Here is a 115,343-nt window from a genome sequence, read left to right on the forward strand (position 1 = left end):
TAAAAAAGGTGAGTCACCTTCTGAAACGTTGGAGCATGAACTGCATTCATGGGTTGCTTATTTAATTCTGCCACTGTTTGCTTTTGCCAATGCCGGTATTTCATTACAGGGCGTCACAGTAGATGGCTTAACCAGTATATTGCCTATAGGCATTGCCCTTGGCCTGTTTATTGGCAAGCCATTGGGTATTTTCCTGTTTAGCTGGATTGCGGTAACACTGGGAATGGCTAAATTGCCGGAAAAAATTGGCATGAGGCAAATTTTCGCTGTTTCCGTACTGTGTGGGATCGGTTTTACCATGTCTATTTTTATCTCAGGTCTGGCATTTGAAGGTCTCAATGACACCTTCAGTACTTATTCCCGCTTAGGGATATTGATAGGTTCTACAACCGCAGCCATTGTCGGTTATGGACTGCTAACCCTACTATTACCGAAGAAAAAAAACGTAGTCAAAAACAGATGAATAGACTAATTTAAGCACAGATATAGAAAGAATTTCCGAGGTAACTCATTCTCTTAATATTCGCGGCAAAACGTTTATAACTGCGATGCTGCGAATATTTTCATAGTCATAGAAAATAGTCATAGAAAATAGCAATAGAAAAATAGGAAAACGCCATAATCTGGCGACCTGAAATGTATGGTCACGGCTGTTATACAGGTGTGAGCCGATACACAAGGATAAATATATGCGGGTTTCACATTTAAATTTTAACCACCTCTATTATTTTTGGCACGTTTGCAAGGAAGGTTCTGTTGTGGGGGCAGCAGAAGCGCTCTACCTGACACCACAAACCATTACAGGGCAGATAAAAGCGTTGGAAGAGCGGCTGGGTGGAAAGTTATTCAAGCGTCAAGGAAGAGGTTTAGTCCCCTCAGAACTGGGGCAACTCATTTTCCGCTATGCAGATAAGATGTTTACACTCAGCCAGGAAATGATGGATATCGTGACTTACAGCCGAGAATCAAATCTGTTGTTTGATGTCGGGGTCGCTGATGCGCTGTCTAAACGTTTAGTGAGTAAAGTGCTGGAAACAACCGTTGTGGAGCACGAAAAAATCCACTTGCGTTGTTTTGAATCAACACATGAAATGCTGCTTGAACAACTTAGCCAGCATAAACTGGATATGATCCTATCCGATTGTCCAGTGGATTCCTCGCAACAGGAAGGCTTGTTTTCAGTGAAATTGGGGGAATGCAATATCAGTTTTTATTGCCGCCAGCCGATCCCAGAAAAGCCCTTTCCCGCCTGTTTGGAAGAGCGCCGTTTATTAATCCCAGGGCGCCGCTCTATGTTAGGCAGAAAGCTCCTGACGTGGATACGCAATAAAAATCTTGAAGTTGAGGTGCTGGGCGAATTTGATGATGCTGCTTTGATGAAAGCGTTTGGTCTGTATCACAACGCCATTTTCATTGCGCCTTCTTTCTACGCCAATGATATTTTTGCTGATAGTGATATTGTTGAGATAGGTCGGTTGGATACGGTGCAGGAAGAATATTACGTCATCTTTGCCGAGCGTATGATCCAGCATCCGGCAGTCCAGCGCGTGTGTAACAAAGACTTTTCTGCTTTGTTTAGCTCACCACCAAAAAGTCGTCCTGAAAAATTATATTAAATTATGCGATAAAACTAGCAGATACAAAAAAACCGGCTTAAAGCCGGTTTTTTTAGCATCATCAAAACCAATGATTACATGGCTTTGATTTGTGTTGCCAGAGCAGATTTATGACGTGCTGCTTTGTTTTTGTGGATCAGACCTTTGCAGGCGTGACGATCAACAATTGGTTGCATGTCATTGAATGCTTTCTGTGCAGCTTCTTTGTCGCCAGCAGCGATAGCCGCGTAGACTTTCTTGATAAAAGTGCGCACCATAGAACGACGGCTCGCATTGTGCTGACGGCGTTTCTCAGACTGTATGGCGCGTTTCTTAGCTGATTTGATATTAGCCAAGGTCCTACTCCCAAATATATTCTATCGAGGACAATTCAAAGGCCGAGGAATATGCCTGTTCAGCCTTCTTTTGTCAATGGATTTGTGCAAATAAGCGTCGTTGTACAGCGACGCTGGTTACGTTGTGATGGGGCGGGATTTTATCAGCTTACTCAGAGGGAATACAGTCTTTCGCAATAAAAAACTGAATGAATCACAGAGAAATGCGATAAATTAAATATTTTTCGGGCATCTGGCCTATTTTTATTGTATGAATCAGGTTATTAATTAAAACCCTTTGTGATCGTGGGTTAACCTTGCGCTTTGTACAAGGTATAATCCGGCAATTTCCACGGTATTGAGCCAGCTATGGAGCTAATTCGCGGTATACACAATATCCGGGCGCGTCACCATGGTTGCGTGCTGACGATTGGTAATTTTGATGGTGTCCATCGCGGGCATCAGGCTTTATTAAAACACTTGAAGCAAGAAGGGCAGCGTCTCGGATTACCGACAATGGTCATGATTTTCGAACCGCAGCCTCTGGAAGTTTTTGCGCCAGATAAAGCGCCAGCCCGCCTGACAAGGCTGAGAGATAAAATAAAGTATCTAGCCCAAAATGGCGTTGATTATCTGTTATGTGTGAAATTTGACAAACATTTTGCAGCCAACTCACCTGAAGCCTTTGTTTCACAGTTGCTCGTTGAAAAACTGGGGGTTAAATTTTTGGCAATAGGCGATGATTTCCGTTTTGGCAAAAATCGCCGCGGGGATTTCCACTATTTGCAGCAAGCAGGTAAACAATACCGTTTTGATGTCGCCAGCACAGACAGTTTTTGTGACAGCGGTCTTAGGATCAGCAGTACAGCCATTCGTCAGGCACTGCAAAGTGATGACCTGGCCTTGGCCGAAATATTACTGGGGCATCCTTACAGTATAAGTGGCAGAGTTGTTCACGGTAAGCAATTGGGACGCACCATCGGTTTTCCTACTGCTAACTTACCGTTGAAACGTCTGGTTGCGCCTGTTCTGGGTGTTTATGCTGTTGACGTCCATGGATTGGGCAATAACCCCCTACCGGGTGTTGCAAACATCGGCAATCGCCCTACCGTTGCGGGTCAAGGCCTGCAACTTGAAGTGCATTTGATTGATACCCAAATGGATCTGTATGGGCATCATATTGATGTGGTATTGCGCAAAAAATTGCGTAATGAGCAGCGATTTGCTTCGCTTGATGCGCTTAAACAGCAAATCGCAAATGATGTGGTTGCTGCAAGGAACTATCTCTTGCAGCAATCCAAGTCATGTATCTAGCGGAAAATTGGAACTGAGAATCGATAATGAGTGACTACAAAAACACCCTGAATTTACCGGAAACAGGGTTCCCTATGCGCGGGGATTTAGCGAAGCGCGAACCTGATATGTTGAAACGTTGGTACAAAGAAGGTTTGTATCAGGCAATTAGAAAAGCAAAATCTGGCAAGAAAACGTTTATTTTGCATGATGGCCCTCCCTATGCAAACGGCGATATTCATATTGGTCACTCAGTTAATAAAATTCTCAAAGATATTGTTATTAAGTCCAAAGGGCTGTCAGGCTTCGACTCGCCTTATATTCCAGGTTGGGACTGCCACGGTTTGCCGATTGAGCTTAAAGTTGAGCAGATTATCGGCAAGCCAGGGGAAAAATTTTCCGCCGCTGAGTTCCGTGCTGAGTGCCGCAAGTATGCTATGACTCAGGTTGAAGCACAGAAAGCAGGCTTCAAACGTCTGGGTGTCCTGGGCGATTGGGATAAACCTTACCTGACCATGGACTTCAAAACAGAAGCCGACATCATTCGTACTCTCGGCCGCGTTATCAAAAATGGGCACTTGCTGAAAGGCGTAAAACCCGTTCACTGGTGTACTGATTGTGGTTCCTCCCTCGCCGAAGCGGAAGTGGAATACTACGATAAAACGTCCCCTTCCACCGACGTGCGCTTCGTGGCCGTTGATGCCGATGCCGTGTACGCCAAATTTGATGTACAACCACAAGGTCTGCCTGTTTCCTTAATTATCTGGACCACCACCCCGTGGACATTACCAGCAAACCGTGCGATTGCCCTGGGTGCCGAAATCACCTACCAATTGGTCAAAATCAATGACGAATGTATCATTCTGGCGGCTGAACTTGTCGAAAGCGTGATGCTGCGCGCGGGTATCACTGCATGGGAAGTTTTAGGCGATTGCCCGGGAGCCTATCTTGAACTGATGCGCTTTAGCCATCCATTCATGAGCTACGATGTTCCTGCTATCCTCGGTAATCACGTCACCCTTGAAGCCGGTACAGGGGCAGTTCATACCGCAGGTGGTCATGGCCCAGACGATTACGCTATCAGCTTAAAATATGGCCTTGAAATTGCTAACCCCGTTGGCCCGAATGGTTGCTATCTCTCCGGCACTTACCCTTCTCTGGATGGACAATTTGTCTTCAAAGCTAATGACATCATTGTTGAATTGCTGAAAGAGAAAGGCGCATTGCTGCATACGGCAAAAATTCAACACAGCTACCCGTGCTGCTGGCGCCACAAAAAACCGATTATCTTCCGTGCAACACCACAATGGTTCATCAGCATGGACAAAAAGGGTTTGCGCGAACAATCGCTGAAAGAGATCAAAGATGTTCAGTGGATACCTGGCTGGGGACAGGCACGTATCGAATCAATGGTAGAAAGCCGTCCAGACTGGTGTATCTCTCGCCAGCGAACATGGTGCGTGCCAATGTCTCTGTTCATTCATAAAGAGACCCAAGAGCTACATCCTCGCACCGTTGAATTGATTGAAGAAGTCGCCAAACGCGTTGAAGTCGATGGCATTCAAGCATGGTGGGATCTGGATGCAACAGAACTACTGGGTGATGAGTCCGTAAATTACACCAAAGCACCAGATACGCTGGATGTTTGGTTTGATTCAGGCAGTACCCATTCTTCGGTTGTAGATGCACGTCCAGAATTCAACGGCAATTCAGCCGATCTGTATCTGGAAGGTTCTGACCAGCACCGTGGCTGGTTCATGTCTTCACTGATGCTGTCCACTGCGATTAAAGGCAAAGCCCCTTACCGTCAGGTGCTGACTCATGGTTTCACCGTTGATGAACAAGGGCGCAAAATGTCCAAATCCATCGGTAATACCGTCAGCCCACAAGATGTGATGAACAAACTGGGCGCTGATATCCTGCGTTTATGGGTGGCAGCCACTGATTATACTGGCGAAATCGCTGTTTCTGACGAGATCTTGAAACGTTCGGCTGATGCTTACCGTCGTATCCGCAATACTGCCCGGTTCTTGCTGGCAAACCTGAACGGTTTCAACCCGGAAGAGCACATGGTAAAAGCAGAAGATATGGTGGTTCTGGATCGCTGGGCAGTCGGCCGTGCTCAGGCAGCACAGGCAGATATCCTCAAACACTATGAAGAGTATGATTTCCACTCAGTAGTTCAACGCTTGATGCATTTCTGTTCTGTGGAGATGGGTTCGTTCTATCTGGATATCATCAAAGATCGCCAGTACACCGCGAAAAGTGACGGCCTTGCTCGTCGTAGCTGCCAGACTGCCCTGTACCATATCGCAGAAGCCCTGGTTCGCTGGATGATGCCGATCCTGTCGTTCACTGCCGATGAAATCTGGCATGAATTGCCCGGTAAACGTGCTCAATATGTCTTTACCGAAGAGTGGTATGACGGTCTGTTTGGTCTGGCAGATGGCGAAGATATGAACGATACTTTCTGGGCTGATCTGCTGGCAGTACGCGGCGAAGTGAACAAAGTTCTGGAACAGGCACGTGCCGATAAACATATCCGCAGTTCACTGGAAGCGGCTGTCACACTCTATGCCGATGAAGCTCTGGCGGAAAAACTCAACCAACTGTCCGATGAACTGCGTTTTGTCCTGCTGACCTCTCAGGTTGACGTTGCCGCTTATGCAGCCGCCGGTGAGGATGCGCAGCAAAGTGAAATTGCTGGCTTGAAAATCGCCTTGCGTAAAGCAGACGGAGAAAAATGTCCACGTTGCTGGCATTATGCTAAAAACGTGGGCTTGGTGGCGGAACATGCTGAACTTTGCGGCCGCTGTGTGACTAACGTTGCCGGTAACGGTGAAGAGCGTAAATTTGCCTGATGAGTACACCCATTTGTTCCACCGGACTTCGCTGGCTCTGGCTGGTTGTCGTGGTATTAATACTGGATTTGGGCAGCAAGCATTTCGTGTTGCAGCATTTCACGCTGTATGAATCCATGCCATTGATACCTTATTTCAATCTGACTTACGCCCAGAATTTAGGGGCAGCCTTTAGTTTTCTGGCTGATAAAGGCGGCTGGCAGCGTTGGTTCTTTGCATTGGTGGCTGTTGCCATCACAGTTATACTGCTGGTCATGATGTATCGTTCCCATGCCAGGCAAAAACTGAACAATATTGCCTACGCTCTGGTGATTGGTGGGGCATTGGGAAATTTGTTCGACAGGCTGGTTCATGGCTTTGTTGTCGATTTCATCGACTTTTATGTCGGAGAATGGCACTGGCCTACCTTTAATATTGCAGATTCTGCAATTTGCATCGGGGCAGCTCTCATTATCATAGAGAGCTTTATCAGCCCTGGTGACAAGGACAAGCAAGCGATCTCGAAAACTTAGTCATTGAAAGAATGATAATAAAACCAGCTCCGGCGAAGTTAACCGGGGCTGGTAACTTCGCCTATACCCAATAGGGGTATATTTGCAATCATTTTTTAAGTAAAAGGCTTGAGCAATATGTCAATGCAGGTGCAAACGCACAGTGCAGTTTTATTACATTTCACATTAAAGCTGGATGATGGCTCTATAGCAGACTCGACTTACAACCAAGGTAAACCCGCATTATTCCGCCTCGGTGATGGTAGTCTTTCTGCCCCACTGGAAGAGCAACTTCTTGGTTTGAAAGTCGGTGATAAACATCAATTTACTCTGGCTGGAGAAACTATTTTTGGCAAACACCACCCTGATTTAGTGCAATATTTCACTCCTCGTGATTTTTCCGATGCCGGTATCCCAGAAGTGGGAACCATCATGTTATTTACAGCCATGAACGGCAGTGAAATGCCAGGGTTTATCAAAGACGTGGCTGAAGGTTCCATTACTGTTGATTTTAACCATCCGCTGGCTGAACAAAACATCACTTTTGAGATTGAAGTGCTGGAAATTGACCCTCAGTTGGAGGAAAACCATGCAAATATTGCTGGCTAACCCTCGTGGTTTCTGTGCCGGTGTTGATCGTGCTATCAGCATCGTGGAACGCGCACTGGAATTGTACGGTGCCCCTATCTATGTCCGCCATGAAGTGGTGCATAACCGTTATGTGGTTGACAATCTCAGGAAGCGTGGCGCTATCTTCATTGAAGAAATTTCAGAAGTGCCTGATGGCGCTATTCTGATCTTCTCAGCCCACGGTGTTTCCCAAGCCATTCGTGCAGAAGCCCGCTCCCGTAACTTAACCATGCTGTTTGATGCAACCTGTCCATTAGTCACCAAAGTCCATATGGAAGTGGCAAGGGCGAGTCGCAAAGGCAAAGAGGCGATTTTAATCGGTCATGCCGGTCATCCCGAAGTAGAAGGCACCATGGGGCAATACAATAACCCCAACGGGGGGGATGTATCTGGTGGAATCACCGAAAGATGTGTGGAAACTGCAAGTTAAAGATGAGAATAACCTCTGCTTTATGACCCAGACGACACTTTCTGTTGATGACACCTCAGAAGTGATTGATGCACTTAACGCAAGGTTCCCCAATATTGTCGGCCCACGCAAAGATGATATCTGCTATGCCACCACTAACCGTCAGGAAGCGGTACGTGATTTGGCATCAGGGGCTGATGTCGTGTTAGTTGTTGGTTCTAAAAACTCATCAAATTCAAATCGCCTGGCCGAACTCGCACAACGCGTAGGCAAGCCTGCTTATTTGATTGATTCAGCTAAGGATATCCAGGCAGAGTGGATCACTGGTGTGAACGCAGTGGGCGTCACTGCGGGGGCATCGGCCCCGGATATTTTGGTACAGCAGGTGATTGAACGCCTGAAAACGTTTGGCGCAGAAACAGTTAACGAACTGCATGGCAGAGAAGAAAATATCGTTTTTGAAGTACCAAAAGAGTTACGGGTTGAAGTGAAAGAGGTTAATTAAAGTAATTTTATTTAATTATCTCGCCATTCAAATATCAAACAGGTCTACCATAATAATTTGATAATATAATGGTAGACCTTGTAGTCCACTTATTAAATAATAACCTTGCCCCTTCAATTACAGAAAAGGTTTAATAACTTAGGCCGTTTTTAATTAAGTCTATATTTTAAATCTCTAACTTTGACTGGCTCACCATAACTGATCATTGTTAACACATAATCTAAGCTATTATGAAATCCCCAAAATTCAGTGTAATCATATTTACCTTCTTTGGCTAACTTTATTGCGTTAACTTCTCTTAAGGCTGCATAATTATACCATTCTTTCACACTACTTACCCGATGGTGCCAATCGTGACACACAAGAGAGCCTTGTAATATCAGCATCCTTACAGGTAAATGATAAAATAGATGTGCGACAGCCCACATTATCCACTGAGGCCAATACCTTAAGGTAAAGCTATTTGGGCAAGATGAACCACAAAAACGCCCGATAGAATTATTGACATGACTATCACGAATGGTCTCTTTTTCTCTACGCAATAACCAAACATGTTCAGTTATTAAATGTAGTAATGATACAATTTGATAAACTATTACATAAGGAATGATGATAAACAGGATAAAAGAGACTATCCCTATATTCCAAATCATATAGCTTAATATTAATAACTGGATAATTGTCATAACCAATCGGTATTTTGGAACGCCTATTAAATTTGATTTAATCCTACCGGATAAGTAGGACATATGGAAATATGGACTTAACAATGTCAAAAATAAATTTATATAAAGTTGTTTTTTAGACTTTCCAGGTATAAACCCTAATTTATAAATTGCAGCAAGATCTTTATCCTCTACTGTTGAGAAATCCTTTCCATGATGCTCATAGATATGAAATTGGCGATATGAGTCATAAGGCTGAGTAATCAATATTGTAGATAAAACTTCACAGAGAATTTTATTACTGGTTTGATTTGAAAGTAAATTACCATGAACTCCTTGATGAATAATGGTGGCAACAACATACCTGGCACCTGAAACAGAAAATAACACACCTATTAAATAGACAATAATAGAGGGTAACAGTGCCATTTGGCCATTCAGTGCCCAATATATAAGTAATATTCCAATTATAACCCAGCTAATCGACCAAAAGATCATTTCAATTGAATTTGATCTCCATAATGGTTTCCTATCGGGTATATCCTTTCCCGTTAGCCAAGTCCATATTCCTTGAAAAGGTAAAATTCTGTATGTATCTCGAATAACGGTAGACTCCTTATAAACATCCGTTCCTGTTTTCATAATTCCCTCCTACCTATAAGATAGCAGATAAAATATAAAATACGATTAGACTGATAATAACGCAAACAACAATATTACGGATAAAAAAAGCAAAAATAGTCGTTGTTAATGCTCCCCATAAATATGGGTTGTTAGGTAATGATCTTAATTCTCCTTGTTCCATTAATATAATCGGCCCACATATTGCAATAAGTAAACAAGGTGCGGAATATTTTAGTGACTCATTTAATATCTTTGGTAACTTTACCGGCATTTTCGGTTCCAGAAAAACATATCGGTTAAAAAATACAATACCGGCTAAGAGAAAAATCAATGTCCAACTCATGTTGACTCCTTGGCTAATCTGGCGATAAAAACAGAAAAAAACATCCCACTGACACCCGCAATAATAACTGCCCCTTCAACATGAAAATAAGAGAGCAGCATAGACAAAGCCAGGGAAAAGCCAACACCACAAAGGACACTAATTTTTTTGATCATTGGTACAACAATGGTGATGAAAGTAGCAACAATAGAAAAATCCAGATGATATTTGGCAAGATCAGGAATCGAAGATGCCATGAAGATCCCCAACAAGCTAAATAAGTTCCAGCATAAATAAAAGCATAACCCCGCACCAATCAAATAACCGGGGCTTAAGGCCTGTTTATTTTTCTGTGCACAACTAAGTGCAAATAACTCATCTGTTAGTAAAAATCCAATTGGTAAGCGATAGCGAGTCTTTAACACTGCTACATATTCACGTAACGTTAATCCATATAGAAAATGCTGAGCCGTGATAAAAAAAACCGAAATAATAATAGTAAATATACTGGCACCTGATGCCAGCAATCCTAAAGTCACTAATTGTGCAGCCCCTGCAAACAGGATAGCAGACATACCTATACTTTGACCCAGAGTTAGACCCGATTGTACAGCGACAGAGCCGGCTAATATCCCCCAAGGGATAACAGATAAACAAAGTGGCAGCATATTATACATGCCAGACCAAAATCCTTGCCAGGGAGCAGCCATCGGTTGAATATCAGTATTCGAACCAGAGAATGATTTTTCCATAACTCAATCTACATCAATAAGGTGAAAGATAACCATTAGAGAATTAGATTACGAATAGGTTATGTAAGAGTATTGAATAAAATTGCGGTGAAATAGTTTGTTAATTTACTGATCAAGATATTTGTAAGTAGACGTTTTAAAGGAACTTAATAAGATTTTTGCAAGGAGCGAACAAACATACCGGGAGTAATACCCAAAGCATTTTTAAAATGGCGGTTAAAATGGCTTTGATCAGAAAAACCGCAACGGATGGCAACATTTAATATTGGATTCCCTTCAAGTAATAACCTCCGTGCCATACGTAAACGCGCTAAAATCAAATAAACATGTGGGGTAACGCCTATCGTTTTCTTGAATTGCCGTAAAAAGTGCCATGGACTCAACTGTACCAGTTCAGCTAACTGATTAAGGGAAATATTATTTTCTGCATAAGCGTCAATGTATTCTTTAGCCAAAAAGATCTGCTTTTCAGCCGCAGGCAACTCTTGTGCAGTAACATGTGTTTGCCCATATTTCATTATCAACCATGCTAATGAAGAAAGCAGCATAGTCTCTTTGAGTAAAATATTGCCACTCTGAGCCAAAAGATGAAATGTCATGCGCAGTTGTTCAGACAAACCAAGATCATGCACAACGGCTGCCGGAAACCAAGGAACCGAGCCACCTCCATATTGGAAATCCCGTGATAATGAACACAATAAATCAGGAGACGGATATATAACCTGATACGACCAACCCGTCTTTACTGCTGAAGAACCGGTATGAATTTCATCGGCATTGACCAGAATAATAGCTCCTTTAGGCGCAATATGTTCTCTCCCCGTGCGGTAGAAACGTTGCGCTCCTTCTTCTATGACACCGATACAAAAAGTTTCATGTACATGACGAGAAAATACTTGTTTATGATATCTCGCCTTAAGCATCTCCAATCCATTGAATTCCTTCAGATGAAAAAAGTGGGTACTCTCTTTTACATTTTCCGTCTTAGCCATAAATAACCACCTAGTTACAAAGAGAAATCAATTTTATTTATTATTTAATGGGCTTGATGGAACAGTTTACTACTTTTGTATAAAATTGCTACTCCAGTTTAAGCAGGCGTATTCTATTATTTGTTTTTTAACTCTATAATTTATAGATACATATAATATTTCTCATTAAACCCTAATCAATTTACCTTACGCCCTTCATCTTTCAAGTTACTGTTTTGTTAACTACGTAACGATGAATAAAATTTTTTTATAATTTCCAACATGATCCCTGTTTTTCTTATGACCACGCTATAAATCTGGCGCTGCCAGTTCTTGCCAGTTAAGCTGTAGAACAGTTTCCTTTGTCACCTCAATTAAAAATGATTTACAGAGAGGGCCTTATGGCTGATACAGATATTCGCGTTGCTATCGTCGGTGCTGGTGGGCGCATGGGACGCAATCTTATTCAGGCCGTCCAGCTGTTGGATGGTGTTACACTGGGTGCAGCATTAGAGCGCTCCGGCTCTTCATTGGTGGGAACCGATGCGGGAGAGCTGGCGGGGATCGGTAAAAACGGTGTGATGATTAATGATGATCTGCACCAGGTTATTGAACACTTTGATGTCCTGGTCGATTTTACGCGTCCTGAAGGCACATTAGCCTACCTCTCCATTTGTCGGCAATATCACAAATCCATGATCATCGGAACAACAGGTTTTGATGATGCCGGTAAACACGCGATTGCAGAAGCCTCCCGTGAAATCCCTATTGTTTTTGCGGCAAATTTTAGTGTTGGTGTCAATTTGGTACTAAAACTGCTGGAAAAAGCGGCCACAGTGATGGGGGAATATACCGACATCGAGATTATTGAAGCCCACCACCGCCATAAAGTGGATGCGCCGTCGGGAACCGCACTGGCAATGGGAGAGTCTATCGCTAATGCATTAGGCCGGGATCTCAAAACCTGCGCCGTTTATACCCGTGAAGGCCATACGGGAGAACGCGATCCTAAAAGCATTGGATTTGCCACCATCCGGGCAGGTGATATCGTTGGAGAGCATACCGCGATCTTTGCCGATCTCGGTGAACGTGTAGAGATAAGCCACAAAGCTTCAAGCCGCATGACCTTTGCTAATGGCGCTATTAAAGCAGCAATGTGGTTAACAGGGAAAAGTAGTGGGCTTTATAATATGAAAGATGTACTGAACCTTGATAAAATTTAATTTTATAAAATTATAACCACATGTAATTACGCAATTATTTTATAAATAGTTGCGTAATAATGATATATGATAAATATATCTATCAAAGAGCCAAATTAATCACCATTTTCATAATAATAGTTAGCCTTTTTGTTGCTTTTTTCCCATAAACACAAAAAAAGCGCGATATTTTTGCTGTTCTTAAGTTTTTTCTCACTATAATCGTTTATCTACTTCCACTTTCCTTATATTTTTCAGCTATATTTACTCAATATGAGACTGAGCGTTGTAAAAAAGCCAATAAAAATGCCATTTTTTGTAGACAACCCCCACTCTCATCATTAGAATGCGCACAATTTGCCAAAATTTTGTCAAAAATCAGGATTGGCATTGATTTTAAGGACTAATTTTGAATTAATATGCATTGGATGCAACTAATTATTCATTTTGGAGGGCGTTTTGATTAAGTCAGCTATATTGGTTCTGGAAGATGGAACCCAATTTCACGGTCGCGCTATTGGTATAGAAGGTGTGGCTGTTGGAGAAGTGGTCTTCAATACCTCAATGACCGGATATCAAGAAATACTTACCGACCCTTCCTATTCCCGCCAAATTGTTACTCTTACTTATCCCCATATTGGTAATGTCGGCATCAATGCCGCAGATGAAGAATCCCCCGCCATTCAAGCCCAAGGCTTAGTTATTCGTGATTTACCCTTAGTGACCAGCAATTTCCGCAGTGAAGAAAACCTGTCTGATTACCTGAAACGTCACAATATTGTCGCTATCGCAGATATCGATACACGCAAGCTAACCCGTCTGTTAAGAGAAAAAGGGGCACAGAACGGCTGTATCATTGCAGGTAATGAGGCGGATGCCGAAGTTGCGCGGGAAAAAGCACAAGCGTTCCCAGGCCTGAAAGGCATGGATTTGGCAAAAGAAGTCACGACGGCACAATCTTATCAATGGGTACAAGGAAGCTGGACGCTAGCGGATGGGCTACCCGAAGCGCGTAAAGAGCAAGAATTGCCTTACCACATTGTGGCCTATGATTTTGGGGTGAAGCGCAACATCCTGCGTATGCTGGTCGATCGTGGCTGCCGCGTTACCGTAGTACCGGCAAAAACGCCCGCCGATGAAGTCCTGAAAATGGCACCGGATGGCATTTTCCTGTCTAATGGACCGGGTGATCCAGAGCCATGCGACTATGCTATCGAAGCGATTAAAACCTTCCTGGATACCGAAATCCCTGTATTTGGCATCTGCTTAGGGCACCAGTTGCTGGCGCTGGCCAGTGGTGCAAAAACCGTGAAAATGAAGTTTGGTCATCACGGTGGCAACCATCCCGTCAAAGATCTGGATCGCAATGTTGTCATGATCACTGCACAGAACCACGGTTTTGCTGTTGATGAAAGCTCACTGCCCGCCAATCTGCGTGTAACGCATAAATCACTCTTTGATGGCACCTTGCAAGGCATTCATCGTACTGACAAACCCGCATTCAGTTTTCAGGGACACCCTGAAGCCAGCCCGGGTCCACATGAAGCCGCTTCACTATTCGATCATTTTATCGAGTTAATTGAGCAATATCGTCAGGCAAACGTTCAGAACACCAAATAATCAGGAGAAGAAGAAAAATGGCAAAACGTACTGATATTAAAAGTATCCTGATCTTAGGTGCTGGCCCTATTGTTATCGGCCAGGCTTGTGAATTTGACTACTCTGGCGCACAGGCTTGTAAGGCACTACGGGAAGAAGGTTATCGTGTCATTCTGGTCAACTCGAACCCGGCCACGATAATGACCGACCCTGAAATGGCTGATGCGACTTATATCGAGCCGATCCATTGGGAAGTGGTACGCAAAATTATTGAAAAAGAGCGCCCGGATGCCATTTTGCCAACCATGGGCGGGCAAACGGCACTCAACTGTGCATTGGAACTGGAGCGTCAAGGCGTACTGCAAGAATTTGACGTCACCATGATTGGTGCTACCGCTGATGCCATTGATAAGGCAGAAGATCGCCAGCGTTTTGACAAGGCGATGAAAAAAATCGGCCTGGACACCGCACGTTCTGGTATTGCCCACACGATGGAAGAAGCGCTGGCGGTCGCCGAAGAAGTCGGGTTCCCTTGTATTATCCGCCCCTCTTTTACCATGGGTGGAAGTGGTGGTGGCATCGCCTACAACCGGGAAGAGTTCGAAGAAATCTGCGAACGCGGCTTAGACCTCTCTCCAACCAACGAATTGCTGATCGATGAATCCCTGATTGGTTGGAAAGAGTATGAAATGGAAGTGGTGCGGGACAAAAACGATAACTGCATTATCATCTGCGCCATTGAAAACTTCGATCCCATGGGTATCCATACCGGTGACTCCATCACCGTAGCGCCAGCACAGACACTGACCGATAAAGAATACCAAATCATGCGTAACGCTTCGATGGAAGTATTACGTGAAATTGGTGTAGAAACCGGTGGTTCAAACGTTCAGTTCGCAGTGAACCCGAAAAATGGCCGCCTGATCGTCATTGAAATGAACCCACGAGTCTCCCGTTCATCCGCACTGGCTTCCAAGGCAACAGGTTTCCCAATCGCAAAAATCGCCGCAAAACTGGCGGTCGGTTATACCCTTGATGAATTGATGAACGACATCACGGGCGGACGTACTCCAGCCTCTTTCGAACCTTCCATCGATTATGTTGTGACGAAAATTCCTCGCTTCAACTTTGAGAAATTTGCTGGCAGCAATGACCGCCTGACCACCCAGATGAAATCTGTTGGTGAAGTGATGGCGATTGGCCGTACTTTCCCGGAATCCATGCAGAAAGCCCTGCGCGGTCTGGAAGTCGGCGCAACCGGATTTGATCCTCAAGTCAATCTGGATGATCCACAATCCCTGACCAAAATCCGCAGTGAATTGAAAAATGCTGGGGCTGAACGCATTTGGTATATCGCCGATGCTTTCCGCGCGGGCCTGTCTGTTGATGGACTCTTCAACCTGACCAATATCGACCGCTGGTTCCTGGTGCAAATTGAAGAGTTGATTCGTCTGGAAGAACAAGTTGCAGAACAAGGTATTAACGGACTGACCTCTGATTTCTTGCGTCATCTGAAACGCAAAGGTTTTGCTGATGCGCGGCTGGCGAAACTGGTGGGTGTCTCCGGTAAAGAGATCCGTAAGTTACGCTATGACTACAACTTATATCCAGTCTACAAGCGGGTTGATACCTGTGCGGCAGAGTTCTCTACTGATACTGCTTACATGTACTCCACATACGAAGACGAATGTGAATCCAACCCGAACAATGACAAACCAAAAATCATGGTATTGGGCGGAGGCCCGAACCGCATCGGACAAGGTATTGAGTTCGATTACTGCTGTGTACATGCTTCGCTGGCACTGCGTGAAGACGGTTTTGAGACCATCATGGTGAACTGTAACCCTGAAACGGTTTCTACCGATTATGACACGTCCGATCGTCTTTACTTTGAACCTGTGACACTGGAAGACGTGCTGGAAATTGTGCGGGTTGAACAACCCAAAGGGGTTATCGTGCAATATGGCGGCCAGACACCACTGAAACTGGCTCGTGAACTGGAAGCGGAGGGTGTCCCTATTATCGGCACCAGCCCTGATGCCATTGATCGTGCAGAAGACCGCGAGCGTTTCCAGCAAGCGGTTAATCGTCTTGGCCTGAAACAACCCGCCAATGCCACGGTATCCACTATCGAGCTGGCGGTTGAAAAAGGGAATGAGATTGGTTATCCGCTGGTCGTTCGTCCATCGTATGTGCTGGGCGGGCGTGCAATGGAAATCGTATACGACGAGTCAGACTTGCGCCGTTACTTCCAGACTGCGGTTAGCGTATCCAACGATGCGCCCGTCCTGCTGGATCGCTTCCTTGATGATGCTGTTGAAGTTGATGTGGATGCTATCTGTGATGGTGAACGTGTCCTGATTGGCGGCATTATGGAACATATCGAGCAAGCGGGTGTTCACTCCGGTGACTCAGCCTGTTCTTTGCCGGCTTATACCCTGAGCAAAGAAATTCAGGATGTGATGCGCCAGCAAGTTGAAAAACTGGCCTTTGAACTGCGTGTCCGTGGCCTGATGAACGTCCAGTTTGCGGTGAAAGACAACGAAGTTTATCTGATTGAAGTGAACCCACGCGCAGCACGTACCGTCCCCTTTGTTTCCAAAGCAACGGGGATGCCACTGGCAAAAATAGCGGCACGTGTGATGGCAGGCCAGTCTCTGCTTGAGCAAGGGACAATTGAAGAGATTATTCCACCTTACTACTCCGTCAAAGAGGTGGTACTGCCATTCAATAAATTCCCAGGCGTTGACCCCATTCTGGGACCCGAAATGCGTTCTACCGGTGAAGTCATGGGGGTTGGCCGGACGTTTGCCGAAGCTTTTTCAAAAGCAATGTTAGGCAGTAATTCGACCCTGCGCAAAAAAGGCCGGGCACTACTGTCTGTACGCGAAGGGGATAAAGAGCGGGTTGTCGATTTGGCGGCTAAGTTACTTAAACACGGCTTTGAATTGGATGCGACTCACGGTACAGCAATTGTGCTGGGTGAAGCAGGGATCAACCCGCGTTTGGTGAATAAGGTTCATGAAGGACGTCCACATATTCAGGACAGAATCAAAAACGGTGAATATGACTATATCGTTAATACCACCGCAGGCCGCCAGGCGATTGAGGATTCAAAACTGCTGCGTCGCAGCGCACTGCAATATAAAGTGCACTATGACACAACCTTGAATGGCGGTTTTGCAACGACCATGGCACTTAGCGCAGATCCGACTGAGCAGGTTATTTCGGTACAGGAAATGCACGCCAAGATTGCCAAATAGAGATTACCCTACCCAATAAAATACCGCCATTTTTGGCGGTATTTTTTAAAAAAAGCAAAGCCATTCCTGAATTGGAATGGCTGCTATCACTATAAGATAAGTGTTACAAACCCAATATTGTTTCTGCTACACAGGTATATTGATTATTCATATGAACCTTAGGGGGCATAAAACAATCCTCTAAAAACCAGTTTGCGGGCGTTTCCAGGGCAATAGAAATAGCGACCAAATGCTCCAGACTGATTTTATTGGTTCCGCGTTCATAACGTGACAATTGCTGATGACTCACCCCTATTTTGTCTGCCAGCTCTGCTGCTGTCACTCCAATTTCTTTTCTTTTCATTTGGATTCTTTTTCCTACCAGCATACTGACTTGCATAATCTCTTTACTCTCAATTTATAAATAAGTTAAATAAACTATTGCTGTACCTTCATATTTTCCGGCTTTCGGTGGTGTTAATGTGTGCAATACTGACGTCAGTGTGAAATCTTTGACCGCATTCTTTCCGTCAGCAACAACATTCACGCCATTTGCTGCATTTTGGTTATTAATTTGCAATGTCGAATATATTTGCTTATCGGAATCGAGATAAATTCTGTCTTCATCATTGGTTGATCTGGCATACAACATAATCTTGTTGCTACCAACAGCACATTCAAATGTACCGTTAATTGTGCGGGTAGCATTATTCACATCTGCCGCAGTTAATTCCCCATAAGCAATTTCAGAAGGTAATTCAATTCGACAACTTTGATTAGGGGGTGGCATTTTATTGCAAGTGGAATTGGGGAATTGTTGAGCATGACCGTATCCCGGAACTATCTTCGTTGTATAAAACAAACCGATACAATCCGCCTCTGTACTTATGATGGTAAATGTTACCCGTTTAGGAATGCCAAATTTGCGTTTATAAGCTCGCATAACGTCAGCGGTTGTCCGATAATTACCTGCATTCAAACATACCCTTGCATCATTGCAAGAGCCGTGCATTCCCGGCTGATACCCATTCTTATACATCACATCTGGGCCAACATAGCATGTGGTATTTCCATAGCAAGGATTCGGTATCCCTTCTTCCTCAGTCCATGCAATAATTTCCATGGTTGTGACAGCCTGGTTACCTGATGGAACCATATTAACCGGCATAACATAAGCCCCACCATAAACATGCGTGGTACTGGCTAAAAATAACAGGGCTGCTAGCTTCAACAACGATTTTTTAATATGGCGCATAACTTATTTTCCAATAACATCAAACTCTGACTAAAGATCGTGGATGAAAAACCAGTCAGCATGACTAGTCGTAATTAACTTCAAACGTTGCGACAGCAGTAAATGGACCAAAACCCATATTTTTCTCTTGAATAGCACGGGGGGTGGCTTGTATATATGCCTGGAATGGAATCACATTATTTTGACTATCGGCTAATAACGGGAATTCACTGGTTTTATTAAACGGCATCGGCGTACCATCAATTTTTTCCATACCGATGGCAACACCACGAATACGCCCGTCAGATCGAATTGCCAACAGCCCCGGCAGCTCGTCGCTTTGCTCTCCTAAAAACTTGATTTTAAGTCGCTTTGTTATACGTGGGTCACAATCGTCTAAATACAGCTTAAATTGCTTGCCTTTTGTCCGATGTTGCAGATAAAGATCACGGTTAAGAATATTGCCAAAATCCACTTCTATATTTTGATTTTCTGTCTTAATCGAACAAGCAGGAGCAAGTACAGTTAACGTAATCCTGACATCCTGACGTAAATTATCCCGTGCATACGCACTTTGCTGGCTACCCACACCAAAAAGAAACAGCATCGGCAATACATATCTGGATAATCTGATGCTTAACGGATTCATTATTATTTACCCTACGGTTATCCAACCAATTACCGAAAACTCACTATATTCCGGCTAATTCTGTCTTGATGCTCCACCAACACCTTGATTGATGGAACATCATCTGTACAACTTAAATCAGCTTCCATCGGTGACAGCTTTTGTCACTGCGCAGGTATTGCCACTACAGTTAAATATTAATTGTGGTCGCCCACCATAATCATTGACATAAGTCAGTATCGGCGTATTGCCTAAGGCGTTAGCGGTTCCTCCCAGTTTTTCACTACTTCTGGGTGCCAACATCAGCGGCTCAAACCCCCCGACACTTTTACCGTTCACTTTGTTTGATGCTTCTGAAATCGTGACGTAATAAGGTGTTGGGTTATTCACCACATATTGACTGCCTTCGCGGGTTAAGGTGAGTTTTTCCTGCCACGGGTTATCAAGATCAATACGGCGTGCAATCACCGCTTCCGGGCGATAGAACAGTTTGACTCGCGTCTGTAAAGCGATTTGCAGCACATTGGATTTTTCACTGCGAGGGGGGATCTCACGAATATTGAAATAGAACAGACTTTCCCGATCTTGTGGCAATTGAGCTATCGTTGGTAGTGTCTGAATTTTGATTTGGCTCTTTGCGCCAGCTTCAACACGCTGTACTGGTGGAACAATCACAAGCGGGCCGTTGATCTTATCTCCCTTCTCATCTTCAAGCCACGCCTGTGCCAAATAAGGCAAATCAAGATGCTGATTTTCAATATTCAGACTGACGGATTTGGTATTTCCATTAAAAATCACCCGAGTACGATCCAACGCTATCGCTGCCATTGCCTGATGAATGGATGTCAAACAGATTACCGTCATGGTGGCTATCATTAGAATATTTTTCAGTTTCATAATGTCATTTGCTCATGCTCAAAAGAGACTCATATATTGATATTTCTGCACTGGCTAATCGCCATACTTTTCAGTCCAGACAGATATAATACGCTATTAAATAACGATTTTTTGGATAGTTTAATGACAATTTACTTACCATCACCTGTTAAAAACCGGCAAGGCAGTAAAAGTGAAGTTAACGATTCTGATGTTATTTCATCTGGCACCGTCATTTCACACTGAGCACCACCATCCCAATGGACTTGCAGTTTTTCACCCTGATTTATTCCACTCAGATAAACATATCCGTCATCACTGACAATCCCGATTTCACGTTGGGCACTATTCATGACTGATGCACCAAACGGCGGGGATGAACCGTCAGATAACCTGATAATTACCATCGCTTTACTACCTGATATCACCTGGAATTTACGATAACCAATCGCGCCTTCTGTTAATGTTGCCTGCTGAACAGAACGCAGTGCCTCTACATCATCTGGCAAGTTATCTAAGTCAATATTTGCTCTGTTGCGATAGTAGTTGTTCACATCGGCCAGCACCGCTTTACCAAAGTAGTTGGTATGCACCGCTGAACCAAATCCCCGGACAGGCACATTGCTAACCCCTTCTGTATCTACCATCAAGCGCGTTGCGCCAGACATATTAGTACGGTGCAGTGCAGCCCCTTTTGCCGTTACAGTCACCCCACCTTGCAGGCCAAGGGCTGCCGTCGTATTGCCACCATCCCGATAACTGGCACTGGCCGTAAGCAACGTCTGGTCACCATAATGGTTGTAATAACCGTCAACCGATGCCCTGCCATCGATACTCGTGCCCACTGCAACACGATAGTTATTGCGATCATCAATACGGTCAAAATAACCCACTGTATGCGCATTGCCCTGACGATTAACCAACCCGTTGTAGCTGACAGTGCCACTTTCTCCCCACGGAATGGAAAGATTCAGATACATGCCATCATCTTTTTTATTGTCAAAATTGTTACGATAGGCTGACAGATTGACGCTGATATTTTTATAACGCCCAATATCAAAATACTTGGATAAGGAAATGTTATAGCGATCGTTTGTTGGCCGATTCCAATAAGTTTGATGGCTATAATTGAGATAGGCACTTAAGCCAATATCGGTAAATTGTTTGTTGAAAGTAATGGTATACATCTCTTTACCGCTATTGGAAGAAACGCTGCGATAGCGGCGATCGATATACTGCCCCATATTCATGAAATCGCGCTCAGAAAAACGATATCCGGCAAACGTCACCTGACTGTGATATTGATCAAAACGTTTCGAATAACTGAGACGATAAGATCCACCGGTCAGATTTTTGTTTTCTCCCGGTAATCTTGCCCTTGATTCCGTGACATCAAACGACAGTGCACCAAACATCATCAAGTCGCGGCCGATCCCCAGTGACAAAGCGTTATAATCTCCTGCGGCTAAGAGACCGCCATACAGCGACCAACCGCTGTTAATTCCCCACGAGAATTCACCCATGCCGAATGCAGGCCCTTCACGACGGTGCTTATCATTCGTGGACTGACCACCAACAAATTTATACTGTACGCGTCCGGGGCGGGTCAGATAAGGGATCGTCGCAGTATTAACCTGAAACTCTTGCACACCACCGTCTTGCTCTTCAACTCTGACATCCAGCGTTCCTACCACCGCATCGCTCAGATCCTGAATACGGAATGGGCCAGAAGCGACCTGAGTTTCATACAGCACTCTCCCCTGTTGTCTGACCGTTACCTTGGCATTAGTCCGTGCTACCCCTGTGACTTCAGGCGCATATCCACGTAAATTCGGGGGCAACATATTTTCATCAGTCACTAAACTGACCCCCGTATAGCGGAAGCTATCGAAAATGTTGGAATTGAGGTAATCCTCACCCAATGTCAATTTCGCTTCCAGGCGGGGGATCGCACGATACATGTAGTAACGGCTCCAATCCCAATCACGCTCTCTTCCACCAGAAGAGCCTGATTTATCGCCACTTTGGTTTTTGAAACGGTTATATTTGGCCTGCCAATCAGCCCGCAAACGCCACTCCCCCGCATTCATACCCGCTGTTCCGATGGCGCTGATTTGTTGGCTGCTACTCCCGTGAACGGGTCTGGAGGTTTGTGCGTTAATGTTATAATCAAACAGTAATCCGGGTATCCCATTATCCCAACGAGCAGGAGGGTCCCAATCCGGTAAGTCATATTCCAGATAAATTTTAGGTATGATTAAATAAAGCGTATAAGTAGCGAGATCACCTCTGGCTGACATACCTGGTAACGTATTGAGATCAAGACATTTGCCTTCATTCTGCCAACCTAATTTTTCTACCCACTGTTGTTTCAGTGCGATTTGTTTCACCAATTCAGGGGAGATGCAGGCTTCACTGTCTGTTGGTTCATCAGGCGGTGCAATGAAATCGATAGAATAGGTATCCGAAAGCTCATGCTGATTCATCCGAACACTCATCATATAGTTACCCGGCATGATGTAACCTGCACGTGCAAATTTATCCAAATCAATATTGGCACGTTCATTGACATCCAGTGCACCAATATTGAATTCAATTGATGATCGGGAATGAGCTGTCTGAATACCAGACAATGCAAACAGTATAAGAGCAAAAAGAGGATTAATTCCGAATAGTAAGTGCTCTGTTTTTATTTTATTAGCTGTTCTTTTTTGATTAATCACATTATTTCTATTAACGATATTTTTTCTATTACTGCTTGTCTTTTTATTACTGATTATTTCTCTATAATCAGATAAAAAATTATGATTCATAGCATCTGAAAACAAAACCATAGCATCCTCTGAACAATGAATCGTTAATCATCCAGTTTGAATTTAGCCGCTACCTGACGCGACCAAGTCTGTAAGCGCACAGGCGTTCTTACCTCATACATGGCGTCATTAAAGTTCATCGATCTAAATTGAGGACCCTGACCGATACTGAGGTTGCAGAGATAGCCACATGTCCTGCCTAACCGTAATATATTAAGTGCTCTGTTTATGCTTCACTTATTAAATAAAAAAAGGGTATTTCAATTTACCACTACAGGGATCACTTTGTTAATGACACAATCTGCTTACTCAATCATGAATAATATTGACCTGCATCAATAAAACAGATCTTGTTACAGAATATTGTAGCCATACCTTACTTACACGCACTATCCCAGAAATACCCTAAATATATTATCAGGAAAATCGAGGTGAACAATTAAAGTGAGTTTCCTGATATTCAAGCATTAAAAATGATCAGATAGCTTGCAATATTATTGGTAGCTTAAAGTAAAGTTTGCGATCGCTGTGAAATCACCTGCTACGACTTTCACAGGCGTTGCACCTTCTTCTCCAGCCTGACTTGTCAGACCTTTCAGGTGTGCGGCGAAATTCAGATCGTTGTTGCCATCATGGATAGACATGCTGTCTGACGCTGTACCCAAAGGAATGACTTTGTTGCCATGGTTAGTGATTGCGATTGCTGCACCTTGTGCTGTGCCTTCAATAGCCAGCAAACCTTTCTCAGAAGCTTCCGCACCAGTAAAGGTGGTTATCACACCTGATTTAGTCCCAAGAGTACAACCTTCTAATTCAATTTTGAAAGATTTAGAGGCTGAACGGCCACCATCTTTCAGAGCATTACTGGAAACGGCACCCATATCAACTTCAACATTGGTGTTTTTGATTGAGCAAGGCGCATCAATGATAGACCCTCTGAATTTAACTGTACCGTTACCTTCAGTGGGTGCTGCACTTGCAGCGCCAGCAGTCAAAGCTACACCAAAACCTAAAACCATCGCCAATTTGTTAAGTTTCATAATTTAACTTATTCCTTTAATAAAAAAGTAGATATTTATAGCCAAAGGGAAGCCGAAGCACAGAAATTAATTTCTGATACTTAGACTAATGATTATTTAGTTTTTTGACTAAAATCATAACCTGTCAAAATAAACCAAACCGGCAATATCATTCTACATAATAAACCCTAAGTCAAATTTCAGATGATAAAACCGCCTATGCTCCTTAACATCATATGAAATATGAATTTTTGCAAAAACTTGCGGATTATGAGTAGTATATTTTACTAATAATTTTTTAATTTTGGGGTATTCCCCTGAGTTATATCGAGCAATGTTTAGTAATTTAGCATCTTAATTGGTGTTGTTTTATTGCTCTGTTTTATCCTCCTGAAAGACAGGCGCATTTTATTATCCCGTTATAACCATAACAATTGGTTTTTATTGTCATGATTATCTTCAATGTCAATATAAAATAAGGATATTTATCTAAACAACATAATTACCAAGCTAATTGTTAATTGAAAATATCACTTAAAAAAATCGTTCAAATATTATTAAGTTTATTATTTTTCATTCATTTTCCAGTCAAATTGAGAGAAAAGAAAATACCGATTAAATAAATAACTAAAAACTGTTCTTAATAATAGATATCAATTGGCCTGTAATTTATAAAAAAAACCCTTTCCAATAATGGAAAGGGTCTGTAATTTTTTAATGAAAGACTAAAACTATTTACGCTTTTTTAATTATCACCCATCAGGATGGATTCAAGCGCAATCTCGATCATGTCATTAAATGTATTTTGGCGCTCTTCAGCCGTGGTTTGCTCACCAGTACGGATATGGTCAGACACAGTACAAATCGCTAGCGCTTTTGCGCCAAATTCAGCAGCGACACCGTAGATCCCCGCTGCTTCCATTTCAACACCCAGAATGCCGTATTTTTCCATTACGTCGAACATTTGAGGATCTGGCGTATAAAACAGATCGGCAGAGAAGATATTACCGACACGCACGTTGACATCCTTTGCCTTTGCCGCATCAACTGCATGACGAACCAGATCAAAGTCAGCAATAGCAGCGAAGTCGTGATCTTTAAAACGCAGGCGGTTTACTTTGGAATCGGTACATGCCCCCATGCCAATCACTACATCACGGATTTTAACGTCTTTGCTAACCGCACCGCAGGAACCGATACGGATGATTTTTTTAACACCAAATTCAGTGATCAGCTCTTTGGCATAGATAGAACAGGATGGGATACCCATTCCATGCCCCATAACAGAGATGCGGCGGCCTTTGTAAGTACCAGTGAAACCCAGCATACCGCGAACATTGTTAACCTGACGAGCATCTTCCAGAAAAGTTTCCGCAATGTATTTTGCACGCAGTGGGTCACCAGGCATCAAAACAACATCAGCAAAATCGCCCATCTCAGCATTAATATGTGGGGTGGCCATAAATTTATTTCCTTGTTTTTATTACGTATCAAAATAGATGAAAATGGGGAGATCCAGAGATCTCCGTCCAAAATTAAAACATCGCTTTACCATAATCCATGGGGGTCAGATCGAAGTATTTTGCGACTGTCTGCCCCATGTCGGCGAACGTTTCACGATGGCCTAATGAACCTGGTTTGACTTGAGGTCCGTAAACCAAAACCGGAACATGTTCACGGGTGTGATCTGTTCCCGCCCAAGTTGGGTCACAGCCATGGTCAGCCGTCAGGATCAGAATGTCATCTTCTTTAACCAATTTCAGCATTTCTGGTAAACGACGGTCAAACAATTCCAGGGCTGCCGCGTAACCAGCGACATCACGGCGGTGACCGTAGGAAGAATCAAAATCAACAAAGTTGGTAAATACGATGGTGTTATCGCCCGCCTGCTCCATTTCAATCAGCGAAGCATCAAACAGGGCATCAATGCCTGTCGCTTTGACCTTTTTGGTGATCCCGACATTCGCGTAAATATCTGCAATTTTGCCAATGGAAACCACTTCACCCTGCTTTTCATCCAGTAGTTTTTTCAGGACAGTGGGGGCGGGCGGCTCAACGGCCAAGTCATGACGGTTGCCGGTACGCTGGAAATTCCCGGCTTTATCACCCACAAATGGACGGGCAATCACGCGACCAATGTTATAGTCACCAATATTCAACTCTTCACGCGCAATTTCACACAGCTCATACAAGCGATCCAAACCAAATGTCTCTTCATGGCAAGCAATCTGGAAAACAGAATCCGCAGAGGTATAGAAAATCGGTTGACCGGTTTTCATATGCTCTTCGCCTAATTTGTCCAGAATAACCGTACCGGAAGAGTGACAGTTCCCCAGATAACCCGGCAGATCCGCGCGTTCGACCAGTTTATCCAGCAATGCCTGTGGGAAGCTGTTTTCTTCGTCACGGAAATACCCCCAGTCAAACAGAACCGGAACGCCTGCAATTTCCCAGTGTCCTGACGGCGTGTCTTTACCAGAAGAAAGCTCACTCGCGTAACCATAAGCGCCAATAATTTCGGCCTCTTTATCCAGGCCAATCGGGAACGTTCCGCAAGACTCTTCTGCTGCCTTGCCCAATCCCAGACGACTCAGGTTTGGCAAATGTAGTGGTCCCTTACGGCCAATATCAGCCTCACCACGGGCACAGTGTTCTGCTATATGACCCAAAGTGTTAGATCCCTTATCACCAAACTTTTCAGCATCAGCAGTTGCACCGATACCAAAGGAATCCAATACCATGATGAATGTACGTTTCATAATTTTCTCCTGCGTCAATTCACGCTATCAATGCGGAAACTGCCAGCTATTAAAATCAATTTCAATGCTTGTATGATTTATCCACGGATATAACGATAAACCATCGGTGTGGTGGCTTGTGTCCCGCTTTCCTTAAAAACTGTTTCCTTATCCTTCAAAACAAGCGCCTTACGTACTGCTTCTGCGGCGTCATGCCAGGTATGCTCACTATTGGCATGAATCATTGCCAAAGGAGTATCCGCATTCACGTTTGTGCCTAGCGCAACGATATCACTTAGCCCCACACTGTAATTAATGGGATCTGTCGCTTTACGACGTCCTCCGCCCAATGCAACCACTGACATTCCTAAGACACGGGTATCCATTTCTGCAACAATGCAATTTTTTCCCGCTAACATCTGTTCAGCTAACACCTCGCCAGCCAATACTGGCTTGACAAATTCCGCTGTCGGGAGGTAGCGGGAGTAATTTTCAACAAAATCAGTCGGCCCTTTCTGCGCTGCCACCATGCGACCAAATGTTTCCGCCGCCCTGCCACTGTCCAGTGCAGCTTGTAATTTATGGTATGCATCGTCACGATCAATAGCCAAATTACCTGACACCAGCATTTCAGCAGATAATGCCATGGTAACGTCAAACAACCGAGGGTTACGGTATTCTCCGGTCAGGAATTGGACAGCTTCACGCACTTCCAACGCATTACCCGCGCTGGATGCCAAAACTTGATTCATATCCGTCAAGAGTGCCGTAGTCTTACATCCCGCCCCATTGGCGACTTCAACGATAGCTTCGGCCAGCCGTTCCGATTGTTCGTAGGTCGGCATAAATGCCCCAGAACCCACTTTCACATCCATGACTAAAGCATCCAGCCCTTCGGCTAATTTCTTACCCAAGATAGAGGCGGTAATCAAAGGGATAGAATCAACGGTCGCCGTAATATCACGCGTCGCATAAAAGCGTTTATCCGCCGGTGCCAGCGAATTTGTCTGTCCGATAATGGCAATACCGACATTGCGAATAATCTCGCGGAAACGGTACTCATCAGGGAAAATATCAAAACCGGGAATGGATTCTAATTTATCCAGCGTTCCTCCGGTATGCCCCAAGCCACGTCCCGATATCATCGGTACATATCCCCCGCAAGCCGCTACCATTGGACCCAGCATCAGGGAAGTGACATCGCCCACACCGCCCGTCGAGTGTTTATCGACAATCGGGCCGGGTAAATTCAATTTCTTCCAGTCTAAAACCGTACCAGAATCACGCACCGCTAAAGTCAGTGCGACACGTTCTTCCATCGTCATGTCATGGAAATAGATAGTCATTGCCAGTGCAGCAATCTGCCCTTCGGAAACCGTATTATCACGGACACCGTTAATAAAGAAGCGGATCTCTTCTTCATTCAGTGGATGACCATCACGTTTTTTGCGGATAATTTCCTGTGCCAGAAACAAAGCTACCTCCCAATCATTATCACCTGAAAAGAATGGCAGTTATGCACACTATCTTAGCGTGTGTGCAGTGAGTGATTATTGATCTCAATAACCCCTACTTTGCTTTTGACTCTGGTGTCCAAGCGTTGTCAACAAACTGCCCAACAAACTGGACGCACCAAAACGGAAATGACGGGAATCAACCCATTGATTTCCCATAATACGTTCTGCCAACGCCAAATATTGTGCCGCTTCTTCGCTGGTACGCACACCGCCCGCCGGTTTAAAACCAACGCGATCACCTACGCGCATATCACGGATCACACTCAGCATAATTTCGGCACTTTCCAGCGTCGCATTAACGGGAACCTTACCCGTTGAAGTTTTAATGAAATCCGCTCCCGCCTTAATGGAAATTTCAGATGCCTTGCGAATCAAAGCCGCTTCTTTTAACTCCCCCGTTTCAATGATGACTTTTAGCCAGACGCCGGATTCAGTACAGGCCGTTTTACAGGCTGTTACCAAATCAAAACCAATCTGCTCATTACCGGCCATCAGTGCACGATAAGGAAAAACAACATCCACTTCATCAGCACCATAAGCTATGGCAGCACGCGTTTCAGCCAGTGCAATGTCGATATCATCATTGCCATGTGGGAAATTAGTCACCGTGGCAATGCGGATATCAGGGGTTCCCTGTTCGCGTAATACGTTACGCGCCACGGGAATAAAACGTGGATAGATGCAGATAGCTGCCGTCTTTCCGGCAGGGCTGTTTGCCTGACGACAAAGTGCGGCCACTTTCTCATCTGTATCATCATCATTAAGTGTAGTTAAATCCATCAAACTCAGCGCCAGTTGAGCGGCGGCAGTTAAATCGGTCATAAAACTCTCCAACGGTATGATTATCGTCACTGAATCAGACAACAGACTTAAAACAAATACAGGTGAGAAATCTCACCTGCATTCAATTTGATATATACCAATCTAACTTCAAGATGCGTGTTATATTTCCCCGCTGCGCGGGGAAATATAAGGCCTCGCGTCGTCTTGCGGATTGCTACTTGAAGTTTATCGAGTATAGACTTCCTGTGTCTTACAACGAAAAGAAGAATCCGGCAATGGTTGCACTCATCAAGTTAGAAAGTGAACCCGCCAAGACGGCTTTAAAACCGAAACGGGCAATATCACCGCGACGATTTGGAGCCATACCACCTAAGCCGCCCAGAAGGATCGCAACAGAAGACAGGTTGGCGAAACCACACAGCGCAAAAGAGATAATGGCTTTAGTATGGCCAGAAAGTACTTGCAGCCCCGCAGCCTGGACAGCATCATCGGCTTGCAGGTATTCACTAAAGTTCATGAATGCCACGAATTCGTTAACAACTAATTTCTGCCCGATGAAAGAACCCGCAATTGTTGCCTCATTCCACGGAATACCGATCAGGTAGGCAATGGGTGCAAAAACCCAACCCAAAACCAATTCCATCGATAATTGAGGATAATCAAACCAGCCGCCGATACCGCCTAAGATACCGTTCAGCAAAGCAATCAATGCGGTGAATGCCAACAGCATGGCACCAACATTCAGGGCTAACTGCATACCAGATGCTGCACCCGATGCCGCAGCATCAATAATATTCGCAGGACGATCTTCCGCTGCAACCAACGACATCGCATCAGCCATATCGTGCGTTTTTTCTGTTTCCGGCACCAGCAATTTTGCAAACAGTAAACCACCTGGCGCAGCCATAAATGAAGCCGCAATCAGGTATTCCAATGGAACACCCATAGATGCATAGCCCGCCAATACAGAGCCGGCAACAGAAGCCAGGCCACCACACATCACTGCGAACAACTCAGACTGGGTCATGGTCGCAATGTACGGACGGACAACCAAAGGCGCTTCGGTTTGACCGACGAAAATATTCGCCGTTGCAGACAAAGACTCAGTCCGTGAGGTTCCCAATATTTTCTGCAATCCACCACCCAATATTTTGATGACGAACTGCATAATGCCCATGTAATACAACACCGCAATGAGTGATGAGAAGAAAACAATCACTGGCAGGACACGCAGGGCAAAGACAAAACCGCCGCCGCCGAATAATTCAAACATTTTGTCGGACACCAGACCGCCAAAAATAAAATCTGTTCCTTTTTGTCCGTATCCAATTACATTGGAAACGCCTTTTGACATTCCCCCCAGAATGTCTTTGCCGGCGGGTACATAAAGTACAAATGCCCCAATGGCAACCTGCATCAGAAAGGCGCCCAAGACGGTGCGGATTTTAATGGCTCGATAATTACTGGAGAAGAGTACTGCGATAAAAACCAGCACTGCCATCCCGATCAGGCTCATAAGGAGTTGCATTGGAAGGATCCCTGTTCACTGAATAAATAATAAGAAAATATGTCAGTTATCCTATAAATTCCTACTGACATTGTGTGTGAGCCGATTATACCTAGGACTAAAAAGGAACAAGCAACTAACATCACAAATTAATACCGTAAAAAGTAATATAAAAATACAAAATGAGACATACATCACATAAAACCACCTAGTTTCGGTGGGGTTAGATGATTTAATGGAGAAAAAGGTAAAAGGCAGGATAAATAGGCAAAGAATATAAGTTAAACATTATTAATATGTTATAAGTCAACTCAATGCAAATAGGATAGTGCTATTTTGGTAAAGCTGATTGGCAATTTCATCTGACGGCTCCTGACGCAATTCACACAATACAGAAAAAACCTGTGCAACCCTTTCTGGTCGGTTTGGCAGCCCCTGAAACCCCGATAACGGCATATCAGGCGCATCCGTTTCCAGAACCAAAGATGACAAAGGCAATTGTGAAATAGTGTTCCGGGTCTTTTTGCGCTCTATCGTAGGTAATTGTTCCCCCGACACCAATGTAAAACCCCAGACGAATAAAGGCCTGGGCTTGAGATAAACTCCCCGCAAAACCATGAATAACCCCTGTTCGCGGTAATTTGTGCTTCCTCAAGATTGCTGCCAATTGGTCATGGCTTTTTCTGGAATGGAGTATCACCGGCAGATCGTGTTGTTTCGCTAGTTTTAGCTGTACTTCTAACATGCTTTTCTGCTTTTCAAACTGCGGATCCGGCATATAAAGGTCAAGACCGATTTCACCTACCGCTACGCATTTGGCCTCTTTTTCCTGTAGTTTTTGCGCCAACTCATCCAAATGAACCGCTTGGTGTTCAGCAATATAGAGTGGATGTAAACCAAATGCGGCATAAATCGGAGAATAAGCCTCAGCCAGCGCAGAAACTCTCTGGAAGTTTGTTTGACCTATTGTCGGAACGATAATTTTTTCCACGCCCATTTGTCTGGCTTGTTGCAGGCTCACTATTTCATCACCAGCAAAAGGAGGGAAATCAAAATGGCAATGTGTATCAATCAGCATCTAATCCAACTTATCCATCATGAGAGTTCCTACCGTTTGCACATGCTCCACCATCCCAGACGCCGGGGATTCCACTGACGGGCAATGATTGTCGCCGTTCAGGAAATGGTTTCGCCGAAAACAGTTGTGATCAGAACTTAATCCTGTACGGCATACCCCATAACTTTTACGTTCTGTATGCCCAAATTTGCCTTCAACAAAAGTATGTCCAATCGTTGCCAGAAAATATCGTCCACAACGCCGCCCCACATGATAATCCTGATTTAACGCACTGAGCCGACTGCCTAGAGCCATTGTTGCCAAGGGTGCTGGTGGATAAATTTCGAAGATTTGCACATTATCCGGTGGATTTTCGATAAATTTCTGGGTTCGACGGTAACTTTGTGCATGGAGGTTGAGCATCTTGACCATTTTTTGCAAACTACTCACTTCTAACCAACGCTCCATACGTTTGAACCACTGAGGCGTATAGTAAAGCTGTGAAGGCACTGTGCGAATCACTACAATAGTATCCGCGCCTCGGCGATAAGCCTCCTGCACTGGGATCGCATCACAAATCCCCCCATCTTGGTAAACCACATCATCAAGCGTAACGCCGTTACGATAAAATCCCGGAATGGCGCTGGAGGCCTTGACAATATCCATCCAATTTTTGTCATCTGGATGCAGGTAACTCGGCTCAAAATTATCCGAGCGGCAAGCACACATGTAAAATTCACGTCCAACATCAAACTGACGCATTGCGACAGGAATATCCAACGGCAACTGCTCAGATATGGTATCAATATACCAATCTAAATCGATCAAATGCCCACCACGCACAAAGCGTAATGGATTAAAAAAAGCGGGGTTAGTTGTATAACGGTTGATTATCTTGCGTGCATACCCCCTCTGACCACAAATATAGGCAGAAAGGTTTTGCGCTCCCGCCGATGTCCCAAGGAACAGTTCGAACGGATTAAAACCAAGACGGAGAAATTCATCCAAGACACCGGCGGTAAAAATACCTCGCTGACCACCCCCTTCACAAACGAGAGCAATTTTCCCGGGTTTAATCTGGGACTGATAAGCTAAAGGTTCGATATTACCTAATGTTATTGAAATATGTTTCCCCACTCTTCTCTCCCTCTGAAAGCCGCCGAATACCTATCAGTATATCGTTGCTCAAAAAACTTGCTTGTAACATTTTTATAAAAAGTGAAGAAATAAAGCACCAATAGTTAAATTGATATGAGAATAGCCAGTGACCAGAATGCCGCCAGCGAATGAGTAATTTCGTCACTTAACAAGATATTATTTGAGGAAAAGAAACAGAAAGAGTGGCTATTATCAGCCACTCTATTCTCAATATCTGTTATTTTTTCAGATTAAGATTGTTTTTTAATCTCTATCGTGCTTTTTACTGATTTGACACCTTTTATTCCATGAACAATCTTAACTATCTTCGCCGCTTGATGTTTGTTTTTGACAAAACCGGAAAGATGGACAACGCCTTTTTCCGTTTTCACCGAAATGTCATGACTATTTATCCCCTTATGTTCCAGCAATTTTTCCTTCACTTTTGCTGTAATGGCACTGTCATCTAAATAAGTATTTGCTTTTTGCAGGGAGTTATCAATTTGGTTCCCTGCACTGTCTAGCGATTTATCGATTTTTTGCCCTGTACTCTCCAATGTTTTTCCCACAGAAAGATCCGCTGCCAGAGCACTACCACTGGCCAATACCGAGCACAGAACAACAGCCAGTAGTGAATGGGTAAACTTAATATGTTTCATCCTACCCCCTTTTTGAATTTCAGCCTGAACCGCCACCAAAACAGTATGCAGTATGTCAATTAGGCAATAGTGATAAAATCAGATTTACAAAAAATAACGTATATTTTCATTAACGGAGAGAGTTATTCTTTTATTGGCACAAAAAACAGAATATACAGATGGCATAAATAATATGGGCCAACAGAATAGCTGGCCCGGAAAGGGGATTAATGTTCCCGTGTCTTGCGGAAGGAAACATCAGGATAGCGTTCACTGGTCAAGTTTAAATTGACCATGGTTGGGGCAATGTAAGTTAAATTATCACCACCATCAAGAGCCAGATTCTGCTCACTTTTACGCTTGAATTCTTCCAATTTCTTCACATCGCTGCATTCTACCCAGCGAGCAGTGGAAACGTTAACCGGTTCATACAGTGCTTCAACGTTATATTCGCTCTTCAAGCGGGCAACAACCACGTCAAACTGAAGCACACCTACCGCTCCAACAATGAGATCGTTATTGGACAACGGACGGAATACCTGTACAGCACCTTCTTCTGATAATTGCACCAGACCTTTCAGCAACTGTTTCTGCTTCAACGGATCACGCAGACGAATACGGCGGAACAATTCAGGGGCAAAGTTAGGGATGCCGGTAAACTTCAACTCTTCACCTTGAGTGAAGGTATCGCCAATCTGAATAGTGCCATGATTGTGCAGACCGATAATGTCCCCCGGATAAGCGTGCTCAACATGAGAACGATCCCCTGCCATAAAGGTCAGCGCATCAGAAATAACAACGTCTTTCTTAATGCGAACCTGGCGTAGTTTCATGCCTTTTTCATATTTACCAGAAACAACGCGCAAAAAGGCCACACGGTCACGGTGTTTCGGGTCCATATTCGCCTGAATTTTGAAAACAAAACCGGTGAATTTCTCTTCACCCGCTGCCACTTCACGCGCATCAGCCTGACGCGGCATTGGGTTTGGCGCCCATTTAACCAGGCCATCCAGCATATGATCAACACCAAAGTTACCCAATGCAGTACCGAAGAAAACCGGTGTTAATTCTCCCTGTAAAAAGGCTTCCTGATCAAATTCATGGGATGCACCTTTGACGAGTTCCAGCTCTTCACGTAATTGATTCGCCAGTTCTTCACCCACAGCTGAATCCAGTTCAGGGTTGTTCAATCCCTTGATAGCACGAACTTCCTGAATGGTATGCCCCTGACCGGATTGGTACAGATAAGTTTCATCAAGGTAGAGGTGATAGACGCCTTTAAAGGATTTACCACAGCCGATTGGCCATGTAATCGGGCTACAGGCAATCTTCAGCTCATTTTCCACTTCATCCATAAGCTCCATTGGATCACGAATATCACGGTCGAGCTTGTTCATGAATGTCAGGATCGGCGTATCGCGCAGACGGGTCACTTCCATCAATTTACGGGTACGATCCTCAACCCCTTTCGCGGAGTCAATGACCATCAAACAGCAGTCAACGGCAGTCAAAGTGCGGTAAGTATCTTCCGAGAAGTCTTCATGTCCTGGGGTATCCAGTAAGTTAACCAAACAGTCAGCATAGGGAAACTGCATTACGGAAGTAGTAATAGAGATACCACGCTGTTTTTCCATCTCCATCCAGTCTGATTTAGCGTGTTGGTTGGAGCCTCGGCCTTTTACCGTCCCCGCTTTCTGGATCGCCTGTCCGAACAGTAATACTTTTTCGGTAATAGTTGTTTTACCCGCATCCGGGTGAGAAATTATTGCAAAGGTTCTTCGCTTGGCGACTTCACTGGCGAAAATTGGGTTTTGCATAGAAATTTTTCCAATTATGTACAATGTTATGTACAGAAAATAAATTTGCAAAAATTTTACACTGCTAGAGCACCTTTGCAAATTACAACTTATCATGCCCCCCAAAATCTGTAGCGGTCAATAAACTCCAGACACTTTTCTAGCCATTAGTTTGCGTTGAAATGAAGACGGGCCAATAAACGTAAGTGACCAGCACCTCTGCGTTTGAATTTTGCACAATTCTATAAACAACAATTTTATACAATATTTAACATCCAGGCAGGAATATCGTTAATGTAAATTACTGATGAGTTCGAGCAAGGATTTTGGGAAAGCAAAGCGGGTTATTGCAAAGAGGGAAAAATCAAGGCTAAACGGTACCGCATTGTTGATTTGCAAGAGCATCGCTTTATTAATGGCTCTGGAGAAGTCACTGATTTTTAGGAGATGAAAGCTTATGACTCAATTATTTGCAATGGCAATTTTTGCCCTTGTAACTTCTATATCGCCAGGACCTGTAAACATAATAGCAACAGTTACCGGAGCCAATTGCGGATATATTCGAACTATCCCACATATAACCGGTGCTACAGTTGGTTTTGTATCGATTCTATTTTTACTCGGCTTTGGATTAGTTCAAGTTATCAATAAGGTGCCATATCTAACCGAAATACTTACCTATATAGGAGGCAGTTTCTTGTTATACTTGGCGTATAAAGTTGCTATGCAAGACCCAATGATCGGTGATGATAGTGAGTTAGAGACCCGTGCTCCATCCCTTATACAAGGAATGATGTGCCAATGGCTCAACCCGAAAGCATGGATTGTGTCTTTAGCTGGCATATCCGTTTTTAGTGGTTACGATGCAGAGATTAACGCCCTACTACTTTTTTGTGTGATTTTCTTTATTATCTGTTATGCATCAATTTCAGCATGGGCTGTTTGGGGAATAACGATTAGAACCGTTTTGGACACACCTAAATTAACCGAACGGTTCTGCCGACAACTGGAGCCGGAAGATGTGACGATGTACAAAGATTGTTCACTGCTGGCACTGCCAGCATCGCCTGAAAAATAATCGATTTTTTCCTCTTTTTCCATAACTGATTATCCATTGGGTCTTTGTGCATGTCAGATCCAGAATTTTCATAAAAACTTTTCACCTTCCAACTTCTTACTCACCAAACAACGGCAACGCCATAATAATGGCATCTTCCTTACCTGCCGCAGTCGGGTAATAATTCTTGCGGATGGAAACTTCATTAAAGCCCATATCTTCGTATAAACGAATGGCGGCTTGGTTAGAGCGGCGGACTTCAAGCCACAAGGTATTGATCTGTTTTTCAGGCAATATGTTGATAAGATACGCCAGCAATGCCCTGCCATAGCCCCGTGATTGATATTCAGGATGAATAGCGATATTAAATAGTGTTGCTTCATCCATGACATACTGTGTTATCGCAAAACCGATAATCTGGTCATTCTGCGTTATCTTATAGTTGAGATAACGTTCTCCCTGATTTGAGTAAAAGGTTTTTTCACTCCACGGAAACGCATGGCTGACCTGTTCTATTTGAAATGCTGCGAGAAGATCAACGGGAGTTAATAGAGAAATATTCTTCATAATGGTAAATTTGTTGCCAAAGAGCACGTTTTGCATTCCCATCAAGAGATAAGTCATTTAATGCTGGGCTTCTCAAAGAAATCCCTTGTACTGGTAAGGTAATATCAACCCCCAACAGCCAGCTTGGGCAGTGGATTGATTCCGAAAGTAGCTCAACATCTTTGGTCATGATGCAATATACCGATGAGGCATCGATCCCCATGGCTGTGAAAATATCAGCAAACAATGAATGACTTAAGTCAATGTGATCATGACTGATGATCAATAGACGGGTTGAATCAGGGATGAGGACAGATAATTCACCTTGCAAAGCCATTGGGCTACGCAAAACCCATTGGGTGATCCCCAACCGGGAGAGTAATCTGTCACGCTTTGTCATCGTGTTTTATTCCATCTGCCATAAAAATAACAGGTAATATATTATCAGAGGGTTTAACTCTGCGCCAATCGGCCTGTCAGTACCGCCCACTGATATTCAGATAAAGTTTATAAGGAGCTATACATAGATGTCAGTATTAACCCCGGCCAGCGAAGTTATCCTGCGCCATCATGAGCAATTTCGCTCCCATCATCTGCTTTTTGCCGGTGATCTTCAGGATAACCTGGCAACGGAAATCGAAGCGGCAAGTGTGCGTGTGCATACTAACCAATATCACCACTGGCAATCCCTGATCCGCCAGCTTGGTGATAATGCCTGGTTTGGCCTTGTAGCAGACAGCGAATTTATCAGAGAATGTGATACGTTGATTTATTACTGGCCAAAAAGCAAACAGGAAGCGCGTTTTCAACTCCGCAATCTGTTTTCCATCCTGTCCCCCGATACTGATATCTTTATTGTAGGGGAGAACCGTAGTGGTGTGCGCAGTGTTGATAAGCTAATGGAAAGCATCACTACTTTCCAAAAAATCGATACAGCACGCCGTTGCAGCCTGTTTTACGGCCAATTGAAAAACCAGGTGCAATTCGACCAAAATAATTGGTGGAACAGCTATCAAGTGGAAGATGTCGCCGTCAATACGCTGCCCGGCGTATTTAGCCAGGATGATTTGGATATCGGCAGTCGTCTGCTGCTTTCTACTTTCGATGCCCCTATTTCTGGCAGTCTGTTGGATATGGCTTGTGGTGCTGGGGTATTGGCAGCCGTGTTGGGTAAAAAGAACCCGGATTTGTCCCTGACACTGAGCGATGTCAATGCCGCTGCCATCATATCCAGTAAGGCGACACTGCAAGCTAATAAACTGAAAGGCAGTGTGATCACAAGTAATGTGTATTCTGCCATTGAAGAAAAATTCGACTGGATTATTTCTAATCCCCCCTTCCATGATGGCCTGAAAACCAACCTGACGGCAGCTGAAGATATGATCCGTATGGCACCCAATTATCTGAAATCCGGCGGTAAATTGCGGATCGTTGCAAACGCTTTCTTGCCTTATCCTAATCTGCTGGATAATGTCTTTGGCAGCCATGAAGTTATTGCGCAAACAGGTAAATTCAAAGTATATCAAGCAACTAAGAAATAATTTGGGTAGCAAACGCAATCCTGTATTGCCTGCCTCAATTTAACGGGCAGGCAATTTCTATTGTCCGGCATCTCATTTCTGCCCTTGCCAACCATATCAACATGCTGATTTTTACACCAATCACACGTTTTCTCCCTAAATAATGATTGACGCCAGCTATAAAATCTCTAGAATGCGCCTCCATGCTATTCGCTTAAGTGATAGTCGTTTAAGTGATAGTGTCTGAATATGCGAGGGTGGCGGAATTGGTAGACGCGCTAGCTTCAGGTGTTAGTGTTCTTACGGACGTGGGGGTTCAAGTCCCCCCCTTCGCACCAAATCAGATAACTATCGATTAAACAAACCAGATAAATGGCAGTACCTGCGAGGGTGGCGGAATTGGTAGACGCGCTAGCTTCAGGTGTTAGTGTCCTTACGGACGTGGGGGTTCAAGTCCCCCCCCTTCGCACCACTGTTACATTTTTCTTCTCTTCTCATTGATTCCTTAATTCTTCCTGGTTTTTTAATTCAGGACATATAAATTTTCAATCAATTCTGTACGGTCAATATTCCAGACATCAGAGATTTCCTGACGAGATAACTGACGGATCTTCCTCATTTGTCACCATGTTATTTTAGGTTCATTGCATCACGTATGGTAAAGAACAGATCAGTCTGATCAGTCAAACCTACCACATTGGCAGCATGTGGGCCATAAGCCGCGACCCGTAGCTGTGTACCGGTGTGTTCCTGCTTATCCCCTTCCGAATTACCATAATTTACCGTTATGACGGCGCCATCTTTCGTAATCAGCGATCGCGTCAAGCCAGGTGATTTAACATCAGGCTCAATGATCTGGCTCGCATGCGCATGATCAGCCGTCACAATCACCAGCGTATCACCCTGTTCTTTGGCAAACTTAAGGCCAACTTGTATGGCTTTATCCAAAGCGACTGTTTCACCAATTTGGGCACAAGGGTTCGCGTTATGATCCTGTTTATCAATCGAAGCACTTTCAACTTGCAGGAAAAAACCATTTTTATTCTTTTTCAGTAAATCAATCGCTTTTTCCGTCAGTTGCTCTAATGTAGGTGCGTTAGGATCTAATTTCGCATTCACTGCGCATTTCACCGGCTTTTCATTGATATTACCGTGATAAACTGCTTTTGGCCCTTCCCAGGCGACATCCAAATTTCCATCATTGAATAAGCCTAACAAAGGTTTTTGTTGATTAGCACTTTTGACAGCCGCCAATGACTTCGCATCCGTGACCCATTGGTATCCCTGCTCCAATGCTTGTTGTTGCAATGTCTTTCCTTTATTAACGCCGGATAGCGATTGTTGAGTAAACGATTTTGCGCCACCGCCCAAGGTTACATCAGCACGTGCTGCCAGTAATTGTTCGCTAATAGAGCCTTTACCCCCATTTTCTAAAGCCTCTGTGCCACAATACTTCGAGGTTTCTTCTGGGGCGTAGCACTTACGATTCGTAATATGGGCGTATAACGCCGCGGGTGTTGCATCCTGAATTTCGGCTGTGGTGATATTTCCCGTTGCTTTGCCGTTCTTTTTGGCCAACGCTAAAAGAGATTGATGAGGATTGCCAAAAACATCGATCCCCAGCGCCCCATTATAGGTTTTTACGCCGGTTGCCCAAGCCGTGGCAGAGGCCGCTGAATCTGTCACATAGTTGGGTTTCTGCGTCTTTTTATCCAACGAATAGTGTGTATATTGCCCAGTGAACGGCAAGGCATCTATTCCTTTAAAGAATCCACCAGCACCTTCTGCATAATCACGGGCAAGGGTAATTTCAGAGTCCCCCATGCCATCACCAATAAACAGGATCACATTTTTGGCTCTGTTGTTGCTCAATGCCGCCTTAAGCGCCTCAGTTTGATCTTGGGTGAGACGGCGGGCACCACCAAACTGGGTAATATTGCCTTGTACCGCACGCTGTTGCGCCAAAATGTGATTTGCCTCGCCGACAGCCCATACAGGCACTGTCATTCCTGATATCAACACAGCAATCATCACAACAAACAGGCTTTTCTCATCATTACGCGACATAGGATTTTCCTTGCAATTAAATGAATAGGATAAAAAACATCATGTTGATTCGCTCGGATAATAGATATGTCATATGACAGTTAACTGAAGATATTGCAGCATTTTTGTGATAATTTAATTACATTTTGATGACGGCGTTTTTTTCAGCAAGGCAAAAAAGAAAATATGAGCACTTCGATAACCAATGGCCTGTCAGCGCTCACGAGAATCATTCACTATTCCATTATTAATACTGGCACACTCATCAATAACGCATCATGACTGATTTCAGCTCCGTATAATGCTCAATGAACGCACTGCCAAACTCACGACCCACCCCTGAAGATTTAATCCCACCAAATGGAACCGCAGGATCCAGAAACGTATGCATATTAATCCATAGCATGCCCGCTTTAATGCAGGGGAGCATACGCATCGCCTTGCTCATATCATTCGTCCAGAGGCTGGCAGACAACCCGAATGGCGTCGCATTCATCATGGTAATCAGTTCTTCTTCATTCTCATAACTGAGGAAAGTGCCGATCGGCCCGAACGTCTCTTCGTTCATTAATGTGTCTTCAACACTCTTGGCTTTAATCACTGTTGGTGCGACAAAAAATCCCGCCCCCTCCAAAGCATAGCCGCCGTAGACGATTTCATTGCCCTCCTGACGTGCTGTTTCAAACATAGACAGAATTTTTTTCGTAATGTTCCTTGTTTGCCAAAGGTCCCATTTCCGTTGATTCATCAAGGGGAGAGCCAATTTTCATCGCCGATAAGCGTTCAGACAGTAATACCAAAACAGCATCTATATGAACGGATGGAATATAAAAACGTTCCGCAGCCGCACAAATCTGCCCTTGATACACATAGCCCGCTTCCAATATGCCATCAACGATCTTTTCAACTGTCATATCAGACAGAAAAGCCGCCGCATTTTTGCCGCCAAGCTCCAGTGTTGTGCGTTTCAGTCCCTGCTCCAGGGCCAATTTTCCCACGCTTATTCCTGTTGGAACAGAGCCTGTAAAAGTGACTTTGGCACATTGAGGATGATTAATGAGAGAAATACCCACGCGAGCACCTGAACCATTGACGATATTGATCACACCATCTGGAATTCCCGCTTCTTTTGCCAGTTCAACCACTCGTAGCATGGTTAAAGGAGTATATTCACTGGGTTTAAGGACAATCGTACAACCACACGCCAGTGCCGCCCCCAATTTCCAGATCGCAATCATGATGGAGAAATTCCACGGAATAATGCCAACTACGACGCCAACAGGCTCACGGCGCGTGAACGCGGAATATTTTTCTCCTTTAAGCGATGGCAATGAAACATTCAGTGTTTCCCCCGTGATTTTGGTCGACCATCCGGCAAAATAGCGTAAATAATCGGCTGATGCTCCCACATCCAACATACGGGATAATTGAATCGGTTTGCCGGAGCATAAACTTTCCAGTTGTGCTAACTCCTCACTATTTTTTTTGTAATAGATCAGCCAGCCGATTCAGGCAATTCCCCCGTTCCATAGGGGAAGTCTGTGCCCATACACCGTGAAACGCCTCTGATGCCGCCTGCATTGCCTGATTAACTTCGTGCTCGCCTCCTTGATTGACCGTCGCTATCACTTCACCATCAGCCGGGTTAACAACAGAGAAAGCGTCATTTTCCTGACCAAGAACAGAGGCTCCATTAATATAGTGACCATGAGAGCGCTGCAAAAAGGTTGTAACGGACTCCAGCAACTTAACTTCACTCATCACTTTTTCCCCGTTTAGTCAGGCAATTGCCCGTTTATACAAGCCATATAATGTTTGACGAAACGTTCGCTGGTGATTTCCCACAATACTTCACTCCCTTTTACCGCAAACCACGAATCGCCTTTATGATATTCAACCATCCCCCCTGTTTTGACATCAGTCAGCTTCACTGAACCTTCATGCACTGTTGCCATTTCATCAAAGGGATAGATCATTTTAAATTTACCCTTGGTACAGGCAAAAATACCACAAGTCAGATTATCTGATGGTTCCCCGTGGATCATGGCTACACTTGCCTGCGGATCACCTTCCACCACAACAGAACCAAGATTGGTGACACTGCCAATGGGCATTAATTCAGGCAGCGCTTTATCTAATAATAATGGCTTTATCATAACTTTTACCTTTAACTGTGACCGTTCCAAAAATGGAAAAAGAAAAACTAACGGCGCCCTTTCCAGTAACCTGAAGCCTGGTGCCAGGTTTTACCGACAGAGAGCAATACATTTCTCAGTTTATCTTTCCCGATAATATCGGGGTGGGGAATCGAACTCAGTAGCGAATAACGCTCCGAGCCTTCGCTCATTCCCTCAGCCAGAATTTTGCAGATAATGTGGCTTGGCGTTACCCCAAATCCCGAATAGCCTTGAACATAGAACACATTTTTATGATTAGGCAGAGAACCCATTTGCGGAAACAGATTAGCGCTGCAACATAATGGCCCGCCCCATGCCAGCTCTATCTCCACATCTTTCAAATAAGGGAAGGTCTTGAGCATGAAATTGCGATTCCATGCTTTTAAATCGGAAGGGATATATTCAAGAAAGTGTGTCGCGCTGCCATATAACAGGCGATTTTCTTTGGTAACACGGTAGTAATCAATGACCGGACTAATATCACTGTATGCCCCACGAATTGGGCTGATCCTTTCAATCAAATCGTCCGACAATTCTTCTGTCATCAATTGAAAAGCATAAGTATTGATTGTTTTTCTATAAATAGTCGGTTCGAGTCCATCCAAAAAGGCATTACATGCCCACAGCATCTTATTGGCACGAACCGATCCTGTTACTGTACGTACTGTGACCCTGGGACCATACTCTACGCTCACAACCTGACTGTTTTCGAAAATTTTGACACCATGCTCGGTGACAGCTTTGGCTTCTCCCAGCAACAAATTGAGTGAGTGCACATGCCCACCCCCCATATGTTTTAGTGCACTGGTATAACGGTCTGAGCCAATGACTTTTTTAACATCTGCCCCCGTATAAAGCTCAATTTCTTTCTCAGGGGAAGCCGAACGAAATTCCTGTAACCAACTATGCAGGGTTTTATCATGTCGAGAATTCCAGCCAAGATAGGCATAACCTTGACAGAAATCAGCCTGAATATCATATTTGGCAATTCGATCACGAATAATTTCAGCCCCCAAGCTACTGATTTTAAATATAGTTTCCAGGCCTTTTTTACCCACATGGCGTTTGATCTTATCCATATCATGACCAATACCCGTCATCACTTGTCCACCATTACGGCCTGTACCGCCATATCCCAACGTCCGGCCTTCCAAAATAGCAATATTGGTGATGCCTTTTTCTGCCAGCTCTAATGCGGTATTGATACCGGAAAAACCGCCGCCAATGATAACGACATCAACATCCAGATCTTCTGTCAGCATTGGAAAACGAAGATCATATTTTTTCGTCACCGTATAATATGTTAATGAATCAAGTTTATTATTCATGTTATACCCCATGAGCATCTGTTTATCCCCTGATGGTGTAACCTTGCTACTCCTTTTATCAGGGGTGCTTATTACATTTTTTGAACATTAGTTGTTCAGGTGTATTAACAAAACAATAAATAACAAAATATTAATAAATTAATAAAAATAAACATCCATGTATTTCATGTCTGGTATATATATGAATCATATGTACCTGAAATGCTCAAACCCTTTGTTGTTTTCATGTTAATTAAATCACAATTATTAAAGCTATTGTTAACATATTGCATCTTTTTCGTTTTCATTTTGTGATGAAGTTGGAAGGAATTTTTTCTGTTAGTAAATTATTCTGAACGTAAATATTTACATATGTACTTAATAGGTTTCGAGTTGCAGCCGACAAAACAGCAACTTGAGAAATGAAGGTCATAACCACTGTAAAGGAATAAATATGCTACCCAAGAAAATGATCCTTGACTGCGATCCCGGGCATGATGATGCCATTGCTCTCCTGCTTGCCCACGGCAACCCCAATATTGAATTGTTGGCTGTCACGACAGTTGTTGGTAATCAAACCCTGAATAAAGTCACCCGCAATGCGCTTTGCGTTGCACGCATCGCTAATATTCATAACATTCCTTTCGCAGCAGGTTGCCACCGTCCACTGGTTCGGGAGATCAATACCGCGCCAGACATTCATGGTGAAACGGGTCTGGATGGCCCTATTCTTCCTGAACCTAATATGAAACTGGATGCGCGCCACGCAGTTGATCTCATTATTGATGTGATTATGGAAAACCCACCCAAGAGTGTCACTTTGGTGCCCACTGCGGGTTTGACGAATATCGCTATGGCTGTACGCAAAGCACCACAAATTGTTGAGCGTGTAAAAGAAGTGGTATTAATGGGAGGGGGCTATCATAAAGGAAACAGAAGCGCAGTTGCAGAATTCAATATCGTGATCGATCCAGAAGCCGCACACATTGTTTTTAATGAAAAATGGCCGCTGACGATGGTCGGTTTAGATCTCACTCATCAAGCGCAAGCAACACCTGAAATTATCGAGGCAATCGCCCGGATTAAGACACGTTCCGCTCAATTCGTTTTGGATGCACTGAAATTTTATGGTGACAGATACCGTGAGCATCAGGGATTTGGCTATCCTCCTGTGCATGATCCCTGTGCTGTAGCCTATGTGATCGATCCTGATGTTATGACGACCCAAAAAGTCCCCGTTAATATCGAACTGATGGGAAACTTAACCACAGGAATGACAGTTGCCGATTTCCGTTTTCCACCACCTGAAGATTGCCATACACAAGTTGCTGTCAAATTAGATCACGCCAAATTCTGGCAATTAGTGATTGATGCCCTGAAAAATATTGGTGAAACAACTTACTGATATTATTAATTTATTCTTTGACTATTGAGATTATCTCTCTGCCTCAATAGTCACAAGAATTTCTATCAAACTAACCGGATACCCATCAACACAGCACTACATAAGATCAGGAATAGTGTGGCATATTGTAGTGCTCTGTCAGACAAATGCTTTATCAAATAACTGGCAAAAGGGATAGCCAGCAAAGAGCCAACAAACAATGCCAACGCCAGTTTCCAATCCGTATGCCCTCCATAGGCATAAGCAAAAGCAGATGAACCCGATAACATCATTGTGATAAAAAGAGAAACACCAACCGCTTGTTTAATCGGCATTTGCCCATAGCGTAACAACAGTGGCAATACCACTATGCCACCACCCACTCCTGTCGCCCCAAGCACCAATCCAGCTCCCGTACCAGGCAGCAAGAAAGGCTTAATCACCCCAGATTGTAATTGTGGTTGCGTTTGGTTCCTGTGTAACTGTGGCTGACGTATTCGGCGGTAAAAAAGATAAAGGGAAAACAAGATAGCCAACAAAACCAGTAAATTAATTTCCCATTCAAGTTGTACCCGATTATGGCTTAAATGACTCAGCATTGTGACGCCATAACTGGCCAATACCGTACCGGGTATCATGATCAGCAGAATAATCAAAGATTGGCGTAAGGGAATATTTCCCATGCGAAAGTGCATATAAGAAGATGATATTTTCATCAACATGGAAAAAAAATTAGCCGTAGCGACAGACGCTAATGCATCTAATCCAAAAAAATAGGTCAGGATCGGCAAAACTATCACCCCACCACCAACACCGGTAGTACTGATAATCAAACCTACAATCGCCCCAATCGCAAGTTCAGGGATCACTAACATCATTTTGTTCCCAGCGGATATCTAATCAAAGAGCATTTTCTTACCAAATTTCAGCAAGCCTTACTTCCTAATATGACAAAAATAAATACCATATTCAAAAATAGAGTATATCTCTCAGTTTGGTACTCAGGCCAAACGACAAGGAAACATGATTTTTTCAAGTCGCAGCTTTATTGGCTGCAACTTTGCCATTTAAAGTAAAGAAGATGGAAATAGAGGAGATGAGTTGGTGAAATTTATATTTCTAACGATCTGTATTTTATCTTGATCATTGGTTTTAACGGGGAGGGTGTATTGTTCCGAAATCGAACAATTCACTGAGTTCAATCTGTAATCCATTTGCTATCACATAAATAATTTCCAAGGTAGGATTTCTGACACCACGCTCAATGCCACTGACATAAGTGCGATCCAGTCCACACTTATCGGCAAAAGCCTCTTGTGACATTCCAGCTTCTCTCCTGAGATACCTAATTCTTTGACCAAAAAGGGATCTGATGTTGTTCGATTTTTTCATCCGATAAGTATCGATTCATGTTACTTATCCGACCACGGACTATGAGTCACGTTTCAGCTGAAGTTATGCTATGATGCGTGACTTATAGTCTACTGAATACTCACTTACTTTTTAATCAAAAAGATTATTGATAACTGGAGAGTTTAAGGATGGAAAAAAAAGACTGGCATTCTGCTGATATCATCGCCGAATTGAAAAAACGCGGGACAACACTGTCAGAAGTATCCCGAACAGCAGGGCTGGCGTCATCAACTCTTGCCAATGCATTGCAACGACACTGGCCAAAAGGTGAGCGTCTTATTGCCGCAGCGCTGGGACGCACGCCAGAAGAAATATGGCCTTCGCGTTATGAAAAGAAATAATCATGAGCCCAGCACTACGCTGGGTTTATTTATAAGTAATCAGCTCGCCAACTTTAAGCCAATAATGCCAATCACAATCAGGCCAAGGCTTAATATCCGCGTGAAATTTGCAGACTCTCCCAGCACCATGATGCCGAAAATCGCCGTACCTACCGCACCAATACCTGTCCACACGGCATAGGCAGTTCCTGCCGGTAGATTTTTCATGGCATAGGCGAGTAACCCCATGCTGACCACCATCGCGCTGATCGTCATTAAACTCGGCACCCAGCGTGAAAAACCGTGGGTATATTTTAGGCCTACCGCCCACACGACTTCCAACAAACCCGCAATAAGAAGGATCAACCAAGACATATCTTTCCCTTTATATGATGACAAGGGGCCGTCCCCGATGAGATGACGTTTATCCAGGTCGTCCAGGATAACGCTAAGAAATGAAACTGGATTATAGCTACCCGATCTGATAGCTGCAATGATAATAACCAAGGAGTTATAACAAAAAAAAACCGCAACCTCTGGACGAAGAGGCTGCGGTTTTTTTAGAATAGCAAACGCGATTATTTCACGCGAGAAACGTATTCGCCAGAACGGGTGTCAACTTTGATCACTTCGCCAATCTGTACAAACAGAGGGACTTTAACGACAGCGCCGGTGCTCAAGGTTGCAGGTTTACCGCCAGTACCCGCAGTATCACCTTTCAGACCTGGATCCGTATCAACGATTTCCAGTTCAACAAAGTTTGGTGGATTTACAGCGATAGGACGGCCATCCCACAGAGTCAGAATACATTCTGCCTGATCGATCAGCCATTTTGCATTGTCACCAACGGCTTTCTCATCCGCCGCCAGCTGCTCGAAAGTTTCGTTGTTCATGAAATGCCAAAATTCACCGTCGTTGTATAAATAAGTCAGGTTGACATCCATGACATCCGCACTTTCAGCAGAATCTGTTGATTTAAAAGTTTTTTCCAGCAGTTTACCTGAAATCAGTTTACGAATACGAACGCGGGCAAATGCCTGCCCTTTACCTGGTTTAACAAATTCACTGTCAAGAATAGCGCACGGCTCGCCATCTAACATGATTTTAAGACCTGAACGGAATTCATTGGTACTATAAGTAGCCATGGAGATCCTCTAATTTTTAACAAAATGGCTTAGCCAAAAAATGGCACACATTATAACCCATATTCACCCCGTCAGAGAAGTCTGGCTACAACAACTCGCGGATGTTATTACTGATCCCAATGAGTTGTTGCAACTATTATCCTTAAACACACATACGAAGCTGCAAGAAGGCAATGAAGCAAAACGCTTATTTCCTCTGCGTGTGCCAAGAGCATTTGTAACACGAATGAAAAAGGGCGATCCCCGTGATCCTCTTCTATTACAAGTCCTGACCTCACGGGAAGAATTTGCGATATCCCCTGGTTTCACTGCTGATCCGTTAGATGAACAACGCAGTGTTGTTCCAGGTTTATTGCATAAATATCACAATCGAGCCCTGCTACTGGTCAAAGGGGGCTGCGCAGTTAATTGTCGCTATTGTTTTCGTCGCCATTTCCCTTATGGGGATAATAAAGGCAATAAAAACAATTGGCTGCTTGCTCTGGATTATATTGAACAACACCCTGAACTCGACGAAATTATCTTCTCTGGTGGTGATCCATTAATGGCTAAGGATCATGAACTTGACTGGTTAATCAGCCGTCTTGAATCTGTTCCACACATTAAGCGGTTACGTATCCATACGCGTTTGCCAGTTGTGATCCCTGATCGAATCACGCTTTCACTGTGTAACCGTTTAGCACAAACTCGCTTGCAGGTGATCATGGTGACCCATATCAATCATGCAAATGAAATTGATGATGCGTTCCGCACAAGTATGATGCGGCTAAAACAAGCTGGAGTGACACTACTGAATCAAAGTGTGATGTTACGTGATGTCAATAATAATGCAGATACTTTGGCTGACTTAAGTCATGCACTCTTTGACGCAGGCATATTACCTTACTACATTCACGTTCTGGATAAAGTTCAGGGTGCCGCACATTTTCTCGTGGACGATGAAGAGGCAAAAGCTATTATGCGAGAATTATTGACTAAAGTATCCGGTTATCTGGTTCCGGGCCTGACCAGGGAAATTGGTGGCGAGCCAAGCAAAACCCCGCTGGATTTAGGGCTAGCACAAAACGAGAGATAGTTCCTATGCCAATCGATCACTGATCCGGTTAATTCCTTCATTATTAAGCTCTTCTAAATGGGCAGCGCACAGAAACTGAAATTCTTTCTGGGCATTGCCCAAACCACTTTCCCACTAACCCCATCTATTAATACCTAAGGGCACTTATAGACCTGACCAACCATTTTGCTATCAAGGGGGACAAAACTAGCCAGCAATCCCTCTGATGGACTATTTATCCCATAAATAACATTGCCGCCCATTTCAGCCACTTTATTACGTAAGTCATTGGCTGCGCTACGCATAGAACTGCTCTCATTGCTAACGCCATTGAGCCAGTTGCTTTGCGTGCCAGTAACTTCACCTAACCGCTGGCATTCACTACCTGGTTGAGTGTCCGCAAAACGCACATTAGCGCCAGCGGAGGTTAATTGATGAGTTGTTGTGCACCCAGCCAACAGTAATACTGACGCACCAAACAAAATTTTAATTCGCATAACTTCCCTCATTAGTTATAGGAACAATAAAAAGGCGAGCAAGTTTTCCCTGCTCGCCTTTAAGGGTTTTACCCTTATGGGATGGTCAATGCCAGCACTACATCATGCCGCCCATTCCACCCATACCGCCCATGCCGCCAGCAGCACCTAAGTCAGCTTTGTCATCTTTAGGTTGTTCAGTCACCATTGCTTCGGTAGTGATCATCAGGCCAGCGATAGACGCGGCGAATTGCAGTGCAGAACGGGTTACTTTAGTTGGATCCAGGATACCCATTTCGATCATATCGCCGTACTGTTCAGTTGCAGCGTTATAACCGTAGTTGTCTTTACCCGCTTTCACGTTGTTGACAACAACAGAAGGTTCTTCACCTGAGTTATCTACGATCTGACGCATTGGCGCTTCCATTGCACGCAGTGCAACACGGATACCGACGTTTTGATCTTCATTATCACCAGTCAGATCAGAGATCGAGCTGGCAACACGAACCAGAGCAACACCACCACCAGCAACAACACCTTCTTCTACAGCCGCACGAGTTGCGTGCAGTGCATCGTCAACGCGAGCGCGTTTTTCTTTCATTTCAACTTCAGTTGCTGCACCTACTTTGATGACAGCCACACCGCCTGCCAGTTTAGCGACACGCTCTTGCAGTTTTTCACGGTCATAATCAGAAGTAGATTCTTCGATTTGCTGACGGATCTGAGTAACACGTGCAGCAATTGTGCTTTCTTCACCTACACCATCAATGATAGTTGTGGTGTCTTTGTTGATAACAACACGTTTTGCCTGACCCAGATCTTCCAGAGTCGCTTTTTCCAAATCCAGACCAATCTCTTCTGAGATAACAGTACCGTTAGTCAGAGTAGCGATATCTTGCAGCATTGCTTTACGGCGATCACCGAAGCCAGGTGCTTTAACCGCAGCAACTTTCACGATACCACGCATGTTGTTAACAACCAGCGTTGCCAGTGCTTCGCCTTCAACATCTTCAGCAATAATCATCAAAGGCTTGCTTGCCTTAGCGACGCCTTCCAGAACGGGCAGCAGTTCACGGATGTTGGAGATTTTCTTGTCAACCAGCAGAATGTATGGGTTTTCCAGTTCAACAGCACCGGCTTCTGGTTTGTTGATGAAATAAGGAGACAGGTAACCACGGTCGAACTGCATACCTTCAACAACATCCAGCTCGTCTTCCAGACCAGTACCTTCTTCAACGGTGATTACACCTTCTTTACCGACTTTATCCATCGCTTCTGCGATCAGTTTACCTACGGTTTCGTCGGAGTTTGCAGAGATAGTACCAACCTGTGCAATAGCAGTGGAATCAGAGCAAGGTACGGACAGTTTTTTCAGTTCCTCAACGGCAGAAACAACCGCTTTATCGATGCCGCGTTTCAGGTCCATTGGGTTCATGCCAGCAGCAACAGCTTTCAGACCTTCGGTGACAATGGCTTGAGCCAGTACTGTTGCAGTAGTAGTACCATCACCTGCCGCATCATTGGCTTTAGAGGCGACTTCTTTAACCATCTGCGCACCCATGTTCTCGAATTTGTCTTCCAATTCGATTTCACGTGCTACAGACACACCATCTTTAGTGATAACAGGTGCACCGAAAGATTTATCCAAAATTACGTTACGGCCTTTAGGTCCCAGAGTGACTTTAACTGCGTCAGCCAGTACATTCACACCGCGTAACATTTTGCTGCGAGCATCATTACCAAATTTTACGTCTTTAGCTGCCATTGTGTCTTTCCTTTAAATTCGTTCAATTAAGAAGATCTAAGCGTAATAAAATTCTCAATTACGCTTCAACAATTGCCAGAATGTCGCTTTCAGACATGATCAATACTTCTTCATTATCGATCTTTTCTGTTTTAACGCCGTAACCTTCATTAAAAATAACGGTATCACCCACTTTTACATCCAGCGCCTTCACTTCCCCATTTTCGAGGATGCGACCATTGCCGACTGCCAAAACGTTTCCACGGGTAGATTTGCCCGCAGCAGAGCCCGTCAAAACAATACCGCCAGCAGATTTTGATTCAACTTCTGTACGCTTGATGATAACGCGGTCATGTAATGGACGAATGTTCATCGATAGATCTCCTATAAATAAAGTCCATATCAGGTAAGAGGATTGATACCAGAACCCAACAGAACCAGTATCATGAAGCTACAAATTGGGGCTTGAGATCATGACTTCAAGGGTGAGTAACAAAAATATTTTACTTTTTTCTTACTTACTGAAATTTCAGCCAACACAGTGGCAATCATTTTTTATTGCGCTCACTGCCAGACTCACCATAATGCTTTTGCTCTGCGGATTTTTGGTCATTCGATATACGGGAGTCGCCATCTTGCCTACGCTCATATTCTCCCTCAAAAGTCTGCCCGTTCTGCCCAGAACCGCCATTATGATGACTATAATTACCGGAACCATAAAAAGTATTTGGACGGTAAAACTTAATATGAGGCAATAACTTCGCGGTCAGAAATTTCTGTACGGGAGACAATAACAGCAGTAATCCGAGAAAATCGGTGAAGAAACCGGGCAATATCAGCAAAAATCCAGCCATGACCAGAGAAACACTTTTAACAGCTTCTTCTGCAGGACTCTCACCAGCGGCGAGTTTTTGCTTCATAGAGATAAAATTCTTGATGCCTTGATTACGCACGAGGGATACACCAAGACAAGATGTAAGAATAACCAATAACAGAGTCAACAAGACCCCAACTTCAGAGGCAATCCGAACAAACAAGACAGACTCGATGTAAACCAGAAGGCATATAAGGATAAGCGGGAGCCAACGCACGTGGTTCTCCTTTCATTATTATTGAAGGTTCACACTATTCGATCATTCACACTCTGTGTGACACCTAATATCGGGTTAGATCACATAATATGGTGTTAGATAACACATGTGGGGATAATCGTGACCGTTTTCAATACTTCAAACTCTTAACTTTTTCCCTCCGTAATCGTGACCTTAGTCACACATATGCTATTTCATCAATAAAATAACACTATAAAGTGATCCAGGTTCAAGGCATTTTTCACAAATCCACATATGATCGCGCCAGCAATTTCATGATAAGTGTTTAATATCAGGGAAATTGTTGGCGGCAACATTATTTTCCAACAAACACGTAATAGAACAGTCAAAAAACGTATCCAATTTTAAGAAGGTTCTCATGTCAAACAACATTCGTATCGAAGAAGACCTGTTAGGTAAACGAGAAGTTCCTGCTGAAGCCTACTACGGTATTCACACTCTACGTGCGATTGAAAATTTTTATATTAGTGACCGTACCATCAACAGTGTGCCTGAATTCATCCGCGGCATGGTGATGGTGAAGAAAGCGGCGGCACTGGCAAACAAAGAACTCCATACTATTTCTGGAAAAGTGGCAGATATCATTGTCAAAGCCTGTGATGAAGTTCTCATTAAAAGCAAATGTATGGATCAATTCCCTGTTGATGTCTTTCAGGGTGGTGCCGGTACTTCACTCAACATGAACACGAATGAGGTGCTGGCAAATATCGGTCTGGAGTTGATGGGACATCAAAAAGGGGAATATGAGTACCTGAACCCAAATGATCACCTGAACAGAAGCCAGTCAACCAATGATGCTTATCCTACAGGCTTCCGTATTGCTGTTTATAACTCCCTGATGCATTTAATTGATTCCATTGAATTGCTGAAAGAGGGCTTCGACAAAAAAGGTGTTGAATTCGATGACATCCTGAAAATGGGCCGTACCCAGCTGCAAGACGCTGTCCCCATGACACTGGGCCAAGAATTCCGTGCTTTTTCTGTGCTGTTGAAAGAAGAGATCAAAAACATTATCCGCACGGCAGAACTGCTGCTGGAAGTGAACCTTGGCGCTACCGCTATCGGTACTGGCTTAAATACTGCACCAGGTTACCAAAAACTGGTCGTTGAAAAATTGGCCGAAGTCACAGGTTTGCCTTGCCAACCAGCAGAAGATTTGATAGAAGCCACCTCTGACTGTGGCGCTTACGTCATGGTTCACAGCGCGTTGAAGCGTCTGGCCGTTAAGCTGTCCAAGATTTGTAACGACTTGCGTCTGCTCTCTTCCGGCCCTCGTGCTGGCCTGAATGAAATTAATCTGCCAGAATTGCAGGCAGGTTCTTCCATCATGCCAGCAAAAGTTAACCCTGTGGTGCCAGAAGTGGTTAACCAGGTGTGCTTCAAAGTTATCGGTAACGATATCTGTGTCACTATGGCAGCGGAAGCAGGCCAATTACAGCTTAACGTAATGGAACCTGCGATTGGTCAGGCTATGTTTGAATCTATGTCTATCCTGAACAACGCCTGCCGTAATTTAGTTGAAAAATGCGTCAGCGGCATTACTGCCAATAAAGCAGTTTGTGAAAACTTCGTATTCAACTCTATCGGGATCGTGACTTATCTGAACCCATTTATTGGTCACCACAATGGCGATATCGTGGGTAAGATCTGTGCTGAAACAGGCAAGAGCGTTCGTGAAGTCGTGCTTGAGCGCGGTTTACTGACCGAAGCTGAATTAGATGATATTTTCTCTGTTGAGAACCTAAAACATCCAACTTATAAAGCAAAACGTTTTGATGACTAATTAAATGATTATAATAACGAGTTCGTCTTAATTATTAAGGCACGCTATTCCAACCGGAAGCGTGCCTTTTTAATTTTCCGCAAACACAAATTATTAACCATAGATTTTCATAATACTAAATAAATGAAGGAGTATTTAACATGTTAGCCGTAGAATTGGTTATTGTTCTGCTGGCCATTTTTTTAGGGGCACGGCTAGGGGGAATAGGTATTGGCTTTGCTGGTGGGATGGGTGTTCTCGTCCTCGCCGCCATCGGTGTTAAACCAGGCAGTATTCCATTTGACGTTATTTCAATTATTATGGCCGTCATTGCTGCAATTTCAGCGATGCAAGTGGCGGGGGGACTCGATTATCTCGTTCAACAAACTGAAAAATTACTGCGCAAGAATCCCAAATACATCACAGTTCTTGCACCTATCGTCACGTATTTTCTGACACTATTTGCAGGTACGGGGAACATCTCACTGGCAACCTTGCCTGTTATTGCAGAAGTTGCCAAAGAGCAAGGCATAAAACCATGTCGTCCACTCTCTACTGCCGTTGTCGCTGCCCAGATCGGGATCACGGCTTCACCTATTTCTGCGGCAGTTGTTTATATGGCATCGACTATGGAAGGGCAAGGCATCAGCTATATCCACCTGTTAATGGTATTACTGCCTTCAACATTTTGTGCCATCATCCTCATGTCATTCATTATTTCATGGCTTTTTGATGCCAAACTGTCGAATGATCCTGTTTATCAAAAACGCCTTGAAGAGGGCTTGATAGAAATGCGTGGTGCCAGCCAGATTCAAATCAGACCCAAAGCAAAATGCTCTGTACTGTTGTTCCTGCTAGGTGTTGTTGGTGTGGTCATTTATGCGATTATTAATAGCCCGAGTGTCGGCCTGGTTGAAAAACCTCTGATGAATACCACCAATGCGATTTTGATCATCATGCTCAGTGTCGCTACGCTCACCACCATTATTTGCTCCGTCGATACCGATGCCATCCTGAACTCAAGCACTTTCAAAGCTGGCATGAGCGCATGTATCTGTATCTTAGGGGTTGCATGGCTGGGGGATACCTTTGTACAGGCCAATCTTGGCTGGATCAAAGAAACCGCAGGTAGTTTAATTCACGCCCGACCGTGGCTGCTGGCAGTCATCTTCTTCTTCTGTTCAGCCTTGCTCTATTCACAAGCCGCAACAGCGAAGGCATTGATGCCAATGGCTCTGGCACTGAATGTCACGCCATTAACGGCGATCGCTTCTTTCTCTGCGGTATCTGGCCTGTTTATCCTGCCAACGTATCCGACACTGGTTGCAGCCGTACAGATGGATGATACCGGAACCACCCGTATCGGGCGTTTTGTCTTCAACCATCCCTTCTTTATTCCGGGTACTCTTGCCGTTGTATTGGCGGTCACATTCGGTTTCCTGTTTGGTGGTATTATCTTGTAGCTTCACCATTTCGATTATTTGTCATCATTTCAGGGGCGTGCCAGCCCCTGAAATCTTCCTGGCACATCTTTTCCTGTAAAAAACGCTGCATTGTCTTAATATTAGGGATCAAACCCACGATACAGGCAGGCTAAAGATTATCTTATGATGAAACGTATTCTTATGTTGCTTCTGCTGTTCAGCAGTATCGCTCTGTCGCCTAACAAAGCTAGCGCACTGTTTGAACAACCAGGGAAAAGTCTCTACCTTCCTGCTGATCAGGCATTCATGTTTGATTTTCAGCAACAAGGAAATAAACTCACGCTGAACTGGGAGATCAAACCCGGTTATTACCTTTATCGAAAACAGTTCAACATCGTTCCCAATCAAGAGGCATCGTTGGGTAAAATGACATACGCCAAAGGTGTAGATCATGAAGATGAGTTTTTTGGTAAGACAGAAGTCTATTTTCAATCGGCGCGGATTGATGTTCCCATCCTATCTGCCACCAACGCCGGCTCTCTCCAGGTCACATATCAAGGATGCGCAGAAGCGGGTTATTGTTATCCACCTGAAACCTTAAGCGTACCATTGCAAGCCGTTGCTGCCTCTCCCCTCTCAGGCAATGAAACCGCGACACCAACCAACATAGCGACAAATAAAGAAGACGGCTCCTTACAACCGCCTTTGCAACAGGGCGATAGACCATCCGAATCCCATGATGTGCCCTTTTCGCCACTCTGGGCGTTGTTAATTGGCATTGGTATCGCTTTTACGCCCTGCATACTGCCCATGTATCCGCTGATTTCCAGCATTATTTTGGGTCAAAAACGTCCAGAAAGCCTGAAACAGATCTTTTGGCTCGCCATCAGTTACGTTCAGGGGATGGCGCTCACTTACACAATACTGGGTTTAGTCGTCGCAGCGGCTGGATTGCAATTTCAAGCTGCCCTGCAAAATCCTTACATTCTCGTAGGGCTATCAGTGCTGTTTATTTTGCTCGCCTTATCCATGTTCGGGCTATATACCTTACAGCTTCCTTCTTCACTCCAAACTCGCCTCGCGGATTGGAGCAACCAACAGCAAAGCGGCTCTTACATTGGCGTATTCGTAATGGGAGCCTTAGCCGGGTTAATCGCCTCTCCCTGCACGACCGCACCGCTCAGTGCTATTTTGCTTTATATCGCTCAAAGCGGTAATACCGTGGTCGGCGGCTTAACTTTGTATCTCTACGCCCTGGGAATGGGCTTACCGCTTATCGCCGTCACACTATTTGGTCACAAACTCCTGCCACGCAGTGGCCCGTGGATGCAATACGTCAAGGAAGCCTTCGGATTCATTATCTTGGCTCTGCCTGTCTTCCTGCTGGAACGCGTACTTGGTGACACATGGGGCATAAGATTATGGAGCCTATTGGCAGTTTCTTTCCTTGGTTGGGCGTTCGCATTAACCTTAAACAGCAAAAACGGCTGGGTACGGACTTTACAAATCATCTTACTGGCTCTGGTACTTATCGCTTCACGTCCTTTGCAAAATTGGGTATGGGGAAGCCCTGCGGCAGAACAGCAAAAAACCACTTTAAAATTTCAACAAATCTCTGATTGGCAAGAGTTAAGTCAAATTCTGACTAAAAATCATCATCAACCAATTATGTTGGATCTCTATGCTGACTGGTGTGTAGCCTGTAAGGAGTTTGAAAAATATACTTTCAGTGATCCAAAAGTACAGGCACAATTAAGTCAATTCCTCTTGTTACAGGCAAATGTCACGGATAACGCCCCAAAACAAAAAGAATTGTTGCAAAAACTGCAAGTGCTGGGACTCCCCACTATCTTGTTTTTCGATAAGGGAAAAGAGCTAACCGGTGAGCGAATCAATGGATTCATGGATGCTCAACGTTTTAACCAGCATGTAAAACAATTACAACATCGACAATAAAAATAATCTGGAAGGAGAACCACTGTGCAACGTGAATATGTACTGAGCCATGTCCTGAGTTTATTGGAAAAACATGGCCTGTCAGCGACACTGGAGACACTTTTAACGCCTTTCGATATTGATACCGACCATATAAAACATTTTTGGCCTGATCGTGAAGCCTTACTCTACGACGGCCTGCGCTACCACAGTCAGCAAATTGAAATCTGGCAGCGTCAAACTCTATTGGATGAATCCTTAAATCCTGAGCAAAAATTACTGGCACGCTACGACGCTCTCAAAGAAAAAGTACAAGAACAACGTTATCCAGGCTGTCTGTTTATCGCTGCTTGCAGCGCTTTTCCTGACGTTGACCATCCAATCCATCAATTAGCAGAATTACAAAAACAAAACTCTTTCCATTACACGGAAGAATTATTACAACAACTTGATATTGACGACAGTAAGCAAGTTGCCCAACAGATGGAACTGATCCTTGAGGGGTGTCTCAGTAAGCTATTAGTGAAAAGAGACCTTGAAGATGTGATCATTGCGAAAATCCTGGCTCAAGATATTCTAACCATCGCAAAATGCCGAAAAAATGGGGCGTTAAGTTAATAAAAAACGGCATTAGCTGAATTACCACACTAAGTTGGTATAAAAACACAGCAATCAATCATCTTTCGTGGTTTTTTCGCAGAAAGTGTTTGACGGATTGGGCTGGATACGGTTTAATGCGCCCCGTTAGCCCGGATAGCTCAGTCGGTAGAGCAGGGGATTGAAAATCCCCGTGTCCTTGGTTCGATTCCGAGTCCGGGCACCACTTCAACTTCCAGTGAAGTCCAGCCCAGTAAAACAATTTCTCTCAAACCCAGCAAAATCAACACCCTTTCTTATTTTTAGGTCTAGTTTCGTCTGTTGCAATCAAGATGCAGCGAAGGGCATAATTCGGGGCACTTACCGTTCGATTACAGGAATGCCCTTAATAATGAAACTAAATGCGCGGCAAATCGAAACTGCAAAACCCAAAGAAAAAACCTACAAACTCGCCGATGGCGGTGGCCTCTATTTAGAAGTCACAGCACGCGGTTCAAAATACTGGCGGATGAAGTACTACCGCTCCACCGATAAGAAAGAAGACCGTCTGGCATTTGGCGTCTATCCGGCGGTATCGTTAGCCGATGCCCGCGCTAAACGCGATGAAGCCAAAAAGCTGATGGCTCAGGGTATCGACCCCAAAGCAGAGAGAAAAGGTACACCAACGCCTGCCAAAGTGAACACCTTCGAACAGGTTGCCCGTGCCTGGCATGCCAGTAACAAACGCTGGAGCGACAGCCACCGCCAAAAAGTGCTGCGCAGCCTTGAGCAGTATATTTTCCCGCATATCGGCGCCCGCGATATTACCACATTACGTACCAGCCAGCTTTTAGCTCCGGTCAAAGCCATTGATGAGCAGGGCAAACACGATATTGCTCAACGTCTACGACAGCGCACCACAGCTATCATGCGCTATGCAGTTCAGAATGATATTCTGGAGTCCAACCCAGCGAACGATATGGCGGGCGCACTTACCACCACAAAATCCCGCCACCATCCCGCCCTGCCTCATGAAGATTTATCAGACTTCCTGAGCCGATTATCTGCCTATCGTGGTCGCCTGTTGACCAAAATCGCCGTTGAACTGGCACTGCTAACATTTGTCCGCTCCAGTGAGCTGAGATTTGCCCGCTGGCAGGAAATTGACCTTGAAAATGCGGTGTGGAAGATTCCAGCCACAAGGCAACCCATTAAAGGCGTTCGCTTTTCTGAGCGCGGCATGAAAATGAAAACCGATCACCTTGTACCGTTGAGCCGTCAGGCTGTTTTGCTTATCAAATCGTTGCAGGCACTGAGCGGTAACTGCGAAGTGATGTTCCCCAGTGATCATAACTCCGCGAAAGTCATGAGTGAAAACACCGTTAATAAGGCATTACGGGCGATGGGTTACGACACCCAAACCGACGTCTGCGGGCATGGCTTCCGCACAATGGCGCGTGGTGCGATGGGCGAATCAGGCCTGTGGAGCGATGACGCCATCGAATGCCAGCTCAGCCATATTGAACGCAACAACGTCCGGGCAGCATATATTCACACCTCTAAACATCTGGATGAACGGCGGCTGATGGTGCAATGGTGGGCGGATTATCTGGATGCCAACCGGGAAAAGTCCATCACACCCTATGACTTCGCCAAACCGCTGCGCGGCCGGAAAAACCGATAATGCAACATAAAAATTAATTCTTATTGGGAGAAAAAGAGTTAACGCTGTTCATTAAGTCGGGAGTTTTCAATAATCCGCCTGTCATCTAACAACGTCCACGATGAGCGCTCAAGGACTCGGTAACAGGAGAATTAACATGACAGTGACAGCATTAAAAACCAGTTTAGTTCGCTTGCCGGAAGTGCAGCGCAGAACGGGTTACAGCAAAGCGTGGATTTACAAACTGATTAGCGATGGAGCATTCCCGAAGCAGGTCAAAATTGGCCCACGTTCCATCGCCTTTATTGAAGCCGAAATTGATGACTGGATCGCTCAACGCATCGCCGAATCACGGGCGGAATAACACAGAAAAGGCTATGACATAAGAAACGTAATATAAAAATACAACGCCCCGAAGTGCTGCTACACATACAGGGCGTTTAACCAACCAACCGTTAAGTGAGGTAAAACGATGGCTGATACACAGCATACCCAAACTCGCCCTAAATTTACAGTTCAAAAAACAACTGGCAACCAAAAACCGCTTGACCTGATCCAAACTGTGAAAACATCGGCTATGTATTCTTGGGCAAACTTGCTGCCAGCTTGCGGTATTGAGATCCCAGCAAAGGGTAAACATGGTGCCTGCCCTGTTTGCGGCGGTACTGACCGTTTTCACTTTATCGATGATCATCATCATGGCAATTGGTATTGCCGCCAGTGTGACGCCCCGAACTATGGTGATGGTCTGGATTTAGTGGCAAAAGCCAAAGAGATTTCGATTACGGAGGCAGCTAAAGTTGTCGCTAATGTACTGGCGCTACCTTTGCCAGAACTGAAGCCCGCCAAAGAAACTATTTACCCATCTCAGCCGATTGCTGAAAGAGTCGCGGTACTGATGGCGGAAACTGTTTCCGGGCAATCTCCTTATCTGACGGCAAAAGAACTGCAATATCCTAATCAGTACCTACTGAAAGATGGTTCGTTGTTATTACCGCTGACAAAACTGGATAAAAAAGTAACAGGTGCGCAGATCATCAAACCTGATGGCGAGAAAAAATTATTGTCTGGCAGCCAGAAGAAAGGCGCATTTATTGCCTTGTCAGAGCTGGAAGATAAACCTGATACAGTGATTATTACCGAAGGTTACGCCACAGCACTGACGGTTAATCAACTCTATAAAGGTACTGTTCTGGCAGCACTGGATGCAGGCAATTTACTTTCTGTTGCCAAAGCTATCCGGGAACGCTGGCCTGACACTACAATCATTATTGCCGCAGATAATGACTGGCATCACGCCGATGAACTGGATAACAACAGCAAGCCAAAAATGAATGTCGGCAAGGTTTCGGCAGAAAAAGCCGCTCTTGCAGTTAATGGCTGGGTCACGTTGCCACCAACTGAGTGCAAAGCTGATTGGGACGATTATCGCCAGAATCACGGTATCGAGGCAACAAAACAGGCTTTTGGTGAAGGGCTTTATCAATCCGCATCAACCAAGAAAAAAGCAGTCGTTCAGCCCAATGATACCGAATCTTCCAAACTGACATTATGCCAGATGGGAGCCAGCCAGCGTGGGGAAGTATTGCTGGCGCGTTATGACGGTGATTTGGCGCTGGATGGTGCTTCGGAAACCGTCCATCACTATGACGGTATTGTCTGGCGTCCGGTCAGTGACCGCGATTTAAGGCGGGAAATGGTGGCAGCCTTTATGGAAGAAAAACTGCCGTACTCACCACACGGTATCAGCTCCGCCGTGGATGCCCTGAAATTGCAACTTCCCATGATGCAGCCGCCAAAACGCCACTTAATCGGGTTCAGCAATGGCGTATTTGACCTAAAAAGCTGCCAGTTCCGGCCTCATCATAAAAATGATTGGTTATTGCTTGCCAACGATGTTGCGTTTAATTCCCCCGATTCAGGGGAAACTCTGCAAGATTATGCGCCACAGTTCTGGCGCTGGCTCAACCGTGCAACCGCCAACTGTGAAAACAAATTTGATCGGGTACTGGCAGCCCTGTTTATGGTGCTGGCAAATCGCTATGACTGGCAGTTGTTTCTGGAAGTCACCGGGGCGGGAGGCAGTGGCAAAAGTATCTTTGCTGAGATTTGTTCCATGCTGGCAGGCAAAGGCAATACGGTTTCCGCAAGTATGGCCGCACTGGAAAATCCACGGGAACGGGCATTAATTGTCGGTTATTCGCTGATTATCCTGCCAGACCAGACCCGCTATGTAGGCGATGGTTCCGGCATCAAGGCGATTACAGGCGGTGATGAAGTTGCCATTGACCCGAAGCACAAACAACCTTATTCAACCCGCATTCCTGCGGTTGTGTTAGCGGTGAATAACAATGCTATGGGTTTCAGTGATCGCAGTGGTGGCGTGTCTCGACGTCGGGTGATTTTTAACTTTTCCGAAGTTGTACCGGAAAACGAACGAGATACTTTGTTACGAGAAAAAATAGCAGCAGAATTGCCTGTGATTATCCGTCATTTGCTTCATCGGTTCGCTGATCCGCAAGTAGCAAGGCGTTTGCTGGCAGAGCAACAAAAATCCGCAGAAGCATTAAATATCAAACGTGGCACCGATCCACTGGTCGATTTCTGTGGCTACCTGATTGCATCTGATGAAGCTGACGGCTTGTTAATCGGTAATGCGGAAATTATGCCATTCAATCCCCGTAAATACCTTTATCACGCCTACCTTGCTTATATGAGAGGCAATAACCTGAATAAACCCGTTTCCGTGACTCGCTTCGGGATGGATATGCCGGGCGCACTGGCAGAGTACGGGCAGCAATACCTGCGCAAGAAAAGCAAACATGGCATTCGCAGCAATTTGTGCCTGAACATTGAAACCGCTATCGAGTGGATGCCAAAACTGACAAGGGATAACCTGCCAGAAGAATAATTTTTTTCTTTATTGCTGACAACTTTCAAAGAAATATAAAAAAGTGTTCACCACTATTCACTCTGTAATTTAAATAAGATATATCAATGTATTATAGGGTGAATAGTTATTTTTAAACTATTCACAAGTCTTCATCACTGTTCACCTTTTTCAGATTTGAGGTGAACGGTTGGGTGAAGAGTGGTGATGAGTTTGATTTCAAGCCATCATCGCTTAACAGTATGAAATTAAATGAAAATAATCAAAGGTGAACAGGGTGAACAGTTTTACCCCTATTTCTTTAATACGGTGGGGTAAGAAAAAAGTTTTCTCTGGCAGGTGTTTTTCAGCTCTCCGAGTTACCGGGTTAATGTATTAGCCCGGCAAATCGGAGAAGACAAGCGCAGCGCGTCAGTGTAATTCTGCAGGAAAATGGATTTTTTATGGAACAATTATTGTTTGTCCTAAAGTAGGTTGATTGGAATTAGAGTGTATTGACGTTTTGCGAGGTCCACCGAGCTGATTAATGGTGGTACCGTTGATTGCCTAAATAACTTTCCATAATAGTAGGCATTAAGATTCAGAAAAACGATTACATCTTATGGCATTACGCTTGATGGGTGTCCTGACATTTTGAAATCCTAATTAGTCATGACGAACAGTAATATACACAATGAACCAATAGAATAAGTAGGTATTCTTCCCGAAAAATAAAGAGGCATAATAAGTTATAAATTACATGCATTAGAAATATTGTGGTACACAATATGTAAATCTAAAATAATATTATCATGATTTTTTTGATTTTTTATTTTTATGGTCGTTGATTAAAATCACCTGATAGTAATCATTCTAATCTGGATAGCACTTGAGTAAATATTATTGTTTGGTTATGGTTTTCATATAAATATTAAAAACTCATTCAATGTACTTTTATTTAATTAATCTATGTTACTGTTTTAGTTTGAAATAATTAGTTATATAATTTTCATCTTGTAAATCATAACTAATATTTACTTTATTTAAAAAATAACAAACTTAAATATTGGCTAATAAACAATCTCTCATACTTAACTTCTGAGATATAAATCACATTGTATGTAAATTAATTTGATAGTTATGGATTTTTTAATAATTTGTATTTTATAATTTTATTATTATGAATGTGACGTTTTTTTAATTTTAATTATAGGTAGGATAGTAATGTAATAATTAACAGAAAGATAAATCTTTACACCAAAACATAATTGGATTTAAATTTTATAATGATTACTTACAAGTTATCATTCCTATATTTTATTTTTAATAATTGTTTATATTTTTATGGAAAAAAAGATACTTTTTATAGTCTCAGGATTTTCTGGAATCGGAATGGGGCATGTATACCGAGTTGTTGACTTGAGCAAGGCAATGATAGGATATCAAACGGATTTTTTATGCACACATAATAGCTTAAATGCATTTGATTACTTAAATTCGTTAAGTCTTAATCCAATTTTACAAAAAAAAATATTCCTATATCTGAATATATTAGAGAATTAGAACCAGATTTAGTTATAAATGATACTCTAGACACAAATGAGCATTATATTAATGAAATAAAGAAAATAACTAAAAAAATAATCACCTTTGAAGATTTAGGAACCGGTATTAAAAAAACAGATCTTACTATAAATGCTGTTTATTCTTCATCTGAATACCCACATGTATTATGCGGTTATAAATATATTGATTTGCGAGACGAATTTATCTTATCTAATAAAATTAAAATAAAAAATAATGTGGAAAGTATATTATTGTCATTTGGAGGTGAAGATCCTAACAATATGACTTTGCGTTTTTTAAATCTATTGATTAGATGTCATTTTTTAGAAAATATAAATTTAAAAGTAATTACAGGTCCTGCGTATATCTTTCATGATGAATTAATTATGTTTATTAATTCAGTTGAAAATAGAAGTATTGAGTTGATTCACAATGTGAAAGATAATATGCATGAGATCATGTTATCTTCTGACATTGCTATTGTTTCTAACGGAAGAACGGTATATGAATTGGCGGCGTTAGGCATTCCATCTATATCTATTTCAGCTAATAATCGAGAAGATTCACATAACTTTTCTACTATAGCCGGTTTTTTTAAATTGGGTTTAAATAGCGAAGTTTCGGATAATGATTTTATAGATACGATAGTTAAAATATTAGATTATAATAAAAGATTGGAAATCCATAAAAGATCAATTTCTTTAGATCTTAAAAATGGAAAGAATAGAATCAAGGGTCTTATCGAAGAAGTATTAACCTGTTAGTTTCAAATGCTATTTCATAATTATATTATTCATTTAAGGAATTATTATGTTAACTGACGATGAATTGAAAAAATTTAAAGAAGACGGGTACTTAATTAAGAATGTTTTATCTGAAAGTGAGATTAATTCATATAGAGAATTGATTAAAACACATATTGATCCCCAAAATGATAAAATGATGAACATTCAATTCATGAACCCTGATATAGAAATTAATGGTATTCAACGAATTATAAATAACAAAAAAATTATTGAGATATGCGGTGATTTATTAACAGGAGGTAAGGTAATATTAGATGGTGCCTCATTGTTTTATGCTCCAAAAGGTATAGATTACCGTCAAGGATGGCATAGAGATATAATTCAGATACCTGATGAAGATATCTCAGATTCTTGGTTTTCTAAAGAACACTTTCATAATAATGTACAAATAAACATACCTTTGTATGAAGATAAATGTTTATGGTTTGTAAAAGGTAGTCATTCTCGTAATTTTAATAATATAGAAATGGAGGTTTTTTCTGGCTCTAATAAAATAGCTCCGCTGAAACTTCCAGATATAAACATTGGAGATAATATAGTCTTAAAGCCTGGAGAAGCTATATTTTACAATAATCTAGCCATACATAGAGGGTACGGTGGTATATTAATGAATGAAAGGGCAACCATACAATTAGGCTATCACACAAACAAATATGAACCTACATGTCATTTTGGAGTGATTAATTATCATAAGTTTGATGAATCTTATATTCATAGTTTGGATGAAGAAGTGAAAAACACTATAATAGAACATATATCAGAAAGGAAAAAATGGTATAAATCAGAATACTATTATAATTTGCATCAGGATTTTATTAGAAGTCAGTTCGATATATTAGTGAGTAAAGATGAAAAAAATTAGATGGGGAATCATAGGTTGTGGAGATGTTACCGAAGTAAAAAGCGGACCTGCTTTTTATAAATTGGAGGGTTCTGAATTAGTTGCTGTGATGAGACGACAGCCTGAGCTTGCTAAAGATTTTGCTCAACGACATGGTGTAAAAAAATGGTACACAGACGCAAATGAGCTTGTTCAAGATCCAGAAATTGATGCCGTATATATTGCTACTCCACCCTCTACCCATAAGGAATATACTTTATTAGCAGCTAAAGCGAAGAAAATAATCTACGTAGAAAAACCAATGGCATTAACATTTGAGGAATGCAATGAGATGATATCTATTTGCAAATCTCAAAATGTTCCGCTTTTTGTAGCCTATTATAGAAGAGCATTATCAAGATTCATTAAGGTAAAAGAGTTAATAGACTCCGGTGCTATTGGAGTTCCTCGTATTGTTAATTGTTTATTTTATAGAGAAATGGAGGAGTGTTATAAAGACTACGATAATCTTCCTTGGCTAGTAAAACCAGAAATATCTGGTGGAGGATTATTTTTTGATTTAGCATGTCATACACTTGATATATTGGATTTTCTATTAGGTAAAATTATTTCTGTCAAAGGACATGCTGGATTTCAGGAAGATGCATATTCTGTCGAAGATTGTGTATCTATGTCATTTGTTTTTGAAAATAATGTTCATGGAGTGGGTATCTGGAATTTTGTTTCAGTAGACAGAGAGGATAAGATTGAAATAGTTGGTAATAAAGGGAAAGTGGTTTTTTCAACATTTGGTAACTCTGCAATTTTTTATTCTGATGAAAATGGAAATACTAAACAATACTGCTTCGAAAATCCAAAAACTATAGAAATGCCATTAATTCAGACAGTAATGGAACAATTACAAGGAAAGGGAAACTGCCCATCAACAGGAGAATCTGCTGCACGAACGAATTGGGTCATTGATGAAGTATTAAAAGATTATAGAATATTATATAACCGTCATTCCACAGGTATTTCAGGCGGGGAGGAGATTTCTTGAGTTCAGGTACAGATTCATCCCCATAAGACGTTATAATTTCTTAAATAGTTTACACATGGATATCATCATTCAAGTAGATTATCTAATAATATTGATGGAGGCCATTTTAAAGCCTCCATGTTATTCGGTGATCGTTTACGGAGGAATAGCTGTTATTTTCTATCTCGCACCGATTTGGACATGTTCTGTTAACATAACTGACACCTGTTTTGGGAGTTTAGCATAAAAGCACCGTAAAGAGTAAAGAAATGTAGTTTGGTAAGATATTCTATATTGCCTGATTAACAGTTTTGAACAGTTCAAATTTTGTATTGTCAATTAAATTAAAACAAAAACCGTTATTCTTTCTGTAATGATCTTTGCTTTTATAGGTAGAGGTCTGAGAATTATTCCATCTGATTAGCTAGTTTACGAAAACTCCATAAATGGAATAATAGTGCCAATCAAAACGGAGTGAAATATAGCTTACTTGATAAGTCAGAGTCTCTGAAAGCATAGTTATACAAGTCGACCATGAAGATTATATAAATATATCAGCCATGTTTAGAAATAGGCAGATAATATTATCGAAAATTAATTAACTAAAAGATTCCAATAACGGAGTTTGAGAGAACGTAGAATGAATATTCTGGATTACTTACAACGTATTGGCCAAGCACTGATGGTGGCTGTGGCGACATTACCAGCAGCAGCAATATTGGTAGGAGTAGGGTATTGGATTAGTTCCGCTGGTGACACGGGGAATACCATTGTCACATTGTTGTCGACTTCTGGTAATGTAATTCTCTCCGAAATGGCCATGTTGTTTGCAGTTGGGATTGCTTATGGTATGTCGAAAGACAAGAATGGTGCAGCAGCATTGACAGGGCTTGTCGGGTATCTTGTTGTGATCAAGTTGTGTTCTCCTGATGTTGTCGCAGTGATCAAAGGAATTTCAGTTGATGATGTTTCGGTGGCATTTAAGAAAATTGATACCCAATTTGTCGGTATATTAGTCGGAGTATTGTCTGCAGAGCTGTATAATCGTTATAGTAGCGTAGAATTGCCGCAGGCATTAAGCTTTTTTAGTGGACATCGTTTAGTCCCTATCTTGAACTCTTTTCTAATGATTTTGGTTTCTTTTGTCCTGATGTTTATTTGGCCCATTATTTACGGTTGGTTGGTAACATTTGGAGAGGGTATTACTAGTCTCGGTTCTGCGGGTGCAGGTATCTATGCTTTCTTCAATCGCCTATTGATACCACTTGGCTTGCACCATGCCTTAAGCTCAGTATTTTGGTTTGATGTGGCGGGAATTAATGACATTCCCAATTTTTTGGCGGGACAACAAGCGATTGATGCAGGTATAGCAATCCCCGGGGTCACTGGACGTTATCAGGCCGGTTTTTTCCCCATAGTGATGTTTGGTTTGCCGGGAGCAGCACTGGCAATTTATCATTGTGCTCATCCTAAAAACAGAACAATGGTCGGCGGGGTCATGTTAGCTGGCGCGTTTGCGGCTTTTTTTACTGGGATCACTGAACCGCTTGAATTATCTTTTATGTTTGTTGCGCCTGTGCTTTATCTTTTACATGCGATCTTGACGGGAATTTCTGTCTATATTGCGGCATCAATGCATTGGATCGCAGGCTTTGGTTTTAGTGCTGGCTTTATAGATATGTTTTTTTTCTTCTCAGAACCCACTGGCTGTACAATGGTATATGTTGCTTTTGCAAGGTTTGGTCTTTTTCTGCATATACTACATTGCATTTCGTTTTATTATCAAAAAGTTCAACCTGAAGACATTGGGGCGCTAATTATTTGCATTGGAAGAAATTTGCGCCAGACTATTTTGGATCTGGATAAACATCTGTGGAAAATACTTAGAGTGACGTAATTATTTCTTGACATTTATAATTTATTCTGTTTTTTTGTAAAAATTAGTTATTAACTGATTTTTTTATTTTATTCCTACACTCTTCCCGTCTGTCTTCAGTGACGGGAAGGTAGTGCTGAAAAAATGCAATACATTATTATTCTGGGTTCATGAAATATAATAATGAGGTGAAAGGATAAATAAGGAATAAGTGAAAATCAAATTAAATCAAGTGAAATAAAAAATGCACCTAACAATAACAGCGTAAAAAATTAAAATAATTTCGTCATTCGTGCAATCCACTCTGTTTTTCTCTAAAGTTAACGCATTATTTTAGGTCGCGACAAGGTAACTGATAACAGCTATTTCTACCGTGATCTTATTTTTCATCTTATCGTTGACAGGCAAAGAGCATGTTAATTAACATGCTTATTTATATACAAAAATAAAACATCAAAGTTATGAACACTTTCATTCATGATAATGAAAAAAGTCATTTAAAATAACGAAATAATTTATTAATCCCATATTAAAATAACCATTCTATTCTTGTTAAAAAATGTCAATAATTACTTTTGATAAGAATCAATATCACGATGATATAATTTTCATCTAAGCAATATGAAAAAGTATTTTTATTTATTTTAGATAGGAGGCTATTTAAGTTGGTTGAAAATGCGCCGTAAAAAAGTGGCGTAAAACACCGTTTGACCATGCCTGACACAACCGCTAATATCTTCCTGTTACCTTATGATCCATTGCCTGCGAGGATCAGCGTTAAGCGGCGAAACAAAAACTCCTGTAGCCTGAAAGGGAGAGCAAGTATTGCGGTACATCTGCGCACTTTTGGAAGCAGATATCGTCAGATACATAACCCACCGTTGACGATGAAAGTTTCCCGGTATCTTCATGCACCGGCTTATCACTCACATATAGCAGTAACCCTGCCACGTTCACCTCAACCATTTTACCTTGTACGATCTTTACTCACGCTTTGATTTACGCACGATAGACGTCCCGAAAACTGCGCGGCGTCACTTGTGTTTAAGCGGAGCGATTACCAAGTGACGCGGCCAAGCGTCAACGTCCAGAGCACGTCCGGTCTGGCTTTACGAACGATTTGAACCACGGTTTACTCAGTGTCACTACTTTTCATTGCCATTTTTCTGCCTTAATTCACTTATTTCGTTTGTTTTTCACCCACTGCCTTGCAACAGGCTGATGCAGTAAAGAAAGGAGATATCACACCACGTCACGAATAATGAGGCGTTCATCCTGAGCTAATCAGGCACTGAACGGGGAGTACTCCACCGCCGTGCTGAGCACGTAGCGAACTCCTGCAAAAACTTAACGCAACCCTCGCCCTGTATACACATTATCTGACGTACCACGGAACGGTGAACCTAACCGACACGCAGGGAAAATGTTTCAAAATGAGTAAATTAATATCAAAAACAAAGGGGAAATACGGACAGCAAAGCGATTACGAACGAGAACAAACAACAAAGATTGATTAGCCGTCCGTATTCTTCCCTGAGTTTGTGCGCTCTTGAGAGGAGTTATAACCGTTAAACTTAGCTGTTCAGTTATTGAGTAAGCTAAAACAATCAGTTAAAGTATTCCCGCCATTAGCAAAATCTAATGGTCGAGGCGTCGCGGCCTTGAAATCAAGAACACTGGTAGGATGTTTCTACCAGTGCGCCTGTTATCACCCTTTCAATGGTGGTTCAGGTGGGGAAGGCTTCGGCCTTGCTGGTTTCTTGATTCCAGTCCGCGAACCCTGCCTTGAATCACCACCATCAATGATCAATTAATGGAAGGGGTAGCAGGAATGAATAACAACAATGTTCAAAATGACTGGCATCAGGCCGATATCATCGCAGCATTACGTAAACGTGGTACAACCTTAGCGGCGCTCTCTCGTGAAACAGGACTCAGTTCATCTACACTCGCAAATGCACTCAGCAGGCAGTGGCCTAAAGGTGAATGGATTATTGCGAACTATCTTGGCATCCATCCCTCTGAAATCTGGCCCAGCCGCTATTTTGATAAACAGGGTCAACTGATTGAGCGTAAAGTTCGCAGTAAATCACAGGAATAACCCGCTTCAATTTGTGATCGATGTCGTAAAAATGAATATTTTTTATCTTAAGCCCTGAGCGTAAAATGGCAGCCAAATTTAACCATTTTTAACCCTCACGGCTTTTTTGCTTTAAGATGATGAAAAATCGCGCAATAAGAAATATAACTAAGTAAAATCAGTTAGATAATAAAGAAAAAGCAAGCAAAAAAATCCGGGGGCATTAAAAGGGGCATAAAAGAAGGGTAAGGTTATAAACTTTATATTTTCAACAAGTTATAACGATTTTCGATTCCGAGTCCGGCACCAAAATTTTAAGGCTCATTTGTTTTAGTTATCATAGGCTTAACAAGTAAGTTAAAATTTATGGCCGTTAAGAAAATGTTAAACAATGGGTATTCCGATTTGCCTACTCAGTGTTTAAAAAGCCGTAAATAAAGAACACAGAGCGCCTGCACTTGCAAGCGTTCTTTTTCGTGCAAGGTAATGATTTCAGTAATTGATTCTGATGTCAAGTGAGGTGTAAACTTTGCGGGATGCCGGTCCGGTATCAATAATCTTTTCATACCATCTATTGTTGATGCAGGGCAGTTCAATCCATTCCATCCTCCTAAACTCCGATTGAAACCCGCCCTGTTTTTTTCTGATACGCTCTTTCTCTTTACACCGACAGATCCAGATATATCGCCAGCTCGCTCTCCAGCGTTTTACCCGCGATGTCCATATCAATATCAATGTATTCCATCGTGGTCGCCAGACTGCGGTGCCCCAACAGGCCTCTGACCAGTTGCATGTTACGGTCGGGCGCTTTCATCAACTCCGTTGCCAGGGTATGACGAAAACGGTGGGGAGAGACGGCAAAACCACACGCTTTCGACAAGCGATTGAAAAAAAGAGCGGATATGCTGCCTTTCTTTATCGGGGTTATACTGGTAACTGGTCATCCGACCGTGATAACGAAAATTCAGACGGGTTAAATCAAACAATGGGTCATCGTCTTTCGCCCCACAGGCTTTTGCGCGTTCAAGAAGTTGCGCCAGGCGGGGCTTGAGGGGCGGGATCATCGGTACCCGCCACTCACTGTGATTTTTACTGCCTTCGGTCCGCAATTCAATATGGTTGCCTTCCAGATTGATATCCCGCAGCCGCAGGTGCAGCAACTGGTTCTGGCGCATGCCGGTTAACCGGAACGTATCCAGCACGGTCAACCAGTACCAGGTAGGATATAACGCACAGCGCCCTCCGCGGGGTTTCACGCCGGATCTTTCTTCCTGTTCATACTGCTGCATCACCAGGTAAATTCGGGTCAGCTGGGGCTTACTCAGAATTTTCTTCTTTTTCTTCCCTTTTTTGACGGCCGCATCCAGAAACGGATTTTTTGTCTGAGGTAATAACTTTTGCTCTATCCCAAAGTTAAAAATAGCCCGGAGATGGGTCACCTTATTATTCCAGGTATGGCAAGATTGCTTTTTTTCATTCAGTAAATAACGCCGCCACCGGAGTACATCCCGCCCGGTGACGTTTTCAGGCTGCACCTTTTCGCCCAAAAATTGAGAAAACCCCTTAGCCACTTTCTTATAACTCCATTCTGACGCCGGGCGTAACATATGCGAGAAAAAGTATTCCTCCAGTAATGCTTCCCAGTCCATTTTTACTTCTGCGTACATCATCTCTTTCCTGTTATCAACAACATGACAATACTGCTTACGGGTGGTCTATTAAGCAGCCAATAACTCCCTGGAAAACCAGTCACCCATCGAAATTATTTCACTGTTAATATCATGACGACTGACCCCCGGTGGGAGCAACACTTTCTGGCTTCCTTCACGGATGTTTGTGCAATTTCAAATCGTTATCGTTCTCATTTACATCAATTGACAATGAAACTTCATCATTTGATTGAAATAATGACAATAATGTCTGTGTGTCCTCACATGCCGGTTGACCGACGGATGGTAAAGTTGTTGATACGGGAAGCGGTGAAACCCCATCAGAACCTGTTGGTGCTAAGGTTGCCGACGGTGGCTCAGAAGATGCAGCCGGTTTCAGCAACGGGGACTGCACTTGTGTGGCGGCCTCCTGGAGCAGCGAATCCACTAACGGCACGGCGGAGGGATGCCCGCCCAGCTGTAAGGCCAGGCAGTGCCAGGCTTCCGGCACCAGAAATAACCAGCTCACCGCCTCTTCCGGCAGTAAACGGGCGGCCATCATGGCTTCCAGTGGCACAGACAAATCTGGCAGGGATGACCGGAATCGGAAACGAAAGCGACGTGCGGGCATCCACAGCCCCGGCTGCCAGTGATGTCCGTCTTCCAGCTCCCCGTCCAGTTGCCGCAACAACGGCAGGTGGTAAAACAACGCCGCCCAGAACACGACGGTCTGCCATAACAGGCTCTGTGCCGCCTGTGTTTCCGGTGCCGCGCCCGGCGGGAACAGATGACCTTTCGCCAGCCGCACGGCACAGGTGGTAAACTTTAGCGTCAGGTCAGCAAATCCGCCACTCCCTGACCAGTCACCTTCCGGTGTGGCGGGCACCTGCTGCACACTGCCCAGCAATTGCTTCACCGGCGCGAGATAAAAACGCTGATACAGCCCTTCGGGCAGGGCACTGTTTTGCCATAATTGCTGAAGACACTGACGGCGCAGGGAGGTGGCCAGTAACTCGTCAGCGGATTGCGGCCGGAAATAGCCCCGGCTGTCACGAATGACTTCCGATTGTTGTTCGGGTAATTTTTGTGGTGTGGCAGGCTGACGGGCAAAATGGGATTTAAAACGCTGAAACATAGTTTTTCTCCTTCGGTTCAAATTGGACTCAGTGTCGGTGAATCCCAGTCTGAAACAAGGAAAAACTCTTTTTGCGGAAATGAAAATTAAACTGACTCGATTCATCCATGGATTCACTTACCGAATTACCTTAATTTTCATCATAAATTCAATAAATTAATGTGATTTGAAAACAGAAAAAGCGCCCCGAAAGGCGCCAAAGTGAAAAGGAAATTTATGCCACCCGGGGCTGTTGATACGCCTGTAACCGCTGAGACCAGTTACCCAGATAATGGGCGGGCGTGTAACGTGTCCGTTGGCTGCCGCCATCGTGCAGCACATCCCCGATGGTCACGGCGGCCGGAATGCCGGTCAGGGCAAGCTGGATGTAAGCCATCACCGCCGCCAGCGGGTCAATATCTATCGCTGACACCCACAGGCTGCATAACGGATCATGCCCCTGTTCTCTTAATACCTCAGCAACAGCTAAAGTCATACAGCCCGCGCCACAGCAAGGCTCATGGAAGGTGACAAAGGGCTGGGTTTTCAATAATTCAGAGACATCCTGTAACTGCATCTCTGCCATCATTCTGGCCACGCTCCAGGGGGTAAAAAACTGATCGAGGGTTTTATCCCCCAATCCCAGCTGCATAAACACATTGCCCAGAAAATCACAGGGTGCCTGCGCCAACCCAAGAACGGTACAGGAAAACAGCTGCACAATCCGGTCAATATCCTCCCGTTCGTACTTTTTGATGGTTTTCAGGTAATACTGCTCCAGCGCCTCGCTGTAACAGTATTTATTGTGAATGGCGGCCATCGCACAATTGCAAAAATCCTGAAAGACCTGATAACGACGGTGGTAACGCGCCGTCTGGTTAAACAGAGAAATAAACTCTTTCTGATGATCGGGTCGAGGTGCCATAACGTATTTTCCTTGCAAAAAATACAGGGAAAACACGCCCGAAAAGGGAGAATGTTTCCCCTTTCGGTTGAAGTGAAGATAAAACAATACATTAATGATGAGTTAAACAACGCGTTATTGCCCAACGGCGATGGCCGGCACGGGCAGGTTCACCGCCTGCTTCTCCTCGTTGACCAGATAAAGCGCCGGCCGGTTCTCCCGTCCTGACTGCCCGTTGCCGCTGTCCACATGCTCGCCCTGGTCATAGCAATCGTAGCCTTTGAGCTGACCTGACGATGCGCTGTACCCGTGGCGGATTTCACAGTCAAACACCGATGACAGTTCGCCCATCAGTTCGGCCGACGGCGGTGCCCAGGGGGAGTCAAAACGCACGGTTAAGCAGCTGACATTGCGGCGCTCCCAGCGGACATGGTGACCCAACGGCCATTCAAGGCCGTATTGCCCGCCGTAAAACTGTGCCGTCGTCGCAATGCCTTTCAGCAACCCACTGTTACCGTTAATCTCAGTCGCCAGCCGGGTCGGCATTATCATCAGCATATCGCAGGGCGGCGCCGATTCCGGGTAAACACTCAGCTTATCCCAGCACGCGCCGATATCGGGTGTGTCAGACCAGCCCACCATCCCAAACCAGTCGGTATACTGGCGGGTCAGGAGACGGGCGATACTGTCACGCGCCGGTGCCGGGATGCTGTCCCAGCGCATCAGGCTGAGACCGGACTGGCGGTACAGGTTATCTGTCCGTTTAATGTTGTCGCTGTTTAACGGCACATTATCCTGCAACAGCTTCAGCCACTGGTCAAAAGCCAGGCTCTGCGCCGTCGGTGCCGCCGTGCTGCGTACTAAATCAGGGTAAGGCGTATAAGTTTGCGGTTTAGTCGGTTTCAGTATCCCCGCACAGCCGGCCAGAAACAACCGCAGGCTTTGCAGCACTGCCTGGCGGTAACGGGGAATTTCTTCACCGCAGACCCATTGTTGCATCACGTCAATACACACTGACTTGCCGGTAATTTCCAGTTGATTGGTGACCCATTCTGCCATGGTTAAGTTCCTCATTGGATTAATAAGAATAAACCGGAGGAACCGCGCCATCAGGGCACAATTCCCCCGATGGGTGATTAAAAAAAAGGGGTTACTCGGACGGTGACCCGTTGGCCTGACTGAGCATCGTTTCGGTAATACCGCAGTCGAAAAGCACTCTCAGTTCATCATGAATACCCAGATACGGTGTACTGCCCTGCATATCCTGCGCATCCAGCCGGGTTAAATCGTATTTATCCACTAACGCGTTAATGGCTTCAAATGGCTGGACGCCATGGGCCATCAGTTCAGCCACCGTGTCGGCTTCATACAGTACCGTATCCTCCAGGTTCAGGCCAAAATGACGCTTCAGCAGCGTACCGGCAATCACCTGCCAGACGGTTAAACGCAAAGGTGCCATAGTGATACCTCACGCGTTAAACACTGACTGTCGTGCCGTGCCGGAGAATATCCCGCACTTCACGACACTGTTGATAACAGGGTGAAACCACATGCAGCGACAGTAAGTGCGCCTCATGCCACAATGCCCGGGCAGCCTGTGCATTCTGCCAGCTCTGCTCAAGCACGGCTGACTGACACAACTGCTGCTGTTGCTTTTCCAGTGACAGGCGTTCTGATACCAGCGTCACCGGCTGCGCCCAGACAATCTCATCATAGCATCGGCCACCGAGCACTTTTTCATCCTGGGCGTCATAAATCATGACGGTCAGCGGGAAAAAAAATGCACTTCGCCTGATGAGATAACGTTTCCGGCACCGGCCAGTCGCCCAGCAGATGGATAACCTTCAGGCGCTGCACCGCTTCGGTGACTGAGACCGCTTCGCACACGGTCAGGGTTTCTTCCCGCAGGGATTGCCTCGCTTGCGGGTGTTGCATCAGGCCGGTGACCTGCACGGTAAAAATGTCTTCATGGCATGCCGGACCGGTGTCATCCGGGGCCGGTAAAAAAAATGGGGTCCATACGTATTTCCTTGATTTGAAGTCAAATAAAGAAAACACCCGCCCGAGACCGGGAAGGTGTTTTCAGCTCCCTGGTCAGGCGCTTAAGAAAAGGGTTAACAGCATCATGGGCTGATAACGTCAGTGAGAATGATTATTTTTATTTTCGATTAATGACCGGCTGATAAAGTCCTCGGGGGGCACCCATGTCATGACTGACCTTATCAGACCGCTTTCCGGGTGCTGAGCCACATATTCCCGCAATTCACGGAACCGACTGGCATCCGCATTCGGCCCATTCAGCGCGGCAATACGGGCAAGCACGATTGAGGTCACCGCCAGCCCGAAGGCATCCGCCGAGAGTGTCACCCTTAACTGCGTGTCCGACAGGTAAACCGGATAGGTTTTCTCTGATGCCGGCACCATATAGGCCAGCGACTCAGACACCTGCCGGCCTGTCCATTGCTCAGACGGGTCATCCTGACATAACGTTGAGGCGGTATTGACAAGCAGAAAGCCCAGAAACAACCGCTCCAGCGGTTTTTTACCGGGAAATGCCGCAGACAGCGCGGGACTGTCCAGCATGATAAGTTCTCTTTTTTGCATGATGTTCTCCTTAAATAAAAAAGACGGAGAACACCCTGCCCGACGGGAAGCATGTTCCCCGTCCGGGTGACTGGCATCGTGCCAGGGTGGATTAAATAACCTTCATCATCAACAACGATGATATCTGCTTCCAAAGGTGCGCAGATGTACCACACAGTGTGGACTCCCTTGCAGGCTACGGGAGTGTTGGCGTCGCTGCCCGAAGGCGATCCTTACAAGCGACCGGATCATCAATAAGTCTGACCACGCTAATGAACGGAGATCATAAGGTCAATGCGTAATTCATTTTCCACCGGAAAAAATATCATGATCCCGTTTCCCCATTTTGGTAATACACCTGCCGGATATAGCGTCCTCGCGCATCGCCATGCCCCAAATCCATCGATACCAGCGCCTGTGCTTCCTGCTCGCTGAAACCCTGCGCGGTGTAATATTCACCCGATTGCCGGGCAAAATGATAGCGCATACTGTGCGGGGCTTTCTTGCCGCTCAGACCTGCCCTTCTGACAACATACCGGTAACGATCTATGGCCTGAATAACCGTCGGTTTATCAATCAGTTTTCCACTGCGCCCTGCCTGCTCGCATTCGGCGTAGGCAATCGCCTGTTGCAAGGCTTCCCGATCCAGTATCAGCGTCTGTCTGGGTCGCCCGCCTTTGGTGCCAAACACCACCCGCACGGAGGTATGCCCGTTTTCCAGCGCTTTTTTCCAGGTGGCTAAGGATTTATAGGCTTCCACCGCTTCTTTGGTGCGCAACCCCAGTACATACGCCAGTTGCATGACCGCCGCCACGCGCCGGTCTTTTTGCTCAACCTGCTGGAAAAGCGCCTGAAATTCCGCAGGCATTAATGCCGTTTTAGTGCCTGTGCGACTCGTCTCGACAATACCCAGTGCCCGGTTACTCAGACGGGCGTTATCCGGTGCGGCCAGTTTATGCTTGCCCGCCTGCCTTAAAATCGTCCGCAGGGCTGACATCTCATTTTGCAGGGTTCGGTGACTGATTTTGTTGGCCTTACGCTCAGCAATATAGCGCTCAATGTATTTGGCTTTGAGGCTGTTCATTTGTCGGAGCTTAATCCCGTTATCTTTTAGAAAATTAAGGAATTTCCAGGCAATTCGTTCTCGATCCGCCACCGTCGCAAAACTTCCGCGCCCGTTTCGGGCATGGGTGATAAATTCTTTTCTGAACAACTCAATTTTTGAACGTGCCGATTTCTGCGCCATCTACGCCTCTCTTGTCACTTTCTCTCTGTTTTTATTCGTTTTTTAAACAAGTCCCTGCGTGTCGGTTCAGGTTCACCGTTCCGTGGTGCGTCAGATAATGTGTAGCAGGGGAAAATTGCGTTGAGTTTTTGCAGGAGTTCGCTACGTGCCGGGCACGGCGATGGAGTACTCCCCGTTCAGAGCCTGATTTTAGTCAGGATGAACGCCTCATTAATCATGACGTGGTGTGATTTCTCCTTTTTACTGCATCAGCCTGTTGCCAGGCAGGGGGTTAAAAAACAAACGAATAAAAGGGTTCAGGATCAGAAAATGCCTGAAATAACGGGTGACTTTGAGTAATTCGTGGATCAAATGGGTCGTAAAGCCAGACCGGACATGCTCTGGACGTTGACGCCTGGCGGCGTCACTTGGTCATCGCTGCGCGTTAACGCAAGTGACGCCGCACAAGATCCGGGACGTTTATCGTGATAAATACAAAACGTGGGTGAATGTTGTACCGGTTAAAACGGTATCGATTAGCATGAGGCAGAGCATGTTCTGCTCGGTTATGTAGGTAGCCGGTGATGAATAACACCGGGAAACTTTCATCGCCAGATCGTGGGTTATTGGTCTGATGATACCTGCTTCCAAAAGTGCGCAGATGTACCGCATGACATGCACTCCCTTGCAGGCTACGGGAGTTTTCACTTCGCCGCTCAACGCTGATCCTTACAGGCAATGGATCATTGGTAACAGTTCAATACCTTATCGATTAGGTTGGGCGAGGTCAAATTTTTGTTCAATGATGGGGTGAAGGAAAGTACCATGATTTTTTTGATGGAAATAATTTTACCTTTGCCCATGATCACTATGAGCTTGTGAGGTACTCATTTTATGAACGTCTACAAGTAGTTGACATTACTTTTCATTTGGTCATGTATTCAATGGTTAGATTGAATACATGACCGACTGGATGACCTGTGCGCCTTTAACCTATGTTATATTTTAAGCAAATTTCATAAGAGGAAATTTTCCCGTTAAGCAATTCATCGCATTCTTCTTCAGTAATTTCAGTAATACACTCTCCTCCCGCCAAGGTTCCTGATAAACATTTAAAAATGTATTTTCCATTTTCTTTTTTTACTCTCCATTGACCTGGATTTGTTGAAAATTCATTTTCTTCCAGTTTAGGTTCCGAGTATTCAGGAGCAGGTTTTGTTTTAAAATACGAACTTAAGGCCATAACACACCTCATCTAGCAAAGCACAAAACAAACGAAAATGCTGTTACAGGATTGGGATATCCTATAAATCGATTTATGCTTGAATTCGGTGGCCGCCTAAACGGCCACGTTTGATATGAAATGGAGATTATACAAATTTGCAAACATCATCTAATTAACCTATATAATATTTATGGCAAATATCATTGGCAGTTATATTACCATTGAGTAAGTTTTCGTATTCATCTTTTGTGATCTCGGCTTTGCATTCTTTCCCTTCTAAAGCACCAGATAAACAAAAAAACACGTATTTTTCATTTTCTTCTTTAACAACCCTCCACCAACTAGGATCTGTTGAGAATTCGTTATCCTTTAAAGGTGTTGGCTCGGGGTATGAAAAAGGTTTCATTGTGTAATACTCATTCATATTTTTCATTCAGTGGCCGTCTAAACGGCCACGTATCATGTGGAGTAGCGATTACATAAAATCATAAACAAGGTTTTTGATTATTAAAAATTAAGATACATTATACTTGTGGCATAACTCGTCAAATGTAATGCCATTCTCGATCGCCTGTAAGTAATCACATTTATTTATCTCCACCTCTTTCAGTTGACCAAAAAATTCACCAGAAATATAAGAGAATATGTATTTATCATTTTCAACCCTGACACTCAAGTTATCTTTGATGAATTCCCCCTCAAGTGGTTTCTGAGGTGTATTTTGGTAAGAAAGAGGCTCTTCTTCATAAGAATATTTATTCATCATTTAACCTAAAAATTACTTGATTTTTATTTCATTTACAGGAGGCTTATATGAAAAATTCATCACAGCTTCAGGTACTCAGCCAGATATATGTCCTTGCTCACCTACTAACAACTTCCCTCTACCTCTTATTTGTTACTTCACAAGGGAAAACGGTTTGAGATCATTCGGCTCACAAGACGTAGCCGGAGGCTACAAAAAAGAGAAAAATCCGACCAGAGTCTGGCCGGGAATTACTTTAATTTAATTCATATTGTTTTTCTGAATTTCTCTTTAACTCACCTGATAACACCATTTCTTTTAATACCTGCTCTATCTCTTTTTCACTATTGCATGAAAAATACTGAATTAACCGCCAAATATCAACAATCTTAGGATTGTTGATATTGTTATGTATATCAACAATTATATTAGTACTTATTTCGAAAAACTTAATGCCTTTTCCATGTTTCAAAAAGCTCCATGATTCACCTTTTATTTGGATATTTCCTTTTTTGGGAAAATCCAACAATAATTCAAAATCTTTTACCATTGGGTAAACTTCAAAAAATACTTTCAATAACCTTCCTTGAAGCCTTGAAAATTCAATAACTCTATATTTATCAATGCAATAAATCATATTAGTATCTCACTCTAGCTTCAGCAGCTTCACGTAATAATTGATCACCTTGCTCTTTTGTTACGGTATGTACTCTCACTGGTATATCTTTGATTCCAGCCTTCGCTGCCGCTTCCGCACGATGATGACCATCAATAATTATCATCTTTCCATTCACAATCGCAACATCAACAGGTTCATCAGCATTATAGCCATTTGCTTTCATATCCTTTGTAAGTCGTTTAACTTGAGAACCAGTCATTTCATTTTTATTTTGTCGACTGATGAGGATACTTGGATTTACATTCTTAGTAACAACTTCAGGGTGACTCATTTTACTAGGAGAATTGTTTCCAGTTTCCACCCCCCTGTGATTATCTTTGCTATCAGGCGGAGCCTTCGCCGGATTTATAGATGATGGTTTCGCCTGCATTTTATCGCTGGCTTTTGCTCCAATAATCCCAGTCGCTGTTTCCAACAACATCATATTACGCTGTTCTTCTTTCACATATTGCACCGCATCAGCTTTGGATAATCCTGCGTTCTCCAGCTCTTTCTGCCGCAATTCTGTGTTAAAGAACCCAGAGAGTGGCCCGCTACCGCCATTTAACCAACTACTCTGCTCTGAACGACCTATTTTGTCATTGGCTCGATATCCCGATACCGCCAGCTCTTTACCCAATTCATGGTTGATAAAGGCTAGTTCTTCACGGCTCAACTCGCCATTCAACGCCATCTGTTTCAGTGTGTTGATGGTCGCATCACTGGCTTGCCGGTATTCCGTCCAGACACTTTTACGGCAACTATCATCCTGACATGACGCCAATTTATCGCGCATGTCCTCAACCGACGGCAAACCTTTATCCAGAATGCGTTGGCTCAGCTCTTTGGCTTTACCGCACGCCTCGGCCGACATCGTGCTGCAATCTCCCAAGTTTCGGGAAGCAAGGGCATTGTGGTCAACCGCGTTTTTCGCACCCTGCGCCCCGGTCACTCCACCTGCCGTAACGTCAGTGACCAACCTTGCTGCTATTCCGCCTGCCAGTGTGGACAGGTTGCTGACTTTTTCCTTCTCCTCCGGTGAAAGTTCATCCATTGTTTTGCCGGCATAGAGCGCACCGGCAATCGCGGAAGCCGCCAGTTCACCGCTGGCCGCACCCACCGCGCCGGCAGTCGCTGAGCCGCCTTTCATCTCAGCGATAACCCCGCCCAAAATCGCATGCGCCATCAGGTTGGTGGCTTTTTCTGCCGGCGTCAACTCATCATAGTGGTCTTTACCATTATAGGTCAGCGCTTTCACACCATTGGCCAGGTACGGCGCTGCGCCGCTGGCAATGGCCGATGGGATATCACCACCCGCCAGGCCCTGCAATGCCCCGATAACGGCCGTCACCGCCTGACGCTGGCTGCTGCCGATATCGGCGCCCTGCTCTCTGATGGCACCGTCATAGGCTATCTTATACGCCCGGTCAGCAACAGATTTCGCATCGATGGCCTGACCTTCAGCCTTCAGTTGTTTTTCCGCATCCTGTTTCAGTTTTTGCTGCGATTGCGGGTCTTTCAGTTTTTCCGTCGCGGCTTTCGTCGCCTTAATCGCTTCGTTCGTATTGTAGATATCCATTACCTGGGTGCCGATTTCAGCGATAACCTGTGCCTGTGCCAGGCGTTGCTGCTCTTTTTCCTTGTCAAAAATCGGACTCAGGCCATTGGCGGCGTTATCGGTATCCCGGCTTAAGTTAGCCACATCCTGTGTCTGCTTATCGGCATCCCGCACCACAATCGTGCCGTCACTGACCGCTGCATGTGTGGTCGACGACTGGCTGTCATGCTTATTGGTGCCAGCCAGCATATTTGAGGCCATATTGGTGCCCAGTTGGCTGCCCACCGCACCGCCGGTACTGATACCGACACTCTGGTGTTCGGTTTTGTACTCTGCCTTATTCTGGATATCACTAAATCCAAGTGTGCCGGTGTCCAGCCGGTTTTTATCTTTCTCTGCTGTGCTGGCAATCACGGCGCCGTCAAGCTGGGTGTGCTCACCGACCTTGATATCAAAGCCGCCTTTGCCGGCAAAAATGCCGGTCTGCTCGTTTACCGAATCAAACGTGCTGTGCAGCTTGTCCCGGCTGGCATTGACACTGGCCGAACCACTCATTGAGCCGTAGGTGAAACTCGCCCCGGCGCTGACATTTTCCTGTTTGGCATCATAATTGTCCTTATCCTGTTCGCTTTGCAGGTGCAGGTTACGGCCTACATCGGCTGTCACGGTCTCCCCGCTGACCTGTGCGCCTTTAAGCCGCGTATCCTGCCCCGATTTCAGGCTGACCTGATGACCGGCATCAACCACCGTTTCAGTATGGGTGATGCCATCGCCGGTTTCATGGCCTTTACCCTTGTTGACACTGGCCGAGAATTTAATGCCGTAACCGCCCTGTCCGGCGGTCAGCCCCACGCCGACGCTGCCGCCTTTGCTGCTGTTTTCGCCCCGCGTGGTCTGGGTATTTTCAGCTGACTCCAGTACGATATCGCGTTTGGCGTCCAGCATAATATCGCGGCCGGCTTTTAAGGTACTGCCCTGCACCTGAATATCGCCGCTGTCCTGCGTCGCGCTGTCTCCGGTGGCTTTAATGCGAATATCCCGCCCGGCACTCAGGCTGCTGCCCTGTGACTGCGTCTGTTCCGTGCGGGTTGCCGATTTCGCCGACTGGCTGCCGTAAGAAAGCTGGATACCAATGGTATCGGTCGGTTTTTGTGCGTCCCCGCCTGCCTGATTGATGGCATCGGCTTTTGCGGCGTCGGCCTGACTGAGCTGCCACGCCTGATAGCCCTGCACCCCGGACAACGTAGCCTGCGTGCCTTTCAGCGCCTGCAAGCGGCTGTCTTTCGTGTCGTTGGCTCCATTGGCCGTTTTTACGGCGGTGTCAACCGCACTGCCCACCGCCCCGGAGAGTGCCAGCGTCAGGCCTGATTGTTTCTGCTCAGTTTGGCTCAGTTCGGTATGGCTGTTTTTCGCGGCCGTCATCACCACGTCTTGGGCTTCAATATCAATATCTTTGCCGGCAATGATATCGCTGCCCTGCACGGTGGCCTGTTCGCCGGCACGCAAGGTGACCTGCCCGTCACTGCTGCCCACGGTGCTGCCTTTTTGCACAGTCGCCTCACTGTCATGGGATTGTTTGAACGCCGAACTGCCCATCGTAAAGCCTACGCCCCCGGTGCCCATCAGGCCGGATTTTTTCTCTTCCTGCCGGGTGAACTGATGATTGCTCTCTTCGGCCGTGGTGATGTTCAGATTCTGGCCGGCATGGAGTGCCACATCCCGGGTGCCCACCACATTGCTGCCCTGAACGGTGGTATCCTGGCCGGACTGGATGTTTACCGTATCGCCGCTCAGGGTGCTGCTGACCGCCCGGGTGCGGTCATATTGCTCCCGGGTGGTAGTCGTCGTCGAGGAAACCCAGCTGTTGCTGCCTTTCACCTTGAGGTATTCGTCATGGGTTTGCTGCTGTTCACCCGCCACGATAGCCACATCCCGTCCCGCATCCACTTGCAGCGTTCTGCCGGCCGTGATACCGGTTGCCCTGAGATGAATATCACTGCCGGCACGCAGGCTGACCTGCCCGGCACTGTTGATGTCCGTGCCCATTTCGCCTGATTCTGTGTGGGTCAAATAGTTATCCCGGCTCCATTCAAGGTGTTCACCCTGTGCGGTTTTGGCTGTCCCGAACTGAATATCCCGTCCCGCGTCTAACTGGATCTCACTGTGTTGACCCTGTGACATCAGTTGGGCGGCCGACGTATAAATATCCTTGCCTGCCCGCAGGTGCAGTTTGCCATCCGCCCCCTGCACATACACCCGGGCGACATTATCCACGTAAGTGGCACTGAACCGGTTATTGCCGGCCTGCTTTTCACCGCTGTGGGTGGTACTGGCGATATCAATCGTATTCCCCGCCCCTATCGTCAGGGACTGACCGGCACCAATCGCCCCGCCCCGCTGGACCATATCGGTCCGGGCCTGCAAATCAATCTGGTTGCCTTGCAGCAGACCACCCTGATTGCGGATATTCTCTGCCAGGATGTGGATATCCTGGCCGATAATCCGGCCCTGGTTAAGCAGGTCGCCACGCAGTTGCACACTGACCTGGCTGCCACTGAGCAAGGCACCGGTACCATCCAGTGCACCGGCCTGCGTGCGCACATACACCTGGGGAACCAGCACAGTTTGCCGGCGGCCGTCCGGTAAGGTAACGGTGGCATTAACCAGCCAGACCATGTCTTCGGTGAGATGGGCCATCTGTTCCGCATTCAGGGCAATCCCCGGTGCCAGATTAAAGGCGTGCCGGGCACGCACACCGGCATTCATCAGCGCCTTAAATTGTTCCTCATCATTCTGGTGTCCCGGCAGATAACGTTTGCCGGTCAGGTTAATCACCTGCTCACGAATAAGGCGCTGTTCATAGAAACCATCCCCCAGCCGCTTGTGCATGTTATTGTGATCCCAGCGCAGCTGCTGCTGCATATAGTCCGTCCCCAGCCATTTTTTCAGCTGGGTAAACTGCGGATCGGTTTCAACCAGCGGCAGGTTGTCGATCGCCGCCACCGCCGGTGTGGGTGGCGTATTGTCGGGCGGCAGGTTCAGTTTAAATAAACTGTTGTCCGGTAACTGATAATTCGGCACCTCCGTGCGGACGATAAGGGGTTTTTCGCCCACATTCGTGATTTTTTCCGCCACACCGGTGGGTTTCTCGCCCACATTCGTGATTTTTTCCGCCACACCAATGGGTTTCTCGCCCACATTGGTGATCCTTTCCGCCCCGCCAAGGGATTTCTCGCCCACATTGGTGATCCTTTCCGCCCCGTCAAGGGGGTTCTCGCCCACATTCGTGATCCTTTCATCCCATCCGGTGTTTTTTTCACCGGCACGGGTCAGCTTTTCACCCACCGTGAAGGTTTTACCCGGTTCAGTCAGCTTTTCCCCCGCGATAACCGGCGTCTCTGCGGTGCCACCGGTCATTGTCGGCCTTTGGCCCGTCACTATCGCGGGCGGGATAATCACTTCCAGCCGCTGTCCCGGCCGTAAGGCGACTTCACTCGACGGGGTTGCCGCTTCCGTCAGACCGGCATTAATTTGCCCGCCCTGGACGGGCGTTATCTGTGTCACGGTGCCCTGATAATCCACCGGGCGCTGGCCATCCAGTGTGACCGTACCCTGTGATGCCCGGATCGTCCCGGGGGTCAGGGTGATAGTCTGGATTTGCTCTGGGGGTTCATAGCGCGATGACCCCCAGCCTTGCCGGTCACGCCCTTTTTTCTTGATACGCCAAAAATTTTCCACCTGGCCTTTATCGGTGATATAACGCTCACCCGGCATATCCAGGTTATTGATCTCCCCGCCCGTGACCGTCAGCAATCCCCCGGCCACCACCTGGCCCTTGTCGTTTGTCAGCGTCGTGGTATCGATGACCAGGTTTTTCCCGGCCAGTATCTTCGCCGGATCGGTTTCTTTCACCCGGGTTTCTTCTGTCGTGCGGGTGTACCGGTAAATCTGGAAGTTATCCCGGCATCCCAGGTCATCCACACAGACGTGATCCACTTCATCATTATCAATCGTGATACGGTGGTTTTTCGCATCATAACGTTTCCCCCAGACCTGATATTCCTCCATGGGCGTCTGCGAAATGCGCTCAAGTTGGGTCTCAAAATGGTCATTGACGTTATTGATGGTGTCGGCCGCCAGCCGCATCTCCCCCATCGCTTCCATATAGGCGCTGTGATTATTGATAACCTGGCCTTTTCCGCTGGCCCGGTACTGGTCATCCAGCTTGCCGCCAAAGGCAAAATCACCGTCACTGTAAATCAGGCTGTGGCTTTGGTTATTCAGTTCACCCACACCCAGATCAAGACGTTGGCGGGCCGCAATCACCGCCGATTGACCCTGGGCCATGATGTCGTTGTAATGGCCCGATTTTGTCGCAAACCACTTATCCAGTCCTGCCTTTGTCCCGGTATCCACCCAGTTATTCAGCGTCCCCGCTTCAATGGCAATATGATCACCGTAAATCCGCCCGCTGCCCTGGTTGGTCAGTTCAGTGGCACGCAGGTAAGTTTGGCCCCCATCCAACAACCCGGTGTTGACGAGGGCATTTTTGACGATCCATTGATGGTGATCTGCCAGAATTTTCCCGGTGGCCTCGTTGGTCAGGTTATCCGCCTCCCCCGCTAAGGTGCCGGCACTGATCAGGCCGTTATTGATGATATTTCCCTGACTGCTCAGCCGTAAACGCCCATTGGCCATGATTTCACCGGTATGAGTAAAATCTTTCAGCAGGGTCAGCTGGATATCACCCAGTGAACGCAGTTTGCCGTCACCGGTGGCCGAGTCGGCATCCACGGTCAACGCCTTCCCGGCTTTGATCTCACCGTCCGTATTAGTCACTGCCAGCTGGCTGCCCTGCACGGTCAGTTGCTGGTTGGCCTGTAACTGTCCCTGTGTGTTATCGAGCGCCGACGCCAGTTTCAGCGTGGCATTTTCGGTGCCGAACAGTTGCCCTTTGGCATTGTGCAGTGTGTCTGCCGTGATAAGGACATTTTTACCCTCAATCCCTTTATCCTGCTGTTGCGTGTCCTGATTGTGGATGGCCTGCGCACGCAGTTCGGCATCACCGCCACTGCGGATTAAACCGGCTGTATTATCTATGTGGTGACTGACGCGAGCGGTCAAATCGCCCAGCGCCAGTATCTGTCCCCGGGTATTGAGCAGCTCAACCGTCTCAATACGCAGCCCGGCCTCGCTCAGGATCTTACCCTGTTGACGGTTATCCAGTTGTCTGGCGGTGAGCGTGGCCGATTTGCCGTGCAAGGTGCCGCGCTGGTTTTTCAGATCTCCGCTCTTCACCGCCAGGGCACCCTGACTGTCAATCACGCCCCCGGTGTTATCGAGGGTCTGCCCCTGCGTATCAATGAACAAACCCTGATGGGTTTGAATGCGACCCGACTGATTATTTATCTGTTGGCCTGTCAGAGAAAGCCGGGTCTGTGCCGCCAGCATTCCCTGTCGGTTATGGATATTACCCGCCGTGATATCCAGGCGGCCTAATGAGGCCACTACCCCGCTTTCGTTATCCAGCGTTCCGGTATTCAGGATCATGGCCTGCTTGCTGGTGATCCCGTGATGATCACCACTGTTGCGGTTAATTAAGGATTTTGCGTTGAGGGTCAGTTTGCCGCCACTTTGTAGCAAACCCTGATCATTATTCAGTTCATCCACACGCAGTTGGGTGTCTTTCCCGCCCAGGAGCTGACCGTGCCGGTTGAGGAGCGTGTTTCCGCTCACATTCAGTCCGTCATGGCTTTCAATATGGCCGGACTGGTTATTCAGATCCGCGACCGTCAGGCGCAAAGCCCCCTGGCTGAACACCCCGCCGTGCTGACCACTGTCCCGGTTATCCAGCTGCTGGCCGTGGGTATCGATGGTCAGGTTCTGGCCACTGCGTATCGACCCGTAGCGGTTCAGCAATTCCCCGGTTCGCAACGTCATATGCCGTTCTGCGGCGATAGAACCCGCAGTATTATTCAGTTGCTGTTGGTGCGTATCGATATCCGCCGTACCCGCACTGATTTGGCCTTTTTCGTTATTAATCGCCTGAGCCGTCAGTTGCAGGTGATGCTGACCGGCAATTTTACCCCCGGTATTGGTGAGCTGCCCGGTGGTCAGTGCGATATCCCCGTTCGACGCCGCCATCTTCCCCTGCCGGTTATCGATTTCGTCAGCCACCACGGTCATCCCGGCGGAGGCGACTAACTGGCCCTGCTGGTTATTCAGCCGGTTTTTTACCGTGACCTGAAGCTGACCGTCTTCTGCTGCAATGAGTTGGCCCGACAGGTTATTCAGTGCCGCGGCATTGACCTTCACCGTGCCATTGGCCGACATCGTGCCGCTGCCATTATCCAGTTCCTGCTGAACATCCAGCGTCATGACACCGGTGCCCCGTTGGGTCATCGTCCCTGAACGGTGATCCAGTGACTGAATATGGGCCGTGATGTGTTGTGCCGACGTCACGCTGTTCACCAGATGGTAATCCCCCCCAGCCAGTTTCAGTGTACCGTCAGAAATCAGGCGGCCGGCGTTGCCCTGAAAGTGGCCCGTGTCAAGGGTCATCACGCCGGTTCCGGCATGGATCAGTTTGCCGTTATCATTCGTCATGCGCTGCGCTTTCAACGTCAAATCCTGCCCGCGGGATTCAATGATCCCGGCCGTATTGTCAATCCCGCCCTGATGATCCAGGATGAGCGACTGCGGCCCGGTCTGGGTGATCTTACCCTGCTGGTTGTTCAGTTTCTGGCTGCGGAGGGTCAGCGTTTCCGCCCGTAACCGGCCACGCGCGTTATCAATCAGTTCCGGTGCCGATAACGTAAGATGTTGACGGGCGCTGACGTGGGCATCCTGTAAATGTAACTGCGTGTCAGACGTCAGGGTCAGATCGCCGGCCTCCGTTTGACTGCCCGCCAGTGAGAGATCTTTGGCGTTCACCGATAACCGGTCATGGGCCAGATTCTGCCCGTGCAGCCGGGCGTCCCCGGTGGTTTTTAGGGTCAGGTTACCATGCTGGCTCAGCCTGAGCGCGTTATCCATACCGGCCGCCAGGGTACTGCCCTGATGGCTGTACAATGACGTGCTCTGGCTTTCAAGGTGGCGCCCGGCCAGTATCCGCCCCTGATTGTCGAGGTGCCCGCGGGTGGTGATGGTCATGTCCTGCCCGGCGGTAATATCGCCCTCATTCAGCAGGTTGCCCTGATCAGGCAGCGTCACATCACCGAATGCCCTTATCACGCCGCGGTTGGTCAGTTCACCCGGGCTATGGATCGTCAGGTCTCCCGGTTGGGACAAACGGCCTGCCTGATTATCGACCCCTGCGGCCAGCACCCCGTTTTCCTGATTGGATAAGGCAGCACTGTGGATAGTAAGGTGACGGCCTGCCAACATTTTGCCCGGGTTAGTCAGATGTCCGGGCGTTGTCAGCCGGATATCGCGGCCACTACTCATCTCCCCCGCATTTTCCAGCGCCGCCGGATTGTTGATAACAATATCGTCCGAGGCCGCCATGACCCCCTGATTGGTCAATTGACCACGACTGTCGAGGGTCAGATTACCCGGCTGAGTCGGTTTGCCATGAGGGTCAGTGCCTGCCGCCAGTTCCCCTTTTTTCTGGTTTTCTAATGCCGCACTGTGGATATCAAGATGGTGGCCGGCCAACACCCTGCCCTGATTGATCAGATTGCCCGGGGTGTTGAGCCTGATATCACGACCCGAACTTATCTCTCCCTGATTTTTCAACTCAGCCTGATTCTGGATATCGATATCATCCGATGCCATCATCACGCCCTGATGGGTCAGTTGACCGCGACTGTTGATGATAAGATTGCCCGGCCGGGTCAGTTTGCCCTGACCATCCGTACCGGCCGCCAGCACCCCGTTCTGATGACTGACGAATGCGGCACTGTGGAGATTAAGGTGACGGCCTGCCCGTACTTTTCCGGCATTATCGAAAGCATCACGGGCGTTGAGCGTGATATCGCCACCCGAAGTGATATCGCCTGAGTGATTAAACGCGCCTTCATGCTCAATATGGACAGACTCGGAAGCCGTGATAGTGCCCTGGTTGCCCAGTTTGCCCTGACTCTGGATCTTCAACGTCCCCGACGGCTTTTTATCACTCCCCGCAGCCAGCTTACCCGCTGTCTGGTTGTCTACATCGGCACTGTGGATATCAAGGAGATGACCCGCCAGCACCTTGCCCTGATTGGTCAGATTACCCGGGGTGGTGATCCTGATATCATGGTCAGCGCTTATCTCCCCCCGGTTCTCCAGCGCGGCCTGATTATCAAGGGTGATATCATCCGACGCCGTTATCACCCCCTGATTGACCAGTTGACCGCGACTGTCGATGATAAGATTGCCCGGCCGGGTCAGGTTACCCTGCGCATCCGTGCCGGCCGCCAGCATCCCCTTCTGATGACTGACTAATGAGGCACTGTGGAGAGTAAGGTGACGGCCGGCCAGGACTTTTCCGGCATTATCGAAAGCATCACGGGCTTTGAGCGTAATATCGCCTGAGTGATTAAACGCACCTTCATGCTCAATATGGACAGACTCGGAAGCGGTGGTGATAATGCCCTGGTTGTCCAGTTTGCCCTGACTCTGGATCTTCAACGTCCCCGGCTGCTTTTTATCTATACCCGCGGCCAGCTTACCCGTTTTTTGGTTGTTTACATCGGCACTGTGGATATCCAGGAGATGACCGGCCAGCACCTTGCCCTGATTGGTCAGATTACCCGGGGTGGTGATCTTAATATCACGATCAGCACTTATCTCCCCCTGGTTCTCCAGCGCGGCCTGATTATCAATAGTGATATCATCCGACGCCGTCATCACCCCCTGATTGACCAGCGTGCCGCGACTGTTGATGATAAGATTGCCCGGCCGGGTCAGGTTGCCCTGATCATCCGCCCCCGCCGCCAGCATCCCCTTCTGATGGCTGACGAATGCAGCACTGTGAATAGTAAGATGATGTCCGGCCAGGACTTTTCCGGCATTATCGAGAGCATCACGGACGTTGAGCGTGATATCGCCATCGGTGGTGGTGATAATGCCCTGGTTGTCCAGTTTACCCTGGCTCTCGATTTTCAACGTCCCCGCGGCCAGCTTACCCGTTTTCTGGTTGTCTACATCGGCACTGTGGATATCAAGGAGATGACCCGTCAGCACCTTGCCCTGATTGGTCAGATTACCCGGGGTGGTGATCTTAATATCACGATCAGCGCTTATCTCCCCCCGGTTCTCCAGCGCGGCCTGATTATCGAGGGTGATATCATCCGATGCCGTCATCCCCCCCTGATTGACCAGTTGACCGCGACTGTTGATGATAAGATTGCCCGGCCGGGTCAGGTTGCCCTGAGCATCTGTACCCGCCGCCAGCACCCCGTTCTGATGGCTGACGAATGAGGCACTGCGAATCTCCAGGTGGCGTCCGGCCAGGACTTTTCCGGCATTATCGAAAGCATCACGGGCTTTGAGCGTAATATCGCCATCGGTCGTGGTGATAATGCCCTGGTTACCCAGTTTACCCTGGCTCTCGATTTTCAACGTCCCCGCAGCCAGCTTACCCGCTGTCTGGTTGTCTACATCGGCACTGTGGATATCAAGGAGATGGCCGGCCAGCACCTTGCCCTGATTGGTCAGATTACCCGGGGTGGTGATCTTAATATCACGATCAGCACTTATCTCCCCCCGGTTCTCCAGCGCGGCCTGATTATCAATAGTGATATCATCCGACGCCGTCATTCCCCCCTGATTGACCAGCGTGCCGCGACTGTTGATGATAAGATTGCCCGGCCGGGTCAGGTTGCCCTGATCATCCGCCCCCGCCGCCAGCATCCCGGTCTGATGGCTGACGAATGAGGCACTGCGAATATCCAGATGACGTCCGGCCAGGACTTTTCCGGCATTATCGAAAGCATCACGGGCTTTGAGCGTGATATCGCCACCGGCGGTCATATCGCCTGAGTGATTAAACGCGCCTTCATGCTCAATATAGAGCGTATCGGAAGCCGTGATAATGCCGTGGTTGTCCAGTTTGCCCTGACTCTGGATCTTCAGGTTGCCCGGCTGCGTCTTATCCCTCCCCGCCGCCAGCTTACCCCCTTTCTGGTTGTCTACATCGGCACTGTGGATATCCAGGAGATGACCCGCCAGCACTTTGCCCTGATTGGTCAGATTGCCCGGGGTGGTGATCCTGATATCATGGTCAGCACTTATCTCCCCCCGGTTCTCCAGCGCGGCCTGATTATCGAGGGTGATATCATCCGACGCCGTCATCACCCCCTGATTGACCAGCCTGCCGCGACTGTTGATGATGAGATTGCCCGGCCGGGTCAGCTTGCCCTGGGCATCCGTCCCGGCCGCCAACACCCCGTTCTGATGGCTGACTAATGAAGCACTGTGGATATCCAGATGGCGGCCAGCCCGCATTTTCCCCTGATTATCGAGGTGATCCCGCACTTTTAGCGTGATATCGCCACCGGCGGTGATATCCCCTGAGTGGCTGAAAGCCCCTTCATGCTGAATATGAAGGGTATCGGACGCACTGATAATACCGTGGTTATCCAGTTTGCCCTGACTCCGGATCTTCAGCTTGCCCGGCTGGGTTTTATTTATCCCCGCCGCCAGTACGCCGTGCGGGCCACTTTCTAAAGAGGCACTGTGGATATCGAGGTTGTGGCCGGCCAATACCTTACCCTGATTGGTCAGCTTTCCGGGCGTGGTGATCCTGATATTGTGGTCAGCGTTTATCTCGCCCTGATTATCCAGCGTCGCCGGCTCTTCGATAACAATATCTTCCGTGGCGGTCATCATCCCCTGATTCACCAGCTGCCCCCGGCTGTTGAGCGTCAGTTTGCCCGGTTGCGCTTTATTCGTTCCCGCAGACAGTAACCCATTCTGACCGCTCGTTAAGGATGCGCTTTGGATATCGAGATGGTGACCGGCCAACATTTTGCCCTGGTTGTCCAGCGCGCCCGGGGTTTTTATTGTCATCGCTTTCCCGGCGCTGATATCACCGGCGTTAGTGAACACCGCTTTATTCTGAATGTCGATAGTGTCTGACGCGGTCACAATCCCGTGATTATCCAGTTTCCCCCTGATATCCAGCGTCAGGTTACCCGGCTGGGTTAATTTGCCGTCTTTATCCGCACCGGCGGCCAGTACAGGGGGTTGCTGGCGATCAGCCGGCCGTTGCACATTTTGATGGCTTGCCAGCGAAGCACTGTGGATATCAAGGTGACGACCGGCCAACATCCGGCCCTGGTTATCCAGGTGATCACGGGTGTTGACGGCAATATCCTGAACCGCCGTGATATCGCCCTGATTGATGAAATTCCCTTGATTCTTAACCTTCACCTCAAGAGAGGCGTCTATTGTCCCGCTGTTGGCAAGGTGACCACCACTGTTGAGTTTCAGGCTGCCCGGTTTATTGTTGCCTGCCGATAGCCGCCCCTGATTCGTTAAATCGCCCTGATTATCGACAGTCAGGTTATCCGATGCCGCTATCGTGCCTGTATTGGTGAGGAGACCGCTGCTCTCAATGGTCAGGGTGCCGGATTGTGTCCACTTGCCTTCTTTATCGACACCCGCCGTGATATCTCCCTGATTCTCCAGCGCACCCGAATTATCGATAGTCACATCAGCAGACGCCGTTATGACACCGCTGTTCATCAGTTTGCCCTGGCTATCCAGCGTTAGATTGCCGGCCTGCGCCCCTAACTGCCCGGCATTGCGTACCCCGACGCCCTGTTCGGTGCCGACCAGCTTGATTTTGTTGGCATACATGCCACCGACCGCCGCCACATCCAGACTGAATGCCGGTTTATTCTTCTGGCTCTCTGACAGAATTTCAGTCACATTGCCCTGGACATCCACCCGGTTGCGCCCGGTCGTCACGGTTAAATGGCTGGCGTGGAGTCTGGCATTAATATTGACGGCGCGGCCAATCAGACGGGTATAATCACTGCCGGTATCATTCAGCCCTTTACCTTCCACGCTGATGAGTCCCTGATGCGCCTCGTCCACTTCAAACCCTTTCAGGCGCCCGCCTTCCAGCAGGGTTTTCCCCGCCGCCAGCGTGGTCTGGCTGGCATTGATAAAACCACAACCCTGACAGGTGATGCCTGCCGGGTTAGCAATAATGACGTCCGCCCGTTGACCGGCGACTTCAATAAAACCATTCAGTTGGCTGGGGTTGCGGCTGTTCACTTCATTGAGGATGATTTTCGCTTCGCCCCGGGCTAACCACGGGTTCGCGGTGATAAGACCACCCAGTTCAGTTTGGGTGTTGACGCTGCTGTTATTAAGGATGGCTCCCCGCTGTGCCACATCAAACTGGCTGTACTGGTTGCGGGAAACCCCGTCACCATTCGGCGTCTGGATATTGATTTGGGGCAGGCCGTTGGCCGTGGAAATCACGGAGGGCTGCTGCGTACCGGGCGCATTGTTGTCCGCCACAATGCTGGCCTGTGCCCCCAGGCTGACCAGTCCCAGCGCCAGTGAGACCCCGAACACCAAGGGGGTTAGGGCCACACGGGCTGACGACAATGAAGGCACCGATATTCTGTCCCGTGCCTGTCCGGCCGTGTGGCTGCTGACTAACTCAGACACCACCATCAGCATCTGACGGGTTTTATTAAAAATCACACGGTAGCAATGTTTATTCATCGCGCAGTCCCTCTTTCAGGTAAGTCTACGGTCAAGGGATAGTCATCCCACCATGTGGCGGCCTGTTCACGGCTGACGCCGGTCCCTCGAAAACGGATCACCTGCGCCCCACGCGTTGAACCTTTGTGATAAAGCGCCCGGACACACTGATAAGGAAAAATGTCATGTCTGATGAAATTCGTCATGACACGGTTGTGCCCAAACGGCGCTATCCAGTCCACAATCCAGAGCCGTGCGCCCCGGTTCGATGCCAGGCGGCGATTATCCCCGTCATCCGTCGTCAGGTAATGGCGTTCGGTCTCTTCATCAAACCGTGACCAGCTCAGGTAAAACACCGGCTGGCCCTGCTGACTGACCAGCACATACTGCTGGGCTTTAATAAACGGCAGAAGCAGGGTGGCAAGCGAACTTATCGGCGCATCCCGGTGCAAAGGCGAGTGCATCCACAGCCAGGTTGCAGCCCCCAGCATCTCTGTATCATTGTCGTGCCCGCCCAGGATCAGAGGGGCACGCACGTCATAATCACCGATTAACATTTTTGTCCCCCCTCAGTACTGCCAGTTCAGGCTGAAATTGACGTGGGCAGCGTCGGTTTTAAACCCCTCCGGTTTGGAAAACGGCGTACCGACCGACACGTCATAGGCCAGATTTTCCGGGCGGATATGGCCTTTCAGACCGACAACGCCCCCGGCCAGTGTGCGCCCGATAATCGTTTCTGACCCATGTCCGCCGACCCGGCCGTAATCCGCCCCCAGATAAAGCTGTTGATCCGGCAACGGGGTCTGCCATGACAGGGTATTGCGCAGCGTCCAGCCTTCATCGGCGCTCAACGTGCGTTCCCCGTCAAAGCCGCGCACCGTCCAGCGGCTGCCGATACTGAACTGATCCTGCGGTGTCAGCGGGGTATGACTCCATTGCTTCTGGTATTCAACCTTGTGCTGAAAGGACTGGCGGCCCAGCTTAAAGGGCGTATTCAGTGCCACCGATAACTGGACAATTTCTGATTTTGCCGTGACATAATAGGGATCGCTTTTATTGTATCGCTCTTCCCAGGCAGGCAGCGCCCCAAACCAGCGGGTGCCTTGCTGGTAACGCACCCCGGCATCCAGTACGGCGGTGCCGATATAATGGCGGTGATCCAGCCCCAGGCTCCAGCTGCTGGTGCGGCGTTTCTGGTTATCAATTTCGGTCTGTTTCATGAAATTGCGGGTTTCACGCACATTCACACCATAAGTTAATGTGGTTTTTGAACGGGCATTACGATGCAGGACACGGCTTAATTGCGCGTTCAGGCTGCGGCTTTTTCCGCGATATCGGGCATCCCCGTTGAGTTCCGGTACGGTTTGCATATAGTGGTATTTGCTGCCGGTGACCGCAAACTGCCAGTAACCGAACGGCACCGAATAATGCGCGGTATAGTTGGTGGAGTCCTTGCGGTGGGAAAACGCCAAATCCCGGCTCAGGGAGAGATAAAACAGGTCGCTCAGCGACGTCGGGTTATCCAGCGCCAGCATCAGCCCGCCCTGCGTCTGCCCGGTGGTTTTAGTGCCACTGTTATCGACCCAGGCCCCGACATGCCAGAAACGCGACTGCTGGCGTTTAATCAGGATATCACTTTCCCCCGGCTGCTCACCCGGCACCAGCTCCATGGAGGCCTGAACATTGGGGATGCGCTGGAGATTCTCCAGACCTTGTTCGATACCGCGCAGATCTAATACATTGCCGTCATGGGCCGGCATCGCGGTATACAGTGTCGCGTATGTATCCGATTCCTCGGTATAGCGCACCTGCCGGATTTTGCCGGCGACAACATTGAGTTTCAGTTCGCCCTGACTCAGATCCTGCTCCGGTGCCAGAATGCGGGTGGTCACCCAACCGTGGGAAATCAATCGGTTCTGCATCGTGCTCATCAGGAGGCCAATCCCCTGCGCCCCCAGACAGTGCCCGTTGGCCTGATCCGCCAGCCGTTGCAATGGCACCCAGTGCGGCAACGCGGCCTGACCGGACAGCGTCACGTGATGGATCACAAAACAGGGCGATTCGGGGGGAAATTTCAATGCAGATGGGGATACCGTTTCATCCGAAAGCCGCACCGTCGGTGCCCTGGCTTCCAGACGCTGTTCCAGTGCCTGTTGCTGCTGTTTTTGATGAATAAAGGGTTGGTCATCTGCCTGCACAGGGTGAATAGCCAATACAGCCCATCCGGCCAACCCTGCGAACAGGTTGCTGCGCGTTACCGTTGCCATCATTGAATCCGTCTGATACTTAATGATTATTGAATGATTTTGGGATAAACAGGAGACAGGGTATTATGGTCGAAATTGTTTTATTTTCAATCAACCCGATCGACAGATGATCAAAAAAACGGGACTTTAGACTAATCTACTGTAATCACGCAACAAACCGGCAATAAATTAACATTAATTAAACATATCAGGGATAACATTAAGCATATTCATCTGCATTTTTCCTGCTGCAAAAACAAAAGCCCACCAAATATGATGAGGAAAAGTAATAAATGGCACTTTTTTTCAGAGTATTCTGACGGGACAACGATCCCCCTCTTTATGACAAAAAGAGGGCGTCTCAGAGTTCGAAAAATATCGTACGCCAGGAAATACTCAATCCAGGATTGATACGGATTAACGCATGATATTTAGCGTTGGAACTGGTGTTCCAACTATTCTCGAAACTCGACAGTTTTGATGACTTAATTGGGGTAGTAACCGGATAGCTGGTTGAGTAGCCCGGAGGCACTTCCCCTCCAGGCCCTCACAGAACCGTACCTGAAGTAGAGTAGAGCACCAGTGATCTTCTTGTATTGCGGTAGTTTATGTCCAAAAATGTTTGTCTGGCGTTCTCTCTGAAAATGTAGTGATGCGTAAGCGCTTACGATTAACCTATGACGTGATAAAATCAGGAACATTATTTAATGCAGAAATACCGCTTGCAGTTTAATAACTGAGACGATATATGGGCTGCTCTCACGTATAGAATAAGGTGTACCCCGAACATTCAATTCCAAGGTGCGACACTGTTTCCTTATTCTTTAATGTCTAAAGGATTTTTATCTTGAATTCCTGTTAGTTCTGACAAATCCACATCTTTTCCTGTCGTGCGAAAAATTTCTTTACGCCTGAGATTAAATAGATGATGGCAATGTTCACACATATCATTAACGTTGCCAGGATTTTTGATTGCTTTTAATGTTCTGACAGCATATTTACCACACCGACACCTGACTACATAGATAGCACTATTTTTTCTGTCACTTCGTTGAGATAATGGGCGGACACCTAATACGGTAAAAAAACCATATTCATAACCTTGAACCTGCATCAGTATCTTTATTAAATTTGGTTCTCTTTTACTTAAACGTAAATCATACGTAGTTTTGTAAGGAATAAAATAATTAGCATATTTTTTATTTTTCTTGCTGTTATCGTTTTCATCGGTGTCGTTCATTGCTTTCTCTAATCCATTTTATAACACTTAAATGCGCTCTAATTTAACTATTTTCATTATTAATTCAATAACGAAAAAAGTAAACTTAACATTTAAGTTAAATCCGTTAGGTATAAGTTTTAAAAACACACTGAACTCTTTGGTTAAGTTATCTTTTCTAATTGCAATACATTAAATTTCATACTCAGCGCAACACACAGAGCTTGAGCGTGATTCGTAATTTTATAGGGTCATTTAAATAAGACATCTAACCAAATTCGAAAATTGGATAACTATTTTTACGAATTATTGATTTTCATTATAATAATTAACGAAGCCACAATGGTTGCGACCACTGTGGCTTCTACAAATTATTAAAATCGTCTACTACCAGAAACGAGGATATTGATGTGATAGAACATGTCAGTATACGTCTTTAATATAAGATACACTGAATGAAATGGCATTAAATAATTTACTTTTTTTGTGACATAGATCATGAATATTTCGCTAATTATGTGAATGAAAACTCTAACTTTAGAAGGCCATAAATTAACACAATAATGCGACAATATACTTATATTAGTTATCGAAACAACTATGAACAGGTTAAACAGGAGGAAAAAATCAAGCTCACACAAATTCAAACTATTCTTAAGGGATAGCGTTCTATCCCTTAAGTTTTAAACATCTATTTGACTACTTTCCTCTGGACAACAGCTTCTGCATCACCATCTGCCCGAACATGCCGGCGGATTGTCTGACCTGTCCCACGCCCTGGCTCATCATGCCTGCCATATCACCCATCCGTACACCGGCCCAGGCCAGTGCCCCCAGCCAGACCATCGGCAGGACAATAAACAACGTGCCCATCACCAGTCCCATAATCAAATCATCCGAGGTATTCTGAAACCCTGCCAGATTCAACAGGCTGTGGGTGTCTGAGCCGTACAGGGCTTCCAGTAAATAGCTGTCCAGCCAGCGAGCGGTTTCCCACCAGAAAGTCAGAAAATTCAATGCGAAGAGGGCGAACGTCAGTGTGAGTACCGTCTTAAATTCATAGGCGGCAAACAGCAGGATCAACGGGATGAGGATATACAACGCCATCAGGATCACCGCCTGCATCATCGGCAGTGCCTGACGCACCGCATCAAACACCGGCATACCGAGTAATCCGCCCAATAAAGTCCCCGCAGAAGCACCAACCCGGTTGCCCGCATCCAACAAGGTAGGATCAGCATTGCCGCCATAGCCTGCGTAAACATACCCTTCCTGAGAAACCGTCAGGTTTACCGGGCTGACCAGACGGCGGAGCACCGCTTCCTGATATTCCTGTGTATTTTTGCCCAGCATTTTCAGGGTGGCTGACAGACGCAGCCATAATCCCGGATCGGCCTGCGCCAGTACCCGGTCTTTCAGCCCGGTTTTGGCGGCTGACCACCAGGCTTTGCAAGTGGGATAACCGCCCTGCCCGGTATACGGCCGCCCACTGTCCCGGCTCTCACTCCACGGGAAATAGGTACGGGGCGTTCGGGATTGCAGCGTATTATAATCACCGGCTAAAAACGTGCGGCTGCCCAGCCAGTCGATATCATTCAGCCTGGTGTCGTCGGTGGTTTGCCCCTGATCCCGCAGTTTCCACTGATACAATGCCAGCGCATAACAATCGTGGGTGAAATCCTGCAACTCCGCTGCCAGTGCCGGATTACTGATGCGGGTGTGCTGCACTTCAAAGCGCAGTTGCCGCAGATCCGGGCGGCAGGGGATGGAGGCAACGGCTGCCTGGGTGAATCCTTTTGACAACCGGTGTACCACCGCCCACCAGAGCGGCACGGCAGCCGTCTGGTTATTCAGGCTGGACATCGCCGGGGCATAACCACTTTTGTCCGGTGCTTTGGGCGTCCAGGTGCCACAGCTTTTGGCGCGGGACGGGTCATACTGGAGGGTGGTCAGGCTGACATTCACCAGTGGAACACAGCACACCACCATCACGAAAAAGGCGCAGTACAGGGTATTTTCAATCCGGGCAAGTGATTGTAACCCGCCATTGCCGTCGTCTTCACTACATTCTCTCACCTTCAGCCAGACGGCGATCACCTTTATCACTAAAGGCGCCGTAAAACAGCCCGGTCGCAATCAGAATTTGCCATAACCCGTTGTTAACCACCCAGCCGAGCAGGGTCAGAAAGTATTCCAGATAGCTGTTGGTGGTCATCGGGTTTCTCCGCTATTCCCTGACAGGGCGTATTCACACAGTAAAATGAACATCAGACTGACGACCAGCATTCGAATTAAAGTTGCACGATGTGTCTTCTGATGTTGTGTCCGCCGCCAGATTTTCCGGCTGCCCCAGCCCAGTACGGCATACAGACATAACCGCCAGATTAACCAGAATTCCCCGGTGTCGGTTATCCAGCGGTGAAGCTGAGTCAGGTTTTCTGCCTGTTGCAGCCCAAGCCAGCCTGTCGCTAACGTGATAACCATCACCAAAGCGATAATCAGTAATCGCACAACACCTTTTCTCAATGTGGGGATCATCGCTGCCATATCACCTTACCGCCGTTCACTGTGGGGCACTTCCAGCTGATAAAACCGCGCATCGGTGCTGTCCGGTACCTGTTTTTGCGGATGCGTTTTAATGCGCTGGGTGTCCCGCTCGATAATGGTCAGGATGGCGTTGCGGGACAGTTCCCGTTTCAGCTGCATTTCATTCTTTAATGCAGTGATTTCCCTGTCCAGCGCCTCAATCCGCCGTTCCCCTTCGGCGAATGCGTCCGGTTGCGCAGCGGCATTGGGTTCGGACATCCCGGTGATAAGCATCCGCCGCATCAGCAAGGCCGTTTCAGTGGTTTCCGCCATCGCCAGTTCTCCCGCCAGACGGACTGTTAATGCGGCACTGTCCGGGTCTCGCTGTAACGCCTGAATGACACCTTTGGTTACCGCCAGACTGCCGGTTTTCAGCTTAGCGAGATTGGCAGCTGTCGGTTTTTCGGTGTCATTGACCAGTTTCACCAGCTGTTCAATATTGGCTTTGGTGTTCTCTTCCAGCATCGGGGCAAAGCCGGTGCCGGCCACCGTTGCGCCCGGTTGCTGGGACGCCCCACCGCTGGTGCATTCTGCGGCATTGCCACAGGTACGGATAGCCCGGTCGCCCAGCACGTTTACCACCGCTTCCGCCGCTTCAGTGGCATTTTTGAATTTGGTGCAGGCACCCCCCTGACAATCTTTCAGGCGAACAGAAGACTGGCTCAGCACGGGCTGATTATTCATCATATTAAAACCCGCGCTGGCTAAATCACGGGTGGGCCGGATAGCATTCTGCCCCCTGCCGCCCTGCTTTTTGCCACCAATCCACTGATGTCCCCCCATGCCGGTGGTTTTGGCGCCGGCATTATTGACTCTTACGGCATCCGCATCCCCGCTGTTAACCAGCGTTTTATACTCCTGCAGAGCAGCAGATTGTGTCCATTTACTGTTTTCAGCAAAATTCATCATCCGCTTCGCCATGTTCTGACAATTAAACTGGGCCTTATCGAACGCCACATTGGCCTGTAAAACGCCATTGGTCAGCATGTCATACAGACCGGGATTAGCACGCTGGATTGCCATGGCAGGAAGACTGGCCACTGCGCCGGTTGCCCCCTGAATGACATCACTCATCAGGTTCTTAAACCCCGCCGTGATACCATTCAGCTGGTTACCGATGGTGGTTTTCAAATCAAAATTGCCGCACATCAAATCGGAACTCCAGCCGAGTTCCAGCCCGCCCAGTCTGGTCAGGGAACTGCGGGTGGCCGGTTGTGAAATCACTGAACCGCCACCCAGGGTATAAAACAGCGTATCGGAGACAGCACCACTGGCCTCAGCTCCATAACCCAGCACACTGTTATTCATATTCACCTGCGGTAATGAGAGGGACACCACCGGCGTATTACCCTGTACAGATGCGGTTGCCAGTCCGCCCAATATCAGCAATAACCTGTTTATTCTCGTCATTGTTCATTTCCTTATTCAGATATCCGTACTGCCGAGAAAACGCTGCCCGCGCCGTTGGCAGCAGCTGTAGGGTTGCCACAGGGCATACGCCTGATTGCCATTGACCGCAGCCGTATGCTCTCCGTCAGGAAACACCGCGCAGGACGGGCTTAACTGCGGTGATAACCGCTGCCACTGGTGATTTTTCTTGCCGGTATTTTCTGTTACCGGTTCGGGTGGCCAATAACCGTCAGCGCGTTGACCTTTTAATGCCTGATAAACATGCGGCTGCCCGGCACGGGTGATAATATCCGCCACCCGCTGCGCCACCACGGCAGACGCTTTGTCATCATCGGTCTGAGTGACAAAGCCTGAGCGCGGGTAAACAGTGCCCCACAGATTGGCGGCCATCTGGCTACCCAGCTCCCGCTGACCGGGAATAAGCGCTTCCGGGTAGAACGACTCCGGCAACCCGGTGCGCCACGCGACCGTATCCAGTGTACTGAGAAAATAAGGTATCAACGGGGTGGCCGCACTGCGGCAGGAATAACCGGGGATTTGTCCGCCAATCAGACTGGTAGCGGGATGCCCGATGGCATCCGCATATTTAAAGCGCAGACTGGTACGCCGTTGCCCGGCGATTTGGGTATTGTGATTACCGCCACTGGCACTCAGGTGGGATAACGCCCCGGTGACGGCATTTTCCAGCCCGCCGGATAACCGGCTGACCTCGGCCATTTCTGACCACGGATTGCCGCCGGGCGCATGATAGGTGGACACGACCGCTTCGGGAAGATAGTGGGTGACTTTAACCGAGGTTTTTACCGTGCAACCATGCCAGGAACAAAACAGCCAGTAACAAATGCCGCTGACCCGCCACTGAATACAGGATGGCGAGAGGCTGCTGGCAACAATTTGAGCCGTGTTGAGGGAGGCCTGCGCAACCGGAGCAAACGCGGTTATCAAAGTGATGACGACAGGAAAAGTAATATGTTGAATACTCATGGGTGATTCTGCTCCCTGAGTGCATTCGCTTTTGCCACATCCGCCGTGCCATACACCACTTCACGATCATCAAATACGACAGCGGGATATTTTCGCACCCCCAATTGCCAGGCATCAACAACAGCACGGTAAGTCTTAATAAATTGTTGTTCCTGCTGATGCCATTGGGGAGATTGCAGTATCGCCTGTGCCTGCATCAAAGCCTGTTGAGGGTCGGCAGACAGGTGGGCGAAGATTTGTCTCTGATGTTGTTCAGCCGCCTCCAGCCAGACAATTTGTGTGTCCGGGGAAAGGTTGACGGGAGGATGTTGACTGTCAGTATAAATCACCGTTTTGGCCTGACCCGCTGATGCGAGCATCCATCCCAGCCAGAATAATAAGGTACAGCGCTTTCTCATTCCCACCTGCCCGTCTCTGAACACAGACGGAAAGCGTGCGGAAAAAATCCGGATAAGTCAGCAAACAATTCTTTTTTGCCTGTGGCAAAAAAGAACCGACACCGCCCATCCCATTCCCCCTGTATTATAAAAAATAATGAGATTAACCTTTTTAATTAATCAATTTGTGTAACAGGCAACCTTTTCTTTTAACATCTTCATTTAATATAAACTTCCTCAAAAAAATGCCGATTAATTATTCGTCTTAACATAAGAGATGGCAATCAATGAAAAACAATAAGGGATCGCTGTACCTGCAAGAGCGGGCCTATTTGCGTGAGAAAGCCAAGTTGATGGCAGCGGAGTTTCCGCATCTGGAACCTTTTCTGAATAACCCTCATGATCCGGATATTGAACGCCTGTTTGAGGGTTTTTCATTATTAACCTCAAATGTGCGCAGCACCGTTGAAGACAGCTTTCCGCAAGTCACCCATGAAATGCTGGAGCGCATCTGGCCGCATACCCTGCGCCCTGTGCCACCGACGACCATCATCCAATTCACGCCCCATCAGGGCGTTCATCAGGGTGCCGTCGATATCCCTCAGGGCGTACCGGTAACCCCCGCTGAGGGGGAACACAGTTTACGGTTTCACACCTGCCGTCCCCTGCATATTGAGCCTTTTATTGTCCTGGATAAGCAGATCCAAAAAACACGGAAATACAGCGAGATCATTGTGGCATTGCGCCAAACGGGCGTGGCTTCAGACCGTTGGCAGGTGGGATTACTGCAATTTTTTCTCGGCACAGACCGTGAACGGGCAGCTCAGCTGAGTCTGTGGCTGGAACGGCATCTCGATAATATTTACCTGCGCACGCAAAACGAAGAAAAAAGGCTCAGATACAGCCAGTTGTACGGATGTGATGCTCATGACCATCACAGTATACTGCCCACAAACAATAACCATTTTGACCGTCTGCAACGGATGACGGAATACTACTGTCTGCCTCATGTTTTTGATTTTGTGACCGTCGATGCGCGGGATTACCGCGAGTTGCCGTTAAACCCCGACGGGTCATTTGAGCTGATATTCAGGCTGGAAGGCGAACTGCCGCTGGAGACACTGGGCGATGCGTTCCAGTTAGGCTGTGTGCCCGCTGTGCATCTGGAAATGATGGTCAGCCCGCCGATCCCGCTGGCGGAAAATCACGCGCATTATCCCCTTCCTTTATCAGAGACTGAGCGGTTATTCCGGTTACAGGGTGTCCAAACGGCCAGACAACCCGGCGGAAAACAATCTCACGCTCAAGCCCTGCATTTCCAGCCTGTGACTCAGTTCTGCGAGAAAAGTGGCTGGCTGCGTGATGAAGGGCAACCCGATAATCTCTATTTCCAGCCCCGGTTCTCCATCGATCTGCTTGGGCGTATCCAGAACCGGATATATTTTCTGGGGGCGGACGGAAAAGAGGCCACCAGACTGCCATCCCAGCCGGTTTGTGCACACTTCATCGGCTACCATACGCAGGCCATGACATTGGAACCCGGGACTATCACCGAATCCCAGGAATCGGTGCCTTCTCATCTGCGTGCCAGCAATATCACCCCCGTGTCACCGGATTTTCCGCCCATGGTGATGGGAAAATCAGACTGGGCGCTGATTGATAAGCTCAACCACACGCCGTTTTTGCTTTTCAATACCGCGTCCCTGAAAAATTTTCTGCGTTTGTATGATTGTTATACCGGACATGATCGTGCGCTCAGCCGCCGGATGCAGCAACATATTGACGGGATTGTGCATCTGGACGCCCGGTTTGACAGCCGTCTTGACCACGGTCCGGGGAGAAAGGGGGGCGTGATTAATGGCAACACCCTGCATGTGCATCTTAATCCGGCCTGTTATGAAAATGACGGCATCATGTACCAGTTCTGTCGGGTGATCGACCAACTGCTGGCGAGCTTTGTTGTCCGGAATAACTTCGTCATGCTGGAAATTTATCGGCAGGATGAACAGACGGCGTTATGGGTATTTCCGCACCAACTCGGGCTGCGCAGTGAAATGTAATGAGATATGAGATGAAACCGAAAATGAAGGACACAATCATGCTAAAAAGTGGATTACGTTTTGTTTGCCAGATAGGAGGGTTACCTGAGGGCACATTTGCAGTAGCCGATTTTTCCCTGCGGGAAGGGCTTTCCGAGTTGTTTACCCTGAACCTGACGCTGGTTCAGTCCCTGCCCGGCAATCCCTTTATCCCGAAGCCGGAAATCGATTTAACCGCGCTGTTGATGCAGGAATCGGAGATAAGTATAATTAATTGAATATAAAAGATATATTATATTACCGCCCTTTTATGCCCCTTTTAATGCCCCAAGATTTTTTTGTTTACTTTTTTTCATATATGGCTGATTTTTATTATTTATATCATTAATTGTGTGATTTTCAATCATTTTGAAGAAAAAAAGCCGTGAGGGTTAAAAATGGTTAAATTTGGCTGCCATTTTACGCTCAGGGCTTGAGATAAAAAATATTCATTTTTACGACATCGTTCACAAATTACAGCGGGTTATTCCTGTGGTTTACTGCGAACCTTACGCTCAATCAGTTGACCCTGTTTATCAAAATAGCGGCTGGGCCAGATTTCTGAGGGATGAATGCCAAGATAGTTCGCAATTATCCATTCGCCTTTAGGCCACTGTCTGCTGAGTGCATTGGCTAGGGTTGATGAACTGAGTCCCGTCTCACGGGAGAGCGCCGCTAAGGTTGTACCACGTTTACGCAATGCTGCGATGATATCGGCCTGATGCCAGTCATTTCTGACGTTGTCATTCATTCCTGCTACCCCTTTCCATTCATTAATATTGATGGTGGCGATTCAGACGGGGTTTGCACTACCGGAGTATCCACCGGCGAGACCGAAGTCTCCCCCGCCTGAACCGCCATTGAAAGGGCGATAGCAAACGCACTGGCAGAAACATCCTACCAGTGTTTGGATACTCAGGGGTGCAAATCCCTGACCATTGGTATTTGCCAATGGCAGGAATACTTTAACTGATTGTTTTATTGGACTCAATAACTAAACAACTAAGTTTAACGGCTATAAACCCTTTCAACATAACGCCCGCGGCCATCGCCATGACCCAAATCCATTGAAACCAGTGCCCTTGCTTCCTGACGACTAAAACCATTCTGTTGGTAAAAAGCCAACGCATCCTGCGCCCACGCATAGCGCAAACTATGGGGAGAATGGCAGCCTGTTAAACCAATTCTTGTGGTCTGTGCCCGCCAGTAGTTCATGGCCTGCTTGAGATCCGGCTTATCAATCAACCTGCCGCCTCGTTGTTCTGCAATGGCAATAGCCTGCCCGACAGCTTCTTTCACCGCCGCAACATTCAAGATACGGGTTTGCCTTGTCCGACCGCCCTTTGTACCGAAAACAACATGCAGTTTTGGCTCTGGTTGTTCTAACTGTTTGCGCCAGCTTTTTAATGAAGCACTGCATTGCACCGCTTCCTGAGAACGAAGCCCCAGCAATCGGGCGAGTTTCAGTGTGACGGCAAATCCGGCATCACGTTCAAGTGCTGTCTGATAAACAACCTGAAACGTGGCATCAGGGATCGCCTGTTTCGTTCCGGCGCGGCTGGTTCCACTTAATCCCAATGCCTGATTACTCAAGCGCGGCGAGGTTTCGAGCTTCTCCCGGCCTGCCATGCGAAAAATATTACGCAGTGCGGCCATTTCATTTTGCACCGTTCGCTTGGCAATCCCCTGAGATAAACGGGCACTAACATACTGTTCTACATGTTTGGCTTTCAAATTATTAAGGTTTTTAACCTGAATATTCAGACTCAATAACAACGCGCCCAAACGTCCTGCGATCCGAATACGGTCATGGCAGGTCTTATGACTGCCACCACCTTGCCGGGCAAAAAATTTTAATTCTTTAATCAATCGACTCATTGGCTTCCCCTTGCTGATACCTGACAACATGCGATCTCTGGCGCGCGACAGTGTGGCAAAACAGGCAATGCCTGCTTTACCTTTGACGAATATCTGTGCGCCAGAGTGAACGCAGGTTGAGGTATTGCGGGGTATCGGTTGAGTACACGGTACTGCCGCCTGCGTGTGCAGGTCATCCCCACCGGCAAAAAGCCAGCCTCGATATCGTCAAGTTCTCCTTTTTCAATCTAAAAATGCAGTGTCAGATTCACTGAGTGGTTAAGCAGGCGTGAGCCTGTCAGGGTTCGATTGTTCTTTGGCTGCGGCGTCACTTTCAGCGGTAAACCGGCAAAAAGTGACGCCTTGAGTTCCGCGAACGGTCAGCAAAAGTCGTACAAGCGCTGAAATGCCCACAGGCACAGCAAAACGCCGCAAGGTTCAGTGTCAAACGGTAGCAATGAGTTAATTGTTTAGGTGTAGAAAGCAGTTCGCTGAATATTTCAAACTGGAATAGTGAGAAAAATGAATCGGATGCACGAAAGCCATCCTGTTGTTCATTGAAGATAAAGGAAAATAGGCTTCATGTTGATATGAAAGATAAGTGCATGATCTAATGTTCACTACACTTGATTGGCAATATAAAAACACCTTTTGGGTGTATTTTTTAGTTTAAAAACCTTCATCGCCAGACAAGGGGTTTATGTCTGACAATATCTGCTTCCAAAGGTGCGCAGATGTACCGCATTGCATACACTCCCTTTCAGGCTACGGGAGTTTTATTTCGCCACCCGAAAGCGATCTTTACAGGCGATAAGATCATTAAGGTACAGATAAGATATTAACGGTTTAGCCGGACAGGGTCAAAGGGGTATTTAGTCTGTTTTTTAAAAAATTTTGTTATGTAAGACAAAAATCAAAGGTTTATTAATTTAATTAATGTTAAATTCCCTATAATAGCCCATTTAATCCTGGTTTCTTTGTTATTGATAAAGGTTTTCAATTAAATGCCGATAGATTGTTCATCTGAATGCTTGTGCAAGGAAAGAGCAAAGTGAAAAATAAAAAGGAGTCTCTGTATCTCCAAGAACTGACCTATCTGCGCGAAATGATGAAACTCGTCGCCGCCGAAAATCCGCATTTAGCCCAGTTTCTGGCGCATCCCAATGATCCGGATATTCAGCGTTTACTGGAAGGTTTTTCGCTGCTGTCTTCAAATATGCGCAGCACCATTGAAGATGAATTTCCGCAAATCACCCATGAAGTGTTGGGGGGCATCTGGCCTCATGCCCTGCGCCCTGTACCCCCGGCGGCCATCATTCAATTCACGCCCCATCAGGGCGTGCATCAAGGAATGGTCGATATCCCGCAAGGCACACCGATTACGGCTGCTGAGCGGGAGCAAAATTTACCGTTTCACACCTGCCGCCCTTTGCATATCGAGCCGTTTGTGGTGCGGGATAAACAGATCCAAAAGACACGGGAATACAGTGATATTGTGCTGACGCTGCACCGGACAGGAAATACCTCGGCAGCCTGGTCAGGTGGAAAGCTGTATTTCTTTCTGGGCACCGATCCACACCGGGCGGCACAACTAAGTTTGTGGCTGGATGCGCACATTGATGAGGTCTACCTACGCACGACAGAGGATGAAAAAAGACTCCGAAACAGTCAGTTTCTGGGCTGGGCTGAGAATTTACGGCAGCCCCTGTTGCCCACGGAAAACCTGCTGTTCGCTCGTCTGCAACAGATGACTGAGTTTTATTGCCTGCCTCATGTGTTTAACTTTATGACGTTAGCTATCAATGAGCAACGCGATTTGGCATTAAACCCAGATAGTTCTTGTGAGCTGGTTATCCGACTGCAAGGCGAGCTGCCAATCGATGAGCTGGGCGATGCCTTTCAGTTGGGTTGTGTCCCGGCGGTGCATCTGATGTCGATGGTCAGCCCGCCTGTTTCACTCACGCCCGATAACCCGTGTTATCCGTTGCCGCTGGCCGAAACGGAGCGGCTTTTTCGTGTTAAAAACATCCAAACCGCGAAACAACCGGGTGAGAAAAATGCTCAGGGAAACGCGCCGCGTGGCAAGCCCTGTCATTTTCTGCCCATTAGCCAGTTTCACGCCAAAAACGACTGGCTGCTGGATGTCGGGGAACCCGATAACGTCTATTTTCAGTCGCTGATAACCGACGATTTACTGGGGCGTATTCACAACCAGATACACTTTTTCGGGATGGATGGGAAAGCGGCGAATACCCTGTCACCCCAGTCCGTATGTGCCCACTTCATCGGCTACCATGTGCAGGCCATGAAGCTGGGTATCGGTGATATTACGCTGACACAAGAATCGGTGCCCGCGCATTTATACGCAAGCAATATCACGCCGGTTTCCCCCGATTTTCCGCCGATGGTAATGGGAAAATCAGACTGGTCATTGATTAACCTCTTAAACTGCCCGCCATTTTTGCTTTTCCATGCCGAATCACTGAAAGATTTTCTCCGTTTATATGATTGTTATGCCAGTCATGATCGCGCCCTCAGCCGCCGGATGCAGCAGCACATTAACGGCATTGTCCATATTGACGCCCTGCCGGGCAGCCGCCTTGACAACACCAAATCAGGTCAGGGGCGCGTGATTAATGGCAACACCTTGCACATCTACCTTGATCCGGCGTGTTATGAAAATGACGGCGTGATGTATCAGTTCTGCCGGATGGTTGACCAGCTGCTGGCGTGCTTTGTCGTGCGGGATAATTTCATCCTGTTAGAAATTTATCGGCAGGGTGAGCAGACAGTGTTATGGGAATTCAAACAGCAGCTTGGCCTGCGCAGTGAAATGTAATGCGGTAAGAACAGAAAAATAAGGAGATAGCCATGCCAAAAAGTGGATTACGTTTTGTTTGCCGGATAGGGGATTTACCCGAAAACACCTTTGCCGTGGCGGATTTTGCCTTGCAGGAAGGACTTTCTGACCTTTTTACCCTGAACCTGACACTGGTTCAGACTCTACCAGCCAATCCCTTTAAGCCGAAACCAGAAATCGATTTAACGGCACTTTTGATGCAGGAAGTGGTATTACAGGTCTTCCACGGTGAAACAGAGCAACGCAAAATCACCGGGATTATTTCCCATGCTGACTGGTGCGGCACCGATGGCAATAAGACCCTGTACACCTTCACCGTACGTCCGTTTCTCTGGCGGCTGACCCTCAATCAGGACAGCCATATTTACCACCGCCAGAGTGTGCCGGATATCATGAAGCTGTTGCTGAAAAAACATAAAGTTCGCGCAGATTCGCAACTGGAAGACGCGCACCAGAGCAGGGAGTACACCACCCAGAAACGGGAATCCGATTATGCGTTTTTCTGCCGGCTGGCCGCGGAAGAAGGTATCAGTTTCTGGTTTGAGGATGAAAAGTTATTTTTCAGTGACAGCCATCTGGGAATGACCGCTAACCTGCCGCTACAATACAACCCACAGCCGGAAACGGCCCACGGTATCGACACCCTTTATCAGGTGCGGCTGGGGGTCGGCATGGCACCGCTGCGCAGTATCCACAAAGATTACACCCCGGCCCACCCGTTTTACGCCCTCTCCCATATGGAAAGCAGCCCGGCGTTGCGGGAATTTGGTGCAACCAGCCCGTATACCATCTATGAAAGCTATGGCCGTTTTCAACGCGATGCGGCGGCAATCCCGTTTGTTAAATATCGCCATGAGGCGTTTGATATCCAGCGTCAAAACGGCAGCGGCAGCAGCAACTGCATCAAACTGATGCCGGGCAAAATCTTCGAAATCGACAATCACCCGCACACGCCATTGAATGCGCGTTGGCAGATTATCACAATTAGTCACCACGGGCGCTGCCCGCAGGCACTGGGAGACAACAGCGGCGGAGGCACCACGCTAAGTAACCAATTCGGCTTTATGGATGGTCTGGCGGACTGGCGCCCGCCTTTCCACTATAAACCGCTGGCTGACGGCGATGAAAGTGCGACGGTGGTGGGGCCGGAAGGGGAGGAAATCTTCGTTAACAAAGACGGCGCGATTAAAGTGCATTTCCACTGGAACCGCTACGACAAGGCCGATGACAGCGCGTCCTGCTGGATTCGGGTGGCTCAGGGCTGGAATGGCAACGGTTTTGGCTTTATGGCTATTCCGCGCATCGGGCAGGAAGTCATTGTCTCTTATCTCAATGGCGATATTGACCGGCCCATTGTCACGGGATGCGTCTACAATGCCGTCAACCGACCACCATTGGATTTACCAGCCGCCAAGACCCGCACCACGTTTAAGACCAAAACCCACAAAGGGGAAGGTTTTAACGAACTGCACTTTGAAGATGCCAAAGGCAGTGAGGAAGTGTTTATTCATGCGCAAAAGGACATGAAAAGCCAGATACTCAATGACGAAACCAGCAATATTGGTCATAACCGCACACACCACATTAAAAATGATGCGCATTTACGCGTGGATAATGAATACCGTGTCCAGGCAAACAATGATATTTCTCTGTCAACCGGGCAAAAGCTCCATATCAAGGCAGACGATGCCCTGCTGACACAAAGTGGCAATGAAATTCACCTCAGCTCAGGTGCAAAAGTGGTGATTGATGCGGGTTCTGAACTGACCATTCAGGCCGCAGGGCATTTCTTGAAAATTGATGCAGGTGGGATCACCAGCAGCGCTGCGGTTAACTTTGGCAGTGGTGCGCCGGGCAATGGCTCAGGCTGGGGCGGAAAATTGCCTGATATGCTGGATAAACTAAAACAAATCAACGCAGCACAGGCTACGGAGGCAATCTTAACATCGCCACCGGAGAAAATTTGTCTCAGTTGCTTAATGAAAGCCGCATTAGGCGGTTCTGCAATGGTCATCAGGGGGCAGTCATGATCTCGATATCACAGGAAGCATGGCAGGAATATCAAAAAATACATCCCGATATGAAAAGGTATGCACTGATTGATGGGCTACAATATGAACGCTTCTTTGATGCGGAGTTGACTTACATTGCAGGACTGAATAACCCGCTGTTTAGGCGATACCCGGATGCAGAAATCGCCTTTGCCGGGCCGTGGTTGTTTGACATAACCCATAACATCGTATCCGTGGAGAAATTTTTAAAACTGGAAAAAACTTTCCCTGCTGTTTCATGGTTATACACCACACTCTCATTGGATGCGCTGACCCGTCATTTCGAACCTTATTTGAATGTTCAATTGGAAAGCGGTGAAACGGCGCTGTTACGTTTTTACGATCCCCGCATTCTGCATCAAATTCGGGATATTTTCAGTCAGGAACAGTTAACCGCATTCACACAACCTATCGATGAATGGAATTATTGGTTAGATGGTCAGTTTTATTCGGTGAAAGGAGCACAATGATGATAAAACTCAGCCAGGAACAGGTGGGCAAATTTATTGATGCCGAAGATGAGGCGTATATCACCAACGTTCGGAAACAGGTTCAGTCGGAACATGCTGAATTAATCGGGGATGAAAGTGAGCACAGCCTGCATAAACGGCTCAAAGCTGCGTATTTGGATTTGATTTCAATGGGGTTTAAAGAGGAAAAATTGATCCGCTCTTACCTCTATTTAGTTGCATTTAATCGCAATTTTCATGATTCGCCTGAAATTAAAAATATGTTGAAAGCGGGTGATAATCCAGAACAACAATATCGTGACTATCTGCTAGCGCTGGATAATTTAATGAAAAGGAGACATTAATATGCCATTACCTTTAGTTCTTGCTGGCCCTGCTATTCTGGCAGCGGCTGAATATACCTTAACTGCACTTGCTGGGATAGCGATTGGTGTTGGTGTGGGAGTAGGTATCAATGAAGCTACAAAAGATAAAGAAAAAACAGACGAAAAAGACAAGGCGGAAGCTCAGACTGATGCCATTAGTACGACAAGAGAAAAGTGTGATAAGTGTCCAGCCATAGGCCAAGTTGCGATGGTTTGGGAAACTACGAAATCGTATTCTGAAATTACTATTGCTTATCAAACAAAAATTGCCGGTACGATGTATAATCCTGAATTAAACTTAATTGAAACATGGCTATGCCAAAGTGTAAATTTTGATGGTTGGAAACCAGGGAAATGTTTATTTCTTGAGGCTAAGGCTAAATATGATCAATTCTTCGAAGATGGTGAGCCTAAGTGGTTTTATGAACACTTTAGGAAAAAACCGACAGATATGACTGGACTTGAAAGTATGATTTCGCAAGCTAGTAGACAAAATGAAGTGTGCACTTCATTAAATAGTATCCCAAAGTCCCATTGGCATTTTTTACAGCCAGTTTCCTATACATATTTTACTGGGGCTTTTTCTTCTTTCGGATTTACTAATATTATAACATTTAACACATTAATGTCTTGATAATTAAATTTAAAAAGGTTTTAAATATGTCATTTATACATCCAAGAATGAAACTGTTTTATGAACTTAGAGAGGAAACAACACCTGAATTAGTGTTATCTGATACGTATCAGATAATGAAAGAAATAAATAAACTTAGCAATAGTTCAAGTGGTTGGCATTTGCCGGGGTATACTTTAAAAGAAATTCAAGAAAATAATGTGTTTAATAAAAATGGATTAACTGATTATGCCATTGAATGGTATAAAAAAGATTTTGATAAGAATATGAAGTCCATAATAAAAACGTTATTTGATACCCCTGGAGATGTGAAGCAAAAAAATACTATTATGTATATGTGCCGAGATGATGTTTATTCAAATCCGAATAGATTAGGAAAAACCAATATATCTATTAGCCTTACTCTTGAAGAAGAAAGATTCAATTTATCAAGATTTATTGACTTTATAAAAAATTTGATTTCGCAGAGATTTTCTCCATTCATCATGACGGATATCAAAGGTTACTCTTTAAAACAAAAGCAAGTTTTTCCAGATAGAATACATGCAGGCTGGATGCTTTATTTACCAATAGAAATAGATTATTCCTTAGTTCCAATGGCAGAAGAAATAATACCCATTACCGATAAAGATGGTAAAAAAGGTTCGTTACTTATTACGACAAAAGAGATTTTTGACATCGGAAACCAAAACCATATCAATAAAGCTAATGATATTGAAATCTGTCTACGGGACTTAGGATTATTACCATTATACTCTGAGGTATAAATATGGTAGGTAAAGCAGTTATCCGATTAAACGATGCAACAGATCATGGTGGTAAAGTCATCACTGCTATTGATAATTATGTTTATCAAGGTATCCCTATTGCAGCTAAAGGTGACTTAGTGACTTGTCCAAAATGTAAAGGGATTTTTCCTATTGTAGAAGGCAGTGATGACT

At 46.1% G+C, this 115,343-nt stretch carries 91 protein-coding genes, 3 tRNA genes and 7 pseudogenes (2 of these 101 running past the window's edge); 42 read left to right on the plus strand and 59 right to left on the minus strand.

Annotation, left to right across the window (positions count from 1 at the left end; translation table 11 throughout):
• Positions 1–463, plus strand: a pseudogene (gene nhaA / locus PXH59_RS18610) (Na+/H+ antiporter NhaA) (its annotated part extends 395 nt beyond the left edge of the window); the annotation flags it as partial.
• Between the two features lie 226 nt (positions 464–689).
• Entirely contained in the window at positions 690–1,616 is a 927-nt protein-coding gene (gene nhaR, locus PXH59_RS18615) for a transcriptional activator NhaR (RefSeq protein ID WP_189758313.1), read from the plus strand.
• Positions 1,617–1,690: 74 nt separating this feature from the next.
• Here nhaR and rpsT read toward each other — a convergent pair whose 3' ends face one another.
• On the minus strand, positions 1,691–1,951 hold the full coding sequence (rpsT, locus tag PXH59_RS18620) for a 30S ribosomal protein S20 (RefSeq protein WP_047766714.1): 261 nt from the start codon (positions 1,949–1,951) through the stop codon (positions 1,691–1,693).
• 348 nt (positions 1,952–2,299) lie between these two features.
• On the opposite strand from rpsT, the gene ribF reads away from it, so the two are divergent.
• The 5 genes and pseudogenes from ribF (at position 2,300) to ispH (ending at position 8,119) form a co-directional block, all read left to right on the plus strand.
• Entirely contained in the window at positions 2,300–3,244 is a 945-nt protein-coding gene (gene ribF, locus PXH59_RS18625; RefSeq protein WP_047766713.1) for a bifunctional riboflavin kinase/FAD synthetase, read from the plus strand.
• Between the two features lie 26 nt (positions 3,245–3,270).
• Positions 3,271–6,084 carry an isoleucine--tRNA ligase gene (ileS, locus tag PXH59_RS18630; protein WP_285809623.1) on the plus strand — a complete coding sequence of 938 codons (2,814 nt, stop codon included), beginning with the start codon at positions 3,271–3,273 and terminating at the stop codon, positions 6,082–6,084.
• Positions 6,084–6,596 carry a signal peptidase II gene (lspA, locus tag PXH59_RS18635; protein WP_047766711.1) on the plus strand — a complete coding sequence of 171 codons (513 nt, stop codon included), beginning with the start codon at positions 6,084–6,086 and terminating at the stop codon, positions 6,594–6,596. The genes ileS and lspA overlap by 1 nt, the downstream gene beginning before the upstream one ends.
• A gap of 117 nt (positions 6,597–6,713) precedes the next feature.
• Positions 6,714–7,184: an FKBP-type peptidyl-prolyl cis-trans isomerase gene (fkpB, locus tag PXH59_RS18640; RefSeq protein ID WP_047766710.1), complete on the plus strand. Its 471-nt coding sequence runs from the start codon at positions 6,714–6,716 to the stop codon at positions 7,182–7,184.
• Positions 7,165–8,119: pseudogene (gene ispH, locus PXH59_RS18645) on the plus strand (4-hydroxy-3-methylbut-2-enyl diphosphate reductase). The gene fkpB and the pseudogene ispH overlap by 20 nt, the downstream one beginning before the upstream one ends.
• Positions 8,120–8,268: 149 nt before the next feature.
• On the opposite strand, the gene PXH59_RS18650 reads toward ispH, so the two are convergent.
• The 4 genes from PXH59_RS18650 to PXH59_RS18665 all read right to left on the minus strand — a co-directional run bounded on the left by PXH59_RS18650 (position 8,269) and on the right by PXH59_RS18665 (position 11,474).
• The gene (locus PXH59_RS18650; protein ID WP_285809626.1) at positions 8,269–9,426 is read right to left on the minus strand and encodes a hypothetical protein; all 1,158 of its coding nucleotides are present in this window, start codon (positions 9,424–9,426) and stop codon (positions 8,269–8,271) included.
• A gap of 13 nt (positions 9,427–9,439) precedes the next feature.
• On the minus strand, positions 9,440–9,751 hold the full coding sequence (locus PXH59_RS18655; RefSeq protein WP_285809628.1) for an AzlD domain-containing protein: 312 nt from the start codon (positions 9,749–9,751) through the stop codon (positions 9,440–9,442).
• Entirely contained in the window at positions 9,748–10,440 is a 693-nt protein-coding gene (locus PXH59_RS18660; RefSeq protein ID WP_285811824.1) for an AzlC family ABC transporter permease, read from the minus strand. Before PXH59_RS18660 ends, PXH59_RS18655 begins: the two co-directional genes overlap by 4 nt.
• A gap of 188 nt (positions 10,441–10,628) precedes the next feature.
• On the minus strand, positions 10,629–11,474 hold the full coding sequence (locus tag PXH59_RS18665; protein ID WP_285809630.1) for an AraC family transcriptional regulator: 846 nt from the start codon (positions 11,472–11,474) through the stop codon (positions 10,629–10,631).
• A gap of 380 nt (positions 11,475–11,854) precedes the next feature.
• On the opposite strand from PXH59_RS18665, the gene dapB reads away from it, so the two are divergent.
• The 3 genes from dapB (at position 11,855) to carB (ending at position 17,517) form a co-directional block, all read left to right on the plus strand.
• Positions 11,855–12,676, plus strand: a complete 822-nt coding sequence (gene dapB / locus PXH59_RS18670; RefSeq protein WP_285809632.1) for a 4-hydroxy-tetrahydrodipicolinate reductase — start codon at positions 11,855–11,857, stop codon at positions 12,674–12,676.
• Positions 12,677–13,114: 438 nt separating this feature from the next.
• Entirely contained in the window at positions 13,115–14,275 is a 1,161-nt protein-coding gene (gene carA, locus PXH59_RS18675; protein WP_047766707.1) for a glutamine-hydrolyzing carbamoyl-phosphate synthase small subunit, read from the plus strand.
• Positions 14,276–14,292: 17 nt separating this feature from the next.
• Positions 14,293–17,517 (plus strand): carbamoyl-phosphate synthase large subunit, encoded by a 3,225-nt coding sequence (gene carB, locus PXH59_RS18680; RefSeq protein ID WP_285809633.1) that lies wholly within the window; start codon positions 14,293–14,295, stop codon positions 17,515–17,517.
• Between the two features lie 103 nt (positions 17,518–17,620).
• On the opposite strand, the gene PXH59_RS18685 is transcribed toward carB, so the two are convergent.
• The 15 genes and pseudogenes from PXH59_RS18685 to prfC form a co-directional block, all read right to left on the minus strand.
• The gene (locus PXH59_RS18685; RefSeq protein WP_047766705.1) at positions 17,621–17,896 is read right to left on the minus strand and encodes a helix-turn-helix domain-containing protein; all 276 of its coding nucleotides are present in this window, start codon (positions 17,894–17,896) and stop codon (positions 17,621–17,623) included.
• Between the two features lie 18 nt (positions 17,897–17,914).
• Positions 17,915–18,751 carry an MrpH family fimbial adhesin gene (locus PXH59_RS18690; RefSeq protein WP_285809636.1) on the minus strand — a complete coding sequence of 279 codons (837 nt, stop codon included), beginning with the start codon at positions 18,749–18,751 and terminating at the stop codon, positions 17,915–17,917.
• Between the two features lie 64 nt (positions 18,752–18,815).
• On the minus strand, positions 18,816–19,379 hold the full coding sequence (locus tag PXH59_RS18695; protein WP_285809638.1) for a fimbrial protein: 564 nt from the start codon (positions 19,377–19,379) through the stop codon (positions 18,816–18,818).
• A gap of 117 nt (positions 19,380–19,496) precedes the next feature.
• A complete protein-coding gene (locus PXH59_RS18700) occupies positions 19,497–20,255 on the minus strand; it encodes a fimbria/pilus periplasmic chaperone (protein ID WP_285809641.1) in 759 nt (252 codons plus the stop codon).
• 131 nt (positions 20,256–20,386) lie between these two features.
• Entirely contained in the window at positions 20,387–23,047 is a 2,661-nt protein-coding gene (locus PXH59_RS18705) for an outer membrane usher protein (protein WP_285809643.1), read from the minus strand.
• Between the two features lie 494 nt (positions 23,048–23,541).
• On the minus strand, positions 23,542–24,087 hold the full coding sequence (locus PXH59_RS18710; protein ID WP_047766700.1) for a fimbrial protein: 546 nt from the start codon (positions 24,085–24,087) through the stop codon (positions 23,542–23,544).
• A 724-nt stretch (positions 24,088–24,811) separates the two neighbouring features.
• Entirely contained in the window at positions 24,812–25,528 is a 717-nt protein-coding gene (gene deoD / locus PXH59_RS18715; protein ID WP_047766699.1) for a purine-nucleoside phosphorylase, read from the minus strand.
• 73 nt (positions 25,529–25,601) lie between these two features.
• Positions 25,602–26,825, minus strand: coding sequence for a phosphopentomutase (deoB, locus tag PXH59_RS18720; RefSeq protein WP_047766698.1), 1,224 nt, complete (start codon positions 26,823–26,825; stop codon positions 25,602–25,604).
• Between the two features lie 77 nt (positions 26,826–26,902).
• Positions 26,903–28,279, minus strand: coding sequence for a thymidine phosphorylase (gene deoA / locus PXH59_RS18725; protein ID WP_285809646.1), 1,377 nt, complete (start codon positions 28,277–28,279; stop codon positions 26,903–26,905).
• A gap of 84 nt (positions 28,280–28,363) precedes the next feature.
• Complete coding sequence (gene deoC, locus PXH59_RS18730; protein ID WP_285809648.1) at positions 28,364–29,143, minus strand: deoxyribose-phosphate aldolase; 780 nt, start codon at positions 29,141–29,143, stop codon at positions 28,364–28,366.
• Between the two features lie 211 nt (positions 29,144–29,354).
• Positions 29,355–30,620 (minus strand): NupC/NupG family nucleoside CNT transporter, encoded by a 1,266-nt coding sequence (locus PXH59_RS18735; protein ID WP_285811826.1) that lies wholly within the window; start codon positions 30,618–30,620, stop codon positions 29,355–29,357.
• Between the two features lie 297 nt (positions 30,621–30,917).
• Positions 30,918–31,689 (minus strand): annotated as a pseudogene (locus tag PXH59_RS18740) (TatD family hydrolase).
• A complete protein-coding gene (locus tag PXH59_RS18745; RefSeq protein WP_285809650.1) occupies positions 31,690–32,805 on the minus strand; it encodes a patatin-like phospholipase family protein in 1,116 nt (371 codons plus the stop codon).
• Positions 32,806–33,056: 251 nt separating this feature from the next.
• Positions 33,057–33,464, minus strand: a complete 408-nt coding sequence (locus tag PXH59_RS18750) for a BON domain-containing protein (RefSeq protein ID WP_285809652.1) — start codon at positions 33,462–33,464, stop codon at positions 33,057–33,059.
• Positions 33,465–33,670: 206 nt separating this feature from the next.
• Positions 33,671–35,260, minus strand: a complete 1,590-nt coding sequence (gene prfC / locus PXH59_RS18755; RefSeq protein ID WP_285809653.1) for a peptide chain release factor 3 — start codon at positions 35,258–35,260, stop codon at positions 33,671–33,673.
• Between the two features lie 436 nt (positions 35,261–35,696).
• On the opposite strand from prfC, the gene PXH59_RS18760 reads away from it, so the two are divergent.
• Positions 35,697–36,317, plus strand: a complete 621-nt coding sequence (locus tag PXH59_RS18760; protein ID WP_285809654.1) for a LysE family translocator — start codon at positions 35,697–35,699, stop codon at positions 36,315–36,317.
• Between the two features lie 96 nt (positions 36,318–36,413).
• Here the strand turns inward: PXH59_RS18760 and rimI are convergent, their stop codons facing one another.
• Complete coding sequence (gene rimI / locus PXH59_RS18765) at positions 36,414–36,863, minus strand: ribosomal protein S18-alanine N-acetyltransferase (protein ID WP_285809656.1); 450 nt, start codon at positions 36,861–36,863, stop codon at positions 36,414–36,416.
• Complete coding sequence (locus tag PXH59_RS18770) at positions 36,832–37,242, minus strand: DNA polymerase III subunit psi (RefSeq protein ID WP_047766689.1); 411 nt, start codon at positions 37,240–37,242, stop codon at positions 36,832–36,834. The genes rimI and PXH59_RS18770 overlap by 32 nt, the downstream gene beginning before the upstream one ends.
• Positions 37,243–37,369: 127 nt before the next feature.
• Here PXH59_RS18770 and rsmC point away from each other — a divergent pair, with 127 nt between their 5' ends.
• The 3 genes from rsmC (at position 37,370) to PXH59_RS18785 (ending at position 38,834) form a co-directional block, all read left to right on the plus strand.
• The gene (gene rsmC, locus PXH59_RS18775) at positions 37,370–38,383 is read left to right on the plus strand and encodes a 16S rRNA (guanine(1207)-N(2))-methyltransferase RsmC (protein ID WP_285809658.1); all 1,014 of its coding nucleotides are present in this window, start codon (positions 37,370–37,372) and stop codon (positions 38,381–38,383) included.
• Between the two features lie 230 nt (positions 38,384–38,613).
• Positions 38,614–38,700 (plus strand) — tRNA-Leu (locus PXH59_RS18780).
• A 46-nt stretch (positions 38,701–38,746) separates the two neighbouring features.
• Positions 38,747–38,834: transfer RNA gene (locus PXH59_RS18785), tRNA-Leu, on the plus strand.
• 158 nt (positions 38,835–38,992) lie between these two features.
• Here PXH59_RS18785 and phoA read toward each other — a convergent pair.
• From phoA to PXH59_RS18805, 4 genes and pseudogenes are all read right to left on the minus strand, one after another.
• On the minus strand, positions 38,993–40,393 hold the full coding sequence (gene phoA, locus PXH59_RS18790) for an alkaline phosphatase (RefSeq protein WP_369813294.1): 1,401 nt from the start codon (positions 40,391–40,393) through the stop codon (positions 38,993–38,995).
• Positions 40,394–40,673: 280 nt separating this feature from the next.
• Positions 40,674–42,169 (minus strand): annotated as a pseudogene (locus PXH59_RS18795) (aldehyde dehydrogenase family protein).
• A gap of 14 nt (positions 42,170–42,183) precedes the next feature.
• Complete coding sequence (locus PXH59_RS18800; protein WP_285809660.1) at positions 42,184–42,564, minus strand: cupin domain-containing protein; 381 nt, start codon at positions 42,562–42,564, stop codon at positions 42,184–42,186.
• 47 nt (positions 42,565–42,611) lie between these two features.
• Positions 42,612–43,913, minus strand: coding sequence for an NAD(P)/FAD-dependent oxidoreductase (locus PXH59_RS18805; RefSeq protein WP_285809661.1), 1,302 nt, complete (start codon positions 43,911–43,913; stop codon positions 42,612–42,614).
• A 433-nt stretch (positions 43,914–44,346) separates the two neighbouring features.
• Between PXH59_RS18805 and uriH the strand changes: the two genes are divergently transcribed.
• Entirely contained in the window at positions 44,347–45,297 is a 951-nt protein-coding gene (gene uriH, locus PXH59_RS18810) for a uridine-preferring nucleoside hydrolase UriH (RefSeq protein WP_285809663.1), read from the plus strand.
• A gap of 65 nt (positions 45,298–45,362) precedes the next feature.
• Here uriH and PXH59_RS18815 read toward each other — a convergent pair whose 3' ends face one another.
• Complete coding sequence (locus PXH59_RS18815; RefSeq protein WP_285811827.1) at positions 45,363–46,151, minus strand: sulfite exporter TauE/SafE family protein; 789 nt, start codon at positions 46,149–46,151, stop codon at positions 45,363–45,365.
• 277 nt (positions 46,152–46,428) lie between these two features.
• The gene (locus tag PXH59_RS18820; RefSeq protein WP_047766683.1) at positions 46,429–46,599 is read right to left on the minus strand and encodes a helix-turn-helix domain-containing protein; all 171 of its coding nucleotides are present in this window, start codon (positions 46,597–46,599) and stop codon (positions 46,429–46,431) included.
• Positions 46,600–46,817: 218 nt separating this feature from the next.
• Between PXH59_RS18820 and PXH59_RS18825 the strand changes: the two genes are divergently transcribed.
• The gene (locus PXH59_RS18825) at positions 46,818–47,030 is read left to right on the plus strand and encodes a helix-turn-helix domain-containing protein (protein WP_047766682.1); all 213 of its coding nucleotides are present in this window, start codon (positions 46,818–46,820) and stop codon (positions 47,028–47,030) included.
• Between the two features lie 39 nt (positions 47,031–47,069).
• Here PXH59_RS18825 and sugE read toward each other — a convergent pair whose 3' ends face one another.
• Positions 47,070–47,384 carry a quaternary ammonium compound efflux SMR transporter SugE gene (sugE, locus tag PXH59_RS18830; RefSeq protein WP_047766681.1) on the minus strand — a complete coding sequence of 105 codons (315 nt, stop codon included), beginning with the start codon at positions 47,382–47,384 and terminating at the stop codon, positions 47,070–47,072.
• Between the two features lie 203 nt (positions 47,385–47,587).
• A complete protein-coding gene (gene efp / locus PXH59_RS18835) occupies positions 47,588–48,154 on the minus strand; it encodes an elongation factor P (protein WP_047766680.1) in 567 nt (188 codons plus the stop codon).
• A 40-nt stretch (positions 48,155–48,194) separates the two neighbouring features.
• Here efp and epmB point away from each other — a divergent pair, with 40 nt between their 5' ends.
• Positions 48,195–49,229 (plus strand): EF-P beta-lysylation protein EpmB, encoded by a 1,035-nt coding sequence (epmB, locus tag PXH59_RS18840; protein ID WP_285809669.1) that lies wholly within the window; start codon positions 48,195–48,197, stop codon positions 49,227–49,229.
• 134 nt (positions 49,230–49,363) lie between these two features.
• On the opposite strand, the gene PXH59_RS18845 is transcribed toward epmB, so the two are convergent.
• The 4 genes from PXH59_RS18845 to PXH59_RS18860 form a co-directional block, all read right to left on the minus strand.
• Positions 49,364–49,705 (minus strand): DUF4156 domain-containing protein, encoded by a 342-nt coding sequence (locus tag PXH59_RS18845; protein WP_047766678.1) that lies wholly within the window; start codon positions 49,703–49,705, stop codon positions 49,364–49,366.
• A 97-nt stretch (positions 49,706–49,802) separates the two neighbouring features.
• Positions 49,803–51,449, minus strand: coding sequence for a chaperonin GroEL (gene groL, locus PXH59_RS18850; RefSeq protein ID WP_285809671.1), 1,647 nt, complete (start codon positions 51,447–51,449; stop codon positions 49,803–49,805).
• Between the two features lie 58 nt (positions 51,450–51,507).
• Positions 51,508–51,801 carry a co-chaperone GroES gene (locus PXH59_RS18855; RefSeq protein ID WP_047766676.1) on the minus strand — a complete coding sequence of 98 codons (294 nt, stop codon included), beginning with the start codon at positions 51,799–51,801 and terminating at the stop codon, positions 51,508–51,510.
• A gap of 175 nt (positions 51,802–51,976) precedes the next feature.
• A complete protein-coding gene (locus tag PXH59_RS18860; protein WP_285809674.1) occupies positions 51,977–52,519 on the minus strand; it encodes an FxsA family protein in 543 nt (180 codons plus the stop codon).
• A gap of 379 nt (positions 52,520–52,898) precedes the next feature.
• Between PXH59_RS18860 and aspA the strand changes: the two genes are divergently transcribed.
• From aspA to PXH59_RS18930, 14 genes and pseudogenes are all read left to right on the plus strand, one after another.
• Positions 52,899–54,323: an aspartate ammonia-lyase gene (gene aspA, locus PXH59_RS18865; protein ID WP_285809675.1), complete on the plus strand. Its 1,425-nt coding sequence runs from the start codon at positions 52,899–52,901 to the stop codon at positions 54,321–54,323.
• A gap of 140 nt (positions 54,324–54,463) precedes the next feature.
• Positions 54,464–55,765 (plus strand): anaerobic C4-dicarboxylate transporter, encoded by a 1,302-nt coding sequence (locus tag PXH59_RS18870; RefSeq protein ID WP_285809676.1) that lies wholly within the window; start codon positions 54,464–54,466, stop codon positions 55,763–55,765.
• A gap of 144 nt (positions 55,766–55,909) precedes the next feature.
• Positions 55,910–57,682, plus strand: coding sequence for a protein-disulfide reductase DsbD (locus PXH59_RS18875; protein WP_285809677.1), 1,773 nt, complete (start codon positions 55,910–55,912; stop codon positions 57,680–57,682).
• A gap of 24 nt (positions 57,683–57,706) precedes the next feature.
• Positions 57,707–58,279 carry a division control transcriptional repressor DicD gene (dicD, locus tag PXH59_RS18880; protein WP_285809679.1) on the plus strand — a complete coding sequence of 191 codons (573 nt, stop codon included), beginning with the start codon at positions 57,707–57,709 and terminating at the stop codon, positions 58,277–58,279.
• Between the two features lie 129 nt (positions 58,280–58,408).
• Positions 58,409–58,484, plus strand: a tRNA-Phe gene (locus PXH59_RS18885).
• A gap of 165 nt (positions 58,485–58,649) precedes the next feature.
• A complete protein-coding gene (locus PXH59_RS18890; protein ID WP_047766670.1) occupies positions 58,650–59,921 on the plus strand; it encodes a tyrosine-type recombinase/integrase in 1,272 nt (423 codons plus the stop codon).
• 136 nt (positions 59,922–60,057) lie between these two features.
• Positions 60,058–60,264 carry a helix-turn-helix transcriptional regulator gene (locus PXH59_RS18895; RefSeq protein ID WP_047766669.1) on the plus strand — a complete coding sequence of 69 codons (207 nt, stop codon included), beginning with the start codon at positions 60,058–60,060 and terminating at the stop codon, positions 60,262–60,264.
• Positions 60,265–60,372: 108 nt separating this feature from the next.
• Complete coding sequence (locus PXH59_RS18900) at positions 60,373–62,811, plus strand: toprim domain-containing protein (protein ID WP_285809681.1); 2,439 nt, start codon at positions 60,373–60,375, stop codon at positions 62,809–62,811.
• Between the two features lie 1,760 nt (positions 62,812–64,571).
• Positions 64,572–65,099 carry a hypothetical protein gene (locus tag PXH59_RS18905; RefSeq protein ID WP_285809684.1) on the plus strand — a complete coding sequence of 176 codons (528 nt, stop codon included), beginning with the start codon at positions 64,572–64,574 and terminating at the stop codon, positions 65,097–65,099.
• Between the two features lie 46 nt (positions 65,100–65,145).
• Positions 65,146–66,003: a phytanoyl-CoA dioxygenase family protein gene (locus PXH59_RS18910; protein ID WP_285809686.1), complete on the plus strand. Its 858-nt coding sequence runs from the start codon at positions 65,146–65,148 to the stop codon at positions 66,001–66,003.
• Positions 65,990–67,021: a Gfo/Idh/MocA family protein gene (locus PXH59_RS18915; RefSeq protein WP_047771231.1), complete on the plus strand. Its 1,032-nt coding sequence runs from the start codon at positions 65,990–65,992 to the stop codon at positions 67,019–67,021. Before PXH59_RS18910 ends, PXH59_RS18915 begins: the two co-directional genes overlap by 14 nt.
• A 619-nt stretch (positions 67,022–67,640) precedes the next feature.
• Positions 67,641–68,814, plus strand: a pseudogene (locus PXH59_RS18920) (PTS transporter subunit EIIC); the annotation flags it as partial.
• A gap of 1,651 nt (positions 68,815–70,465) precedes the next feature.
• Complete coding sequence (locus tag PXH59_RS18925) at positions 70,466–70,690, plus strand: hypothetical protein (RefSeq protein ID WP_152911291.1); 225 nt, start codon at positions 70,466–70,468, stop codon at positions 70,688–70,690.
• A gap of 17 nt (positions 70,691–70,707) precedes the next feature.
• The gene (locus PXH59_RS18930) at positions 70,708–70,977 is read left to right on the plus strand and encodes a helix-turn-helix domain-containing protein (protein ID WP_152669829.1); all 270 of its coding nucleotides are present in this window, start codon (positions 70,708–70,710) and stop codon (positions 70,975–70,977) included.
• Between the two features lie 640 nt (positions 70,978–71,617).
• Here PXH59_RS18930 and PXH59_RS18935 read toward each other — a convergent pair.
• The 9 genes and pseudogenes from PXH59_RS18935 to PXH59_RS18975 form a co-directional block, all read right to left on the minus strand.
• Positions 71,618–72,626, minus strand: a pseudogene (locus PXH59_RS18935) (tyrosine-type recombinase/integrase).
• 154 nt (positions 72,627–72,780) lie between these two features.
• On the minus strand, positions 72,781–73,740 hold the full coding sequence (locus tag PXH59_RS18940; protein ID WP_285809694.1) for a TraI domain-containing protein: 960 nt from the start codon (positions 73,738–73,740) through the stop codon (positions 72,781–72,783).
• 214 nt (positions 73,741–73,954) lie between these two features.
• Positions 73,955–74,644 (minus strand): N-6 DNA methylase, encoded by a 690-nt coding sequence (locus PXH59_RS18945; RefSeq protein ID WP_285809696.1) that lies wholly within the window; start codon positions 74,642–74,644, stop codon positions 73,955–73,957.
• Positions 74,645–74,758: 114 nt separating this feature from the next.
• The gene (locus tag PXH59_RS18950; protein ID WP_285809698.1) at positions 74,759–75,682 is read right to left on the minus strand and encodes a DUF1281 domain-containing protein; all 924 of its coding nucleotides are present in this window, start codon (positions 75,680–75,682) and stop codon (positions 74,759–74,761) included.
• A 91-nt stretch (positions 75,683–75,773) separates the two neighbouring features.
• Complete coding sequence (locus PXH59_RS18955) at positions 75,774–76,082, minus strand: TA system toxin CbtA family protein (RefSeq protein WP_047768896.1); 309 nt, start codon at positions 76,080–76,082, stop codon at positions 75,774–75,776.
• Positions 76,083–76,098: 16 nt separating this feature from the next.
• Complete coding sequence (locus PXH59_RS18960; protein WP_285809700.1) at positions 76,099–76,383, minus strand: hypothetical protein; 285 nt, start codon at positions 76,381–76,383, stop codon at positions 76,099–76,101.
• Positions 76,373–76,558 (minus strand): hypothetical protein, encoded by a 186-nt coding sequence (locus PXH59_RS18965; protein WP_285809702.1) that lies wholly within the window; start codon positions 76,556–76,558, stop codon positions 76,373–76,375. The genes PXH59_RS18960 and PXH59_RS18965 overlap by 11 nt, the downstream gene beginning before the upstream one ends.
• Positions 76,559–76,762: 204 nt before the next feature.
• Positions 76,763–77,227 carry an antirestriction protein gene (locus PXH59_RS18970; protein WP_285809704.1) on the minus strand — a complete coding sequence of 155 codons (465 nt, stop codon included), beginning with the start codon at positions 77,225–77,227 and terminating at the stop codon, positions 76,763–76,765.
• Positions 77,228–77,531: 304 nt separating this feature from the next.
• Positions 77,532–78,452 carry an integrase domain-containing protein gene (locus PXH59_RS18975; RefSeq protein ID WP_285809705.1) on the minus strand — a complete coding sequence of 307 codons (921 nt, stop codon included), beginning with the start codon at positions 78,450–78,452 and terminating at the stop codon, positions 77,532–77,534.
• Between the two features lie 120 nt (positions 78,453–78,572).
• On the opposite strand from PXH59_RS18975, the gene PXH59_RS18980 reads away from it, so the two are divergent.
• A complete protein-coding gene (locus tag PXH59_RS18980) occupies positions 78,573–78,791 on the plus strand; it encodes a hypothetical protein (protein ID WP_285809706.1) in 219 nt (72 codons plus the stop codon).
• Between the two features lie 3 nt (positions 78,792–78,794).
• Positions 78,795–78,920, plus strand: coding sequence for a hypothetical protein (locus tag PXH59_RS18985; RefSeq protein WP_285809708.1), 126 nt, complete (start codon positions 78,795–78,797; stop codon positions 78,918–78,920).
• Positions 78,921–79,419: 499 nt separating this feature from the next.
• Here PXH59_RS18985 and PXH59_RS18990 read toward each other — a convergent pair whose 3' ends face one another.
• From PXH59_RS18990 to PXH59_RS19050, 13 genes and pseudogenes are all read right to left on the minus strand, one after another.
• Positions 79,420–79,674 carry a hypothetical protein gene (locus PXH59_RS18990; protein WP_285809710.1) on the minus strand — a complete coding sequence of 85 codons (255 nt, stop codon included), beginning with the start codon at positions 79,672–79,674 and terminating at the stop codon, positions 79,420–79,422.
• Positions 79,675–79,828: 154 nt separating this feature from the next.
• Positions 79,829–80,089 carry a hypothetical protein gene (locus PXH59_RS18995; RefSeq protein WP_285809712.1) on the minus strand — a complete coding sequence of 87 codons (261 nt, stop codon included), beginning with the start codon at positions 80,087–80,089 and terminating at the stop codon, positions 79,829–79,831.
• 81 nt (positions 80,090–80,170) lie between these two features.
• A complete protein-coding gene (locus PXH59_RS19000; RefSeq protein ID WP_285809714.1) occupies positions 80,171–80,419 on the minus strand; it encodes a hypothetical protein in 249 nt (82 codons plus the stop codon).
• A gap of 238 nt (positions 80,420–80,657) precedes the next feature.
• Positions 80,658–81,038, minus strand: a complete 381-nt coding sequence (locus PXH59_RS19005; protein ID WP_434223331.1) for a DUF6896 domain-containing protein — start codon at positions 81,036–81,038, stop codon at positions 80,658–80,660.
• 1 nt (position 81,039) lies between these two features.
• Positions 81,040–95,286, minus strand: coding sequence for a hemagglutinin repeat-containing protein (locus PXH59_RS19010; RefSeq protein ID WP_285809717.1), 14,247 nt, complete (start codon positions 95,284–95,286; stop codon positions 81,040–81,042).
• A complete protein-coding gene (locus PXH59_RS19015) occupies positions 95,283–95,822 on the minus strand; it encodes a toxin-activating lysine-acyltransferase (protein WP_285809718.1) in 540 nt (179 codons plus the stop codon). The genes PXH59_RS19010 and PXH59_RS19015 overlap by 4 nt, the downstream gene beginning before the upstream one ends.
• A 12-nt stretch (positions 95,823–95,834) precedes the next feature.
• On the minus strand, positions 95,835–97,532 hold the full coding sequence (locus tag PXH59_RS19020) for a ShlB/FhaC/HecB family hemolysin secretion/activation protein (RefSeq protein WP_434223388.1): 1,698 nt from the start codon (positions 97,530–97,532) through the stop codon (positions 95,835–95,837).
• A gap of 796 nt (positions 97,533–98,328) precedes the next feature.
• Entirely contained in the window at positions 98,329–98,751 is a 423-nt protein-coding gene (locus tag PXH59_RS19025; RefSeq protein ID WP_285809721.1) for a hypothetical protein, read from the minus strand.
• A gap of 678 nt (positions 98,752–99,429) precedes the next feature.
• Positions 99,430–100,945: pseudogene (locus PXH59_RS19030) on the minus strand (conjugal transfer protein TraG N-terminal domain-containing protein).
• On the minus strand, positions 100,942–101,277 hold the full coding sequence (locus PXH59_RS19035; RefSeq protein WP_285809723.1) for a hypothetical protein: 336 nt from the start codon (positions 101,275–101,277) through the stop codon (positions 100,942–100,944). Before PXH59_RS19035 ends, PXH59_RS19030 begins: the two are co-directional and overlap by 4 nt.
• 6 nt (positions 101,278–101,283) lie before the next feature.
• Complete coding sequence (locus PXH59_RS19040) at positions 101,284–102,726, minus strand: integrating conjugative element protein (protein WP_285809725.1); 1,443 nt, start codon at positions 102,724–102,726, stop codon at positions 101,284–101,286.
• Between the two features lie 15 nt (positions 102,727–102,741).
• Positions 102,742–103,710, minus strand: a complete 969-nt coding sequence (locus tag PXH59_RS19045) for a TIGR03756 family integrating conjugative element protein (protein WP_285809726.1) — start codon at positions 103,708–103,710, stop codon at positions 102,742–102,744.
• The gene (locus PXH59_RS19050; protein WP_285809727.1) at positions 103,707–104,108 is read right to left on the minus strand and encodes a TIGR03757 family integrating conjugative element protein; all 402 of its coding nucleotides are present in this window, start codon (positions 104,106–104,108) and stop codon (positions 103,707–103,709) included. Before PXH59_RS19050 ends, PXH59_RS19045 begins: the two co-directional genes overlap by 4 nt.
• Positions 104,109–104,374: 266 nt before the next feature.
• Here PXH59_RS19050 and PXH59_RS19055 point away from each other — a divergent pair, with 266 nt between their 5' ends.
• Positions 104,375–106,147: a type VI secretion system baseplate subunit TssF gene (locus PXH59_RS19055; RefSeq protein ID WP_285809728.1), complete on the plus strand. Its 1,773-nt coding sequence runs from the start codon at positions 104,375–104,377 to the stop codon at positions 106,145–106,147.
• Positions 106,148–106,158: 11 nt separating this feature from the next.
• Positions 106,159–106,404: a hypothetical protein gene (locus PXH59_RS19060; protein ID WP_285809729.1), complete on the plus strand. Its 246-nt coding sequence runs from the start codon at positions 106,159–106,161 to the stop codon at positions 106,402–106,404.
• A 245-nt stretch (positions 106,405–106,649) separates the two neighbouring features.
• Here the strand turns inward: PXH59_RS19060 and PXH59_RS19065 are convergent, their stop codons facing one another.
• From PXH59_RS19065 to PXH59_RS19075, 3 genes are all read right to left on the minus strand, one after another.
• Positions 106,650–106,916: a helix-turn-helix domain-containing protein gene (locus tag PXH59_RS19065; RefSeq protein WP_285809730.1), complete on the minus strand. Its 267-nt coding sequence runs from the start codon at positions 106,914–106,916 to the stop codon at positions 106,650–106,652.
• A gap of 257 nt (positions 106,917–107,173) precedes the next feature.
• A complete protein-coding gene (locus PXH59_RS19070) occupies positions 107,174–108,043 on the minus strand; it encodes an integrase domain-containing protein (RefSeq protein ID WP_285809732.1) in 870 nt (289 codons plus the stop codon).
• A gap of 258 nt (positions 108,044–108,301) precedes the next feature.
• The gene (locus PXH59_RS19075) at positions 108,302–108,442 is read right to left on the minus strand and encodes a hypothetical protein (RefSeq protein WP_285809735.1); all 141 of its coding nucleotides are present in this window, start codon (positions 108,440–108,442) and stop codon (positions 108,302–108,304) included.
• Positions 108,443–109,073: 631 nt separating this feature from the next.
• Between PXH59_RS19075 and PXH59_RS19080 the strand changes: the two genes are divergently transcribed.
• The 7 genes in view from PXH59_RS19080 to PXH59_RS19110 are tightly spaced (at most 32 nt apart) and all read left to right on the plus strand, a layout consistent with a single transcriptional unit that may run on beyond the window.
• The gene (locus PXH59_RS19080; RefSeq protein ID WP_285809736.1) at positions 109,074–110,861 is read left to right on the plus strand and encodes a type VI secretion system baseplate subunit TssF; all 1,788 of its coding nucleotides are present in this window, start codon (positions 109,074–109,076) and stop codon (positions 110,859–110,861) included.
• 32 nt (positions 110,862–110,893) lie between these two features.
• Positions 110,894–112,912: a type VI secretion system Vgr family protein gene (locus tag PXH59_RS19085; protein WP_285809737.1), complete on the plus strand. Its 2,019-nt coding sequence runs from the start codon at positions 110,894–110,896 to the stop codon at positions 112,910–112,912.
• Complete coding sequence (locus PXH59_RS19090) at positions 112,909–113,403, plus strand: DUF4123 domain-containing protein (RefSeq protein ID WP_285809738.1); 495 nt, start codon at positions 112,909–112,911, stop codon at positions 113,401–113,403. The genes PXH59_RS19085 and PXH59_RS19090 overlap by 4 nt, the downstream gene beginning before the upstream one ends.
• Positions 113,400–113,747: a hypothetical protein gene (locus PXH59_RS19095; RefSeq protein WP_285809739.1), complete on the plus strand. Its 348-nt coding sequence runs from the start codon at positions 113,400–113,402 to the stop codon at positions 113,745–113,747. The genes PXH59_RS19090 and PXH59_RS19095 overlap by 4 nt, the downstream gene beginning before the upstream one ends.
• Before the next feature lies 1 nt (position 113,748).
• Positions 113,749–114,402, plus strand: coding sequence for a restriction endonuclease fold toxin 5 domain-containing protein (locus PXH59_RS19100; RefSeq protein ID WP_285809741.1), 654 nt, complete (start codon positions 113,749–113,751; stop codon positions 114,400–114,402).
• A 26-nt stretch (positions 114,403–114,428) separates the two neighbouring features.
• A complete protein-coding gene (locus tag PXH59_RS19105; RefSeq protein WP_285809743.1) occupies positions 114,429–115,169 on the plus strand; it encodes an immunity 52 family protein in 741 nt (246 codons plus the stop codon).
• 2 nt (positions 115,170–115,171) lie between these two features.
• On the plus strand, positions 115,172–115,343 hold the 5' portion of the coding sequence (locus tag PXH59_RS19110; RefSeq protein WP_285809744.1) for a PAAR domain-containing protein. The gene runs 92 nt beyond the window's last position; only the first 172 of its 264 coding nucleotides appear in the window; it begins with the start codon at positions 115,172–115,174; the stop codon falls past the right edge of the window.

Origin of the sequence: Xenorhabdus bakwenae, from assembly GCF_030272115.1 — a bacterium.
Taxonomy (GTDB): domain Bacteria; phylum Pseudomonadota; class Gammaproteobacteria; order Enterobacterales; family Enterobacteriaceae; genus Xenorhabdus; species Xenorhabdus bakwenae.

Coding starts and splice junctions, on each gene's coding strand:
- nhaR (WP_189758313.1), top strand. CDS start 690: ATGCGGGTTTCACATTTAAATTTTAACCACCTCTATTATTTTTGGCAC.
- ribF (WP_047766713.1), top strand. CDS start 2,300: ATGGAGCTAATTCGCGGTATACACAATATCCGGGCGCGTCACCATGGT.
- ileS (WP_285809623.1), top strand. CDS start 3,271: ATGAGTGACTACAAAAACACCCTGAATTTACCGGAAACAGGGTTCCCT.
- lspA (WP_047766711.1), top strand. CDS start 6,084: ATGAGTACACCCATTTGTTCCACCGGACTTCGCTGGCTCTGGCTGGTT.
- fkpB (WP_047766710.1), top strand. CDS start 6,714: ATGTCAATGCAGGTGCAAACGCACAGTGCAGTTTTATTACATTTCACA.
- PXH59_RS18650 (WP_285809626.1), bottom strand. CDS start 9,426: ATGAAAACAGGAACGGATGTTTATAAGGAGTCTACCGTTATTCGAGAT.
- PXH59_RS18655 (WP_285809628.1), bottom strand. CDS start 9,751: ATGAGTTGGACATTGATTTTTCTCTTAGCCGGTATTGTATTTTTTAAC.
- PXH59_RS18660 (WP_285811824.1), bottom strand. CDS start 10,440: ATGGCTGCTCCCTGGCAAGGATTTTGGTCTGGCATGTATAATATGCTG.
- PXH59_RS18665 (WP_285809630.1), bottom strand. CDS start 11,474: ATGGCTAAGACGGAAAATGTAAAAGAGAGTACCCACTTTTTTCATCTG.
- dapB (WP_285809632.1), top strand. CDS start 11,855: ATGGCTGATACAGATATTCGCGTTGCTATCGTCGGTGCTGGTGGGCGC.
- carB (WP_285809633.1), top strand. CDS start 14,293: ATGGCAAAACGTACTGATATTAAAAGTATCCTGATCTTAGGTGCTGGC.
- PXH59_RS18685 (WP_047766705.1), bottom strand. CDS start 17,896: ATGCAAGTCAGTATGCTGGTAGGAAAAAGAATCCAAATGAAAAGAAAA.
- PXH59_RS18690 (WP_285809636.1), bottom strand. CDS start 18,751: ATGCGCCATATTAAAAAATCGTTGTTGAAGCTAGCAGCCCTGTTATTT.
- PXH59_RS18695 (WP_285809638.1), bottom strand. CDS start 19,379: ATGAATCCGTTAAGCATCAGATTATCCAGATATGTATTGCCGATGCTG.
- PXH59_RS18700 (WP_285809641.1), bottom strand. CDS start 20,255: ATGAAACTGAAAAATATTCTAATGATAGCCACCATGACGGTAATCTGT.
- PXH59_RS18705 (WP_285809643.1), bottom strand. CDS start 23,047: ATGAATCATAATTTTTTATCTGATTATAGAGAAATAATCAGTAATAAA.
- PXH59_RS18710 (WP_047766700.1), bottom strand. CDS start 24,087: ATGAAACTTAACAAATTGGCGATGGTTTTAGGTTTTGGTGTAGCTTTG.
- deoD (WP_047766699.1), bottom strand. CDS start 25,528: ATGGCCACCCCACATATTAATGCTGAGATGGGCGATTTTGCTGATGTT.
- deoB (WP_047766698.1), bottom strand. CDS start 26,825: ATGAAACGTACATTCATCATGGTATTGGATTCCTTTGGTATCGGTGCA.
- deoC (WP_285809648.1), bottom strand. CDS start 29,143: ATGACCGATTTAACTGCCGCCGCTCAACTGGCGCTGAGTTTGATGGAT.
- PXH59_RS18735 (WP_285811826.1), bottom strand. CDS start 30,620: ATGAGCCTGATCGGGATGGCAGTGCTGGTTTTTATCGCAGTACTCTTC.
- PXH59_RS18750 (WP_285809652.1), bottom strand. CDS start 33,464: ATGAAACATATTAAGTTTACCCATTCACTACTGGCTGTTGTTCTGTGC.
- prfC (WP_285809653.1), bottom strand. CDS start 35,260: ATGCAAAACCCAATTTTCGCCAGTGAAGTCGCCAAGCGAAGAACCTTT.
- PXH59_RS18760 (WP_285809654.1), top strand. CDS start 35,697: ATGACTCAATTATTTGCAATGGCAATTTTTGCCCTTGTAACTTCTATA.
- rimI (WP_285809656.1), bottom strand. CDS start 36,863: ATGAAGAATATTTCTCTATTAACTCCCGTTGATCTTCTCGCAGCATTT.
- PXH59_RS18770 (WP_047766689.1), bottom strand. CDS start 37,242: ATGACAAAGCGTGACAGATTACTCTCCCGGTTGGGGATCACCCAATGG.
- rsmC (WP_285809658.1), top strand. CDS start 37,370: ATGTCAGTATTAACCCCGGCCAGCGAAGTTATCCTGCGCCATCATGAG.
- phoA (WP_369813294.1), bottom strand. CDS start 40,393: ATGATTGCTGTGTTGATATCAGGAATGACAGTGCCTGTATGGGCTGTC.
- PXH59_RS18800 (WP_285809660.1), bottom strand. CDS start 42,564: ATGATAAAGCCATTATTATTAGATAAAGCGCTGCCTGAATTAATGCCC.
- PXH59_RS18805 (WP_285809661.1), bottom strand. CDS start 43,913: ATGAATAATAAACTTGATTCATTAACATATTATACGGTGACGAAAAAA.
- uriH (WP_285809663.1), top strand. CDS start 44,347: ATGCTACCCAAGAAAATGATCCTTGACTGCGATCCCGGGCATGATGAT.
- PXH59_RS18815 (WP_285811827.1), bottom strand. CDS start 46,151: ATGTTAGTGATCCCTGAACTTGCGATTGGGGCGATTGTAGGTTTGATT.
- PXH59_RS18820 (WP_047766683.1), bottom strand. CDS start 46,599: ATGTCACAAGAGGCTTTTGCCGATAAGTGTGGACTGGATCGCACTTAT.
- PXH59_RS18825 (WP_047766682.1), top strand. CDS start 46,818: ATGGAAAAAAAAGACTGGCATTCTGCTGATATCATCGCCGAATTGAAA.
- sugE (WP_047766681.1), bottom strand. CDS start 47,384: ATGTCTTGGTTGATCCTTCTTATTGCGGGTTTGTTGGAAGTCGTGTGG.
- efp (WP_047766680.1), bottom strand. CDS start 48,154: ATGGCTACTTATAGTACCAATGAATTCCGTTCAGGTCTTAAAATCATG.
- epmB (WP_285809669.1), top strand. CDS start 48,195: ATGGCACACATTATAACCCATATTCACCCCGTCAGAGAAGTCTGGCTA.
- PXH59_RS18845 (WP_047766678.1), bottom strand. CDS start 49,705: ATGCGAATTAAAATTTTGTTTGGTGCGTCAGTATTACTGTTGGCTGGG.
- groL (WP_285809671.1), bottom strand. CDS start 51,449: ATGGCAGCTAAAGACGTAAAATTTGGTAATGATGCTCGCAGCAAAATG.
- PXH59_RS18855 (WP_047766676.1), bottom strand. CDS start 51,801: ATGAACATTCGTCCATTACATGACCGCGTTATCATCAAGCGTACAGAA.
- aspA (WP_285809675.1), top strand. CDS start 52,899: ATGTCAAACAACATTCGTATCGAAGAAGACCTGTTAGGTAAACGAGAA.
- PXH59_RS18870 (WP_285809676.1), top strand. CDS start 54,464: ATGTTAGCCGTAGAATTGGTTATTGTTCTGCTGGCCATTTTTTTAGGG.
- PXH59_RS18875 (WP_285809677.1), top strand. CDS start 55,910: ATGATGAAACGTATTCTTATGTTGCTTCTGCTGTTCAGCAGTATCGCT.
- PXH59_RS18890 (WP_047766670.1), top strand. CDS start 58,650: ATGAAACTAAATGCGCGGCAAATCGAAACTGCAAAACCCAAAGAAAAA.
- PXH59_RS18895 (WP_047766669.1), top strand. CDS start 60,058: ATGACAGTGACAGCATTAAAAACCAGTTTAGTTCGCTTGCCGGAAGTG.
- PXH59_RS18900 (WP_285809681.1), top strand. CDS start 60,373: ATGGCTGATACACAGCATACCCAAACTCGCCCTAAATTTACAGTTCAA.
- PXH59_RS18910 (WP_285809686.1), top strand. CDS start 65,146: ATGTTAACTGACGATGAATTGAAAAAATTTAAAGAAGACGGGTACTTA.
- PXH59_RS18915 (WP_047771231.1), top strand. CDS start 65,990: ATGAAAAAAATTAGATGGGGAATCATAGGTTGTGGAGATGTTACCGAA.
- PXH59_RS18930 (WP_152669829.1), top strand. CDS start 70,708: ATGAATAACAACAATGTTCAAAATGACTGGCATCAGGCCGATATCATC.
- PXH59_RS18940 (WP_285809694.1), bottom strand. CDS start 73,740: ATGTTTCAGCGTTTTAAATCCCATTTTGCCCGTCAGCCTGCCACACCA.
- PXH59_RS18945 (WP_285809696.1), bottom strand. CDS start 74,644: ATGGCACCTCGACCCGATCATCAGAAAGAGTTTATTTCTCTGTTTAAC.
- PXH59_RS18950 (WP_285809698.1), bottom strand. CDS start 75,682: ATGGCAGAATGGGTCACCAATCAACTGGAAATTACCGGCAAGTCAGTG.
- PXH59_RS18955 (WP_047768896.1), bottom strand. CDS start 76,082: ATGGCACCTTTGCGTTTAACCGTCTGGCAGGTGATTGCCGGTACGCTG.
- PXH59_RS18960 (WP_285809700.1), bottom strand. CDS start 76,383: ATGATTTATGACGCCCAGGATGAAAAAGTGCTCGGTGGCCGATGCTAT.
- PXH59_RS18965 (WP_285809702.1), bottom strand. CDS start 76,558: ATGCAACACCCGCAAGCGAGGCAATCCCTGCGGGAAGAAACCCTGACC.
- PXH59_RS18970 (WP_285809704.1), bottom strand. CDS start 77,227: ATGCAAAAAAGAGAACTTATCATGCTGGACAGTCCCGCGCTGTCTGCG.
- PXH59_RS18975 (WP_285809705.1), bottom strand. CDS start 78,452: ATGGCGCAGAAATCGGCACGTTCAAAAATTGAGTTGTTCAGAAAAGAA.
- PXH59_RS18990 (WP_285809710.1), bottom strand. CDS start 79,674: ATGGCCTTAAGTTCGTATTTTAAAACAAAACCTGCTCCTGAATACTCG.
- PXH59_RS18995 (WP_285809712.1), bottom strand. CDS start 80,089: ATGAAAAATATGAATGAGTATTACACAATGAAACCTTTTTCATACCCC.
- PXH59_RS19000 (WP_285809714.1), bottom strand. CDS start 80,419: ATGAATAAATATTCTTATGAAGAAGAGCCTCTTTCTTACCAAAATACA.
- PXH59_RS19005 (WP_434223331.1), bottom strand. CDS start 81,038: ATGATTTATTGCATTGATAAATATAGAGTTATTGAATTTTCAAGGCTT.
- PXH59_RS19010 (WP_285809717.1), bottom strand. CDS start 95,286: ATGAATAAACATTGCTACCGTGTGATTTTTAATAAAACCCGTCAGATG.
- PXH59_RS19015 (WP_285809718.1), bottom strand. CDS start 95,822: ATGTTAATCGGTGATTATGACGTGCGTGCCCCTCTGATCCTGGGCGGG.
- PXH59_RS19020 (WP_434223388.1), bottom strand. CDS start 97,532: ATGGCAACGGTAACGCGCAGCAACCTGTTCGCAGGGTTGGCCGGATGG.
- PXH59_RS19025 (WP_285809721.1), bottom strand. CDS start 98,751: ATGAACGACACCGATGAAAACGATAACAGCAAGAAAAATAAAAAATAT.
- PXH59_RS19035 (WP_285809723.1), bottom strand. CDS start 101,277: ATGGCAGCGATGATCCCCACATTGAGAAAAGGTGTTGTGCGATTACTG.
- PXH59_RS19040 (WP_285809725.1), bottom strand. CDS start 102,726: ATGACGAGAATAAACAGGTTATTGCTGATATTGGGCGGACTGGCAACC.
- PXH59_RS19045 (WP_285809726.1), bottom strand. CDS start 103,710: ATGAGTATTCAACATATTACTTTTCCTGTCGTCATCACTTTGATAACC.
- PXH59_RS19050 (WP_285809727.1), bottom strand. CDS start 104,108: ATGAGAAAGCGCTGTACCTTATTATTCTGGCTGGGATGGATGCTCGCA.
- PXH59_RS19055 (WP_285809728.1), top strand. CDS start 104,375: ATGAAAAACAATAAGGGATCGCTGTACCTGCAAGAGCGGGCCTATTTG.
- PXH59_RS19060 (WP_285809729.1), top strand. CDS start 106,159: ATGAAACCGAAAATGAAGGACACAATCATGCTAAAAAGTGGATTACGT.
- PXH59_RS19065 (WP_285809730.1), bottom strand. CDS start 106,916: ATGAATGACAACGTCAGAAATGACTGGCATCAGGCCGATATCATCGCA.
- PXH59_RS19070 (WP_285809732.1), bottom strand. CDS start 108,043: ATGAGTCGATTGATTAAAGAATTAAAATTTTTTGCCCGGCAAGGTGGT.
- PXH59_RS19085 (WP_285809737.1), top strand. CDS start 110,894: ATGCCAAAAAGTGGATTACGTTTTGTTTGCCGGATAGGGGATTTACCC.
- PXH59_RS19090 (WP_285809738.1), top strand. CDS start 112,909: ATGATCTCGATATCACAGGAAGCATGGCAGGAATATCAAAAAATACAT.
- PXH59_RS19095 (WP_285809739.1), top strand. CDS start 113,400: ATGATGATAAAACTCAGCCAGGAACAGGTGGGCAAATTTATTGATGCC.
- PXH59_RS19100 (WP_285809741.1), top strand. CDS start 113,749: ATGCCATTACCTTTAGTTCTTGCTGGCCCTGCTATTCTGGCAGCGGCT.
- PXH59_RS19105 (WP_285809743.1), top strand. CDS start 114,429: ATGTCATTTATACATCCAAGAATGAAACTGTTTTATGAACTTAGAGAG.